The sequence below is a fragment of the Bradyrhizobium sp. USDA 4503 genome (genome assembly GCF_054055815.1).
The window spans coordinates 8,388,042-8,501,738 of the sequence record NZ_JBSRXS010000001.1 but is presented as its reverse complement, the minus strand read 5'-3'; the positions used below and the strand labels follow the sequence as shown (position 1 = coordinate 8,501,738).

The following is a 113,697-nucleotide window of genomic DNA, read 5'->3' as shown; positions in this document are numbered from 1 at the left end:
TACGCCTCGATCCCCCGCTGCATCAAAATCCACTCGGCGCTGTCGTTCCAAACGTCCATCTTGACGATCTGCCCGCCCCGCACCACGAAGCGATCGACATAACGGTTGCCTTCGAACGGCGTGCCGTCGGTCCATTCGCCGTAGAGCGTGCCGACGCTATAGACGACGGTCTCGTCCGTGCCGGGGCAGACATCGAAGCGGTCCATCTTCTTCACCCAGCGATAGCGCTTCGCGTTGAAGCCGGTCGGCCCGCGCGGATGGTCGAATTTGCGCCCGCCGGTGAAGGTGATCACCGTGCCCGGCTTCATATAGGCCGCAGCCGCATCCGGATCGGGGATCATCGACGCCGTCAAATAGGCCTCGACGATCTCGGCATCGGACATCGGGCGGGCATCGGCTTTGGCGGGTGCGGACATGGCGGGTCTCCGGGGATAATCAGGACTCTACAATCTGGTCATCAAAGTGTATGCATATTTTTTAGACAATCGAACCATAAAACTGCACACAATCTGGTGCTGCCGGATCCTGGCCGTTCCGCTAGGCTCAGACCACCCTGATGTTTCCCTCGCCGATGATCGCGAAACCTGCCTTCGACCTCGTCTTCCGCAATGCCGTGACGCGCAGCTCTGCCGCCGCGGTCGATATCGGCATCGCCGGCGGCAGGATCGCCGCGATCGCGCCGCGCCTCGTGTGCGAGGCGGTCGAAGTCGACCTCAACGGCCGGCTGGCGTTGCCCGGCTTCGTCGACACCCATATCCATCTCGACAAGGCCTGCCTGCTCGGCCGCTGCGGCCACGATCACGCCAGCCTCGGCGAGGCGATCCGCGCGGTATCGGCGATGAAGCGCGACTTCACGATCGAGGATGTCCATGCGCGCGGCTCAAAAGTGATCGAGCGCGCAATCACGGCGGGCACCACGCGGATGCGGACGCATGTCGAGATCGACCCGAGGATCGGGCTGCGCGGCTTCGAGGCGGTCAAGGCCTTGAAACGCGACTATGCCTGGGCGCTCGACCTCTCGCTCTGCGCCTTTCCGCAAGAGGGCCTGACCAACGATCCCGGCGCCGACGAGCTCTTGGTCGCGGCGCTCAACGACGGTGCCGAGGCGGTCGGCGGCTGCCCCTATGTCGACAGCGATCCGAACGCGCATATCGCGCGCATCTTCGACCTCGCGCAGGAGTTCGACGTCGATGTCGACCTCCATCTCGATTTCGACCTCGATCCCTCCTGGTGGCACATGGAGGAGGTCTGCCGGCAGACCGAGCGGCGCAACTATCATGGGCGCGTCGCGATCGGGCACGCCACCAAACTCTCCGCGCTGCCGCCTGATCGGTTGAAGAAAGCCGGCGCTCGGCTCGCCGAGGCCGGTGTCGCGGTCACCGTGCTGCCGGCGACCGATCTCTATCTGATGGGCCGCGACGCCACCCACAACGCGCCGCGTGGGCTGACCGCCGCGCACCGGCTCGTCGCCGATGGCGTGCTGTGCTCGGTCGCGACCAACAATGTGCAAAATCCCTTCACGCCGTTCGGCGATGCTTCGCTGCTGCGGATGGCCAATCTCTACGCCAATGCGGCGCATGCCGGGATCGGCGAGTTCGACGCCTGCCTCGATCTCGTCACCGATCTGCCGGCGCGGCTGATGAACCTGAAGGATTACGGCATCACGGTCGGCAATCCCGCCGACATCGTCGTGCTCGATACCGACAGCGGAACCAACGCCATCGCCGAGCTGCCCGACGTGCTGATGGGCTTCAAGCACGGCCGCAAGACCTTCGAACGGCAGCGGCCGACGCTGTTCCGGCCTGACACCGAGATGTTTGTCCCGTCACCCTGAGGCGCGAGCTCTTGCGAGCCTCGAAGGATGCACGGCCCCGTGAGATCCACACGGAGAGAGCCGGCCCGTCGACCCTTCGAGACGCGCGCAAGAGCGCGCTCCTCAGGGTGACGGTGAACGAAGAGGCGAGTGCCGCCTTGCCAATACGCATTGTCGCCTTGCCCTGGCGCGAATTGACGCGTCCGCCGATCCGTTGTTGGTATCCCGCCAACAGCAACAAACAACCGGGCAGGAAACCATGAGCAAATCCACCACAATCAAAAGCGTCGAGACGCTCGCCTGCGATGCCGGCTGGCGGAATTATCACTTCGTCAAGGTGACGACGACGGACGGGCTGGTCGGCTGGAGCGAATATGACGAGGGCTTCGGCGCGCCCGGCGTGACGGCGGCGATCGAGCGGCTGTCGGCGCGGGTGGTCGGCAAGAACGCGTTCGAGCACGAGCGGATCCATGTCGAGCTGTTCGCCGCGACGCGCCCTGCCGCCGGCGGCGTGGTGGCGCTGGCGCTCGGGGCGATCGAGAACGCGCTGCTCGACGTCAAGGCCAAGGCGCTCGGCGTGCCCTGCTACGACCTGCTCGGCGGCAAGATCCGCGACCGCGTGCGGGTCTACTGGTCGCATTGCGCGACCTGGCGCATCAATCATCCCGACTGGTACAAGCCGGCGATCACCGATCTCGACGGCGTCAAGGCGATCGGGGCCGAAGTGCGCGAGAAGAAATTCAGGGCGATGAAGACCAACATCTTCGTCTATACCGACGGCAAGCCGCAAGGCTGGCGCCCCGGCTTCGGTTCGCCGTTCCAGCCCGAGATCAATATCGACCGCACCGTGCTGCGCAATCTCTGCATGCACCTGGAGGCGATCCGCGACGGCGCGGGGCCGGATGTCGATCTCCTGCTCGACCTCAACTTCAACGCCAAGACCGAGGGCTATCTCAAGATCCTGCGCGCGATCGAGAAGATGGACATGTTCTGGGTCGAGATCGACACCTTCAACCCGCAGGCGCTCGGCTACATCCGCCGCCAGAGCCCGCACCCGATCTCATCCTGCGAGACGCTGCTCGGCCTGCGCGAGTTCCTGCCCTATTTCACCGAGCAGGCGATGGACGTCGCGATCATCGACACGCCGTGGAACGGGGTCTGGCAGTCGATGAAGGTCGCCGCCGCCGCCGAGCATTTCGAGGTCAACGTCGCGCCGCATAATTTCTACGGCCACCTCTGCACCATGATGAACGCGCATTTCTGCGCCGCGGTGCCGAACCTGCGCATCATGGAGACGGACATCGATCGCCTGGCCTGGGACCACGAGCTGTTCACCCACGTGCCTGAATTCGTCGACGGCCATCTGGTGATCCCGGATCGCCCGGGCTGGGGCACCGAGCCGAACGAGGAAGGCCTGCGCGCGCACCCGCCGAAGAACAAGGGCGGGCTGCTGAATTATGGATTGAAGAAGTAGGCGTTTGTTGCGCCGGCCCACACCCCATCGTCGTCCCGGCGAAGGCCGGGACCCATAACCACCGCTGCCTGGTGTGTAAGGGATTATCGCCCCAGCAGAGCAAAACAATGCGCAGTTGGGGTAATGAGTCCCGGCCCCCCCTGCGCAATTGCGCACTAGGCCGGGACGACGCATGACCCAACTCAACGGCCCTCAATTATCCTCGCGCACCGCCGTGAACGCGCTGTCGATCACGTCGCCGATCGGCTGCCAGGCATTGCCGTCGAACTGCACCAGCCGCATCTGCTTGATCGGGCGGAAGTCCTTCGGTCCGGTGTTGATCACGATCCCGGGCAGCGCGATCGGGCTCTGGTAATCCTTCAGCGACGCGGCCTGCCGCATGATGTTCTCGCGCGACAGATCGTCGCCGCACTGGCGCAGCACCTGCATCAGCGTATCGGCGGCGGCGTAGCCGAACACGGCGTAGATGTCGTCCTTATCGCCGTCGGGATAATACTTGTCCATGAAGGCGAGCCACGCCTTGATCTGCGGATCGTCCTTCCAGGAGGCATCGCCGGCATCCTTGAGGAACGAGGTCGAGATCACGCCGAGCGAGTTCTGCAGGCCCGCCGGCCGCAAGGCGCTGGCGATCGAGGCCGACGCATTGTCGAGGATGAATACCGGATGCCAGTCGAGGTCGGCCGCAACGCGGATCGCGCGTGCCGCGATCGCCGGCGCGCCGTCGAACACCAGGATATCGGCGCCGGAGTTCTTCAAAATTCCGATCTGGTTCTGGATCGCGGTCTCCGATGCATCGAAGGCGAGATCGGCGACGATCATGCCGGCGGTGTCGCCGAGCCCCTCCTGCAATCCCTTGAACAGGTCGCGGCCGAACTGGTCGTTCTGCCAGAGCACCGCGATCTTGCGCGAGGGATAGGCGGCCTGGATGTAATTGGCGTAGATCCGCCCCTCGGCGCGGAAGGTCGGCTGCCAGCCCATGGTCCAGGGAAAGGTCGCAGGATGCGCCCACGCCTCGTCGCCGGAAGCGACGAACAGCTGCGGGACCTTGTTCTCGTTGAGGTACTTCCGGACCGCGAGGTTGCTCGGCGTGCCGAACGAGCCGAACATCAACAGCACATCCTGCTTCTCGACGAGATCGCGGGTCTGCTCCATCGCGATCTTCGGATTGGAGCTGTCATCGACCGAGACGAACCTGACCTTGCGGCCGTTGATGCCGCCATGCTCGTTGACCATGTCGAAATAGGCCGCCTCCGCCCGCCCGATGGTCGCGAACGCGGCGAGCGGCCCGGTATAGGGCATGACGTTGCCGATGCGGATCTCGTTGCCGGCCGCCGCCGTCTGCGCCTGCTGCGCGCGCAACGGCGCCGCCGCGAGGACAGCTGCGAGGACGAGGGATATCGAAAGCGCAGTTTGTCTTTCTGTTTGCATCAACATCGCCACAAACGCGCCGGCACCAGGCCGGCGCTCCTCCCGAGCGAGCGGAGTTTATCGCCCAAGCCAATGCCGGAAAAATGAAATGTTGATGGCGGAGGCAGGCCTTCTTTCACCTCCCCCGCAAGCGCAGGGCAATCGCATATGGCAGCGAAAAGCTTGGCGGCGCTATTTCCACATCGTCATGGCCGGGCTTGTCCCGGCCATCCACGTCTTTTTCGCGCGGAAACCAAGACGTGGATGCCCGGCACAAGGCCGGGCATGACGAGTCTGTGGAGGGATCGAGCGCACATGCGATATCCCTGCCCGCAAGCGGGAGAGGGAGTGCAGTTCCGACTTGACGATCAGCGCAATATTATATCGAGCCAGCCCAGCGGGTTGACCGCGACGCGATCGCCGCTGTCGACCAGGACGGTCGTGGTTTCGGCCTCAATGATCGCGGGACCGGCCAGCGCTTGGCCCGGCCCGAGATCGTCGAGCGCGTAGACCGGCACCTCGCGCCAGGCACCGAACCAGGCCTGCCGCTTGCCGCGCGGCGCGCAGGGCGCAGCCGAGCTGGCCTTTCCGGCATCACTGCTGCCGCGCGCCACCTTGCCGACGGCGGCAACGCGGGCGTTGACGAACACCACCTCCTGCCCGCGCGAGGCATAGGTGTAGAGCTCCTCGTGGCGGCGATGGAAGCGTTCCTCGATCTGCGCCACCAGGTCGGCGGCGCCGAGATCGAGCTCGCCGAGCGGCACGTCGATCTCGAACACCTGCTCGCCGTAGCGCATCTCGGCCGAGCGCTCGATGCCGATATCGCCCTTGAACCAGTCGCGCAGCCGCCCCGCCGCCTGCTCTTCCAGCCCGGCGAACAAGGCGCGAACCTCGTCGGCGGAAATCCGGCCGGTGCCGTAATGGGTGCGGCTGACCTCGTAGCGCAGATCGCTGGTCAGCATGCCCCAGGCCGAAAGCACAGAGGCGACCGTCGGCACGATGATGCGCTTGATCTCGAGCTCGCGCGCGACCTCGGCGGCGTGCATGCCGGCGGCGCCGCCGAAGCTGAGCAGCGCGAATTTGCGCGGATCGACGCCGCGGCGCAAGGTCATCAGGCGGATGCCGTCGGCCATCTTCAGATTGATCATCTTGTAGATGCCGGCGGCGGCCTCGATCCGCGACAGCTCGAGCGCTGCGGCGATCCGGTCCACCGCGGCTTCCGACGCCGCACGGTCGAGCGGCCGCGCGCCGCCCATGAAGGCGGCGGCGTCGAGATAACCGAGCACGACATTGGCATCGGTGACGGTGGCAGCCGTGCCGCCATTGCCGTAGCAGGCCGGGCCCGGCACCGAGCCCGCGCTCTCCGGCCCGACCCGCAGCGTGCGGCCGCCGTCGACGCTCGCGATCGAGCCGCCGCCGGCGGCGATGCTGGCGATGTCGAGGCTGCGCAGCGCGATGCGCTGGCCGGCGAGCATGCCATCCGCCGACAGCGAGGCCTGGCCATCTGCGATCAGCGAGATGTCGGTCGAGGTGCCGCCCATGTCGAACGGCACGAGATCGGGGATCCCGAGCATCTCGGCGCAGCGGCGGCTGCCGGAGATGCCCCCGGCCGGCCCCGACAGCACCGTGCCCGCGGCGAGCCGCGAGGCTTCCTCCACCGGCGCCATGCCGCCATGCGACAGCACGACGAACAACGAGCCCTTGAAGCCCGCCTCATGCAGGCTACGCTCCAGATTGGTGAGATAGCGTCGCACCGTCGGCGCGACGTAGGCGTTCACGATTGTGGTCGACACACGCTCATATTCCTTGATCTGCGGCAGTACGTCGCTCGAGCGCGACACGCTGACGTCGGGCAGCTCCTTCGCCAGCTGCTCGACGGCAGCAAGCTCATACGCCGGGTTGAGATAGGCATGCAGAAAGCAGACCGCGACGGAATTCGCACCCGAACGTTTCACTTCCGCGATGACGTCGCCGAGCGCGGCGGCATCGAGCGCAACCGCAGCGCTGCCGTCGGCCTTCAGCCGCTCGCGCGCGCCAAAGCGGCGCTCGCGCGGCACCAGCGGCTCGGGCGGCGGCGTGCGCAGATCGTAGCGGTCCGGCTTCAACCCCTCGCGCATCTCGACGACGTCGCGATGACCTTCGGTGGCCAGCAGCGCAACTTTGGCGCCCTTGCGCTCGAGCAGCGCATTGGTCGCAACCGTCGTGCCGTGCACCAGGCGATCGGTCGCGGCGAGCATCGCCGCGCGCGTCACGCCGAGGCGGCGCGCCAGCTCTTCCAGTCCCGCCATCACGCCGATCGACTGATCGGCCGGCGTGGACGGCGATTTCGCGAACACGGTGCGCCCGCTTTGATCCGTCGCAACCAGGTCGGTGTAAGTGCCCCGCCGACGTCGACACCAATCGTATACATCGCTGCCCTACACCGCTTTCGAAACCAAACCTTGCGCAAGATCGCGCGCCCGCGCTTCCGCCGAGCGCTTCTCGGGTGGACCCCAGCCGCCGCCGCCGGAGGACCGGATCTCGAGGCAGTCGCCGGGGCGCAGCTCGATGCCGACTTCCTTCGTCTTCAACACGCGCGGCGCGCGGCCTTCCGAGAGCAGCCGGTAATGATGCGGCTCGCCGTCCTTGCCGCCGAGCATACCGCAGGGACCATGGCGCGCGCCGTCGCCGGCGGTGTTGCCCTTGGCCGGCTTCTGCGTCTCCAGCACCATGTCGAGCGCGACGCCAAGGCCGCCGCGATGCTGGCCGTCGCCGCCGGAGTCCGGCCGGAATTCGTGCTGGCGGAAATGCAGGGGAAAGCGCACCTCGGCCACCTCGATGCTGCCGAATTTGAGACCGCCGACCGAGTGCCATTCGCCGATCGACGAATAACCGTCGCCGCCCGGCGAGGCGCCGCCGCCGGGCCGAGCCTGGAACATGTGCCAGATGAAATTGCGTCCGTTGCGCGGGTCCTCACCCTGGATCGCGATGCGGAAGCGGCGCCCCCACCCGCCCATGACGCGATCTGGACAGGACGCCGACATCGCCTTGATGATGGCTTCAACGATCTCGTTGGAGGGATGGCTGGTGCACAAGGTGACGGGACGGCCGGGATCGGCCCAGACAATCGTGCCCTGCTTCGCCACCACCTTCAGCGGCCGCAGCGCGCCGGTGTTCTTCGGAATGTCGGCGTCGATCAGATAGGCAAAGGCCATCGCGACCGCTGCCTGCATGTTGGCGTGTGACGAATTGACGAAACTGGTCGACTGCGGATCGGAGCCGGTGAGATCGACCTCGATGTCGCTGCCCTTCTTGGTCACCTTGGCGGCGATCTTGATGTCGGTGCGGCCGTGGCCGTCATCGTCGAGCAGAGCTTCGCCGTAGAACACGCCGTCCTTCCAGGCGGACACCACGGCGCGGGTCTGCTGCTCGGTCGCATCGAGAATGGCCTCGATCGCGGCTTCGACCGTATCCGCGCCGAACTCGCTGAACAGTTTTGCGACACGGCGCTCGCCGAGATGCGCAGCGCCCAGCATCGCCGCGAGGTCGCCGCGGAATTCCCTGGGGTTGCGGATGTTCAAAGCCAGCAGGTCGAGCAGATCCTCGCGCGGCTTGCCGGCCTCGTAGAGCTTGATCGGCGGAATGCGGATGCCTTCCTGATAGATCTCGGTGGCGGCTGGATTGTAGGCGCCGTGGGTGGCGCCGCCGATATCGCTCTGATGCGCGCGCACGATGGTCCAGAGCAGCCGCTTGCCACTGTCGAACACCGGCACGAAGGCAGTGAGATCGGGCAGATGGCTGCCGCCCTGGTAGGGATCGTTGAGCAGGATGACGTCGCCGGGCGCGACATCCTTGAAGCGCTCCTCGACCGCCAGCGTCGCCCAGGGCAAGGCGCCGACATGAAACCGGAATGTGGTCGGCCTGCGCGATCAGCCGCCCGTTGGTGTCGCAGATCGCCAGCGAGAAATCGCGGCTGGAATTGAGGATCTGCGAATACGAGGTGCGAAGCATGGCTTCGCCCATCTCCTTCACGATCGACGACAGGCGGTGCTGGACGACGGAGCGGGTGATCGGATCGATCTTGGCGGACATCTTGGCCTTCTTGGCGCGAGGACTTGCGCAGGGAGGATCGTGGAACCGGTCGATCGAAACCGGAATTCCTTCTTATAGCCAGTGGCTTGCGGATCGCAAATCGGCTGGCCCGGCCAAAACGGATCATTCCGGCGATCAGCAAGTCGTGATCGACAAGAATCTGCCTGACGAAGGAATAGAACTCACGCTGCTGCGTCCCACCCATGCAAGCCGGCCCAAGCCCGTAACCGCTCGGGCCTCCCCGACAACTCCCAGGGTGAACGCAAATGCTTCCTCGATTCCTTAAGTCCGGCCTCGCGCCGCTCGCCGGCGCCGCCCTGCTTGCTTTTGCAGCTGCGGCGGCTGCTTTCGCGCATGACGACCATCATCCGGTCCAGACCGGGCAGACGGCCGAAGAGAGCGCCTTCCTTGCTGAAAACGATACCGCGATGACCAAGATGATGAATGACATGGCGGCCAAGCCGAGCGGCGACATCGACCGCGACTTCGTCGCGATGATGCAGCCGCATCATCAGGGCGCGATCGACATGGCCGTGATCGAGCTCCGCTACGGCAAGAACGAGCAGCTGCGCCGGATCGCGCAGGAAATCATCGTCGAGCAGCAGCAGGAGATCGACGCCATGAAGCTCGCGATCGGAGATCCGGTTACGGCGTCCGCGCCCGCCCCAACACAGCAGACCCCGGCGCCTGCCGCTCACGATCATATGAACATGTCCCACGGAATGAAGAACTAGGAGCCTCAAACGATGAACCGTCAAATCCTCAAGAGCCTGCTGGCCACGACCGTGCTGGCGATGTCGAGCCCTGCTTTCGCCGGACAGGGGCCGGGCGCTGCGTCCGCGCCCGACATTCCGGTCAGCCATCACGATCGCGTCTACGCCGCCGAGCAGTTCTCCAACACGGTGTCGGTCACCGACCCGGCCGACAACAAGCTGCTCGGCGTGATCCGGCTCGGCGACCCGCAGCCGGGCAATTTCAGCCCGCTCTACAAGGGCCAGGTGCTGGTCCACGGCATGGGCTATTCGCCCGACCACCGCACCCTCGCGGTGGTCTCGATCGGTTCGAACTCGGTGAGCTTCATCGACACGGCAACCAACGCGGTCAAGCACGTCACCTATATCGGGCGGTCACCGCACGAGGCGTTCTTCACGCCCGACGGCAAGGAAGTATGGGTCACCGTGCGCGGCGAGAATTACATCTCGGTCATCGACGCGCAGAGCTTCAAGGAAACGACGCGCATCGAGGTGCCCGCGGGACCCGGCATGCAGATCTTCTCGCCCGACGGCAAGTACGGCTACATCTGTTCGTCGTTCAATCCGGAGACCGACGTGGTCTCGGTCGCAGACCATCAGATCGTCGCCAAGGTGAAGCAGGAAAGCCCGTTCTGCCCGAACATCGCGGCGTCGCCCGATGGCGACCAGGTCTGGTTCACGCTGAAGGATGTCGGCAGGACGCAGGTGTTCAACGCCAAGCCGCCGTTCAACCTGATCAAGACCATCGACAGCGGCCCGATCACCAACCACGTCAATTTCGCCAGGACCTCAAAGGGGACCTTCGCCTATGTGACCATCGGCGGCACCAACGAGGTCAAGGTGTTCCGAACCGACGATTTCTCGCAAGTCGCGACCATTCCCGTCGGCAATCTGCCGCACGGCGTCTGGCCGTCCGGCGACGGCACGCGGGTCTATGTCGGTCTCGAAAATGCCGACGCGCTGGCCGCGATCGACACCGCGACCAACAAGGTGATCGCCAACATCCCGATCGGCCAGGCGCCGCAGGCGATCGTCTATGTGCCGAACGCCGCGCCAAATCCGGAAGATCGCCAGAACCTGCAAGCCCTCGGCGTCGCCGGCCAGGCCGCTCACCTCGCGCTCGCACCGAAAAAGCAAGCCAAGGGCGAGAAGCCGCCGACCAGCGTATCGCTGTTCGATCAAGGGCTGATCCAGGTGCTGCAGGCTTCCGTGACCGGGCTCGAGCCGAAGCAGCGCTACGTGCTGGGATTGGCCGAACACGCTGACGGTGGCGGCATGGTGGAGCCGCTGGCAGCCTTCATGACCAATCCGGCCGGCTCCGCGATCGTCAACGCGGCCGGTCCGATCCGGCAGATCGTGCAGAGCGCGGCCAGGGCGGAGCGACGCTACCTCGTCATCGCAGCCGGCGAGCCGGCGAAACTCGGCGCGGTCGTGCAGGTACAAGCGCCATGAGCGACATGCTGCACCTGGTCGAGCCGCTGATACCCGCCTTGCGGCGTTATGCGCGGGCCCTGGTCCGCGATCACGCCGCGGCCGACGACCTGGTGCAGGACTGCCTGGAACGCGCCGTCATCCACTGGGAGCAGCGGCGGTCGGACAATCCGCGCCCGTGGCTGTTCGCGATCCTGCATAATCTCGCCATCAACCAGTTTCGCCGCGCAACGGTGCGCGGCGTTCATGTCGCGATCGACGAAACCAACGAGGGTTCGTTCGGCCAGGAAGCGGCGCAGGAGCACAAGGTGATGTATCGCGACGTCATGGCGAAGCTCACCAGGCTTCCGCATGACCAGCGTGCGGTGCTGCTGCTCGTCGGCGTTGAGGATTTGTCCTACGCCGATGCCGCGAAGGTGCTTGGGGTGCCCATTGGCACGGTGATGTCACGCCTCGCGCGCGCCCGCGAGCGGCTGCATCACGAACTGGAGGGGACTCCCGGCGACCGGGATCATAATGTCGTGCAATTGCGGAACAAGACATGAGTAACCGACCCATTACAGAAGACGATCTGCACGCCTATGTCGATCGCGCGCTCGAGCCGGAACGCGAGGCCGAGGTCCGCGCCTATCTGGACAAGCATCCGGACGTGGCCAAGCGCATCGCCGCCTACTCCGATGAGCGTAACCTCTTGCGATCGGCGCTGCTGCCGATCGCCGAGGAGCCGCTGCCGCCGCGGCTCAACCTCGCCAGAATGATCGAGAGCCCGCGCCGCCGCCCCTCGTCGTTGCGCTGGGCCATCGCAGCGATGCTGATGCTCTCGATCGGCGGCCTCGGTGGATGGATGATCCGCGGCGTAACGCTTGCGCCGGCCGGCGGGCTCGCAGCGCTTGCCGAGGAGGCAAACGATTCCTACAGAGTGTACGCCTCCGATCATACGCGGCCGGTCGAGTTGCGCGACAGCACCGAGCTTGTGCAATGGGTCTCCAACCGGTTGCATCAACCGGTCAAGCTGCCGGATCTCACCAAGTCGGGATATCGCTTGATGGGCGGACGGGTAGTGCCGACCGCACATGGTCCTGCGGCCATGTTCATGTACGACGACGATCGCGGCGAGCGGCTTGTGGTTCTCACCCGCCCGATGACGTCAGACCAGAACGCGCCGATGGCGGCGCATTCGGGTGGCGATGTCGCGGGCTTCTCGTGGGCCGACGGCGGTACGGGCTACTCCCTGGTGGGGCCGCGCGGGGGCGATTCCCTGCGGCCGCTTGCCAACGAGATTCGCAAGCAGGCGCAGACGATCTGATCGGAACGGCGCGCTAAAGCATGATCCGGAAAAGTGCGAGCGGTTTTCCGAAAAGATCATGCTCAAACAAAGAGCCAAGGCGCGATGACGATTCAACCCAATCTCATCGCGCTTTAGGGCCTGGTGTAGACCAGGAACAGCACGGTCCCGATCACCAGAGCGCCGGCGATGAACAGCAGCACCGCGGGCAGCCCGAACAGCGCCGCGACGCCGGCGGTGCTCGATTGCAGCAGCGCTGCGCCAAGGAAGAACGCGAGATTGACCGAGGACAGCGCCTTGCCGGTGTTCTGTGCGGCGACAAGCTGCCGCGTCATGCCGTAGATCAGCGGCTGCGCCGACGTCGCAAGCCCGATCAGGATCAACAGCACCAAGTCATATTGCGTCGGCATCACGGCAACCCCGAAGAGGTTCGAGACCGGGAAATGCGGCGCACCGGCCGCCATCAAGACGAGCAGCAGCGCGGCGATGGCGTGCGTCACCGCCACCATGGCACGGCGGTGCCCGAACTTGCGATCGAAAGCGCCGATGCAGGCTGGGCCGACGATCATCGCCAGCGTGAACAGGCCGAGCACATTGCCGGCCTCGATCCGGCTCAGCCCTTTCTCGTCCATCAGCCACGGGCCGCCCCACAAGCCGCGCAAGGTCAGCGACGCGCCGAGCGACACCAGCGACAGCGCGATCAGGCCGCGCAGGCCGCGCGACATGCCGAGCCGCAGTACCTCGGCCATCTGGTGCAGCGGCGAGGAATCATCCGCATGCGCCGCCGGCTGCCGCGGCACCAGCGCGAACACCGCGATCAGCACGACAATGCCGAAGCCGGCCGAAACCCAGAAACCGGCGCGCCAGCCGAACTGATCGACCACGAACGCCAGCGGGCTTGCCGACAGCAGCATGCCGATATTGCCGATTGAGAGGATCAGGCCGGACCACAGGCCGAACTTCGCCGCCGACATCTGTTTCGCCGCGAGCGTCATCGGGCACATCAGCATGCCCGAAGTGGCGACGCCGAGCATGAGCTGGCCGAGCACAAAGCTCGCAGGCCCCGTCGCCAGCGCCGAGACCAGCGTTCCGATCACGGTACCGGCGAGCAGGCTCAGCGACACCGGCCGCACGCCGAAACGATCCATCGCGGCGCCGACCGGGATTTGCGAGGCGGCAAAGGAGAAATGATAGATCGAGGTGAGGCTCGCGAGCGCCTGCGGCGAGGTGCCGAAATCCGACGCCATCAGATCGAGGCTGATCGCCGGGATGGTCCGCAGCAGCGTCGACAGCATGTGGCCGGAGGCCAATGCCAGAAGTGCAAGCACCAGGGCGCGGAACCCGATCCCCGCCTCTTCCTTCGTCACCACGCCGTCCACGAATCGCCTCTTCCCCGAGCGGTTTGGCGACGGGCGTAACATTATTGGGCGGAGGGTGCCAATCGGTTAGCCCTCTCCCCGTTCTTCACGGGGTCGAGACGAGCGAAGCTCGCTCTAAAGGGTTGGGTGAGGGGCTGCACCCGCGAACACGGTGACAATTGGATGTGCGGAGACTCCCCCTCACCCGGAACGCATCTAACGATGCGTTCCGACCTCTCCCCGCACGCGGCAGGGGTGTCCGGGGAAATTCAGGCATAGCGGAGCTCCATCTGGTCAGGTGAGATGGTTGATTTCCGACGGCTGGGGTTGATGGGCGGAGGTTTGTCGATGGCAGCGAGGGATCGACGCGTGAGCAGGAGCTGGCCGACGAGTTCGGCGAACCTGAGCGGGAGCATTTTGATGCAGTTGGTGTGAGCGGCGATGCGCAGCAGCAGGTAGGCAATCATCGCAGCGAGCACCTGAAGGCGGATCGCGTTGTCGTTGGCGCCGAGGAACTTGCGAATATCGAGATGCTGCTTGATCCAGCGGAACAGCAGCTCGATTTGCCATCGGCTCTTGTAGAGGGCGGCGATCTCGACGGCGCTACGGGCAAGGTCGTTGGTCAGGAGTGTGATCTTGCCGCCTTTCTCGCGTCTGATCTTGATGCGGCGGAGCGGGATTGGAAGGCGCGAATCGCCCTTGCTGGTGAGCTTCACCTCGTCATCGGCAAGGATTTCGAAGCCATCCCCGTTACGCTTGCGGATGGCGCGATGCCTGAGCGAGCGAAGACGGATGCTCGTCTTCGCCCGGGTAACGAAGAAAGCCTTGCTATCATTGATCTTCTGCCACCAGTCGAAACGGCAATAGCCCTTGTCAAACACATAGGTGGTGGCGGGCTGGATTGGGGTCTGTCGGCCGATCTCGATGTCATTGACGTTCGCGGCCGTCATCTCGACGCAGGTCGGGACATCGCTCCTTGGGTCGTAGACGACATGCAGCTTCATGCCGCGGATGCGGCCGTTCCACGTCGCCCAACTGCAGACCTTGCCGAGCGGGATCGGACTGGCGTCGATCAGACGCACCATCTCCATGCCTTCACTCCGCAGCTGGCGACGCGCCATCGCCGACAGCGCCGCAAAGGTTTGCGCGAAAATGCCGATCGGACGGCGGGCATTGGCATCGGACAACGTCGAGCGCGACAGCTTGCCGGTTCCCAAGTGATAGTGATGCTGCGAATTGGCGTTGAAGCCAGTCACCACCCCGCGCAGACTGCTGTTGCCGCTAAGCTGGGCATAGATCAGCGCCACCAGATGATCCCAGCTCCTGAACGACTTGTCGTAGGCATCCCCGTCCAGACGATCCACAACCGTCTGAAACTGCCGTCGATTGATCGGTTCAAGCAGCCTTCCAAAAATGCTACCGCGATATCGCATGCTCGGCCCTCTGTGTCTCGACAACCAGAAAAGACCGATTTGCCTCGGTCCTGCCGAGCATGCACCGCGACACAGTGAATCATTCCCCGGACACCCCTGCGCACGCGGGGCGAGGTGACTTCACTGCTTATGGAACACCAGCGTGCGCAGCTCGATGCTCTCGCGCGGCGCGGCATCCGCCGGCGTGGTCGGATCGACGAACGCCGTATGCGGCCCGAACCGCGTGCGACCGTCGGTCGCCGAGTCGTAGCATTTCAGCAGGATCGCCTCGTCCGGCGTCATCTCGGGAATGTAGAACCAGCGGTGGTTCGGATTGTACTTCACCGAGTAGGTCTCGCCGCTGCGGTTCGGATAGATCAGGTCCGAAGCAATCAAATCCTCCGGCGCGACCGTGGTGCCATCGGCCATCGCCAGCGGTGAATCCCGCAGGGGACCGCGGATCGGGCGCCACAGGTTGATCACCTGGACACGGCCCTTGACCAGCTGCTCGGCCTCGTCGGGCAGGTGCTCGAACACCCGGTTGCGGCCGGAGACGGCGGTCTGGTCGACATGGACGCGGGTCGCCGGCTGGCGCGGACCACCGCCGCGGATGTCAGCCGCGCCCTCGACGCGCTTGCGCACGGTGTGATCGAAGATGACAACGCGATCCGCCTTCAGCGTCGCCTTCAGGAAGGCTTCGACGGCGGGATAGTAGACGTTGCGGACTTCGTTCTCGTCGTAATAGTCCTTGACGCTGGTCGGATGCTTGACCAGCGCAAAGCCCTCGCGATCGAGCGAGAAGCTGTCGGCGATCAAACGCCCGTCAAATATCGGAACATTGTGGGCTTCGGGCAGCGCGGTGGATTTGGGTTCGCCGGGCGGCGGATCGAAGGCGTAGGTCCGGGGCTTGCCCGGCGTCGGCGCGAGATAATTCAGTTCAGCGGTCACAAACGGCAGCGACTCGATGCGAGTTTGTTGAAGGCCCATGGTGATCTCCCGGACTCGATTGTTCGTGCTTTTGATCTTGGCGGCGCCGGGCGGGGTGGCAAGGTCGTGGCGAAAATAGCAACGTTGCTGGTTTTGGAATGTGCCAAACGGGGAAAATCCTTGCCGCGCGGCAGCCGGCGGACGAATGGATGTTTTGAATCACGGGTTCGTTAGCGGTGCAATAGTGCGGAGCTGAATCGCTTCCGCGCAGACGGTCCACATCTCCCGCCTGCAGGGCCGCCGCAGGTGCGCCGGCAAAATATCGAAAACAACCCCATGCAAAGGACCTCGCGGCTGCCGGCCTTCGACAGGGCAGCTTGACACGTCGGGCAAATCAGGGATATTTTTCCAATATTCCGAAATCGTGCGAGCACCCGCCGTCCTGGCGAAAGCCAGGACGACGCTGAATGTTTGGTGTCGCTTGCAAATTGCCTACAGTCCCGCGCCCTTCCCGACGGCCGCACCAAACGAGCGGTCGACGATGTCGGCGGCGTTGATCTTCTGCCGGATCAGGCCCCAGCGGTCGTAGAGGTCGATGGTCTTCTGCTCGTCGGCGACCACGCTGTCGTCGATCGGCGCGATGCGGATCTTGGCCCGCGTCAGCCAGTTCACCGCCACCGCGGGCGGGATGTTCATCAGCCTGCCCCAGGTCGCAGCGTAGCCCTCGACATTGTTCTGCGACCATGCGCGCGCCGCGGCGAGGCGACGCAGGAAATCCTCGAGCTCGGCGCGCTTGCCCTTGATCGCATCGGGCGTTGCGACCTGGAAGCCGAGGCCGGGCGTGATGCCGTCAGCCGTGATGACGCGGCGCGACTTGAACAGCACCTCTTCCTGGCTCACATAAGGCTCCCAGGTCGACCAGGCGTCGACCGAACCTTGCGTGTAGGCGACCTTGGCATCCGACGGCGCGAGGAACACGATCTGCACGTCGTTCGCCTGCCAACCCCTGGATTCCAGCGCCGCCAGGATCAGCTGATGGCCGATCGAGCCGCGGCCGGTTGCGATCTTCTTGCCGCGCAGATCGTCGAAGCTCTTGATCGCGGAGTTCTCCGGCACCACGACCGCGAGCCCGTCGCGCGACTGCCGCACCGCGGCGATCGCCTTGACCGGAATTTTGGCGGCCGCCGCGAAGGTGAACGGCGCGTCGCCGACCAGCCCGGTATCGATCGCGCCTGCGCCCAGGGCCTCCAGCAGCGGCGCGGCTGCGGCGAACTCCTTCCACTCGATCTTGTAGGGAACGTCCTTGAGCACACCGGCCGCTTCCATCACGGCCTGCGAATTGCCCTTCTGGTCGCCGACGCGCAGCGTGGTCTGCGCGAAGGCCGCGTCGACGGCGACGAGCGCAAGCACTGCCGCAACAATGAGACGGATCATTCGGCGGCAATCCCCCGCTGCTGGTCGCGCGCTTCGATCAGCTTGCGGGTCAGCGGGATCAGCGCCCGGCCATAATCGATCGCATCGACCAGCGGGTCGAAGCCGCGGATCAGGAAGTGGCTGACGCCGAGATCGTAATAATCGCCGAATACCTCGGCGACCTGCTCGGGTGTGCCGACCAGCGCGGTGGTATTGCTGTTGGCGCCCGTCAGTTTGGCGATCTCGGTCCACAGCCGCTTGTCGATGCGCGTACCCTGATCGGCGAGCGCCAGCAGCCGCTTGGCGCCGTCGGTCGCGTGGTTGGGACGGCGATAGCCGGTCTGGTCCTGCAGCGCGGTGGCGCGCTCGAGGATATGTTCCGCCTTCTTCCACGCCTTCTCTTCGGTGTCGGCGAGGATCGGCCGCACCGACAGACTGAAGCGCGGCGTCGGCCTTCCGTGCCTGGCCGCGGCGGCGCGCACCCGCGCGGTGACGTCGCGCACCTGCGCGTAGGACTCGCCCCACAGCGCGAAAGTATCGGCGTGCTTGCCCGCGACCTCGACCGCAGCGTCCGAGCCGCCGCCGACGAAGGTGTAGATGCTGCCCTTCTGCAACGGCTTCACCTGCGAGAAGCCGTTCTCGACGTTGTAATACTTGCCGCTGTAGTTGAACGGCTTCTCGCTGGTCCACTCCAGCCGCACCACGTCGAGGAATTCGCTGGTGCGGGCGTAGCGCTCGTCCTTGTCGTCGAGCGTGTTGCCGTCCTGGCGCAGCTCGATGGCGTTGCCGCCCGTGATGACGTGCAGCGAGACGCGGCCGCCATAGAACTGATCCAGCGTCGCGAGCTGGCGCGCCAGCAGCGTCGGCGCGGTGAAGCCCGGTCGCTGCGCGATCATCACCTTGAGCTGCTTGGTGATGGTCAGGACATGCTGCGCGACCTGCAACGCATCCGGCGTGGTGGAATGGAACGCCAGCAGCGCGCGATCGAATCCGGCGAGCTCATGCGCCTTGGCCACTGTCTCGATATAGGGCGGATCGAGCACCGGGCCTGAGCGGACGATGGTCTCGGAGGCATTGTTGTTGGTGATGAAGCCGATGAACTCGACCGGCATAACGGGAACTCCGTTGTTGTTGGCTATTGTTTTCAGACGCCCAGCGCGGAGCGTCCGGCGGAGACACGGGTGGCATCGTCTTGCGGGGTATGGACGCGGCCGCACAGCACGTCACGGTAATGCCGCTCCAGCGGATTGGTGCGCGACAGGCCGTGATTGCTGGTCAGCGACAAGGCATCCTCCACCACTGCCGCGGCGTTATTGGTCACCGTCAGCTTGATGATGTTAGACTCGATCGCGGACAGCGGGAAGCCGTTATCGAAATCGGCGGCGAAGCTGTCGATCAGGCGGGCATTGACCGCAAGCCGCGCCTCGATCGCGCCGACGACCTCCTGCATCCGCGGCAAGGTCGCGAGCGGCGCGCCGAGATTGGCGGGCACCCGCTGCTTCAGGAATGTGACCAGCCAATCGCGGGCCGCGTGGGCGATGCCGTCATAGATCGCGGCGACGAAGATCGCATGCACGGTCGCCTGGGTAACGTCAGGAACCTTCCAGTCGTCGGGCGTGCGCACGTCGATCTCGTAATCCAGCGGAAACACGACGTCGTCGAAGATCACGGTGTGGCTGCCGCTGGCGCGCAGGCCGAGATGGTCCCAGCTCTCCTCGATCCGCGTTCCCGGCAGACCGGCGGGAACCAGAAACAAGCCGACACGGGTCTCCTGCTCGTCGGTCTTCGCCCAGACCGAATACCATTTCAGGATCGGCGCGCCGGTCGAATAGATCTTCTTGCCGGTCAGCCGCCAGCCGGTCTCGGTGCACCGCGCCGTCGTCGCCGGCAGGCCACCGCGCGCGGGCGAGCCGAGCTCGGGCTCGACGCGCAATGCGTTGATCAGCGCCACGCCTTCGACCGTTTCCTTGGCAAGCTTGCGCGACAGCCGGCCCGGCCAACGCGTGCTGCGCGCCATCACCAGATGCTGGATGTAATGCATCGACAGCACCAGCGCGGTCGACGGATCGGCCTTGCCGATGATGCCGAGCACGCGCGTGGCGTCGCGGGCGCCTGCTCCGCCGCCGCCGAGCGCGGCCGGCACGGTCAGCGCCAGCAGGCCTTCGCGCGAAAGATCCGCGAAATTCTCGAACGGAAAGCTGGCGTCGCGGTCGTGCGCCGGTGCACGCGCTGCAAACACGTCGGCGAGCCGCAACGCGCGCGCGATGTGCTCCGGCTCGTCCGCCGGATGCAGTTCCCTCGCCGCAGACGTCACCATGTCGCCTCCAGTCCGAGCAGGCCGAGAATCTGCTTGCGCAGCTCAGCCAGATAGGGATCGCCGCGATGCCGCGGGTACGGCCTGGCGACTGCGATGTCCGCCTTGATGCGCGCCGGCCGATCGGACAGCACGATGACGCGGTTGGCGAGCACCAGCGCCTCCTCGACGTCGTGGGTGACCAACAGCGTGGTAAAGCCCTTGCGCTGCCACAGCGCGACGAGTTCTGACTGCATGGCGATCCGCGTCAGCGAATCGAGCTTGCCGAGCGGCTCATCGAGCACCAGGATCTTCGGATCGTTGACCAGTGCGCGCGCCAGCGCCACGCGCTGCGCCATGCCGCCGGACAACTGGTGCGGATAAGCGTTGCGGAACGAGGACAGGCCGACCAGCTCGATGACGTCATCGACGCGGTGGCGCTGCGCCTTCAGAATGCCCTGCGCTTCGAGGCCAAGCGCAACATTGTCCCACACCGTGCGCCACGGAAACAGCGTCGGGTCCTGGAACACGACAACCCGCGACGGATGCGGTCCGGCGATGCGGACTTCATCCTCGCGCAGCGTGCCCGCGCGCGGCTTCTCCAGCCCGGCCACCAGCCGCAGCAAGGTCGACTTGCCGCAGCCGGACGGGCCGAGCAGCGCGACGAACTCGCCCGGCGCGATCGCGAGGTTGACATTGTCGAGCACCGGCAGCGTGGCGCCATCGATATCGAAGGCGTGGCTGACGCCTTCGATATCGAGCTCGGCGCCGACCGCCGGATAGGTGATCGCCTCAGCTGCGGACTGCGCTACCATTTGACGACGCCCTTCTGCCAGACCAGCAGGCGGTCGCGGGTGCGGAACAAGAGCGTGATCGCGCCGGAGCAGAGCAGCGACATCACGATCAGCGCCGCATACATGTTGGCATACGCCGCCCAGCCCTGCGCCCATTGCAGGTACCAGCCGAGCCCGGCCTTGACGCCGATCATCTCGGCGACGACGAGCACCGCGAAGGACGAGCCGAGCCCCATGAACAGGCCGACGAACACATGCGGCAGCGCGGCGGGGATCGCGACCTTCAGCACCAGGAATGACGGTTTTGCGCCGAGCGTGCGCGCGACGTCGTAATAGGCGCTGCTGACGCTCGCGACGCCCGACCAGGTCAGGACCGTCACCGGAAAGCCGGTGGCAAGCGCGATCAGGAAGGTCGAGGCGCTCCAGCTCGACGGAAAGGTGAAGAAAGCGATCGGCAGCCAGGCCGTAGCCGGCAGCGGGCCGATGAAGCGCAGCACCGGATGCACCCAGTAACCGATCTTCTGCGACCAGCCGATCGAGACACCGGTGATAAAGCCGACGGTTGCGCCGATGATGTAGCCGCCGAGCTGCAGCTTGATCGAGGCGAACACGCTATCGAGCAGTTTCGGCAGATCGTCGGTATAGACCTCGAGGATCGACTGCGGCGGCGGGAAGAACGGCAGCGGCAGCCAAGCGAACTTTGCGGTGGCCACCTCCCACAACGTCACGAAGGCGCCGAACGCCACCAGCCATGGCGCGCGCTTGCGCAACGCCTGCCCGGCGCCGCCGAGATAATCCGCGCTGAATGTGCCGAACAGGATGAACGCGGCGATGACGATCGCGCCGATGCCGAGCGATCCGGTCCGCGACCAGTCGCCGACATCGGGCCAATAAAGGCATGAGAGGCCGAATGCGAGCCAGACGAGGCTCGCCGCAAGGCCGACACCGTAACTGCCGGAGAGGTTCGAGAACGTGACCGCCGCACGCGGCGCGGCCGCGGCCGTCGCGTCAGACACTGAATACGTCGACATAGATCCGCTCCGCGAATTTGGCCGTGTCGGTGCTCTGCTTGAACACCTGCACCGTCTTGAGGTCGTCGGCGTAGCCCTTCAGCTCGCGCTTGAGCACCTCGCCGGTCGGATGATGGTGATGGGTGTGGTAGCGCGCCATTGCCTCGAGATCGGCGAGGCTCGCCGCCTTCGGCGCATAGGGCTGGAACGACTTCGCCGCCTTGTCCGGGTTCTGCGAGGTGAACATCGCGGCGTCGAGCAGCGCCTGGGTGATGGCGCGCGCGACTTGAGGCTCCTCGCGCACCAGGCTGCCGCGCAGGCCGACGATGCAGCAGCTCTTGTCGCGATATTCGCCGTCGAGGTTGGAGGCGACCTCCTTGTACTGCGCATCCTTCAGCCAAAGATAGGCCAGCGGGTCCGACGACAGGAAGGCCTGCACCTCGCCCTTCTCGACCGCGACATTGAGCAGATTGCCGGGATAGGCGCGCCAGTCGACGTCCTTGATCGGGTCGATGCCGAGCTTGGCAAGCTGGATCGAGAAGAAATTCTTGTCGGGACCGGCGAGATCGCCGACCGCGACGATCTTGCCCTTGAGATCGGCGAGCTTGTCGACCCCGGAATTAGTTCGGGTCAAGACGCGCATGCAGCCGCCATGGGTGCCGGCAGCGATCTTGACGTCAAAGCCCTGCTCCAGCGGCTTCAGCCAGCGCAGCGCCATGCCGAGACCGGCGTCGCTCTTGCCGGTGGCGATCGCCTCCAGCAGCTGGTCGGTCGAGCCCGAATAGTTGACCAGCTCGACGTCGAGATTCTGTTTCTGGAAGAAGCCGTGGTCGATCGCGACCGGCAGCGGCGCAAGGCAGACCGCGCCGGCGTTCCAGGACAGCTTCAGCTTGCGCGGCGCGCCGGTCAAAGCCGGTGCATCGGATGCGGTCTTGCAGACCGGGAATTCCGAGAAGTCGATCGCCGGCGTGACCGCCCGCGGCGCGAACGCCTGCGCACTATACGCCCCGATCGGCGCGGCAAAGGCCGCGGCGGCGCCCGCACGCAGCAATGTGCGGCGATCCATCACCGTCTTCTTGTTATCCGTCGACATCTTCACTCCTGCATTTCGGCAAGGCTCCGCCCCGCGCGCAAAACGTCTCCGTTTGAACGCCCCGTCGTTCGAAGCACATGGTTCAGAAAAAAGCGGATTTCTCCGGCGCGATTGCACTCAAAGCAACATGCAAATGATGCGGCGCGACAAGATCATCGTCAATGAAATGGAATTTCGAATGTTGTCGGCGCCACAGCTGAACTCTCCACGATCGCATCGCGCGGCGATGAAAGGATTTTCACGATCGTCCCAGACGGAGATGCGGCGCGATCACCCGTGACTGCATCAAATCTAGGCGTTTTGCGGCCGCATGCGCGATGTCTTCTACGCGCGGCCTGCTTGACGAGATCATCCTTGCCACGCAGCCGGCGAATTCAGATTTCCGTTTCGTTGACGGCGAACGGCTTGCTCATAGACTTGATCGAACGCTGCCGCGAGTTCCGCGGCGCAGCGAATGAATCAGGAAGAAAATTCATATGCGCAAACTGACCCGCTCGGGCCCTGCCTATTCTCTCACCCGCCGCACGGCGGCAGCGCTGATCACGGCCGTGATCACGCTGTCGACATCGGCTGCGGCGCTCGCGGCCGACGCGATCGTGCTGCGCGTCGGCGACCAGAAGGGCGGCAACCGCTCGCTGCTGGAGATTTCCGGCCTCGCCAAGGATCTGCCCTACAAGATCGAGTGGTCGGAATTCCCCGCCGCAGCCCCGATCCTGGAAGCAATCAACGCCGGCGCGCTCGACGTCGGCTACACCGGCGATCTGTCCTTCCTCACGGTCTATGCATCGGGCGCGCCGATCAAGGCGATCGGCGGCACGCGCTCCGATGCGCGGACGCAGGCGATCCTGGTGCGCGGGGATTCGCCGATCAAGACCGCGGCCGATCTGAAGGGCAAGCGCCTCGCCGGCACGCGCGGCGGCTGGGGCCAATTCCTGATCAACGCGACGCTGGAAAAAGCCGGCAGCAGGATCGAGGACGCGACCTTCGCCCCGCTCGGCCCGGTCGACGCCAAGATCGCGCTGCTCGCCGGCTCGATCGACGCCTGGGCGGTGTGGGAGCCGTATATCTCCTACGCCACGCTGAAGGACAAGGCGCGCGTCGTCGCCGACGGCGAAGGGCTGACGCCGACCATCACCTTCATCGTCGCCTCCGACAACGCGATCGCAACCAAGCGCGCGGCGGTGCAGGACCTGGTGCAGCGGCTCAACAAGGCGCGGCTGTGGTCGCTCGACCATCTCGCCGAGTACGCCAGGAACACGGCCGAGCTCACAAAACTGCCGGAGGACGTGCTGCTCGCCGCCTACACCGCTCAGAAGACGAGCCCGATCGCGATCGACGAGGCCGTGGTGAAGGAGGTGCAGGCCGCCTCCGATCGCGCCACGCGCTACGGTATCCTCGGCAAGACGCTGGATGTCGGCAAGGCCGTCGACCGCAGCTTCACGGCAAGCGCGCGCTCGAACTAGCGGCGCGCGTGAACCGGGCACGCTCTTTCCTCACCTCCCCTTGCAAAGGGGAGGTCGGATTGCACAGCAATCCGGGTGGGGATCCTGCCTCCACAGACGCCGGCGTCGGTGGAGAGCAACCCCCACCCCGCCCTCCCCCTTTCAGGGGGAGGGAGACAGACGGCGGTGCTCGCCTGACGACAAAAAAGATGCGCACCACCATGGAGATCTCCGATGTCCGGTCCGCTCCATCTCGCACTGATTGTCACAGCACACCTGCTCTGCATGACCTTGTTGGTCGCGCTGTCGGTTTGATAGCGTCCTCTCCGGGCCAGCCCCAGGGAGAACAACAATGAACCTATCAATGAAGGACCGCGTCGCGGTGGTTACCGGCGGCAGCAAGGGCATCGGGATCGCGGTGGCGCGGCGGTTTGCCGAATCCGGCGCCAGGGTCGCGATCCTCGCCCGCGGCGCCGCCGATCTCGCTGCGGCGCGCGAAGCGCTCGCCAGGGACGGCCTTGTGGTACGCGATTATGTCTGCGACGTCGCGAAGGCTTCCGACATCAGCAAGGCCCACGACCAGATCGTCGCGGATCTCGGCAAGATCGACGTGCTGGTCAACAACGCCGGCACGGCACGCACGCTGGCGTTCGAGAGCATCAGCGACGAGGCCTGGCAGGAAGACCTCGACCTGAAACTGTTCGCCGCGATCCGTTTCAGCCGCCTGGTGTGGCCGGGCATGAAGCAGCGCAAATGGGGCCGCATCATCAACGTGCTCAACACCTTCGCCAAGGCGCCGGCCGGCAATTCCGCGCCGACCTCGGTGTCGCGCGCGGCCGGCATGGCGCTGACCAAGGTGATGGCCAATGAAGGCGGCGAGCACAACATCCTGGTGAATGCGCTGCTGGTCGGCCTGATCATGAGCGATCAATGGGTCAAGCGGCATGCTGCCCAGGCGCCGAGCACGGATTTCGGGGAATTCGCCAAGGGCCTTGCCAAGGGCACCCCGCTCGGCCGCATCGGCACGGCGGAGGAGTTCGCCAACCTCGCCTGCTTCCTGGCCTCGGAGCAAGGCTCCTACATCACCGGCACCGCCATCAATGTCGATGGTGGCCGGTCGCCGGTGGTCTAGAACTCCGGTGATCTAGAACTCCGGTCCTGGCTCAGCCAGAACCGGAGCTCCGGATGCTTGCTTTGGCGCGTTTCCACATGCGAGCCGGTGTCCATTGCGCTCGAACACTCTCGCGGGCAGGCAACCTACTGCGGCTGGCTAACGGCTCAAAAGCAAAAGGCCTCCGTCACCGGAGGCCTTTCATCTTAAACCGCGTCCTTGGCGGCCTTGACCGGCCGTGCGCGGACGATCTTCCGGGCCGGCTTGGCCTTGAACATCATCTCTTCGCCGGTGAAGGGGTTGGTGCCCTTGCGCGCCTTGGTCGCAGGCTTCTTGACCACAACGAACTTCGCGAAGCCGGGGACGAGGAACACCCCGGCCTTCTTCAGCTCCTTGTGGCCGACATCGACAAGCGAGTCCAAAACGTTCTTGACGTCGCGCTTGGAGAGTTCGGTGGTGGTCGCGATCTTCTCGATCACTTGCGACTTCGACAGTTGGGTAGCCATGGTTGCTCCATTGATTCTGGAGTGGGCACGATATGGCGGAAAACGCCGAGAAAAACAGTGTTTTCTGCACTCCCCACCACAATATCGCTGTGGACAGCCGCCGAATCAGGGTTTTTTCCAGTGTTTTTTCAAGTCAAGGCGCTTCCGACCCCTAAAATTACAGGGTTTGCGCGGCTTCGGCGCTCCCGAAGCGTCCCTTCGAGAGAATCACCAGACGCAACTCGCGCGGCCCAAACTGCGACAATGCGGCGCCCGATCCGGGTTGCGAAGCGTCGCAATGCGCCACTTCAGGTTTCGGAAACGATCCTCCAAAAGGCCGAGGCATTAGAAAATGACTCGGGTTCCCATTCCATCGTAACATCGCAAAGCGGCGCCACGACCGATCCGGCTGGTCGCCCGATGCAAGCCTTTATGTAAGTACCGGAGACCCGCGTATGGATTTGAGCCGCCTCGAGATCAACCGCCGCACGGCCCTTCTGACCTCGGCCGCGATTGCGGCCAATGTCATCAATCCGATGCGGGCCTTCGCGCAGGAGGCCCCGCGCAAGGGCGGCGTGTTCAACGTCCATTACGGCGCCGAGCAGCGCCAGCTCAACCCGAGCATCCAGGCCTCGACCGGCGTCTACATCATCGGCGGCAAGATCCAGGAGAATCTGGTCGACCTCGACGCCGACGGCCAGCCGGTCGGCGTGCTCGCCGAGAGCTGGGAGGCGACCCCGGACGGCAAGACCGTCACCTTCAAGCTGCGCAAGGGCGTCACCTGGCACGACGGCAAGCCGTTCACCTCTGATGACGTCGCTTTCACCGCGATGAACATGTGGAAGAAGATCCTCAACTACGGATCGACGCTGCAGCTGTTCCTCACATCGGTCGATACGCCCGATCCGCAGACCGCGATCTTCCGCTACGAGCGGCCGATGCCGCTCAACCTGTTGCTCCGGGCCCTGCCCGACCTCGGCTACGTCTCCGCCAAGCATCTCTACGAGAGCGGCGACATCAGGCAGAACCCGACCAATCTGGCGCCGGTCGGCACCGGCCCATTCAAATTCGTCAAATACGAGCGCGGGCAATACATCATCGCCGACCGCAACCCGGACTACTGGCGGCCGAACGCGCCCTATCTCGACCGCATCGTCTGGAAGGTGATCACCGACCGCGCCGCCGCGGCCGCCCAGATGGAGGCCGGCGAGCTGCACTACAGCCCGTTCTCGGGCCTGACGATCTCGGACATGGCGCGGCTCGGCAAGGACAAGCGCTTCGTCGTCCAGACCAAGGGCAACGAGGGCAACGCCCGCACCAACACCATCGAGTTCAACTTCCGCCGCAAGGAACTGGCGGACATCCGGGTCCGCCGCGCCATCGCGCACGCGATCAACGTGCCGTTCTTCATCGACAATTTCCTGGGCGATTTCGCCAAGCTCGGCACCGGCCCGATCCCCTCGACCTCGACCGACTTCTATCCCGGGCCGAACACGCCGCAATATCCCTACGACAAGGCCAAGGCGATCGCGCTGCTCGACGAGGCCGGCTTCAAAGCCTCCAGCGGCAACCGCTTCTCGCTGAGACTCCTGCCGGCACCGTGGGGCGAGGACATCTCGCTGTGGTCGACCTTCATCCAGCAGTCGCTGGGAGAAGTCGGCATCCAGGTCGACATCGTACGCAACGACGGCGGCGGCTTCCTCAAGCAGGTCTATGACGAGCACGCCTTCGATCTCGCGACCGGCTGGCACCAGTATCGCAACGACCCCGCGGTCTCGACCACGGTATGGTACCGCTCCGGCCAGCCCAAGGGCGCGCCGTGGACCAACCAGTGGGGCTGGGAGGACAAGACCGTCGACAAGACCATCGACGATGCCGCCACCGAAGTCGATCCGGCCAAGCGCAAGGCGCTCTATGCCGATTTCGTCAAGGAGGTGAACACCGAGCTGCCGGTCTGGATGCCGATCGAGCAGATCTTCGTTACCGTGATCACGGCCAAGGCGCGCAACCACTCCAACACGCCGCGCTGGGGCTCGACGAGCTGGCACGATCTTTGGCTGAGCGCATGAGGCCACATCTGCGCTAGGCGTGGCGCCCTCTTCTCCCTCGCCCCGCTCTTGCGGGAAGAGGGTCGGGGTGAGGGGCTCGCTCCACGATATTGCTCCATCGATAGACCTGTACCCCCTCACCCGGATCGCATCTGGCGATGCGATCCGACCTCTCCCCGCAAGCGGGGCGAGGTAAGAAGGGGCCGGTGCCCACCCCGAACCGGTGTCCACATCGTTCGAAAACGCTATAGATAAAATATGCGTATCCTGAGCCTTGCGGGGCGGCGGCTCGCCGCCTCGATCCCGACCCTGTTCCTGATCCTGATCGGCGTGTTCCTGCTGCTGCAGCTCGCGCCGGGCGACACCGTCGATGCGCTGATGGCGCAGATGGGCGGCGGCGACGCCGCGACCGCCGAGGCGCTGCGCAAATTCTACGGGCTGAACCTCTCGGTTCCGGCGCAGCTCGGGAACTATCTGTGGCACCTGGTCCGGCTCGACCTCGGCTTCTCCTCGATCTACGGCAAGCCGGTGGCGACCGTGATCCTAGAACGGCTGCCGCCGACCATCCTATTGATGACGGCGTCGCTGTCATTCGCGTTCTTCTTTGGCCTCGTGTTCGGCGTGATCGCCGCGCGCGGTGTCAACCGCTGGCCGGACACGATGATCTCCACCCTCGGCCTGATCTTCTACGCCACGCCGTCGTTCTGGTTCGGGCTGATGGCGATCGTGGTGTTCTCGGTCTATCTGCAGTGGCTGCCGCCGGGCGGCTTCGAGGATATCGGCAACGTCCAGACCGGAATCTGGCGCATGCTGGATATCGCGGCGCATCTGGTGCTGCCGACGCTGACGCTCGGGCTGATCTTCCTCGCGATCTATTTGCGCATCATGCGCGCCTCGATGCTTGAGGTCCTGAACCTCGATTTCGTCCGCACCGCCCGCGCCAAGGGGCTGGACGAGACCCATGTCATTACCCGCCATGTGCTGCGCAACGCGCTGCTGCCGATGGTGACGCTGATCGGATTGCAGGCCGGCACCATGCTCGGCGGCTCGGTCGTGGTGGAGAGCGTGTTCTCGCTGCCCGGCCTCGGCCGTCTCGCCTATGAATCGGTGGTGCAGCGCGACCTCAACACCCTGCTCGGCATCGTCTTCGTGTCCGCGCTGCTCGTCATATCCGTGAACTTCGTCGTCGATCTGCTCTACGCGCGGCTCGATCCGCGCATCGCGGCGGAGGGCTGACGATGGATGCCGTGAAGCGCTACTTCCGCAGCCCGGCCGCGGTGATCGGCCTGATCCTGCTGCTGCTCGTGATCGCGATGGCAATCAGCGCGGGTCTCCTCTATCCGCGCGATCCGCTCGCCCTTGCCGGCCGGCCGCTGATCTGGCCGTTCTCCAATCCGCGCTTCCTGCTCGGCACCGACAATTCCGGCCGCGACATCGCCGCCCAGATCTTCTACGGCGCGCGGATCTCGCTGCTGATCGGCGGCGTCGCCACCGTGATCGCGATCCTGATCGGCATCCTGGTCGGCGCCTTCGCCGGCTATTACGGCGGCTGGGTCGACAATGTGCTGATGCGGATCACGGAAGCGTTCCAGACGCTGCCGAACTTCGTGCTGCTGCTGGTCCTGGTCGCGGTGTTCGGCTCGACCCTGACCACGGTGACGATTGCGGTTGGCGTGGTGTCGTGGCCGGCGCCGGCGCGGCTGACTCGCGCCGAGTTCCTGTCGCTGCGCAGCCGCGAATTCGTGCAGGCCGGCAAGACGCTCGGCATGAAGGACGTCCAGCTCATCCTCGGCGAAATCCTGCCCAACGCGCTGCCGCCCGTCATCGTCTATGCCAGCGTGGTGATGGCGGTCGCGATCCTGCTGGAAAGCGCGCTCGCTTTCCTGCGTCTGTCCGATCCCAACGTCGCCTCCTGGGGCAATCTGATCGGGCTCGGCCGCGATGTGCTCCGGGTGCAGTGGTACGTCTCGGCGATCCCCGGCATTGCGATCCTCGTCACCGTGCTCGCGGTGTCGCTGGTCGGCCAGGGCCTCAACGATGCGCTCAATCCGAGGCTGAAGAGCCGATGAGCGACACGGTCCTTTCGCTCGACGCCCTGACGGTGCGCCTGCCCAAGGGCGCCGACCGGCCGCATGCGCTGTCCGACGTTTCGCTTTCAATTGCGTCGAACGAGATCCTCTGCGTGGTCGGCGAGTCCGGCTCCGGCAAATCGATGATGGCGAACGCCATCATGCGGCTGCTGCCGAACGAGGTGACGATCGAACGGGGCCGGATGATGTTCGACGGCCGCGACCTCTGCGCCGCCGACAGCGCAGAGATGCGCGATGTGCGCGGCGCCGGGATCGCGATGATCTTCCAGGAGCCGATGACCGCGCTCAACCCGCTGCGCACGATCGGTGACCAGATCGGCGAGATGTTTGCGATCCACACCGCTCTCTCGAAGGCCGAGATCAATGCTCGTGTGCTGGCGCTGCTCGAAGACGTCCGCATCCCCGACCCCAAGGCTGCCGCAAAAGCCTATCCGCACGAGCTCTCTGGCGGCCAGCGCCAGCGCGCGATGATCGCGATGGCACTGGCGCTCGACCCGAAGCTTCTGATCGCGGACGAGCCGACCACCGCGCTCGACGTGACGACACAAGCACAGATCCTGAAGCTGATCCGCGATTTGCAGCAGCGCAAGAAGACCGCGGTGCTGTTCATCACCCATGATTTCGGCGTGGTCGCCGAGATCGCCGACCGCGTCGTGGTGATGCAGCATGGCGCGATCGTCGAGCACGGCACGGCCGATGAGGTGCTGAACGATCCGCAGCATGCCTACACGAAGCAGCTGATCGCAGCCGTTCCGCCGCTGAAGGCGCCGCCGCCGCGCATCCTTTCCGGCAAGGACATCCTGACCATCGACGGCGTCTCCAAGACCTACCGCACCGGCGGCTTCCTCGGCCGCGGCGCGCGGATCACGGAGGCCGTCAAGAACGTGTCGCTGCACCTGCCGCGCGGCGCGACGCTCGGCATCGTCGGCGAATCCGGTTCGGGCAAATCGACGCTCGCGCGCTGCATCGTGCGGCTGATCGATCCGGACACCGGGTCGATCGTGCTCGATGGCAAGGACTGGGCAAAGCTCGGCCGCGACGATATCAGGCGCGAGACCCGCCACATCCAGATGGTGTTCCAGGATCCGTTCGCCTCGCTCAATCCGCGCCGCAAGGCGGCCGAGCTGGTGGCGCAGGGACCGATCGTGCACGGCACCGACCGCGCCACCGCGATTGCGGAAGCGCGAAAGCTGTTCGAGCTGGTCGGCCTCGATCCGTCCGCCGGTGACCGCTACCCGCACGAATTCTCCGGCGGCCAGCGCCAGCGCATCGGGCTCGCCCGCGCGCTGGCGCTGAAGCCGGATGTGCTGGTGGCCGACGAGCCGGTCTCGGCGCTCGACGTCTCGGTGCAGGCGCAGGTCTTGAAGCTGCTCGCCGGGCTGCGCCAGCAGCTTGGCCTCTCCATCATCTTCATCACCCACGATCTGCGCGTCGCCGCCCAGATCTGCGATCTCGTCGCCGTCATGAAGGACGGCGCCGTGGTCGAGCATGGGCTGACCGCCGAGGTGTTCGGCAAGCCGCGGCATCCCTATACGCAGGCGCTGCTGTCGGCGATCCCCGGCGGCGCGTTTGCGCGCGAGCACGGCACCGCAACCGTGTAGCCGGGCACGCGCGGCCCTACTCCGCCGCTTGTGGCTTGGGCTCCTCGCGCAGCCGGAAGCGCTTCAGCAATCCGGATACCGTGTCGCGGAAGCCGCCATATTCCAGCTCTGAATAGGGCAGCATCGCAGCGCCGGACCAGCCCTGGCTGCGCATCTCGATCGCCTTGCGCTGCGCGCGCTGGCGAACCTCGTCCCAGGCAAGGTTGTCAAAGAAGTCGGTATAGGACTCCGAGAACTTCCCGTCCCGGTCGATCGAGAAGCCGACGCAGGACACGATCGGCAGGCAATACATCCCCGTCACCGGGGTGTTGAGCGGCACCGGCATGAGCGGCATCACATGCGAGCCGCGCGCATCGCCGCCCACGAAGTGCGCCTTGGCGAAGGGCGAGATGATTTCTTCGGGCGCCGCGAAAATGCCCTGGTTCCTGACGACCGCGACCGGATCATCCTTGCCGGTGTACTTGCCCGCGATGGAGTGAAGGCGCTGCGCCGAAACGGCGACGGCGACTTCGCCATAGGTTTTCGAGACGATACGATCAATGCCGAAGCGCTCGTTGTCGCGAAGCAGCGCCGCAATGTGGTAGCCGTCCGCGGGCGCATCGAGTTCGATCACGCTGTCGCCGGCCGTGTTGTCCATATCGATGATATGGAAACGGAAGCCCTTGATCATCGGGGGCAGCATCAGCCCGGCGCAATACATGGGATCGGCAAAAGCCAGATAGAGCGGCAGGTTGTAGGCACCGGGGCCGCACTTGTCTGCGGCGAACACCATGAAGGACTCCGCGGGTCTCGCGCCCGAGAGGCTGTGGTCGAAGCTGAGCTCGGCGACAGCCGGGCCCGCGCCGCGAACGTTTCCGGACGGGGCGTCGACGAGAAGATCCTGGCCGGCGCCGTAGAGCCCGGAGGTCTTCGCGACTGCAGCGGCCGCGAGAAACGTCTTCCAGGCGAATTGGTGGACTTCGGAGCTCCCTTCGCCCCGCGTGTGCGTCATGATGATCGCAATATCGTCGCCGGTATGGCGCACGAAACCGTCGATCAGGAGACCGTTTTCGATCGCTTTCGCGACCTCCCCTTCGACAGCCGCCATCATGCGCGCAGATGGTTTCGTGTGGCCCCCGACGGAGCCAATGTCAGCCTTGATGACCGAAATGGTGAGTTTCATGAGCATCCCTCCGACCGCAGCGCAGCGCCTTCGCCTCGGCGCTCGCTGCGCCGGGGGCGACGGCGCGCTCATTTGCAAAAAAGAACGTCGTGTGGTGCGACAGGTTCCCTGCGCATATTGCTTGCGGAACTATGGCCCCTCCGTCACCGCGTGTCGATACGGGCTATCGACGCATCTGGAATAGCTCGCCCTGCCCGATGGGGTTACCACCCGCCCTATGAAGCGCGGTTGAGAAAGATCGGCAGGCCCCGCTTGTTGGAATAGAGAGGACGGTAGCGCTCGGTGTTGTACGCGCTTGCGACGTCCAATTTGCGTGGCCCGAGCTTGGCGTCGGGGATCGGCACGAGGTCGTAGCGGCCCTCGACCAGCGCCGACATGAGGCCGGTTTTGCCTTCCAGGATCGCATCGTAAGCCATGTTGCCGAACGTCAGCGCCACAAGCTTGTCGATGAAGTCCGGATCGCCTGACCGCAGGTCGTAGGTGAGGTCAGAGACGATGGTCTCCTCGCCGGTGCGCCGCTTGATCTCGTCCGCGAACGCTTCGGCCACGCTCGCCTTCCTGCGGTGACCGTAGGCGTCAGGCTCGCCGAATTCCTGCACCTTGTAGCCCTCCCACTCGGCGCCCTCGCTGAGCACGATCAGCGCGTAGTTGCTTGGGTTGCCGTGCTTGTCATCGAGGAGAAGCTGGATCAGCTTGTCGAGATTGACCTTGTACTCCGGTATGGCGCATCGGATCGAGGTTGCGTATGCGGTATAGAGTGCCGTAAAGCCGGCATCGCGACCAAAGACGCGGAAGATGCCGATTCGCTCGTGCGAGCCGACGGTGGTGCGCTGGCGCTGGATGGCATCGCTGGCACGGGTGATCGCGGTCGAAAAGCCGATGCAGTATTCGGTGTTGCGAACGTCGTTGTCCATCGTCTTCGGGATGGCAATGATCTTGACGCCTCGCCTGTTGAGCTTGTCCGCGTAGCTGAGCGTATCGTCGCCGCCGATGGCGATCAGATGCTCGATACCGAGCCCCCCGAGGTTCGCGAGCACCTCGTTGGTGAGGTCCCACGTCGTGGTTGCGATGCCACCCTTGGTGCTCTGGGAAGCCGGAAAGTCGCGGCCCGCGAGATGATCGGGCAACTTCTTCATTTTGGAGGGATTGGTGCGGCTCGAGTGCAGCACGGTGCCGCCGCGCCGGTCGATGACGCGCGTATTTTCGCGGTTCAGCGGGATGATGTAATGGGACTTGCTCGACGGGTCGTCGAGGTTCAGGTGCGTGAGGGCCTCCCAGCCTCGGCGGAGACCGACAACCTCGATGTCGTCCTCGCTGCCGCGATAGGTCACGCTCTTGATCACCGCGTTAAGGCCGGGGACGTCACCGCCTCCCGTGAGAATACCAATGCGCTTCCTCGCCATGCCCACCTCCCAGGGTTGCTATCTGGCAATAACGCCTGCGTCGCGTCGGGGTTTCCACAACGCTATCCGCCAACGGCGGAATCCTCGTGATCGCGGCACCCACCCGAACCTGCTTGGGCCCCAATCTTCCAGCGACGTCCTCTCACCAGTCCCCAACTCGGGCGGCTTGCCCCTCCATGCCTCTCGCGTGCATGGCGCGACGTTGCTCCGCGCCTACCGCGAACGGCGCGAGGCGAGGAAATACTCCGCCCATCGCAGCAACTCGAAACGATCGCCCTTGACCAACTCCTGTGCATCGCGGCGCCGGTAGAGCACCAGCATCCAGGGCGCGAGCTTGCGGAGCACGCCGTGCGCCATGTACTGCACCGGCTCGGAGAACGGCAGCGCCAGCTCGCTTTCCGGCACGCCTTGGACCGCGCGCGCCAATTCGCGGCCGAGCGGGATCGTCAGCGCGACGGCACGGCCGTTGCAGCCGGTCCAGCCATAGGCGTTCGGTCCCAACCGGTGCATGCGCGGCAGGAAATCCGCCGTCATCCCGACATAGCCGTTCCAGACATAGTCGAACGAGACCTCGCCAATCTGCGGCCACAAACGCTGCAACCGCTCGGTCACCCGCGCCTTCAGCCGCCCGGTCTTGTCGCCCGGACCGAGCACGGCACCGCCGGTGACGAGGCGATTGCGGGCATCGTAGCGCGCGAAATACAGCTCGCCATGGGTGTCCGACATCGCCTGCCGGCCGGGGATGATGGTCTTGCGCACATTGTCCGACAGCGGCTGCGTCGCCATCTGCCAGGACAGCACCGGCATCACCTCGGTTGCGATCTCAGGCACCAGCGATTTCGCGAACTCGCCGCTATAGGCATTGGTCGCGACCACCAGCGCGCGGCCGGAGATTTCACCCTTTTCCGTCTTCACCACCCAGCGATCGCCGCGGCGCTCGAAACTCGTCGCAGGCGAGCGGGCATAGATTCGCGCACCGAGGCCGAGTACGGTGCGCGCAAGGCCGCGCGCCAGCGCCAGCGGATTGACGTGACCGCCGGTCCTGTTCCAGAAGCCGCCGTACCACGCATCCGAGCCGAGCATGTCCCGGGTCTGATCGCGCGACAGCAATTCGACCGGCGCACCGAATTTCGACCATTGCTGCACCCGCCGCTCGGCGATCTTGATGCGGCCCGGCGAGTGCACCGGCTGCACCCAGCCGGCCTGCTCCTGCTCGGCCTCGATGTTGTAGCGTTTGACGACGTCGAACAGATCAGCGGCGCTGTCGCGCAGCATCGCGACGAAGCGCTCGCCGGCCGCACCGTGCCTCGCGATGATGTCGTCCGGATCGGGACGCGACAGTGTCGGGATCACCTGGCCGTTGTTGCGCCCCGAGGCACCCCAGCCCGGCTCGGCGGCCTCGACGATCGCGACGTCGACATTGGCCTCGCGCAAATGCAGTGCGGTCGACAAGCCGGTGAAACCGCCGCCGATGACGACGACATCGGCCTGCTGCGCGCCGGTCAGCTCGGGGCAATCAGGGCCGAAGGGCGTCACTGCTGCCCAGAGCGAATTGGGCCAGCGCACGGCATTGCTGTTCATCATGATCCTTTCTTGCGGGCGCCCGGTCATTCTGGTTAGCTAATTCTACTCTCCTATTCCAGCCGGGAAGACAACAAGTGGCACTCAAGAACGTCATCGGAATCGATCACGCCGTGGTCATGGTGAAGGACCTCGACAAGGCGGCCGAGAACTACAAGCGGCTCGGCTTCACCGTGTCGCCGCGCGGCACCCATAGCGCGCATATGGGATCGGGCAATTACACCATCATGTTCGACCCCGATTATATGGAATTGCTCGGCGTGCTGACCCCGACCGAACACAACGCTCCGGCGCGCGCCTTCCTCGAGAAGCGCGGCGAGGGCATCGAACGCATCGCGTTCACCGCGGTGGATTCCGCTGCTGGCGCCGAGGAGATTCGCGCGCGCGGCTATGCGCCGATCGGGCCGACCGATTTCGAACGCCCGGTGACCTTGCCGAACGGCACGACCTCCGCGGCGAAATTCCGCACCTTCCAGTGGCCGACCGCGGAGGCGCCCGGCGGCGTCCGCATCTTCGCCTGCCAGCACAAGACCCGCGAGACGGTGTGGATTCCCGAATTGATGACGCACGCCAATGGGGCAAAACGCCTCAAGCAGGTGCTGATCGTCTCGCCCGATCCCGCAGCCGATGCCGCGCATCTCTCCAGGATGATCGACGTCGCCGTCAGGAACGACGCCGACGGTGCGGTTGCGGTGCCGTCCGGCGGCAACCGCGCCGACTTCGTGTTCCTGACCAGGGATCAGCTCGGCAAACGTTATCCCGGCGTATCGCTGGATGGCCTGCCCGACCGCGGCGGCGCCGGCCTCGTGATCGCGGCCGACCTTGCCGCGACCGAGAAAGCGCTGGGCTCAGCCGGCGTGAAGAGCGGCAATAGCATCACCGTGCCGCCGGCTTCCGGCAACGGCACCCTGCTCGCTTTCGTCAAGGCATAGCTGCCATACCATGCGCGGCGCAGCGTTATGCAACGGCGCCGCGCATGTGGGACTAGGCACAGAAAGTTGAGGCGCTAGTATCTCTCCCAAACAAGAACCGTCCAGGGAGAGAAACATGTCGCATCACCTGATCTCGCGCCGGCAGATGCTGGCCGGCTCCGCGGCCGCCGGCGCGGTTGGACTGACCGGATTTCCGGCCCGCGCCGACGTCAACTGGAAGAAATATTCCGGCACCACGCTCGAGATGATTCTCGCCAAGGGGCCGCGCGGCGACAATCTGCAAAAATACATCAAGGAATTTACCGAGCTCACCGGCATCAAGGTCGAGTCGGAGCAGATCCCCGAGCAGCAGCAGCGCCAGAAATGCGTGATCGAGCTGTCCTCGGGCAAGCCGAGCTTCGACGTCGTGCACCTCAGCTATCACGTGCAGAAGCGGCAGTTCGAGAAGGCCGGCTGGCTAGCCGACATGTCGGGCTACCTCAAGGATCCGAGCATGACGCCGCCGGACCTCGTCGAGAGTGATTTCTCGGCGGCCGGCCTCCAATATGCGCGCAACGACAAGGGCCAGATGCTGTCGCTGCCATGGTCGGTCGACTATTTCATCCTCTACTACAACAAGGAGCTGTTCCAGAAGAAGGGCGTCGAGGTCCCGAAGACGCTCGAGGAGATGGCAATCGCGGCCGAGAAGCTGACCGATCCGAAGGAAGGCATCTACGGCTTTGTCGGCCGCGGCCTGCGCAACGCCAACATGGCGATGTGGACCAACTTCTATCTGAACTATGGCGGCGAATTCCTCGATGCCAAAGGCAACATCCTGACCGACGGCCCCGAGGCGATCGAAGCCACCAAGCTCTATCAGCGCCTGCTGACAAAATGCGCGCCTCCCGGCGTCGCCGGCTTCAACTGGATGGAGTCGATGGCGTCCTTCACGCAGGGCAGGTCCGCGATGTGGATCGACGCCGACGGCTGGGCGCCGCCGCTGGAAGATCCCGCCGCCTCGCGCGTCGTCGGCAAGGTCGGCTACACGCTGGTACCCGCCGGTCCCAAGGGCAAGTTCTCCTCGACCTATGGCGACGGCGTCGGCATCGCCGCGGCGAGCAAGAACAAGGAAGCCGCCTATCTGCTCTGCCAATGGGTGGTCTCGCGCGGACAGGGCGCGCGCCTGCTGCAGGCCGGCGGCGGCGTGCCGTTCCGCAACTCCATCGTCGACGATGCCGAAGTCGCCAAGGGCGTGAAGACCAAGGAATGGCTGCAGTCGGTGGTTGACTCCGCCAAGATCTCCAAGCTCGGCCTGCCCGTCATCATCCCGGTCGCCGAATTCCGCGACATCGTCGGCGCCGCGCTGACCGCGACGCTGTCGGGCGCCGATCCGGCCACCGAGCTGAAAAAGGCGCACGAGCAATTCCGCCCCATCCTGGAGCGTAGCGAAAAAGCGTGAGCGTGGTGACACAGACTGAGCCGGCGGCGGCCAGCAAAGCGTTTTCAAGCGAAGTGGGTACCGGTTCGCGTGAAGAAAACGCGTCAAAGCAAGAGTCCAGAGCCGCAGGCTCTGGAGACGCCGCCCCGGCGCGTGAATGGCGTCCGCCGTCGTACTGGCCGTTCGTGATCCCGGCGCTCGTCGTGGTGCTGGCGGTGATCATCTTTCCGTGGGTCTTCACGATCTGGATGAGCCTGCAGGAATGGAAGGTCGGCTCGCCGACCGTGTTCGTGGGGCTCGCGAACTATCTGCGGCTGCCGACCGATCCGCGCTTCGTCGAGGCGGTCGGGCACACGCTGTCCTATACAGCGCTGTCAGTGCTGTTGCCGCTGGTGTTCGGCACGCTGGCGGCGGTGGTATTCCATCAGAAATTCGCCGCGCGCGGTTTCCTGCGCGGCATCTTCATCATGCCGATGATGGCCACGCCGGTGGCGATCGCGCTGGTGTGGACCATGATGTTCCACCCGCAGCTTGGCGTCTTGAACTATCTGCTGTCGCTGGTCGGGCTGCCGCCGCAGCTCTGGGTGTTCAACCCGGCGACGGTAATCCCCTCGCTGGTGCTGGTCGAGACCTGGCAATGGACGCCGCTGGTGATGCTGATCGTGCTCGGCGGCCTCGCCGCGATCCCGACCGAACCCTACGAGAGCGCGCAGATCGACGGTGCCAATTTCTGGCAGGTGTTCCGCTTCATCACGCTACCCTTGATCATGCCGTTCCTGTTCATCGCCGGCATGATCCGCATGATCGACGCGGTGAAAAGCTTCGACATCATCTTCGCGATCACGCAAGGAGGGCCGGGCTCGGCGTCGGAGACCATCAACGTCTATCTCTACAGCGTCGCCTTCGTCTATTACGACCTCGGCTACGGCTCGGCGATCGCGGTGGTGTTCTTCCTCCTGATCGTGGCGCTGGCGGCCCTGCTGCTTTACTTGCGCAAGCGCCTGCTGTGGACATCTGAACTCGGGGGCGAGGCATGAACCCGCGCCAGATTCTCGGGCGGATCGGGCTTTGGCTGTCGGTGTTCGTCATCGTCTCGCCGGCGATCCTGTTCTTCCTCTGGATGGCCTCGCTGTCGCTCAAATTCGAGATCGACAACGCCTCCTATCCGCCGGTGTTCTTTCCGGAGCATATCGCCTGGAAGAACTATGCCGACGTGTTCGCGTCCAACCGGTTCCTGACCTATTTCAGCAACAGCCTTGTGGTCACCGGCTGCGCCACGGGGCTTGCGATGCTGGTCGGCGTGCCCGCCGGCTACGGCATCGCGCGGATGGCGGCGCATAAATCGGCGATCGTGATCCTGATCGCGCGCATCACGCCGGGCCTGTCGTATCTGATCCCGTTGTTCCTGCTGTTCCAGTGGCTCGGCCTGCTCGGCACGCTGGTGCCGCAGATCATCATCCATCTCGTGGTCACGGTGCCGATCGTGATCTGGATCATGATCGGCTATTTCGAGACCACGCCGCTGGAGCTGGAGGAAGCTGCGCTGATCGACGGCGCGACGCGCTGGCAGGTGTTCCGCCATGTCGCGCTGCCGATCGCCAAGCCCGGCCTTGCGGTTGCCTTCATCCTCGCGGTGATCTTCTCCTGGAATAATTTCGTGTTCGGCATCGTGCTGGCCGGGCGTGAGACCCGCACGCTGCCGGTCGCGGTCTACAACATGATCTCGTTCGACCAGCTGAGCTGGGGCCCGCTCGCCGCCGCCGCCTTGATCGTGACGGCGCCGGTGCTGCTGCTCACCGTGATGGCGCAGCGGCAGATCGTGGCGGGACTGACGGCGGGTGCGGTGAAAGGCGGCTAGTGCCCGAGCGCCTCCAGCACGGCAGCTGAATCGGTGACCCAACCAAAGATGCCGCCCTGGGCCTTGATCATCTTCAGACCCATCTCGTGGAATTCCGGGAAGTAGGACGCGCAGCCGTCGGAGATCACGACGCAGCGGTAGCCGCGATCGTTGGCCTCGCGCACCGTGGTGTTGACGCAGACCTCGGTGGTGACGCCGCAGACCAGGAGATTCTCGATGCCGTATTTCTGCAGGATGTCGCCGAATTCGGTGGCGTAGAACGCGCCCTTGCCGGGCTTGTCGATCACGATCTCGCTGTCGAGGGGATAGAGCTCGGGAATGATGTCGTGCCCCGCCTCGCCGCGGATCAGAATCCGTCCCATCGGTCCGGGATCGCCGATCCGAAGCGACGGCGCGCCGCGCTCGACCTTCGCCGGCGGCGCGTCGGAGAGATCGGGCAGATGGCCCTCGCGGGTGTGGACCACGAGCAGCCCGGCGTCGCGCACCGCCGCGAGCACCGCGGCGATCGGCTGCACCGCGCGGGCAAGCCGGCTGACGTCATTGCCGAGCGTCTCGCCGAAGCCCCCTCGCTCCATGAAATCGCGTTGCATGTCGATGATGACGAGCGCGGTCCTGCTCCAGTCGAGCGTGATCGGCTCCGGCTCCGCCGCGATTGTCCCGCTTGAATTCGCCATGACGCACGCCCCGAATGCGAGAAAACCCGCATTGATTAAGCAAACCGCGTGCCATTGCGCAATGATGCGGCGCATCGCGGCGATCCCGATCAGCATGCGACCGTACGCTGCATTTGCGCATTCTGCGATCTTGCTGGCATGATCGTTGCTAGCTGGGAGCCCGACCGAACGAAGATCATCGTTCGCGAAATGACAGCCCATTTCAAACAGGCGGGAGGACAGGCATGAATGGACTTGGCGGTCTCAACAAATCACCGAACGGCGTCGTGATCGGACTGGTGCAGCTGCAGTTGCCTGTGGTTGCGACAAGGTCCGACCTGGCACGGCAGACGGAGCGCATCGTATGGATGGTCGGCAAGGCGCGGCGCAACCTCGGAACCATGGACCTCGTCGTGTTCCCCGAATACTCGCTGCACGGCCTCTCGATGGATACCAATCCGGAGATCATGTGCCGGCTCGACGGGCCTGAAGTCGCGGCTTTCAAGCGGGCCTGCATCGAGAACAAGATCTGGGGCTGCTTCTCCATCATGGAGTTCAACCCGCATGGTAACCCCTATAATTCAGGGCTGATCATCGACGATCACGGCGATATCAAGCTGTACTACCGCAAATTCCATCCCTGGATTCCGGTCGAGCCGTGGGAGCCCGGCAACATCGGCATTCCCGTGATCGATGGACCGAAAGGCGCGAAGATCGCGCTGATCATCTGCCATGACGGCATGTTCCCGGAAATGGCCCGCGAATGCGCCTACAAGGGCGCGGAGATCATGATCCGCACCGCAGGCTACACCGCGCCGATCCGCGACAGCTGGCGCTTCACCAACCAGGCCAACGCGTTCCAGAACCTGATGGTGACGGCCAATGTCTGCATGTGCGGCTCGGACGGGTCGTTCGACTCGATGGGCGAAGGCATGATCGTCAATTTCGACGGCAGCATCATCGCGCACGGGACCACGGGGCGGGCCGACGAGATCATCACCGCCGAGGTGCGGCCCGACCTCGTGCGCGAGGCGCGGATCAACTGGGGCGTCGAGAACAACATCTATCAGCTCTGGCACCGCGGCTATGTCGCGGTGAAGGGCGGTGCGATGGATTGCCCCTACACGTTCATGCAGGACATGGTGTCCGGCCGCTTCCGCCTGCCTTGGGAAGATCAGGTCAAGATCACCGACGGCACGTCCTGCGGCTTTCCCGCACCGACACGGATGTTCGGCAAGACCGCGAAGGCCGCCGAGTAGCCGGCCCTTTGATGTGAGCATGATCTCTTCGGAAAACCGCTCCACACTTTTCCGGATCATGCTCTACTTGAAGAAGTGCACGAGGCCGATGCTCAAGCCCAGCAGCAGCATCAACGACAGCGTGACGGCGGCCGTCACCCGGCCGCCGACGGTCGAGAGCACCCGCACATCGACACCGAGCCCGAGCGCTGCCATTGAGACGACGGTGAGGATCGCCGCCGTCTTGGTCACCGGCGCGATCGCGATGTCGGGCACGAGCTGGAATGAGCGCAGCGCGGCCAGCGCCAGGAAGCCGATGATGAACCAGGGCACCAGCTTGAACGGGCTGATCGAGGCGGCCTTCGAGGTGCCCTCCCTGGCGGCGCCGGCCTTGGTGCTTACCTTGCGCCGCCGCGCCACCAGCAGCGAGAGGCCGATCACGATCGGGCCCAGCATCAACACCCGCACCAGCTTGACCAGCGTGCCGATCTGGGTCGAGACGATGCCCGCCGGCACGGTCGCTGCCAGCACCTGCGGCACGGCATAGACGGTGAGGCCGGCGAGGATGCCGTATTGCGTCGCCGTCAGCTTCAGCAGCGGAATCAAGAGCGGCAGGCCGAGCACCATCAGCACGCCGAGAATGGCGGTGAACGAGATCGACGAGGCGATGTCGTCGCCATCGGCCTCGATCACCGGCGCCACCGCCGCGATCGCCGAGTTGCCGCAGATCGAATTGCCGCAGGCGATCAGGATCGCGAGCTTGGTCTTGAGCCCGAGCATCCGGCTGAGGCCATAGCTCACCGCCAGCATGATCGCGACGGTCACGGCGATGGCGCCGATCAGCAGCCCGCCCGACGCCACGATCGCGGCAAAGCTGATGGAGGCGCCGAGCAGCATCACCGCGACCTCAAGCAGCTGCTTGGCGCTGAAGGCAATGCCCGAGCGCCAGCGCGCCGACGGCTCCCAGGCGGTGCGCACCGCCATGCCGAGCAGGATCGCGACGACGAGGGCCTCGATATAGGGATGGTCGAAAACGCGCTCCTCGGCGGCCTGGATGCCGAGCGAGATGACCGTGACGACCCCGCAGAGCAGAATCCCCGGAATGAGCTGGAATATGCGCCGCAGCGCCCCCTGCTTCTGTCCCTGGTCTTGTTCTTGTTCCGGCACAAAATCCTCTTTTCGGAGAAGATTTTATGCGCCAAGGCACACCTCTTGGCTAATATATTTTCGGACTGCCCCGATAGAGAGAAGTTATGTCCCTCAACCTGCATCTGCTCCGCCTGTTCGCGGCCGTGGCGAGGACCGGAAGTTTCTCCCGCGCCGCCGACCTCCTGCACATCAGCCAGCCGGCGATCTCCAAGGGCGTGCGGGATTTCGAGCTGCAGGTCGGCTGCCGGCTGCTCGACCGCACGCCGAAGGGGGTGCGGCCGACCCGGGAGGGCGCGGCGCTGGCGCTGCATGCCGAGACGCTGTTCGCGGCCGAACGCGCCGCCGAGGACGAATTGCAGGCGCTGCGCAATCTCGACAGCGGTTCGCTGCGGATCGGTGCCAGCACCACGATCGCGACCTACATGATCCCGGAATATCTCGGCGTGTTCCACCGTGCCTTTCCCGGCATCGATCTGCACGTCGTCAGCGCCAACACCAGCGACATCGCCGCGCTGATGCTGGGACACGAGATCGAGATCGCGCTGGTCGAGGGCCCCGTCGAGGACGAGAATTTGATCAGCGAAGCCTGGCGTACCGACATGATGGCGCTGATCGCAGGTCCGGATCATCGCTTCGCAGCGGTCCAGGGGCCGATCGACATCCGGTCGCTGAACGACGAGATCCTGATCGTGCGGGAACCCGGCTCAGGCACGCGCGAGGTGGTCGCGCAGGCGCTGGCGGCCCACCACGTCGAGCCGCAGCGGACGCTCGAGATCGGCAGCACCGAGGCGATCAAGCAGGCGGTGGCATCAGGCGTCGGCGTCGCCATCGTGTCGATCGCAACGATCGACGATCAAGTGAAGCTCGGAAAGCTGAAGGTGATCCCGATCAAGGGCATCCATATCGAGCGCACGCTCTGGCAACTGAAATCGCCCGGCCGGCTCGAGGTGCCAGCGGCGGTCGCGTTCGAGGGGATCATTCGGGAGGCGCAAAGGGCCAGGACGGCGCCGCGCGGACCTGCGGCTAGAGCGCGGCGAACAGACCCTGCGCCCAGGCAACGGCATGCTCGAAGCTGAACACGCCGGGCTCGAAATAGACGGCCCGTGCCAGCACGATGCCGACCACCACCACCCAGAACACGCTGGTGCCTGCGGTCTTCAGCCATTTCGACACGCCCTCGCTCGCGATCGAAGGATCGACCGCGGGGACCGGCTCGCCGAAGGGATCGAATGCGGATTGGCTCATCGTCGTAACCATCAGGAATACCCTGAGAATGTCGCGACGACGGGGGCAGAAGCAAGGGTAGTGGAATGCCTTTTGCGGCGGTTACTTGGAAGGACGTTTTCCGGTCCGAAAGCCGGGGAGCATTTCCTTCTCGTCGCCCCCTGTAGCCATCAACCATCGGTCACGCGCCGCGGCGCCACGCGTGGCAGCGTGATGCGCATGCGTGTCCCCATACCCGGCGCACTTTCGAGATTGAGCTCTCCGCCGAGCCGGTTCGTGACGATGTTATGAACGATGTGCAGACCAAGCCCGATGCGGCCGATGTCGCGGCGCGTGGTGAAGAATGGATCGAAGGCCTGCCGCAGCACGTCGTGATCCATCCCGCAACCGTTGTCGGCGAACAGGATCTCGACCTGGTCCGCGCCTGAGGCGCGGAGCCGGATCGCGATGATGCCGCCCTTACCATCCGGAAACGCATGCGCCACCGAATTGACGAACAGGTTGGTCAGCACCTGGCCATAAGGGCCGGGATAGCTGTTCATGGCAAGACCGGGCGGGCAATCGACCTCAAGCGCCAGGTTGTTCTTCGGCAAGGCCGGACGCAGGCTCGAGAGAACCTGCTCGGTCGCCGCGCCGAGATCGAACTGGCTCCGGTCGAAATAGCTGCGATCGACGGCCACCTGCTTGAACGATTGCACCAGGTCTGCCGCGCGCTTGAGGTTGCCGACAAGCAGCGACGAGGCGCTTTCGACGACCTCGATGAAATCGCTCAGGCTAGATCGCTTCAGCTTGCCGCGCGCAGCCTCGGCAGCGAAGTCGGCGCATTTCTGCTCCAGCACCGAGGCGACGGTGAGACTGGTGCCGACCGGACTATTGATCTCGTGCGCGACGCCGGCCACCAGCCGGCCCAGCGCCGCGAGCTTTTCCGCCTCGATCAGCGACGCCTGGGTCTCCTGCAGATGGTGCAAGGCCTTCTCGGCTGCATCGCGCGCGGCGCGGATCTCGCGTTCGCTGCGCTTGCGATCGGTGATCTCTTCGGCCGCAACGTTGACGCCGACGATGCTGCCGTTCGGTTCGCGCTGCGGATGCCAATGCGTGATCCAGCATCGCTCGTCATTGTGGCCGGGGCGCTGGCCGTAAACCTCCACGTCGGTGACGGGCTCTCCCGTCTCCATGATCGAGCGAACGATACCCTCGACGGCCGAAGCCAGCGCGGGCACGCAATCATGCACCGTGCGCCCGAGGTGACCTTCGACCGAAATGCCGCAGATCTCGGTGAGCCGCTGGTTGATCTGAAGGTAACGGCAATCCGGTGAGAGATAGGCGAGCCCGATCGGTGCAGTGTCATAGATCAGCTGCAGCGCCGGTTGTTTTGGGAACTGAACGTCCTGGACGACGGACGACCTCATGTCCACTACCCCCCGTTGCACCAAGTCTAGCGCTTCACGCCCGGCCCGCAAATAGGCCAGCTGAGCCGGAAACGGTGGTCTGATCTGTCCGGATCAGGCATGGGTCGGGCCGGCAGCGGCCCCTGACCAGTGCCTGCGGCGTGCTGACGCAACGTGGGCAGCGAGCGCCCCTCGGCGCAGGCCTGCGAAGCGCGCAATTTCAGCTATTCACTGCAACGTGCGGACGAAAATTCTCGACGACGCGCAGCAGCACCCGCGCGCCGATGTCGGCATCGGCGAGTTCGACATGCTCGGCCGGATTGTGGCTGATCCCGCCGCGGCAGCGCAGAAAGATCATGCCGATATCGGCGACATCCACCATCGCCATCCCGTCATGCCCCGCCCCGCTCGGCAGCTCGAACGCGGCATAGCCCTCGGCCGCGACGGCCTCGGCGATCTGCGCCTTGAGCCACGGCGCGCAGGGCACGCTGCGGTTCTCGTGGGTGACGTCGATCTGCAAGGCGAGGTCGCGGCGTTTTGCGATCGCCTCGATCTGCCGCACGATGTCGGCGACGGCGCGCTTGCGATGCATGTCGTTCTGCGAGCGGATATCCATGGTGAAGGACACCTTGCCCGGGATCACATTGGTGGCGCCCGGCATCGCGTTGACATAGCCGACGGTGCCGACGAGGCCTTGTTCGTCGGACCTGCAAAACTGCTCGATCGCAACGATGCATTCGGCAGCACCCGCCAGCGCATCGCGCCGCAGCTTCATCGGCACCGTGCCGGCATGGCCGGCGACGCCGGTGAGACTGGCGGCAAGCCTGGTCGCGCCCGAAATCGCGCTAACGACGCCGACCGGCAGCGCCTTCTCTTCCAGCACGGGACCCTGCTCGATGTGCAGCTCGACATAGCCGAGCAGTTCGCGGCGGGCGCGCGCCGCCTTGCCGATGTGATCGGGATCGAGCCCGAACTGGATCAGCGCGTCGCGCATCGACGTGCCGGCGCGATCGCGCGTGTTGAGCACGCTCTCGTCGAAGGTGCCGGCGACCGCGCGGCTGCCGAGCAGGGTCGAGGCGAAGCGCACGCCCTCCTCGTCCGCAAAGCCCACGATCTCGATCGCGAACGGCAGCCGCCTGCCGCGCCGGTTCAGATCGGCGACGCAGGCGATTGCGGTGATGACGCCGAGCGGGCCGTCCCATCTGCCGGCGTCGCGCACGGTGTCGTAATGCGAGCCGAGCATCAGCGCCGGCAGGCCCGGCCGCTCGCCTTCATAGCGGCCGCAGACATTGCCGATGGCGTCGAGATGCGCGCTCATGCCGGCCTCGAGCATCCAGGACAGGATGAGATCGGCCGCCTTGCGGTGCTCCTCGGTGAGGAAGATTCGCGCCAGATGCTCAGGCGTCTCGGAGATCGTCGCGAGCTGATCGATCCGCGCCACGATCTCTTCGCCAAGGGAAGACGGTTTCGAGGACGGTTTTGTCTCGCTCATGCTGTTTCCCATCAATCCAACGCCGCCGCCGGAGCCCGCTTCACTCGTAGCAGGCCCGATCCGATTCACCAGCCGGCAAATGGCGCGTTGTGCGCAGGTCTCGACCGGGCTCGCACCGGCTGTCCGGCGGTTATCGACTGCTTAACGGCATTGCATACAACAGCGATCGATCGCTCACAAAATAGGCAAATCGATCTCAATCGGCTTCCGAGCGTTCCGGGACCGATCACCATTCTCACGTACATTCAATCATTTACGGAAGACTGATCGCCAAACATGCTCTGGCATGAAGCTTGCGACACTTCCCCCAAGCTCCGCCGTCAGGCGGCTGCGACAGGGACAGGCGGGCCGGACCCGCCGGAGGGAGCGAGCGATGGATTTTGGCAGGATTTCAAGAAGGCATTTATTGCAGGGCAGCGCCGCACTGGCGCTCGGCAGCACGCTCGGCATTCGGGGCGCGGCGGCAGCGGAAACCACGATCGGCTTCATCTATGTCGGGTCGCGCGACGACTACGGCTACAACCAGGCGCACGCGCAAGGAGCCGCGGCGGTGAAGAAGCTTCCCGGCATCAAGGTGGTCGAGGAAGAAAAGGTGCCGGAGACCGATGCAGTCGAGAAGACCATCGAGTCCATGATCAATCTCGACGGCGCCACGCTCATGTTCCCGACCTCGTTCGGCTACTACAACCCGCACGTCCTCAAGATGGCGGGCAAGTTTCCAAAACTGCGCTTCGAGCACTGCGGCGGCCTGTGGTCCGACAAGGACCCGAAGAACGCCGGCAGCTATTTCGGCTATATCGACGAGGCGCAATACATCTCCGGCATCGTGGCCGGCTATTCGACCAAGAGCGGCAAGCTCGGCTTCGTCGCCGCCAAGCCGATCCCGCAGGTGCTGCGCAACATCAACGCGTTCACGCTCGGCGCCCGGCTCGCCAATCCGAAGGCGACCACCCAGGTGATCTTCACCGGCGACTGGTCGATGCCGGTCAAGGAAGCCGAGGCTACCAACAGCCTGATCGACCAGGGCGTCGACGTGCTGACCTGCCATGTCGACGGACCAAAGACGATGGTCGAGAACGCCGCGCGCCGCGGCGCTCTCGTATGCGGCTATCACGTCAACCAGTCGCCGCTGGCGCCGAAGGCCTATCTCACCGGCGCCGAGTGGAATTGGGAGGCGCTCTACCCGAAATTCGTCAAGATGATCACCGCCGGCGAAGCGATCCCGAACTTCTATCGCGGCGGCCTCAAGGAAGAGATCGTCAAGGTGTCGCCCTATGGCGAGATGGTGTCCGCCGAGGCACGCAAGCACGCCGACGACGTCAAGGCCAAGTTCATGGCCGGCGAGTTTACGATCTTCAAGGGCCCGCTCGTCGACAACAAGGGCAAGACGGTGATCGCTTCCGGCACCGATCGCGGCCAGCAGGATCCCGAACTCGAGAAGATGGACTATCTCGTCGAGGGCGTGATCGGAGCCACCGCGTGACGACCGAGACGGCGGAATCGGTGGAGGCGGCCGGCATCGCTCCGGCCGCCGATCCCGGATTCCTCCAGCGCCACGGCGCGCGCATCGAATACATCCTGATCCCGGGCGCGGCGCTGGTCGGCGCGCTCGCGGTGTTCGGCGGCTTTGTCGCGCTCTACGGCAAGAACCCGCTCGATCTGTATTTCTACATGTATTACGGCGCGTTCGGCACCGCCTTCTCCTGGCAGAACACGCTGACCCGCGCCGCGCCGCTGATCCTGACCGCGCTGTGCACGGCGCTGCCGGCGCAGCTCGGCATGGTGATCATCGGCGGCGAAGGCGCGTTGTTGATCGGCGCGCTGTCGGCGACCGCGGCCGCCTTGGCGTTGCAAGGCGCAGCGCCGATCGTGGTGCAGATCGCCATGGTGATCGCGGGCATGATCGGCGGCGGCCTCTGGATCACGCTGTCGGGCGGCCTGCGGCAATATCGCGGGGTCAACGAGACGATCTCGAGCCTGCTGCTGGTCTATATCGCGCTTGCCATCCTCAACCATCTGGTCGAGGGCCCGATGCGCGATCCGGCGAGCCTCAACAAGCCGTCGACGCGCGAGATCGGCGCCGCCAACATGATCGGCACCATTCCCGGCACCGACGTGCATTGGGGCCTGGTGTTCGGCCTCGTCGCCGCCATCGCCGCCTACATCCTGATCTATCACACCACCTTCGGTTTCGCCGCGCGCGTCGCCGGCGGCAACATCCGCGCCGCCAAGATCGTCGGCCTCAGTGTCGGCAAGCTGATCCTGACCGTGTGCTTCCTCGCCGGCAGCTGCGCCGGGCTGGCCGGCATGATCGAGGTCGCGGCCGTGCAGGGCCGCACCAATGCCAATCTTGCGGCGGGCTACGGCTTCACCGGCATCCTGGTTGCGTTCCTGGCGCGGCAGAATCCGCTGGCGATCATTCCGGTGGCGATCCTGCTCGGCGGCATCTCGGCCTCCGGCGGCCTGTTGCAACGCCGGCTCGGCCTGCCCGACGCCTCCGTGCTGGTGCTGCAAGGCATCATCTTCGTGTTCGTGCTGGCCAGCGACGCGCTCTACGGGCGCATCGGCTTCCTGAAGGGAAAGTCCTGACATGGCGGACGCATCGCTCGGCCTCTGGACCGTCCCGCTCGCCGTGTTCGGCGGCGCCATCCGCGTCTCGACGCCGTTCCTGTTCGTCAGCCTCGGCGAGTGCATCACCGAGCGAAGTGGCCGCATCAATCTCGGCCTCGAGGGCACGCTGGTGATGGGCGCGATGAGCGCCTACGGCATCTCCTATCTGTCGGGCTCGCCGTGGCTCGGGGTGCTCGCGGCCGGCATCACCGGCGCGTTGTTCGGCGCGCTGCATGCCGGCATCTGCTCGCTGCCGCGCGTCAACGACATCGCGGTCGGCATCGCGCTGATGCTGCTCGGCACGGGGCTCGCGTTCTTCCTCGGCAAGCCGCTGATCGAGCCGACGGCGGCCCGGCTGCCCGCGATCGATTTCGGCTGGTGGAGCGACATCCCGCAGGTCCGCGCGGCGCTGCGCATCAACGTGCTGTTCCTGATCGGCGTCGCGATCGCGCCGCTGCTCTATTGGGCCTTCAGGACCACGCGCTGGGGCCTCTTGATCCGCACCGCCGGCGAGAGCGCCGATGCGGCGCGCGCGATGGGCCATTCGGTGCTCTTGATCCGGTTGCGCGCCACCATGGTCGGCGGTTTCCTCGCCGGCATCGGCGGCTCGTTCCTGTCGCTGTTCTATCCCGGCAGCTGGAACGAGGGCCTTTCCTCGGGACAGGGCATCACGGCGGTGGCGCTGGTGATCTTCGCGCGCTGGGACCCGATGCTGTGCCTGTGGGCCTCGCTCGCCTTCGGCGGCGCGGCCGCACTCGGGCCCGCGCTGCAATCGGTCGGCATCACCTCCGGCTATCATTTGTTCAACGCCGCGCCCTACATCCTGACGCTCGCGATCATGATCATCACCTGCTCGCCGAAGCGCACGCTGACCGGCGCGCCCGCCGAATTGTCCATCACCCGATAGCATCTCGAAAGATCATTTCATGCCCGAGCGCTTCATCAAGTCCGAGCCCTACGCCTGGCCCTACAATGGCGATCTGCGGCCGCAGAATACCGCGCTCATCATCATCGACATGCAGACCGATTTCTGCGGCGTCGGCGGCTATGTCGACAAGATGGGCTACGACCTCTCGCTGACCCGGGCGCCGATCGAGCCGATCAGGAAGCTGCTCGCGGTGATGCGCGCGCAGGGCTTTCACATCATCCATACGCGGGAGGGGCACCGCCCCGACCTCGCCGACCTGCCCGCCAACAAGCGCTGGCGCTCGCGCCAGATCGGCGCCGGCATCGGCGACCCCGGCCCCTGCGGCCGCATCCTGGTGCGCGGCGAACCCGGCTGGGAGATCATTCCCGACCTCGCGCCGCTGCCGGGCGAACCTGTTATCGACAAGCCCGGAAAAGGCTCGTTCTGCGCCACCGACCTCGAACTGATGCTGCGGCTGCGCGGCATCGAGAACATCGTGCTGACCGGCATCACCACCGATGTCTGCGTTCACACCACGATGCGCGAGGCCAACGATCGCGGCTTCGAATGCGTGCTGGTCGAGGACTGTTGCGGCGCGACCGACAAGGGCAATCACGACCACGCGCTGAAGATGATCAAGATGCAGGGCGGCGTGTTCGGCGCGGTGACCAAATCCGCCGACCTGATCGGGGCGCTGTCGTGATCATCGGCGAGCCGCCCGCACCATCAGGCGCGTTCGGCGTCGACGCCATCGCCATGACGATGCGGTTCGGCGATTTTACAGCGCTCGACAATGTCGAGCTCAAGGTGCGTCCCGGCTCGTTCCACGCGCTGCTCGGTGAGAATGGCGCGGGCAAGAGCACGCTCGTCAAATGCATCATGGGCTATTACCACGCCACCGAAGGCGACATCCTCGTCGGCGGCCGCCAGCAGGCCATTGCCAATCCGAAGGACGCGCATGCGCTCGGGCTCGGCATGGTCTACCAGCACTTTACACTAGTGCCGGCGATGACGGTCGCCGAGAATTTGGTGCTGGCGCGCGACGACGTGCCTGCCGTGGTCGACTGGCGCAAGGAGAAGAAGGAGCTGGAGGCCTTCCTGGCGCGGATGCCGTTCAAGGTGCCGCTCGATGCAAAGGTCTCCGACATCTCCGCCGGCGAACGGCAGAAATGCGAGATCCTCAAGCAGCTGTACCTGAAGCGCCGCTTCCTGATCCTGGACGAGCCGACCTCGGTGCTGACGCCGGGCGAAGCCGACGAGGTTCTCGGCATGCTGCGCGCGATGGTGGTCGCGGGCGAGCTCACCGTCCTGATGATCACGCACAAGTTCCGCGAGGTGATGGCCTTTGCCGACGAGGTGACCATCCTGCGCCGCGGCAAGCTCGCCGGCAGCGGCCGGGTTGCCGAGCTGACGCCGGACGAGATGGCCCGCACCATGATCGGCGCCGAGCAGCTGACGGTGCAGCCGCCGCGCACCGGCGAGACCGGAGCGGCCCGGCTCGAGCTCGACAAGCTCACGGCGCTTGACGATGCCGGCGCGATTGCCGTGCACGGCGTATCGCTGACCGTGGAAAGCGGCGAGATCGTCGGCATCGCCGGCGTCTCCGGCAACGGCCAGCGCCAGCTCGTGGAGGTCCTGGCCGGCCAGCGCGAGGCCGAGAGCGGCGTGATCCGCGTCCAGGGCGAGACCTATGCGGCGAGCCGCGCGGAGATGCGGCGCCACAGGATGTCGCTGTTGCCGGAAGAGCCGCTGAAGAACGCCTGCGTCGGCGGCATGAGCGTCGCCGACAACATCGCATTCCGCGAGTTCGATCGCGCCCCGTTCGCGCGCGGCGGCTGGTGGCTGAACCGTGCCGCCTTCCGCAACGACGCCGAGCGCAAGATCAACCGCTACAAGATCAAGACCCGCACGCCGGAGACGCCGATCGCGGCGCTGTCGGGCGGCAATGTCCAGCGCGCGGTGCTGGCGCGCGAGCTTTCGGGCGACGTCGAGGTGCTGATCGCCGCCAATCCCTGCTTCGGACTCGACTTCGCGGCGGTGGCGCAAATCCACGCCGAGATCATGGCCGCCCGCAACCGGGGCGCGGCGGTGCTGTTGGTCAGCGAGGACCTCGACGAGCTGCTGGAGCTGTCGGACCGGCTGGTCGTGATGTTTCACGGCGCGTTCGTGCATGAGGCCCGCGCCAGCGAGGCCGATCTCACCGAGATCGGCCGGCACATGGCAGGGCACTAGAGCGGATCACGGATCAGCTGCGCGCCGGCGCCGCCGCGCGCTGCCGTGCCGGCGCTCCGCGCAGGAACGCCCGGCCGAAATCATCGACCGCGGGCGCCAGGATCGCCCGATCGCGCGGCAGCGCGTCTGGCATCTCGTCACGGATGAACGCCAGCAGCTTCTCGCGGATCTCGCAACGCAGGTCCCAGGATTGCGGTGCATTCCGTGCACTGATCAGCGCGCGCAGCTCGATGGTGCGCGGGTGGGTGTCGATCACCTGCAGATTGACCACCGCGCCGTCCCAGAGCCGCGACTCCTTCGCTGCCTGCTCCAGCCTTTTGCGGATCGCCGGCACGTCGGCGCTATAATCAACATGCAGCGCAATCGCACCGATCAGGGATTGCGCGTCGCGCGTCCAGTTCTGGAACGGGCGCTCGATGAAATAGGACAGCGGTACCACCATGCGCCGCCAGTCCCACAGCCGGATCACGACATAGGTTGAGGCGATATCCTCGACCCAGCCCCATTCGTTTTCGATGATGACCGCGTCCTCGATCCGGATCGGCTGGGTGACGGCGATCTGCACGCCGGCGATCAGATTGCTCAGCAACGGCCTTGCGGCAAGACCGACGATCAGGCCGGCGGCGCCGGCGGAGGCGAACAGGCTGACGCCGTATTGCCTGACCGAGTCGAACGTCATCAGCGCGGTGGAGACCGCGATGATGACGATCAGCGTGTCGGTGACCCGCTTGAAGACGCGCACCTGGGTGACGTGCTTGCGTGCCAGGAAATTCTCGGCAACGTCGAGGCGAAATTTATCGAGATATCTAGCCGACGCCATGTCGACGGCGCGGATCGAGATCCAGCCGATCAGCGCGATGACGGCGACGCCGAAGAAATGGCTGAGTGTCAGCCGCAGCAGATCGTTGAGCGGCGCCAATGGCAACACCAGCGCGAGGGCGGCAAGACACAGCGCCAGCCGTGACGGACCGGCTGTCCGGTCAAGCAGCATCGGCGCGACGGAATTCTTTGGTCCCACCATGCGATGGACGATGCGTTGCGCGATGGAGTGAACGACGAGCGCAACGGCGATCGCAGCCGTGATCAGGACGAGGCCGACAACCCAATCCGGAACCCAGCGAAATGTGTGTTCCAATCCGGTTACGATCTCCTGGACGTCTTGCATGAAACCCGCCTGCTCCCGCATTGCAGGCTGCTAACGCGTGGAATCCGGGATCGCTTCTGACGTCTGTGCAACGCAGCAATTCACCCGATGCAATTCGAATGCGCAGGATGTTGCGTCAATTCGGCTGGAGTGGCACCGGCGCTAGCCGATCTCAAACGCTTCCGCGGCGAGATGCTTCATATTGGCGTGCCAATGCTCGGCGATCTGAAGCCGGGTCGGCGCCCAGACGTGCTCGTGCTTCTGGATGTAGTCGAGAAAGCGCATCAGCGCGGCGGCGCGGCCGGGACGCCCGACGACGCGGCAATGCAGACCGATCGACATCATCTTCGGTGAGGTTGCGCCCTCGGCATAGAGCACGTCGAAACTGTCCTTCAGGTAGGTGTAGAACTCCTCGCCGCCGCCGAAGCCCTGCGCGTTGATGAAGCGCATGTCGTTGGCATCGAGCGTATAGGGGATCACGAGATGCGGCTCGGTGCCGGCTGCCTTGATCCAGTACGGCAGATCGTCGGCATAGGAATCGCAGAGATAGCGCAGGCCGCCCGCCTCCATTAGAAGCCGCAGCGTGTTGATCGAGGAGCGGCCGGTGTACCAGCCGAGCGGCCGCGCGCCGGTCGCCTCGGCATGCACGGCAATGGCGCGGGCGATCTCCTCGCGCTCCTCGTCCTCCGACATGTCCTTGTGCTCGACCCAGCGCAGGCTGTGGCTCGCGATGTCCCAGCCCGCCTCCTGCATCGCGGCGACGACGTCCGGATTGCGCTTCAGCGCCATCGCGACGCCGAACACCGTGGCCGGCAGCTTCCGCTCGGTGAATATCCGCCACAGCCGCCAGAAGCCGGCGCGCGCGCCATATTCGAACATCGTCTCGATATTGGCGTGCCGCCGGCCGACCCAGGGCTGCGCGCCGAGCACGTCGGACAGAAACGCTTCCGAGGCGCGATCACCGTGCAGGATGTTGTTCTCCCCGCCCTCCTCGAAATTGACCACGAATTGCACGGCGATGCGCGCCGCGTCGGGCCATTTCGGATCGGGCGAATTGCGGCCGTAGCCGCGGAGATCGCGCGGATAGCGGGCCTCGGTCACATCAGATTTCCTCGAAGCGGATGTTCTGCGCGCCCTTCCACAACACGGTCTTGCCGAACGCGGTGAGGTTCTCCAGCCCCGAGGTCAGCGTGATGAAGTGATTGCCGGCGAGCTGGCCCATCTTGCTGGCGAAGTGCACGCCGCCATAGGCGAGCAGGATCTCGGTCTCGCTGATGCCGCCCGGATAGAGGATGATCTGGCCCGGCGCCGGATAGCTGGTGTGGTTCTCGTAGGACACGCCGAAGTCGAGATCGCCGAGCGGCATCCAGACGCCCTCGCCGCTCCAGCGCACGTGGATCGCCTGGCTCTCGAACGGCATCGCCTTGCGGAACGCGGCGACCGTCTTCGGCGCCAGCTGCTCCTCGAAACGGGCGTCAAAGGTGAACTCGCCGGCGCGGACAATCAGTTTGCTCATCGGCCTCTCGTGGGTGGGCTAAGAAGTGATGTCCCAACCATTGCCGCCGGCCCGGGCCGGACGCAAGGCCGATTCCGGCCCCGGAAGCCGGTTTTTCGCCGCGCGGCGGCCTCCAACGCAGATTTGAGCAGAGTTGCATTGCGCCGCGCCTTCCCGTTTGCGAGCCTGCGAGGGTACGTCGAACAGGGTGACCTTGATGACAACAAGCAGTCTGCACGGACATGTGGCGCTGGTGACCGGCGGATCGCGCGGCATCGGCGCGGCGATCGTCAAGATGCTGGCGGATCCCGGCGCAGCCGTCGCCATCAATTATCGCGAGCGCTCGGCCGAGGCGGAGACGCTAGCGAAGGGCATCATTGCCGCCGGCGGCCGCGCCGTCGCGATCGCCGCCGACGTCTCGGAAGCTGCCGCCGTCACCGCGCTGGTCGAGCGCGCCAAATCCGAGCTCGGCCCGGTCGACATCCTCGTCAACAATGCCGGCATCGCCATCGTCAGGGGTGTCGACGACCTCACCGAAGAGGATTTCGACCGCACCATCACGGTCAATCTCAAATCGGCGTTTCTCTGCACACAGGCGGTGCTGCCGATGATGCGCACCCGGAAATGGGGCCGCATCGTCAACATCTCCTCCGGCGCGGCGCGCGGCGCCGGCTCGATCGGGCCGCACTACAACGCATCCAAGGCGGCGATGGAGGGGATGACCCGCGGCTATGCCGCACGCCTTGTCAAGGAAGGCATCACCGTCAACGCCGTGGCGCCGTCACTGATCGAGACCGACATGATGAAGAGACAGAGCGAGCTCGTCAGCCGGATCCCGGTCGGCCGCTTCGGCACAGCGGAAGAGGTGGCACAGGCCGTGATGCTGCTGGTCAACAATCCCTACATGACCGGACAGACCATCGCGATGAGCGGCGGCATGGCGTTCAACTAGGGCACGTACCATAAACACAGTGGCGTCATGCGATGAAGCTTACGTCCGCGTTGTCCTTATAGCGGTCATTTGTGCAGCATCGGAACATGTCGCGATGGGCCAACTCCGGACTCTTGCATCGCAAGTGTCCCGCAAAATGACGAGCCAATTCAAATGTCCGTCCGGAGTGGTGCCTGCTACTTGCAGCCGCGGCAAATCGTAAGCTTGCCCTTTAGTTTGTCATCGTCCCCGGGGTCGACCGATTGCTGCCGAGAGACACGATCCGCTTCTTGATCGAGCTTGGGCTGCTTTGCCCGGTGTGACCTGACGGGTCGCGTCGTCCGGCTTGACGTGTCGTCGTCGATGCCGACGCTAAAACCATCGTAATCGGGGACCGGTCTAGCCGACGACGGCGACCTGTCGATCACTTGTGCTGGCGAAGCGCTGCCTGACTCTACCGGCGTGTGTTCGACAGTGGCAGATCGCGGGGCAGTGGAGCGTGGCAAAGAATCTTCAGCGGCCCGGGGCGGTACCGATCTCTTAGCGGTCGCCGTCGGCGGCCAGACGCTGTTGGTTGCGCCCGGAGATGCCGATCCCTCATCCGGCGGCGGCGGCGCAAGCGAAAGCGGAGGGGAAAGCGAGGTCTGACATCTCGCGCTGTCTTGTGACCAAACTCCCGCCGCCAACAAACCAAGGGCCAACAGTGTTGCGTTCTTCATTACTCGTCCTGCAAATCACTTGGAATGAAAGCATTGATCGCGTGACTCCTATCGCCACGCTTCGGCAAGAATTTCCACATCTGACATGGCGATCAAAAATTGACGGAAGTTGGGAGCCATGGGCGGATACATGCGCGCTTTGGTCCACCCTCGTTACTGGCCCCACTGCCCACTTCGGGTCCAATCGCGACCGTTTGGCCCGGTCTCGGCAAGATCCGGTATGCACCTCACAGCGGACCGTTGGCGGTCGGCTGCATTGATCGCGATGGGCCATCCGCGGTGGTTCAGCCCTGCCTCATCCAGGGTAGCCCCCAAAACCAGGGCTCGACAGGCCTCCGGGCCACCAGCCTCCGGCCCAATTCGCGGGACCAACAACCCGGTGACGAAATACCCAAACCGGCATAGCATCCGCGCATTGGAGGCGATCATGTTCAACCCAACTCAAATTGTCATCCAAGCGTTTGTCGATCAGCTTAAGGGTACATACGGCCAAATCTACGGAATCCTCGAGCCCGCCTATCCGGACATCATCGGTTTCGTTGGGCGCCTCGCGTTGGAGAATATTGCCAATAGCGATGCGGCCTACCACGACATGAACCACACCATCATGGTGACGTTGGTCGGACAGAACATTTTACTCGGCAAGCATACGAGCGAAGGCGGCGTCAGGCCGCGCGACTGGCTCCATTTCATGATTTCGCTCTTATGCCACGACATCGGCTATGTACGCGGGGTATGTCGAGGCGACCGGGACGGACTTTATGTTTGTAACGAAAATGGTGATCGCGTCCGGATATCTGCTGGAGCCACGGACGCATCCTTGACCCCCTATCATGTGACACGATCCAAGCTCTTTGTCCGCGAGCGTTTCGGCAAGGTGAGCTTGACCTCCATCGACACAAAGGAAATCGAGGCGAACATCGAGCACACGCGCTTTCCGGTACCGGGGGAAGAGGAGCATACCAGTACGGCGGATTATCCCGGCCTGCTTCGTGCCGCGGATTTGATCGGCCAATTGGCCGACATTGACTATTTGCGGAAGACGTCAGCCTTGTTTGCCGAATTTCGGGAGACTGGCGCAAGCGAGAAACTCGGATATCAGACCCCCGATGATCTACGTGCAGCGTACCCTGCTTTCTTCTGGAAGGCCGTCTGCCCCTATATCGGCGACGCACTTCGATATCTGCGGGTCACGCAGGAAGGTAAGCAATGGATCGCCAACCTTTACGCGCACGTGTTCTCGGAGGAGCACAGGGGAGCGATTACTCGAGCATAGCCGGGTGGAAGAATAACTGGCTATGCCGTCTTGACCGGCTCGTTCGATTGCCTTACGCCTCACGCCATGAACCGCTCGATCCTGATCGCCAATCTCTGGTGGCTCGCCGACTGACAGGCGGGCCGAACGCGTTCATGCATTTCGGGGCCGCCGCATTGGGCGGCCTTTTTCTTTCACCTCATCCAGCCCGCATGCGGTGTCCCCATTCAAACGAATGGAGATAAGCCGTGACCAAACCGATCATCCTCACCGGCGACCGCACCACCGGGCCGCTGCATCTCGGCCATTACGTCGGCTCGCTCAGAAGCCGTCTCGCGTTTCAGGACAGCCATGAGCAATACCTGCTGCTCGCCGACATGCAGGCGCTGACCGACAACGCGCACGACATCGGCAAGGTCCGCGGCAACGTCATCGAGGTCGCGCTGGATTATCTCGCCGTCGGCATCGATCCCGAACGGACCTCGATCTGCCTGCAGTCGCAGCTTCCGGCGCTCGCCGAATTGTCGATGCTCTATCTCAACCTCGTCACCGTCGCGCGGCTGGAGCGCAATCCCACCATCAAGGACGAGATCCGCGCCCGCGGATTCGGACGCGACATCCCTGCGGGCTTCCTGTGCTACCCGGTGACGCAGGCCGCCGACATCACCGCGTTTCGGGCGACCGTCGTGCCGGTCGGCGAGGACCAGGCTCCCCTGATCGAGCAGACCAACGAGATCATCAGGCGTGTCAACGCGCTCGCCGGTCGTGCGCTCCTGCAGGAGGCGGTGGCCGTCATACCGCGCGCGGGACGGCTGCCGGGCGTCGACGGGCGCGCGAAGATGAGCAAATCCGCCGGCAATGCGATTGCGCTCTCGGCCTCGCCCGGTGCCATCACGGCCGCGGTGCGCGCGATGTTCACCGATCCCGATCATCTGCGCGTCGGCGACCCCGGCAAGGTCGAGGGCAATGTCGTCTTCTGCTATCTCGACGCGTTCGACGACGATCACCACGCCGTCGAGGAATTGAAGGCACGCTATCGGCGCGGCGGTCTCGGCGACGCAGCGGTCAAGCGGCGGCTGGAGGACATCCTGCAAGCCCTGATCGCGCCGATCCGGGCCCGACGCGCCGAGCTGGCAGGCGATCGCGACCATGTCGCTGACGTGATTAGGCGCGGAACCCTGAAAGCCCGGGAGATCACCGAGCGCACCAAGCGCGATGTGATGGCGGGACTCGGCTTGTTCCAGCTCTGAATGCGCCGTCATCAAAACCATGGCAGGAACTGTGCTTGCCTGTAACGGTTGTCCGCTTGGCGAAAACCGGATTTGGAGCCTGTCGTGATCGATCCGAAAGCGCTTCTCGAACGCGCCGCGCAATTGACCGATCAGGCCAAGGGCGAGGAAGATGCCGGCATCCGCGAGCGGCTGCTGCGCATGGCCGAACATTACCGCGACCTGGCCGCGCATGAGGCCTGGGCGAACGAGAACCCGCCATCGGTCGGCGCGATCACCAGTGCGCTCAGCCCCCGCACCCATTGACCTGTTCTTCGTCAGCTCACGCGAATGCGATAGCCCAGTGACTGCCGCGCACCCGGCGCGATGTGCATGAGGCCGGGCTTGCCGGCGAACTCGCCATCGAATTCGACAGGGCTGGCGAAACCGTACCACGGCTCGATGCAGAGGAACGCCACGCCGCCGACCTTCGACCAGATGCCAAGTTCGCGAAAGCCGCGCCAGGACAGCTCGATCGCGGGTCCCTGCGCAGCAGCAAAGCGAACCGACGCGCTCGCAACCTGATCGAGGATCATGGCATCGTCATCGAACAATTGCTCGGACAACGCCAGCACGCTGCCCTTGATCGGACTCGGCTCGGCTTGCGGCCGCATCAGGCCCTCCGTCAGCCGCCGGATCGGCGCCGGCTCATCCTTCGCGAAGGTCAGCGCGTACGCCTCCTTTGCCAATCCCGGAAGCAGCGGCCAGTTGAAGGCAGGATGACCGCCGAGCGAGGCCGACAGCGTCTCGGCGCCGGTGTTGACGATGTCGAAGGCGACATCGAGATCGGCGCCATCAACGGTATAGGTGACCTCGAGCCTGAACGCGAAGGGATAGCGCGCACGCGTCTCCGTATCGTCGGTGAGCGCAAGCTTGCAGGATCGGGGCCCCTGCTCCACCCAGGCAAAGCGGCGATCCCGCGCGAAGCCGTGCTGCGTCATCGGATAGGTCTTGCCGTTGTGGCGCAGCGTATCGTTCTTCAAGCGGCCGACGATCGGGAACAGGATGGGCGCATGGCGCGGCCATTGCGGGCCGGCCTGCCACAACAGTTCGGTCCCGTCGGCATTTCTGAGCGACGACAATTCGGCGCCCTGCGCCGAAATGGTCGCGGCGATTCCTTCGCCGCGCAGCGTGTGACTGTCGCTCATGCCTCGCCTCGCCGGGTTGCGCTATGCCCCGACAGGAGATGTTCGAAGCCGGCGAGGCCGTCAACCCCAAAGCAATAGCGCCGCCCACGCGTGGCGGGCCACGCTCCGGGCCTAACCGGTAATCTTGGAGAAATCGGGCTGGCGACGCTCGGCAAAGGCGGCAAAGGCCTCGCGTGCTTCCGCACTCATCAGTCGCTCCTGGAAGATCTCGCCCTCGCGCGCCATTTGCGCGCTGATCCTGGCGGGGTCGCGCATCAGCGCCTTGGTGTGCTGGAGCGAGCCGAACGGCCGCTTCGCCAGCGCGTCCGCCGCCGCGCGTGCCTTGGCGCGCAGGTCCGCGAGCGGCACAACCGCGTTGGCGAGGCCGATCGAGACCGCCGTCTCCGCCTCGACCGGTTCGCCGAGCGCGAACATCGCATAGGCCCGCGCATAGCCGATGCGCTGCGGCAGCAGATAGGTCGAAGCCGCCTCCGGCACCAGCGCCAGATTGACGAACGGCGTGATCAGCCGCGCGGTCGGCGCGAGGTAGACGAGGTCGCAATGCAGCAGCATGGTGGTGCCGATGCCGACCGCATTGCCCTGCACGGCGGCAACCAGCGGCCGCGTCGCCTTGGCAAGTCCGGCGAGGAAGCGCGTCACGTGGCGCTCGCCCTGCACGCCGCGCGACACCGCCGCGAAATCGGCGAGATCGTTGCCCGCGGTAAAGCTGTCGCCGTCGCCCTGCAGCAGCACTGCGCGGATCGCGGAATCGCCCTCCGCGCGCGCGAGCGCGTCGGCCATCGCGCCATACATCGCGTTGGTGATCGCGTTCTTCTTGTCCGGGCGCGCCATCGTCATGGTGAGGACACCGCCGTCCAGCGCTACGACCACTTCACTCATGCTTCACTCCTGTTGCTCGCTTCTTGCTTGAGGCGTCTTCTTCACGCGAACCGGTAGCCGCTTCGCTCGAAAACGCTCTAGCTGTCTTAGTCCTTCGGAAACTTGTCTTGCAGGCTGGTCAGCCAGCGCGACACCACGTCGATCTCCGCGTCCGAGAACCCGTCCATCAGACGGTTGTTGATCGCCCTGGTCCGCGTTGCGGCGCGTTTGCCGAACTCCTGCCCCGCCGCGGTCAGGAGGAGCCGCTGGCTGCGGCCGTCCTCGCCATCGCGCCGGCGTTTCACGAGGCCTGCACGTTCCATCCGGTCGGCGAGGCCGCTCATCGCCGACGGCACGATGTCGAGCGCCTGCGAGACGTCGCCGATCAGCGCGCCGTCATTGCGCCCGAGAAAGAACAGCACGCCGGCCTGGGCCGACGTCAGATCGTGCGTGGCCGTCTCCTGCTCGATGGCGCGCTGCAACCGGCGATAGGCCACGGTCAGAAGAAAGATCAGCCGGTGTTCCGCTTTCATGCCGTCCGTTATATATTTCGTACGCGAAATATCAAGATACTTCGTGCACGAAATATCCGACGCTGCGGCGAAGTCCGCTGGCTGGTCGGGCCGGAAACCGTGGTGTTCCCTCAAAAGCCCGGCCTGCATATCGACTGGAATGAGCTCCCGCCAACGGGTTGATTGCGACATTTTGATCCTGTCGCTGGATCGTCGCACTGCGGCCCAGCAGAAAATCCTTGATCGACATCGATCAAACGGGAAATCTTCCCACCCGGGAGCCGCCCGGTTGCGTTGCGGCACCGGCGGGGTCACGAGAGTGTCATGACGTTAGCGGCAAGTCCGGCCAAGGAGCGTGTTGTCCGCCCAAAGCGGCCGCGCCATCTAAGCGAAGCCATGCGCTGTGAGACCGCGTTTCGCCTGATCCTGTCCGAATGCCTCGAGGAAGTCGCCACCAATCACGAGGCCACAAGTTCCGGCGATTCCGCCGCGCTGCACCAGACCCGTATCGCGCTGACGCGGCTGAAGGCGGCGATCGCCTTCTATGGGCCGATGGTGGCGGACACCGAATGGACGCGACTGAAATCCGAGTTGAGATGGCTGAGCGCCCATCTCGGCGCCACGCGCGACCTCGACGTCGCGATCGAGAACAGCAAGGGCCTGCCTGAAGAAGGCATGCTCCAGACGGCGCGAACCGACGCGTTCGAGGCGCTCAAGGAGGCGTTGCAAAGCGATCGATACTGGCGATGGTTCGACGGCATGTGGGACTGGGTCGGCAGCGGCCCCTGGACCACGCGGCAGGACCCTCGCGCCGCGCAGCGGCGAGCCGTGCCAGTCGCGGTGTTTCACGCGCGGCGGCTGGCGCGGTGGCATGGCAAGCTGTGCCAGAAGAGCCGCGGGCTGCAAGGCATGGGCAAGAACAAGCGCCACCGCGTCCGTCTCGCCAGCAAGCGGCTGCGTTACGCGATCGAGTTCTCGGAGGGCGGCTTGCCCCCCGACGAATACGCGTCATGGCGGATCATCCTGAAGCATCTGCGCAAGGGACAGCAATTGCTCGGCGAATTGAACGATGACGAGGTGCGTCGCGGGCTGCTCGAGAGCGTCGATGCACCCGCGCAACGCGCCCACGAGCGCAAGGCCAAGCACCAGCGCGTGCACGAACGAAAGCGCAAGAGCCGGCTGCTGCGCCACGCGCGCGGCGGTCTATCGAAAAATCTCCGACTGAACGCGCGTCAGCGCAACTCCGTCGGCGCGCGGATACCGCTCGCGTTGAGGACTGCGCCTAGGAATGATGTATAAAACATCACTTATTGCCCTTGTGCCATCATTACTTGATGTGCATAAATAACATTAAAATAGACGCGAGTCTCAGATCGACGGCCATCAATCGATGATCACCGCGGCGCAGCTACGAGCGGCCAGAGCCTTGCTCGGCATCGACCAACGGCAGCTCGCCGAACTGTCCGGACTTTCGGTGCCAACCATCCAGCGGATGGAGGCGAGCGAAGGTACCATTCGCGGCAACGTCGACTCGCTCGTGAAACTGATCGATGCGCTCGGCGCAGCCGGCGTCGAGGTCATCAATGAGGGCGCCGTCAGCAGTGGCGGCGGCCGCGGGGTGCGATTGAAGGCCGGATCGGGCTCACCGAAGGTGCAGACATGATCCCGGCGGTCACTCAGCAGATCTGGTGTGTAGCCGCCCTGCTGGGAACGACCGCTCTCGCGATTACAACGAGCAGATCGCGCCAATCGACAGCCATCGTCTACGGCGCGACTTTCGCGATTTCGCTGATCGCGCTGGCCGGGGCCATGATTTCGCTCATCTCCCGTACCAGCGCGACGGAACTGGCCCTGCCGATCGGGTTGCCCTGGCTGGGATCGCATTTCCGCCTCGATGCGCTCGCCGCGTTCTTTCTCGTCGTGGTCAATCTCGGCGGTGCGGCCGCAAGTCTTTATGGCCTCGGCTACGGCAGCCACGAATCCGCGCCGCAGCGCATCCTTCCCTTTTTCCCGGCGTTCCTGGCCGGCATGAATCTCGTCGTGCTCGCCGACGATGCGTTCACCTACCTCTTGTGCTGGGAATTCATGTCGCTCGCCTCGTGGGCGCTCGTCATGGCGCATCACCGTGACGCGGATAATGCCCGCGCAGGCTACGTCTATCTCGTGATGGCAAGCTTCGGAACGCTGGCTCTGTTGCTTGCCTTCGGCCTGCTGGCGGGAGCGGGCGGCAGCTACAGCTTTGCGGCCATCCGCGCTGCTCAGCACACCCCGTCCGAAGCCGCACTGGTGCTCGCGCTGATGTTGCTCGGCGCCGGGTCGAAAGCCGGCCTGATCCCGTTGCACGTGTGGCTGCCGCTGGCTCATCCCGCCGCGCCGAGCCATGTCTCGGCGCTGATGAGCGGCGTGATGACGAAGGTCGCGATCTACGGATTCATCCGGGTCGTGTTCGATCTGCTCGGGCCGCCAAGCTGGTCGGCGGGTGTCGCGGTTCTCATCCTCGGCGGCGCCACGGCCGTCATGGGGATCCTCTACGCGCTGATGGAGAAGGATCTCAAGCGCCTGCTCGCCTACAGCACGATCGAGAACATCGGCGTCGTCTTCGCAAGCCTCGGCCTTGCGCTGGCATTTCAGGCGAACGGCCTTGGCCTCGCGGCCGCCCTCGCCTTCACGGCCGCATTGTTCCACGTGCTCAACCATTCGTTCTTCAAGAGCCTGTTGTTCTTCGGGGCCGGCGCGGTGCTGACGTCGACCGGCGAACGCGACATCGAGAAGCTGGGCGGCCTGATCCACCGCATGCCGCTCACGAGCTTCGTCTTTCTGGTCGGCTGCGTCGCGATCTCGGCGCTGCCGCCGTTCAACGGGTTCGTGTCGGAGTGGCTGATGTTTCAGGCCGTCCTGCAGAGCCCCGACCTGCCGCAATGGCTGCTGAAGATCATGGTGCCCGCGGTCGGCGCCTTGCTGGCGCTGGCCGCGGCGCTGGCCGCTGCATGCTTCGTCAAGGCCTTCGGCATCACGTTCCTCGGCCGCGCGCGGAGCCCGGCCGCGGAAGCCGCCGGCGAAGTCGATCGCTATTCGCTCGCCGCGATGTTCAGCCTTGCCGTGCTCTGCTTCCTCGCCGGCATTCTGCCCGGCCTGGTGATCGACGCGCTTTCACCGGTCGCGCAGACCGTGATCGGCCACCGGATGCCGCTTCAGGCGGACGATCCCTGGCTCTCGATCGTGCCGATCGAGGAGAGCCGCAGTTCCTACAACGGATTGCTCGTCTTTGCTTTCATCACCGCCGCGGCGTCGCTCGCGGTGTACTTTATCCATCGCTTTGCGTCGCGCGCGATCCGGCGCGGACCGGCCTGGGGTTGCGGCTTCTCCGACCCGACACCGGCGGCGCAGTATTCCGGCGTGAGCTTTGTGCAGCCGATCCGCCGCGTGTTCGGCACGCTGGTTTTCCAGGCCCGCGAGCATGTCGACATGCCTGCGCCGGGCGAACTGCGGCCGGCCCGCCTCAGGGTCGATATGCACGACCTGGTCTGGAAGCGGCTCTACACACCCGTGACTGACCTCGTGTGGTTCTTCGCCGATCGGCTGAACCAGCTCCAGTTCCTGACCATCCGCCGCTACCTCAGCCTGGTGTTCGCAACCCTCGTCACATTGCTGCTGGCGCTCGCGATATGGTCGTGATCTCGGACATCCTCGTTCAGCTCGGCCAGATGGCGCTCGTGCTGCTGCTCGCGCCGCTGCTGACCGGCGTCGTGCGCAAGATCAAGGCCCGGCTGTTGCGGCGGAAAGGACCGTCGATCTTCCAGCCCTACCGCGACCTGCTGCGGCTGCTGCGCAAGGAGGTCGTGCTCGCCGAAAACGCCTCCTGGCTGTTCCGTGTCACGCCCTATGTGACGTTCGCGGCCATCTGGGTCGCGGCGGCGCTGGTCCCGACCTTTGCGACCGGCCTGCAATTCAACTGGAGCGCCGACCTGATCGCGATCGTCGCCCTGCTCGGCAGCGCGCGCTTCTTCCTCGCGCTTGCCGGCATGGACGTCGGCACCAGCTTCGGCGGCATCGGCTCCAGCCGCGAGGTGATGATTGCCGCGCTCGCCGAGCCGGCCATGCTGTTGATGGTGTTCTGCGTCGCGCTGATTGCCGGCTCGACGCAGCTGTCGACGGTCGCGACCTTCATGGCGTCGTCGGAAGTCGGACTGCGCGTCTCGCTCGGCATGGCGATGATCGCCCTCATCATGGTGGCGCTCGCCGAAAACGCGCGCATCCCGGTCGACAACCCGGCGACGCATCTGGAGCTGACCATGGTGCACGAGGCGATGATCCTCGAATATTCCGGGCGCCACCTCGCCATGATCGAGTTCGGCGCCTTCCTCAAGCTGCTGCTCTACATCTCGCTGATCATCTGCGTGTTCTTCCCGTGGCAGATCACCACCGAAGGCGCGGGCCCGCTGTCCTATCTCGTGAGCGTTGCCGCCTACATCCTCAAGCTTGCGGTCGCGAGCTTCCTCCTTGCCGTGTTCGAGACCGCGACGGCCAAGATGCGGGTGTTCCGCGTCCCCGAATTCCTCGGCGCGGCGCTGATGCTCGGCCTGCTCGGCACGCTGCTTCGGTTCGTGTCACGGGGCTTCTGATGCACAACCTCGCCTTCGACATCGCCCATCTGCTCGCCGGCGGGCTCGTGCTGATCAGCTTCATGATGCTGTACCAGGACCGCCTGTACGCGCTGCTGAACATCTTCGCACTTCATGCCGTGGTGCTCGCAGCTTCCGTCGCCTGGCAGGCCTTCATCCAGAATGCGCCGCATCTCTACGTCACCGCAGCGATCGCACTGGTCTTCAAGGCGATCGTCATCCCGGTGGCGTTGCATCGGATCATCAAGCAGCTCGGCATTCATCGCGATATCGAGACCGCCGTGAGCATCGGTCCGACCATGCTTGCGGGCATGGGGCTCGTCGCCCTGTCCATGGTGCTGATGCTGCGCGTGACCGGCGCGGCCGATCCGCTGGCGCGGGAAGACCTTGCCTTCGCACTGTCGGTGGTGCTGCTGGGATTGCTCGTCATGGTGACGCGGCGCAACGCCGTCAGCCAGGTCGTCGGCTTCATGTCGCTGGAAAACGGCCTGGTGCTGGCCGCGACCGGCGCCAAGGGCATGCCGCTCGTCGTGGAGATCAGCGTCGCCTTCTCGATCCTGATCGCATTCATCGTGATCGGCGTGTTTTTGTTCCGCATTCGCGAGCGGTTCGACACCGTCGACGTCGGTGCGCTCGATGAATTCAGGGGGGAGCGCCGATGACTGCCGCGTCGGATGCCGTCACCTGGGTCCTGTTGATACCGATCACCGCAGCGGCGGTGCTGGCCGCGCTGCCCGGTTACCGGCTGACCGCGGGCCTCAATGTCCTGGCCAGTCTCGGCACCTTGCTGGCCGCGCTTTCGCTGCTCGTGGTCGAGCGCCCGCAACCCGGCCAGTACCTGCTGATCGACGACCTCAACATCGTCTTCATCGTGCTCAACACCTTCGTGGGATTCACCACGAGCGTGTTCAGCGCCAGCTATATCGCCCATGAACTCGAAACCGGACGGCTGACGCCGGGCTATCTGCGATTCTACCATGCCATGTATCAGGTGATGATGTTCGGCATGAACCTCGCATTCGTGTCGAACAATATCGGCCTGATCTGGGTCGCGGTCGAGGTCGCGACGCTCACCACCGTGCTGATGGTCGGCATCTACCGGACCCATGCGGCGCTGGAAGCGGCCTGGAAGTACTTCATCCTCGGCAGCGTCGGCATCGCGCTGGCGCTGTTCGGCACGATCCTGGTGTACATGGCCGCGCTGCCGGTGGTCGGCGAGGGTCAGGATGCCATGGTGTGGACGGTGTTGATCAACCGTGCGGCGACGTTCGACCCGGCATTGCTCAACGTGGCCTTCATCTTCCTGCTGCTCGGATACGGCACCAAGGTCGGCCTGGCGCCGCTGCACGCCTGGCTTCCGGATGCGCATGCCGAGGGCCCGACCCCGATTTCCGCCGTGCTCTCCGGCCTGCTGCTCAACGTCGCGCTCTACGCGGTGCTCCGCTTCAAGATCCTGCTCGCCGCCAATCCGGATGCGATATCGCCGGGCCCGCTGATGGTGACGATGGGGCTGACTTCGCTGTTGTTCGCGGCCTTCATGCTTTACCGCCGCCGCGACATCAAGCGGCTGTTCGCCTACTCTTCGATCGAGCATATGGGCATCATCGTGTTTGCGTTCGGCATGGGTGGCCCGCTCGCCAACTTTGCCGGCCTGCTGCACATGGTGATGCACAGCCTCACCAAGTCGGGAATCTTCTACGCGGTCGGCCACATTGCGCAGGTGAAGGGCACGCAGCGGATCGCCAACATTCGCGGCCTGACCGAGTCGCATCCGGCACTCGGCTGGAGTCTCGTGATCGGCGTGGTCGCGATCGCCGGCCTGCCGCCGCTCGGTATCTTCATGAGCGAATTTCTCATCGTCAGCTCCACCTTCGCGCGCCAGCCGCTGCTCGCCATCCCGCTGGTGTTCGGCCTGCTGCTCGCCTTCGGCGCGCTGATCCTGCGCCTGACCAGCCTTGCGTTCGGCGAGCCGCGCGGCAATGCCGCGCCGGCGGATGCGTCCTATTTGCCGATGTTCGCACATTTCGCACTGGTGCTGACTGCGGGCATCTACCTTCCGGGACCGCTGGTCGTCTGGTTCCAGCACGTCGCCAACCTGCTGGGTTAGCGCGAGGGAGAGCAGGATATGCCGAGGTTGATCGATCTGATCCGGGCGGGCCACAGGATCGAACGACATCATCCATGGCCGCGCGCCGTGGTCGACGGCGATACCTGGCGCGCCGCCGCTCACGCGCTTGCGGATGGCGGCCTGAGCCTGCTCGGGCTGTGGGGCGAGCCCTCGCGCGTGCACATGGCCGTCCTCGACGACCGCACGTCCGATATCGGCGTGATCAGCCTGGATTGTCCCGATCGCCAATTTCCTTCGGTTGCGGCCCATCATCCGTCGGCGCTTCGATTGGAGCGCACCCTGCACGACCTCTTCGGATTGCAGGCGACAGACACACCGGATTCCCGTCCCTGGCTTGATCACGGCCGTTGGCAAACGCGCTTCCCGCTCGGCGAACATCGCGATGCATCGGCGGACGCAGCGCCTTATCAATTCCTTCCGGCCGAGGGGGACAGCCTGCATCAGATCGCAGTCGGTCCGGTGCATGCCGGCATCATCGAGCCCGGGCATTTCCGCTTTACCGCGAGCGGAGAGACGGTCGTCCGCCTCGAGCAGCGGCTCGGCTACACCCACAAGGGTGTCGAAGGGCTGATGACGGGCAGCACGATCGAGCAGGCCGCGCGGCTCGCCGGCCGGGTCTCCGGCGACAGCACAGTCGCCTATGGGCTGGCGTTCGCGCAAGCCGTCGAGGCCGCGCAGCGGATTGCCGTGCCGCCGCGCGCATTGCTGTTGCGCGCGCTGATGGCCGAGCTCGAGCGGCTGGCCAATCATCTCGGCGATATCGGCGCGATCTGCAACGATGCGTCGTTTGCGCTGATGCAGGCGCATTGCGCCGTGCTACGCGAATCCGTGCTGCGCGCGGCCGACGCTGGATTCGGCCACCGCCTGATGCGCGACCTCATCGTTCCCGGCGGCGTCGCGCGCGATATCGCCGGCCATGGAGCCGACGCGATCCGGGCCGCGCTCGACCAGATCCGCCGGCATTTCCCTGCGCTGGTCGAGCTCTATGACAACACTGCCTCGTTGCAGGACCGCACCGTCAGCACCGGCATCGTTGCTCCAACGCTCGCCCGGCAATTCGCCGCCGGGGGCTATGTCGGGCGCGCGAGCGGCCGCGATCATGATGCCCGACGCAAGCCCGGCTATCTCCCCTATGATGGCCTCCGCTTCGAAGTCCCCGTCCTCAGCGACGGCGACGTCAACGCCCGGGTCTGGATCCGGATCCGCGAGGTTGAGCAGAGTCTCGCGCTGGCGTACCAGATCCTCATCGGCCTCGAGGCCGGCCCGGTGCAAGTGCCACTGCGCAATACGGCGGAGCCTTGCGAAGGCATGGCGCTCGTCGAAGGTTTCCGCGGCGACATCCTGGCCTGGCTGCGCCTGAACGGCGATCGGATCGAGCGATGCCATCTGCGCGATCCGTCGTGGTTTCAGTGGCCGCTGCTCGAGGCGGCCATCGAAGGCAACATCGTGGCGGACTTCCCACTCTGCAATAAGTCGTTCAACTGCTCCTATTCCGGGCAGGATCTCTGAGGGCTCGAGGCGATGCGCAAACTTCTGTTCCAGAGCCTGTTTCGCCAGCCATTGACGGAGCAGGCGCCGCGCCCGGACGACGCTGCGCTCGCGGAGCTCGCGGCCATGGTCGGCCGCACCGCACGACGACGCCTCGGCCGCAGCCTCTCGATCCGCGAGGTTGATGCAGGCTCCTGCAACGGATGCGAGCTGGAAATACACGCGTTAAGCAATGCGTATTACGACGTCGAACGATTTGGAATCCGGTTCGTCGCCTCGCCCCGTCACGCCGACGTGCTGCTCGTCACGGGTCCGGTCACCAAGAATATGCGCGAGGCGCTGGAGCGCACATACCGTGCGACGCCAGATCCCAAATGGGTTGTCGCTGCGGGCGATTGCGCCAGGGATGGCGGATGCTTCGCCGGCAGCTATGCCGTGGTTGGCGGAGTCTCCGCGGTTGTTCCGGTCGATCTCCATATTCCGGGTTGCCCGCCTTCGCCGATCGCCATCCTGCGGGGCCTCGTGACCTTGCTCGAGGCGGTCGACGCCGGGGTCGCGGCAAGGTGAAGGCACGGAAAGAAACGAGCACCTCCGCCCGCACCGTGGGCGAGGCGCGCTAGTGTCCCGAATCCGAAGTTCGCATCATTTGCCGCACCTTCGGAGCGAACTTCGGATTCGATAAGGACACTAGCAAACTTATGATTCTAGTGTGCTTTATGAATGCGAAGTTCGTGAAAGTGGCTGCCGCGAAATCGCACGAACCTCGCATTCAGCACACTAGCCGCTGTCGCGCAGCACCAGCTCGAAGCCGAGATCGACGCGGCGCTCGCCGCCGCGCTCCAGCGTCAGCGTCGCCGCGGTACGGCCGATCGCGTCGCCATGCACGCTGATCGTGCTCAGGGTCGGCGAGATCAGCTGGCCCATTTCGAGATCGCCGAGGCCGATCACGGCGACCGGCTGCGCCGATGCAGGCCCGTCGCGCAGCAGGCCGGCCTTGCGCAGCCCGGACATAAAGCCGATCGCATGCGCATCGTTGGCGGCGAACACCGCATCGACACCAGGCAGCCGTGCGTGCGCCGCCACGCTGCCGGAATCCTTGCGGTCCAGGATCAACCGGCGCGGCTCGGCAAGGCCGCCGGCCAGTGCCTCGTCCCTGAAGCCGAACCAGCGGCGCGTGCCGCGTGGATCGTCGCCGCCGATGAAGGCGAGCTGCTTGCGGCCCTGCGCGACCAGATGCTTCGCGACGGCGACACCGGCCTTGTAATTGTCGAAGCCCGCGACCGCGTCGATCGGGTTTGCCGGCAGATCCCAGGTCTCGACGATCGGGATGCGCGCATTGCGCAGCAGGCGGCTGCCCTCCTCGGTCGCCGGCGAGCCGACCATGATGATCGCCTCGGGCCGCCGCGACAGCAGCGCCGCCAGCATGCGGTCCTCGCGCGCCGCGTCATAGCGCGACTGCGCCAGGATCACGGAAACGCCGAGCGGCTCGAGCTTGTCGGACAGGCCCTGCACCGTGTCGGCGAAGATCGAGTTGGCGATGGTCGGCACCAGCACGCCGACCGAATTGGTCCGTGCGCTCGCCAGCGCGCCCGCCACCAGGTTCGGGATATAGCCGAGGTCGCGCATCGCCCGCTCGACCCGCGCCCGGGTCTCCGGCGCGACCAGGTCGGGCATCCGCACCACCCGGCTCACCGTGATCGAGGAAACGCCGGCGCGCTTGGCCACCTCTGAAAGGGTGGGCGCGGCACCGGCCGGGCCGGTCCCGGGGGCGGTCAGTTCGGAGCTCATGGGCCGAAGCCTGCACGATTCCGGGTTGCCAAGCCATGATGTTAGCGCTAGCATCACCTCATGTTAGCGCTAACATGGAACAAAAAGGGAGAAACGGCATGATTTCGGACGAACAGGCCCAGGCTTACAAGCGCGACGGGGTGATCGTGGTCCCCGAGGTGCTCAACCAGGAAACCCTGGCGAAGGTGCGCACCGTACTCGCGCAGCTCGTGGCCGGCGCCGCCAGCGTGAGCGAGCACACCGACGTCTACGACCTCGAGCCGGGCCATTCGCCTGACAATCCGCGCGTCCGCCGCATCAAGGCGCCGCACAAGGTGCACCCGATCTTCGACGAGATCGTGCGCAGCCCCGCCGTGATCTCGATCCTCACCAAGCTGATCGGCCCCGGCCTTCGCCTGCACGGCTCCAAGCTCAACATGAAGTCGGCGCAATACGGCTCGCCGGTTGAGTGGCATCAGGACTGGGCATTCTATCCGCACACCAATGACGACATCCTCGCGATCGGCGTGCTGCTCGACGATTGCGATATCGAGAACGGTCCGATGCTGGTGACGCCGAGGTCGCACACCGGCGCCACGATGTGGGATCATCACGGCGAGGACGGCCACTTCGCAGGCCTGATCGATCCCGACCAGATTCAGGACGACATCAAGCGCGCGGTACCCTGCATGGGCAAGGCCGGCAGCATGTCGTTCCATCACGTGCGCGCGCTGCACGGCTCGGCGACCAACACATCGAACCGGCCGCGCAACCTGCTGCTCTATGAAGTGGCCGCCAGCGACGCCTGGCCGCTGATGGGCGTCAAGGACTTCGACGAATTCAACAGCCGCCTGCTGGCGGGGCCGCCGGTGGTCGCGCCGCGGCTCACCGACGTACCGGTGCGGATGCCACTGCCGCCGGCCAAGCGACAGGGATCGATCTACGAGACCCAGTCGGCGTCGAAGAAATCCTACTTCACGCGCGCCGCTTAAGACCGACCACAATGCCCGCGGCCAGGCCGCGGGCATTGCTGCTTTCACGAGCACGATCCGCCGCGACAAACGCGGAGATCGTGCCCGATCAAGACGACCATAAAAACCAAAACAACGGGGAAACGAATGACCGAGATGGCAAGAGATGGCGCTCGCACATCGCGCCTGCGTGTGATCCTGGCCGCAAGCATCGGCTCCGCGCTCGAATGGTACGACTTCTTCCTGTACGGCACCGCCGCCGCGCTGGTGTTCGGCGAATTGTTCTTTCCGAAGAGCGATCCGGTGGTCGGCACGCTGTTGTCGTTCCTGACCTTCGGCGTCGGCTTCGTGGTGCGGCCGTTCGGCGGCCTTTTGTTCGGCATCCTCGGCGATCGCTATGGCCGCAAGCCGGTGCTGGTCTCCACGCTCCTGATGATCGGCATCGGCACCACCGCGATCGGCTTCCTGCCGACTTATGGGCAGATCGGGATCTGGGCGCCGATCCTCCTGGTCGCGATGCGCGTCATCCAGGGCCTTGGCGCCGGCGCCGAATATGGCGGCGCGGTGATCTATCTGGTCGAGAACGCACCGCCGAAGCATCGCGGCTTCTGGGGCGGCTTCGCGCCGCTCGGCGTCTCCGTCGGCAACCTGCTCGCGGCCGGCGCCTTCGCGCTGGTGACCATGCTGCCGCGCGAGGATTTGATGAGCTGGGGCTGGCGCCTGCCCTTCCTGGCGAGCTTCCTCCTGATCGTGGTCGGCATCTTCGTCCGCATGCGCATCACCGAGACGCCGGTCTACACCGAGGCGGTGGTCGCGCGCGGCAAGGTCGAGAGCAATCCGGCGATGGAGGCATTGCGCCGGCACCCGCGCAACTTCTTCGTCGTGCTCGGCGCCCGCATGGCCGAAAACGGGCTCGGCTATTTCTTCCCGGTGTTTGGCCTCAGCTACGTAATCACCACGCTCGGCGTGCCGAAAGCCGAGGCGCTCAGTGCGCTGATGCTGGCATTCACGGTCGAACTGTTTGCGATCCTCGGCTTCGCGGCATTGTCGGACCGGATCGGACGGCGGCCGGTCTACATGTTCGGCGCGCTGGCCGGCGTGGCGCTCGCCTTCCCGTTCTTCTGGATGGTCGGCACCAAGGAGTGGATCATGATCGCGCTCGCCTTCATCCTGGCGCGCGCCGTGGTGACGGCGGCGATGTTCGGGCCGCAGGCGGCGTATTTCGCCGAGCTGTTCCCGCCGCAACGCCGCTTCGCGGGCTTTGCCTTCGCCCGCGAGCTCGGCTCGCTGCTGTCGGGTGGTCCGGCGCCGTTCGTCGCCACCGCACTGGTGGCAGCCTATGGCACCTGGTGGCCGGTCGCCTGTTACGCGATGTTCCTGTCCGCCTGCACCGTCGTCGCGATCTGGATCGGGCCCGAGACCTACCAGGAGAACATCGCCGCCGACGAAGGCGAACAGGCCGAGCTTCCCGCGGCGATCCCGGCGCGGGCCTGATCGGTGGCGCAGCAACTGCGCGTCCTGCAGTCGCTCTGGGCGATGGAGCGACGGCTGGCCGATCAGGGCGAATGGCCGCTGCAAACCCAGCTCGCGATGATCCGCGATGCCGGGTTTGACGGCGCCGGCGTGCGCTTCATCGATCCTGTCTTTGCGCGCGAGGCGACGAGCTTCCTTCGCGCGCATGGCATGATCTGGCAGGCGCAATGCTACCCGAAGAGCGTCGGCGACCTGAAACCGGTGCTCGAGCTGGTCGCCCGGCTCGGCGCCGATCACGTCAATCTGCAGCCGGACGTTCGGCCGCGCCGGCTCGCGGATTGCATTCCGCTGCTCGAAGGCTGGCGGTGGCTTGCTGCCGAGGCCGACGTTGCCGTGCATGTCGAGACCCATCGCGACCGTATGACGACCGACCTGTTCTTCATGCTCGACCTGCTCGACTGCTTTCCCGATCTGCGGCTCACCGCCGATCTCTCGCATTATCTGGTCGGCCGCGAATTCGCCTGGCCGGTCGATGACGTCAACCACGCGATGATCCATCGCATCCTCGACAATGCCTGGGGCATCCACGGCCGCATCGCGAGCCGCGAGCAGGTGCAGGTCTCGCTCGGCTTTCCGCAGCACCAGGGCTGGGTGTCGCTGTTCATGGGCTGGTGGGACTACGGTATCCGCTCCTGGCGGAAACGTGCCGGTCCCGACGCGACCCTGACCTTCCTGTGCGAGCTCGGTCCCCCGCCCTATGCCATCACCGGGCCCGACGGCAGGGAACTGTCCGACCGCTGGCAGGATGCGCTGGTCATGAAGGACATGATCCGCGCGCTGTGGGATCGTATCGCGAACGAGCCGCAAGGCGCGCTCCCGCATTGATTCAAGCAAGCCACGGCGGCATCCTGAACGCCACAATCCGGAACGCCGCGAGGACTTGTGCGCGACCGCTGGGCTTATCCGCTTCGATGCCTCGCCGCCGTCTCGGCCATGGCAGCCTTCGCGCATACGAAAGCGGCCGCGGCAGAGCTCGCCCTGAATGTCGCGACCCTGCCGCGCGTCGCGACCATCGACCCGCGTTTTCAGTCCTACAACATCGAGATGGTCGAGGTGACCGGCGGACGGTTCTGGAAGCCCTATGCAACCGCCGCCACGCGTCGGCGTGCAGAGACGGAGCGGTTCGCAGCTCGCACTCCGATCGACCTGCACGATGGCAGGCTTCGCAAGCTCGCGGCAGCCCTCTCACCCGTCTATCTGCGCGTCAGCGGCACCTGGGCCAACAGCACGTTCTTTGCAGATTCCGAAACGCCACCGGCTGCACCGCCGGCCGGCTTCAACGGCGTGCTGACGCGACGGCAGTGGCGGGACGTGATCGAGTTCTCGCGTGCCGTCGACGCTCCGATCGTCACGTCCTTTGCGATCAGCGCGGGCGCGCGTGACGCCGAGGGGCAATGGAGCCCCGAGCAGGCCCGGCAACTTCTCGCTTTCACGCGATCGGCCGGCGGGCGTATCGCCGCAGCCGAGTTCATGAATGAGCCCGATCTGCCGACCATCGGCAGCGCCCCTAACCGCTACGATGCTGCGGCCTACGGCCGGGATTTTGCAGCGTTCCGCGCCTTCATGAAGGACACCGCGCCCGACGTGACGATCCTCGGCCCCGGCACGATCGGCACCGGCGCTGAGGCCCAAGCGCTTTTCGCCGTATCGGCAGCCGGCGTCGACGCGGTCTCCTATCATCACTATGGCGCGCTGTCGGCGCGATGCGGCGGTGATCGCAGGGCAAGGCATGCATTGTCGGACGAATGGCTGGCGCGAACCGGCGAGAGCCTCGCCCTCTACGAGACGCTGCGCGACCAGCTTGCGCCGGGCAAGCCGATCTGGCTGACCGAGACGGCCGAGACCGCATGCGGCGGCAATCGCCTGGCCGCAACCTTCGCCGACACGTTCCGTTACCTCGATCAACTCGGACGGCTGGCCAAGGCCGGCGTCCAGGTGGTGATGCACAACACGCTTGCGGCGAGCGACTACGGGCTGCTGGACGAGCGAACTCATCTGCCGCGGCCGAACTACTGGGCTGCGCTGCTGTGGCGGCGGTTGATGGGCACCATTGTGCTCGATGCCGGTATCGCGGAGCGTCACGGCTTCCATGTCTATGCGCATTGCGCGCGCGACATGCCTGATGGAATAGCCCTGCTCGTCATCAACAATGACCGGCGGATGCGGCACAAGCTCACGCTCTCAGCCGCCTCGCAACGTTACACGCTCGCGAGCGAAAAGCCTGCCGACGGCAACGTTCAGCTCAATGGCGCGACGCTCTTGCTCGGGATCTCTGACCGTATCCCCGCCCTCAACAGCGACGAGGCTGTCGCCGGAACGATCGTCTTCGCACCCAGAACGATCACGTTCCTGATCGTCGCCGACGCCGGCAACGCCAATTGCCGGTAGCGGCCCGACGTCGCCTTACGCCGCGTCGCGGCTGGCGTCGGAGGATTCCGGCGGGCGCGCCACCAGATGGCCGAGCATGATGGCAGTCATCAGCCGCTCCATCTCGAGCCGCGCGGTGACATGCGACATGGTCGGCCGGCTACCGAGTGCGAGCTGGCTGACGTCGTCGATCGCCGTCAGTCCGCGCGGATAGAATTCGCGGAAGATCACGCGTTCGGCCAGGCCATCGACCAGGCGGAAATTCAGCGTCTTGGCCAATTCGCTCAAGGCTTCGCCGACCAAGCGCTTGTTGCGTGACCCAAGCGTGGAGAGGCGGTTGCGCAGCACCACCCACTCGAATGCCGGCTGATCGTGTGTGCTGCGCTGGCGCCGCGCCTCCTCCACCATCTTCGAATAGTGGCTGATGCCGGTCACCTTGAACTCGTTCGGATCGACGGTGCCGAGCACGTCGAAATCGAGGAAGCTGTCGTTGAGCGGCGTGATCAACGTGTTCGCCAGCGAATGCGTGAACGTCGTCAGATAGGTGTCATGGCCGGGACAGTCGATGACGACGAAATCGTGCGACCGGCCGAGCCGCTCGACGATCTCGGCAAGCGCGCTGCGCCCGAGCGTCTCGACCTCGCCGCTCCTGCCGCTCACCGTCTCGAAGCACATATGCGCGGGAACGCCGAGATCCAGCGAGGTTTCCCGCGCCCAGTCCCGCCGGTTCTCGACGTAGTGCGTCAGCGACTTCTGCTTGTTATCGAGATCGATGGTAGCGACGCGCTGACCCGCCTTGATCAGCGCGATGGCGATATGCATGGCAATTGTCGACTTGCCCGAGCCGCCCTTGTTATTTCCGACAACTATTACTCGTGCGTTTGTCATGGGAATCCATACCGGACGCTTGAGTGAAAGCAGGACGAAACAGAATTTAATGAATGGATCGAATCTCCCTGATTCGATGAATCTCGACAAGAGTCGCTGCTACATTGTCGTGATCGAAATCAAGAAGCTGCGACATCATTGTCACAGCTTCTTCGAGCACGTATCGTGAACGCAACTAGCGTCCCTGAAACACCGCGGCGCGGCGCTCAACGAACGACTTGATACCCTCGGCCGCATCTGATGTGTTGAGCACACGTTCGCGGATCTGCGGAATGATCGCGATTGCCGCCTGCTCGCCGGCTTCGATGAACTTGCGGCCCGCCTCCTTGGTCACCTGGATTCCAAGCGGCGCATTGCGCGCGATGATCTCCGCGAGCGCCATCGCGCGCTCGACCTGCTGGCCCGCCGGCACGACTTCCTGCACGAGACCGATCCGATGCGCCTCGGCGGCGGTGAACTCGTCGCACAGCAACAGGTGATACATCGCATCGCCCCACCCGGCGCGGCTGATATAGCGGAAATGCGCGCCCGCCAGCGGCGCGATGCCGCGCTTGGCTTCCATCTGGCAGAAGCGGCTGTCGTCCGCGGCGATCACGATATCGCCGGCCAGCATCATCTCGATGCCGACGGTGAACACGATACCCTGCACCGCCGTGACGATCGGCTTCCGGCAGCGCTTCGACAATCCGAACGGGTCGACGTTGCCCTCCGGCAGCGGCTTGCGCGTCGCCGTCGGACCGAAGAATTTCGGCATGTCGAGACCCGCGGTGAAACTGCCGCCGGCGGCGCAGAGCACCCCGACCCAGAGGCCGTCGTCATTGTCGAGCAGCGTCAGCGCGTCGGAAAGCTCAGCCATCATCTCCGGACTGAAGGCATTCTTCTTCGCGGGATTGTCGATGATGATCTTGAGGATGTGGTCGTGCCGCTCGTGGCGGACCCGCCCTTCGCTCGCGCTGCCGGACATCAGTTCCTCCCTGCTTTGTGACTGGATAATTTCTGGATGATGGTTGTCATCCAGATGCATGATGGTCATAATCCAGAAAGAGAGTCAAACAGGGGCGAGGCGAGATGGGCCATTCCCAGGCCGACAAGGCCAGGAGCCGTGAGCGTATTCTGAACGAGGCTGCGACGCAGATCCGCGACAAGGGCCTCGACGCGCTCAGCATCGGCGGCCTGATGCAGCAGGTGAAGCTGACCCATGGCGGTTTCTATGGGCACTTCGCCTCGCGTTCCGACCTGATCGCCGCGGCTCTGGAACAAGCGCTGCATGCAGGCGAAGCGTCGGCTCACGCGGCGCGCGATCCCGACAAGCCGGGCAATATCAACACACTGGTGCGGAGCTATCTCAGCCGCGCCCATCGCGACTCGCCCAAGTCGGGCTGCGCGATCGGCGCGCTGATCTCGGATGTCGGTCGCGCCGATGCGCAGTGCCGCGCGGTGATGGAGCCGCACATCGAATCCTTCATCGCCAAGGTCGCCGAGACGTTCGGCGACGATGACGACGGCAACGCAATCCTCGCGGTGAGTGCGATGGTCGGGGCGCTGGCGATCTCGCGCGTCCTCACCGACCAGAAGCGGTCCGATGCCGTCCTGCGCACCGTGCGCGACAGCATCATCGCGATGGCGTCCGACGAATGATTTCGCCCGCGCCGCGGGCACCTTGATGGAGCAAGCCATGAACGACCGATCCGCCCTCGAGCCGACCGCCGTACAAGGAAGCGTGCTGATTGCCGGCGTCGGCGCGTCGAACGGCCTCGGCGCCGCGATTGCGCGTCGCTTTGCCGCCGGCGGCTATCCCGTCGCGATCGCCGGCCGCAACGCCGACAAGCTCGCCGCGACCGCGGCCGAGCTGGCCGCAAGCGGCGCAACGGTCGCGCATGTGGTCGGCGACGCCTCCACGGCGGCCGACGTCGCGCGCTTCGTCGCGGCGGCCGAGCGGCTCGCACCGCTCGCGATGGCTGTGCACAATGCAGGCTCCAACCGGCCGGCACCGTTTCTGAAGGTCAGCGAGCAGCGCTTCGAGGAGCACTGGCGCGAACACGCGCTCGGCGGTTTCCAGCTGGCACAGGCCGCGATCCCCGCTTTGCTTGCGCGCGGCGGCGGCACGCTGGTCTTTACGGGCGCCAGCGGTTCGCTGCGCGGCAAGGCCAACTACTCACCGTTCGCCGCCGCCAAGGCCGCGCTGCGCGCGCTGGCGCAGAGCGTGGCGCGGGAATTCGGGCCGCAGGGCATCCATGTCGGCCATGTCGTGGTCGATGGCGGGATCGAGGGCGACCGCCTGCTGAACATGCGTCCGCAATTGAAGGACGAGCGCGGGCCGGACGGCATGCTCAACATCGCGGCCATCGCCGACGCCTATTGGGTGCTGCATCACCAGCATCGCAGCGCCTGGACGCTGGAGCTCGACCTGCGGCCGTGGGCGGAGCAGTTCTGAACGCGCTGCGCCGCCCTCCCGCCCGTAGGTTGCGATCGGCCGGAATCTTGTCAGCTTATGCGGCAAGGTCCGTCGAGATCGCACCCTGTCCCGGGAGAAGGCCATGTCGCAGCCCACGCCGATCCTGCACCATTTCGATCAATCGCCGTTCTCCGAGAAGATCCGCATCATCTTCGGATTCAAGAAGCTCGCCTGGAGCTCGGTGCGGATCTCGCGGATCATGCCGCGGCCGGACCTGATGCCGATGACCGGCGGCTATCGCCGCACGCCAACGATGCAGATCGGCGCCGACATCTATTGTGACACCCAGATCATCATCCGCGAGCTGGAGCGGCGCTACCCGACGCCGACGCTGTTTCCGGCCGGCAATGCCGGCATGCCCTGGGCGCTCGGCATGTGGGCCGACCGGCCGTTCTTCCAGAACACGGTCAACCTCGTGTTCGGCTTCATCGGCGACAAGGTCCCGCGGGATTTCATCGAGGATCGCGAGAAGTTGCGCGGCGGCAAGTTCGACGTCGCCGCCATGACCGCGGCGCTGCCGCAGATGCGCGACCAGTTCCGCGCCAATATCGACTGGATCGAGGCGCAACTCGGCGACGGCCGGCCGTGGCTGTTCGGCGAGTTCAGCCTCGCGGACGTCAGCGCCTACATGAACGTGTGGTATGCGCGGCAGAGCCTCGCCACGATGGACGAGATCATGAATTCCTTTCCGCGCGTTGTGGCATGGGAGGAGCGCATCCGCGCCATCGGCCACGGCACGCGCACCGAGATGTCGTCGGCCGACGCGCTCGAGATCGCGGCGAAGGCGCGGCCGGAGTCGCCCGTGTTCGGCGACCCCACCGACCCGAACGGTCGCAAGCCCGGCGACGTCGTTGCCGTGATGCCGGATGACTACGGCAAGATCCCGGTGCGTGGCGAGATCGTTTCGCTGTCGGCGCAACACATCGCGATCCGCCGGTCGGATGAGCGCGTCGGCGAGGTTGTGGTGCATTTCCCGCGCGCCGGCTTCCTGGTGGTCCCGGGCTGATTGGCGCAGGCTGCTCCGAAAGCGGGCCTGGAAACGCTGCGTTTCGCGGCGTGACCTTGCCGGCCCGCTGAACCGGCAATAGTTCCCATCTATCTCCAACCCAAGGCTCCACAGCGCAGGCTTGCGGATCGATCCGCAGCAACCCGGCCTTTCGGCCTGCGTGCGATGGGTGGCCCGTGGCGGATGCTCCGCCACGCCGACAACCGGACTGACCATGACGACCTCCGTCGAATTCGGGCTTGATACGTTTGGCGACGTCACCAACGACGCCGCCGGCACGCCGCTGCCCCATGCCCAGGTGATCCGCAACGTCGTCGACGAAGCGGTGCTGGCCGATCAGCTCGGGATCGATTTCATCGGGCTCGGCGAGCACCACCGCGCCGATTTTGCGATCTCCTCGCCCGAGACCGTGCTGGCGGCAATCGCGGCACGCACCCAAAACATCCGCCTCGGCTCGGCGGTGACCGTGCTGAGCTCGGACGATCCGATCCGCGTCTTCCAGCGCTTCGCCACGGTCGACGCGGTCTCGAACGGCCGCGCCGAGGTGATCCTCGGCCGGGGCTCCTTCACCGAGTCGTTCCCGCTGTTCGGCTTCGACCTCAGGCAATACAACGAGCTGTTCGAGGAGAAGCTCGATCTGTTCACCGAACTGCTCAAGCAGGAGCCGGTGACCTGGCAGGGCAAGCTGCGGCCACCGCTCAAGAACCAGTCGGTCTATCCGCCGGTCGAGCACGGCCGGCTGAAGACCTGGATCGGCGTCGGCGGCAGTCCCGAATCGGTGGTGCGCGCGGCGCATTACGACCTGCCGCTGATGCTTGCCATCATCGGCGGCGATCCCAAGCGCTTTGCACCTTATGTCGACCTGCACCAGCGGGCCTACCAGCAGTTCGGCCGCGAACCGAAGCCGATCGGCGTGCACTCGCCGGGCTATGTCGCCGAGACGGACGCGCAGGCACGCGAGGAGCTGTGGCCGGACTACAAGGTCATGCGCGACCGTATCGGCAAGGAGCGCGGCTGGCCGCCGATGGGCCGCGACGAGTTCGTGGCCGAGGCCGAGCACGGCTCGCTCTATGTCGGCGCGCCGGAAACCGTTGCTCGCAAGATCGCGGCGACCGTCAAGGCGCTCGGCGCGGCGCGCTTCCAGCTGAAATACTCGGCGGGCCCGCTGCCGCACGACAAACTGATGAAGAGCATCGAGCTCTATGGCCGCGAGGTGGTGCCGATGGTGCGCGACATGCTCGCCGCGTGACGTGCCAGAACCAATATCACAAAGCAAAACCCCCGGCGCTTTCGCGCCGGGGGCTCTGTTAGATCGCAATCAGATCAACCGGTATTACCAGTTGCGCTGAGCGCGGAGCAGCAACATGTAGGTGTTCTGGTCCTTCAGCTCGTAGATTGCGCCGGGCTTGCCGATCGTCGGGCTGCCGGGGAAGGCGACCGTACCGGCGAAGCTCTGGTCCAGACGGGTGTAGGTGAAGTCGGCCGAGAAGGTCAGGTTCTTCACCGGGGTCCACTGGGTCTGCGTGCCGAGCTGCGCGATGCTGTAGTCGGGGTTGCAGGACGTCAGAGCCGAACCAGCACCGAAGAAGTTGCTGAGCGAGCCACCCACGCCGTTGCCGGCCGGACCGCAGATGTAGCCCTTGGCCGTGCTGTTGTAGTTAACCTGGGCCCAGGCACCGTAGATGCTGGTGTTCCAGTTCGGGTTCCAGTTGTGCACGTAGGCACCGCGGAAGCCGTAGGTCGTGATCAGCTGCTGCTGACCGCCGGTCACGAAGATCGAGTCCGGCGCGATGCCGAAGCCGATGCTCTGATAGGCGCCCGGAACGTTGGTTCCGCCGAAGATGGTGTTGCCACCAGCCGAACCGGCGAGGTCCTGGATGTTGTAGCGGGTTGCACCGTTGGTGTAGACACCCTGCAAGTTGATGGTGTCGCCAGGTCCGGTCGGGATGTTCTTGATCGACAAGGCCAACGCACCAGCCCAGCCCCACTTGTCGTCCGGATGACCGGTCAACTCGGTGCCGCCGTAGTAGGCCGCGTGGTTGTTATGCGCGGCGAACGATGCCTGGAACAGACCCCAGGCCTGATCGACGCGCAGCATCGCGACGAGATCCGGAGCGATCGTGCCGGCGTAGTCGCTGATACCGAACACGTTGGTGTTGCCGGGAACGCCGAAGGTGACCGGCGCGCCGAGGTTGACCACGCCAGCCTGATAGTAAGCCGTCTGGTCCTGAGCCGACAAAGACAGCGACACGCCGTTGCCGAACTGCGCGGTGTAGGTGAACTGGTTCACACCAGTGATCGTGCCGCCGCCGCCGACGAGACCGTCGTAGCTGTTGCCCGGGTAGTTGGCCCACGGAGCCGAGAACTGCGAGACCGCCTTACCGATGGTGAAGCCGGCGAACTGAATGAATGCGTAGTAGACACCGACCGTACCAGCGGCGACGTTACCAGAGCCGGCATTGTTCGGAGCCGCAGACGTACCGATCGGCGAGTAAACGGTCGAGCCGTTGCCCAGACCGGCATAGTTGTCTGTCGTCCAGGAGAACGTCGCATCGAAGAAGGTGCGGACCACGCCGTATTCGGTCGCGGTGCGCGTATCGATGTTCAGATCTTCACGCGAACGCCAGGTGTAGCCGTTGGTGAAGCGGTTGTTCGCACCACCAGCACCCGAGGTGTTGCCGGTGTGGTCCGAGTTGGTGTTCGCCAGAACGTCGACGCGCAGGTAGCCGCCCAGCTTGATACAAGTGTCGGTGCCCGGGATGTAGTAGAAACCGGGACCATACAGGGAGCAAACCTTCACGTACTCGACCGCTTTGGCCTTGACGGGAAGATCGGCCGCCTGAGCTCCGCCGACCGCGACGAGAGCCGCCGCCGAGCCGAGGATAAGGCTCTTAACCATCTTCATGTTAAACCTCCAAGTTGCTCTATCTCAGGGAAGGTTCCGGATCCGCCGGGTAAAACACCCTCAGGTTGGTTCCCTTGTCCCTTAAATCCCCGCTTAGTCGCTTCGCGTCTTCGGACACACCCGCATGAACGCGAGGGACTTAAGCGAACCACCTAGAACGGGACGACCTCGGGATGCCCCCCTCCGTCGTAGTTCCATATGAGACAGAAGGCCCCCGATCACGCAACAAAAGACCGCTCGGTTTGGGGCGAGTTGCGGCTGTTTTCGGGCAAATGTTGCACAAATATCACGGACTTTTGAATTGCGGCATTTCCGCAAGCCATTGAAACAAAATACGAATATTTCAGTTACCGCTATCGGGCACAAGATTGGGCAACACCACGCGGAACGGTGTGCAAAACGCGTAGTCCTACTGAGAAAGCGATTGCTGAAGCCGGCTTCGGCAAGCGCTGATTCCGGTATCCGGGCACGACGTTTCGGCCCAAAACGCCGCGATTTGAACAACATAACCCGCCCTGAATACCGTCGACTCGCGCCTGGAAGGGCTTTCCGATGGCTCGGAGCAGGCCGAATGACGGCAGGCGGTTCGCCACGCATGTGCAGTAACGATGCTACATGTCACTGGGATGTCAGCGCGCAGAATCGGTCGATTTGTTCTCCGCAGCTCCGGCGCGCTGAAATATCTCTACTGCGCGCGGCGCACCCGCAAGGCTCGTCTCCGACGGAGCCGCGTCGCCCTCACTCGTCCAAAATGTCCAGGAGATCCTCGATCCGCTCGAAAGGCGGCTCGTGTATGTTGTCCGAATAGAACACGCGATCGCCGTCGCGCTGGAGCGAACGTGCTCTGGATTTGGGCAGCCTCCCGGGAAGGAACGTCGCCGCGACGGCCTCCGGGCCGACATCGAGCCTCACGATCCCTCGCCGCTTGCAATCGATCCTGAGCCTCGCCGCGGCGAAGAAGTCCCGCCCCGCCGACGGCAGCCTGCCGAAGCGGCGCGAGGTCTCTTCCTCGAGATCCTCCAGATCGTCTTCGCTCCGGCACCTCGCGGCACGGCCATAGATTTCAAGCCGCACGGATTCCGATTGCACATAGCTCCTGGGCAGCAGATCCGCGAGCGGAAGGTTGAGATCGGGCACCCACATATCGGCGGACCGGTCGTTGGTCTTCTCCGAGGCTTGCTTCAGAAGGTGGCTGTAGAGCACCGGACCGAAAACCTGCACGTGGCCGGATTGCCGCTCCGAAAGCAGATCCCCGGCGCCTCTGAGGTCGAGATCCCGCTCGCTGATCGCAAAACCGGCGCCCGGTCTGCTGAACTCCTCCAGAACGGCCAAACGCCTCCCGGATTGTTCCGAACTGGATTCGGTCAGCATGTATGCGAAGGCTCGTGTCCCGCCGCGTCCCACCCGGCCTCTGAGCTGGTGGAGCTGTGCCAGACCGAACTTTTCCGGCCAGCAGACCACGATGGTGTTCGCCCGGGGGATGTCGAGACCGCTTTCCACGATGTTGGTCGCCAGGAGGACGTCCGCCTCGCCTTCGACGAAGCTCATCATTCGATCGTCGATTTCGTCGACGGGTAGCTTGCCATGCAGGCAGACGATGCGGAGCTCCGGGGCCATCGACTGCACGCGCGCCAGCATCGGATCCAGATCCTGGATGCGCGGACAGATCAGAAAGCTTTGCCCGTGACGTCGCTGCTCGCGCAGCAATGCTGCGGCGATGGCGGCGTCCGAGAGCGGAGCGATCTTGGTCGCGACCGGAAGCCGATGAACGGGCGGGGATGCGATCACGCTCAGCTCCCTGAATCCCGCAAGGCCCGCCGCAAGTGTGCGCGGAATCGGCGTGGCACTCATCCACAGCGTATGGGCGCCCTTCGCCAGCCCTGAAAGCTTCGCCTTCTCGGCCGCGCCGAAGTGCTGCTCTTCGTCGACAATGACCAGGCTCAGCTTGGCGAACCTCACGTCCTTCGATGCGATCGCCTGCGTGCCGACCACGACCTTCATCTTGCCGCTTCGCAGGCCCTCCTTGGTCTCCTTCATCTCCGGAGCCGACGTCGCCCGCGACAGGCTTCCCACTTCGATGCCAAGCGGAGCAAACCGTTTGCGGAAGGTTGCAACGTGCTGCCTTGCCAGAACAGTCGTCGGCACGACGACGGCGACCTGCTTGCCCGACAGCGCAACGGCCGCCGCCGCGCGCAATGCCACCTCGGTCTTGCCAAACCCGACGTCGCCGCAGACGACCCGATCCATCGGATGACCGGACGCCAGATCATCGAGGACGTCGCGAATTGCCTTCGCCTGGTCGACGGTCGTGAAATACGGAAAGCGCGCGACGAACCGCTCATAGGCGGGACCGGGAGCGACCAGCTTGGGAGCGCGCCGGCGGCGCCGTTGCGCGATGTGTTTGGCAAGCGCCTTGGCGGCAGTCTGGATTTCCCGCTCCGCCTTGCCACGCCGCGTCCACCACGTACTACCATCGGCCCTGTCCAATGCCAGCTTGCCGAGCTCCGCGGCATACGGCCAGATCAGCGCAAGATCGGCCGGCGGAACGAGGACGGCATCATCCCCCGCGAATGCCAGCCTGATCATCTCGCGCGATGATCCCTTCCCCATATCGAAGGTCTGCAAGCCATCGAGCACGGCCAGCCCGCGCTGCAGATGCACGACGACCGCGCCGCGCTCCGGCACGTCGGGATGATCGAAAGCCGAGCTCCAGGCTCGCGCCATGGGCTGCGGATGATGCGCCCTGCTGCCGAGCACGTCGGTCGCCGTCACGACGACGAGCGGCTTGCGCCCTGAGCCGATGAAGCCGGTGTCGAAGTCGGCCAGCAGCGCGCCTTCGCCGCCCCGCCCCTTCGCCGCCTCGTTCCAGTCGGCGAAGCGCTCCACCTTGATCCCGCTCATTCGCTCCATCGCGCGCAGGTCATCTTCGACCGCCGCGACAAACAGCAGCCGCGATCCGGCGCGCCCGGTGTCGGCGACAAATGCGCGAAGAGCCTTCCGCGATGAGGCGACCTTCGAGAAATCAGGTGTGGCGGTAAAAGCTGCCTTTCGGGGCAGCGAGCTCATCCGTTTGGTCAGCCGTTTCCAGTCAGCGGGCCCCAGATACTCGCGCTCCGCCTCCCTGCGGCCGGCCGCCTCCTTGATCGTGCTCAGCCAGCTATCGGCGTGGCCCGAAACGCCGGCGTCCGCGATCCAGCGCGCGCGCTGACAATAATCCGGCAGCGCCGCCCGCTGTGCCCGCTTGCCGCCCAACGCGATCCGTTCGGACATCGGGTCGATGTGCAGTTCCTCCGCGTCGAACACGACGTCGTGCTCGTCCGGATCGACACCGGCGATTCTGCGGATCACGCCACCGGAATGCTCAATTCTGAACGGCCCCAGCGCGCCCGCGGGAAATACCTCGAACGTCATTCCGTGGAACAGAGCGCTGCCGGGATAATCCGCCTCTTCGTCGAGATCGTATCCCAGAGCTTCCAGACGATCCTTGAGTTCCTGCTCGGAATAGCCCGCCCCCACCTTCAGGCTGATGCTGAGGCGCGCCGAGCTGGCGGGCAACGGCAACCGCTCCATGATCGCCTCGGCCGTCGACACCAGGAAGACCGGCTTCTTGCTCCGGGCGAGGCGCCTCAACACCGAACTGCGCCGGCCGGCGATCTCTCGTGACGGCTCCAGCCCGTCAAAGGGCAAGGTATTCAGCCTCGGGAACACCAGCACCTCGAGCGAGGGATCGAGCGAATGCAGCACGCTGCCCAGACGCTCTGCCCTGTTCTCGCTTTCCGCAAGGAAAACGATGCCGTCCCGCCCGGACTTCTTCCATTGCTCGAGAAGATGAAGCGCCAGCATGCCAAGCGGTGAGGAAGACGAGATCCCGGAACGCGCCGATCCCTTGCTTTTCTTCTTCGCGCCAGCAGCAGCGCGGGCCTTCTTGGTATTCGCCACGTCAGATCCGTCGTTATGTCGTGATTACGATCGCCCGTCGACCTGGATCTCCGGGCGACTCGGGGCTTGTCGCCCGCCGCCATGGAAGCGAAAGCGGCACAAATTTCCAGCCAAGCCGGCCCAATCCGCCCGAAATGGCGGCGGGGGCGGCCGGCAAAAAACGATTCCTCTCTTGAAATCAACGGCTTGCTTGCTGGCTGGGGCGGGAGGGATCGAACCTCCGAATGGCGGAATCAAAATCAACTAGATTAATGAACGATATCAAGGCCCTTTTGGAAAAAAATAAGAAAAACACCCGCCAGCGATTTCAATAGCTAGCCAATCGTTTCCAAATGAGGAAGCTCCCGAATTCCTCATCAGCAGATTAGACTGGAATCGGCGCGAGACCCCTCGGGCTCCCTTAACGGTCGGCGCAACGCGGCACTAGACCCCTCGCGATGTGAGACGTCATGCGTCTAGGCGTCCAGCGGAGCCCTGACACTCTCCTGAGACCAGCTTTCCGTCGGCATTAAAGCTTCTGCATTTGAGCCGGCGAGTGGGCGGCCGCCCTCGCGGGCCGAGGCCATCCTCAAGCTCCTACGTTCGTCGGTCAAGCCATCGGCCATAGGACGGTTCAGGGCAGCCCCGGGTAAGGCTTTTTGGCCAATGCCAGGCCCTCGGCACCTCGGCTCGATATCCCTACACCATCTCAAGGCGCGAGCGACTGGGCCGGCGACGACCTCATGCACGATCCCAATTTCGTGGGCTCGCGGCCCCGTCAGGGTCAGCCCCCGCAGGATTATCTCAAGCGTTTTGGCTTTACCAACGATCGTCGGCAAGCGTTGGGTAGCCCGTTACCGGGAAAGCTGTCGATGCGCGTCTCCGGCAGACCGATTGCTGTGACGGCATTCCGGGCGACGCGCAAATCGCACGCCAGCGCAAACTCGAAGCCACCACCCATCACAGCCAGTTGATCGCTGAGATGACCGGCTTCTCAACTGCTGCAATCATGCCCGTGAGGCACCGCCGTATTCTCCGCCCCCGCTGTTGTAGATTCCAAGTTGAGAATATGGCTCGGGCGGGCAGCAGTCCAAGGGAACCCAGACGTTCAGAGCGACGAATAAAACCGAGCTACCGCTGCACCGGACTTGCCGCCAGGTCCGTCACAATTGCCTTGCTCAGCTATATCACGGCCCCAGAAGTGCGTGAGGAGGCGCGATCATCGGCCGGCCGGGCCACGAGCAAGGCGGCTCGATCCAACGTGGCGGGGCGACTGAAACTGGCAGTTTTCTAGCATACTGACCTGGGTTTATCTCGACGACCTCCAACGGAGAACCTTCATGTACATACCACCCCACTTTCGAGACGACGACCTCGAGAACATTCGAGCGACAATGCGCTGCGCCCGATTGGCCAACCTGATTACGGCCACGTCAGACGGGCCCCTTGCGACGCCTCTTCCGCTCTTTCTCGATGAGAGCGAAGGCGAACACGGCGCGTTGTACGGGCACCTAGCGAAGGGCAATCCGCAATGGCGCACGCCCCCGATCGGAGAAGCTCTCGCGATCTTTACTGGCGCAGAGGCTTATGTGACGCCATCCTGGTATCCCAGCAAACGACAAGCTGAACGTGTGGTGCCGACATGGAATTACATCGCGGTTCACGCCCATGGGCCGACCGAGTTCTTCGAGGATCCCGATCGCCTGCTTGAAATCGTGACGCGCCTGACGAATATCCATGAGACGTCACGTGCGACGCCTTGGGCGGTCAGCGATGCTCCCGCGGATTTCATCGCCGCCCAGTTGCGTGAGATCGTTGGCGTGCGCATCCCCATCACCAGGGTCGAAGGCAAGCGCAAGATGAGTCAAAACCGCCCCACGCCTGACCGCCTTGGTGTCGCCACCGGCCTGGCTGCGAGCAAACTGCCACGGGATCAGGAAGTTGCAGCTCTTATCCTGGTTCAGGGCTGAGGCGACACTGTGCATGACTGGCGCCAACAGCGCCGGTCGACAGAGAGCGAGCCTACATCGGCAGCCCTCACAGGCTCCAGCGACATTAGTTTTGCCGTGGCGCTGGTCAAGGCATTGAGCATTGGCTGCAGCGGCGTCCTCTCAGTGGAAAGTTGTCCAACACCCCGGAGCTTCGACTTAATATTCCGAGTACTGAGAACCCAATTCGCCTCACCAGAGTGAACCGATCTCGGAGAGATCACAACCTGGGCCATCGATTAACTCGCAAAATTCACTAACGGAACGATCAGCTCGGACTTACCGCACAGACTCTTGTCCGTATTCTGACAGAGACGCAATGTTGTGTCCGGTCCAGTGCAGCGCGCATAGCAAGCGTTGAGACCTTCCAAAGCCCTTCCGGCCTTGTTGCATGCCATCGCTGGCTGGCATGGCCATTGCTTCAACCAAATCGATCCAGAAATAGAGCTACAGAAGCAGCAATGCTCACGCTCTCCACCCGCCCTCTCGCCTCGGAAGAACGGTCCGCCCGTTCAGCTCACTGGCGCGCGTTGCACCGTGACGCCTCTGTTCGAACCACTACGATCGCCCCAGACATGTAGACCAGTAATATCTAAGCCTCGAACACATTCTATCGCGCGATCACATTTGCCTTAGGTTCACGCATAAAATCCGCGATTATTTTCGACTGGAATGGCACGCTGCTCGATGACGCCAACGCGGTGCTGCAAACCATCAATGCAATTTTGAGCCGCTTTGGTCGCGCTGCTGTGGATATGCACAAGCTTCGAGAGAAGTTCGAACTCCCTCCTTCGGTTCTTTTCCGCAACTTGGACATGTCGAAAGATGAAATCGAAGTCGTACAGAGCAACGACAACGCCATTTTTCACGACACTTATGAGTTCCTGGCGCGCAACGCGGCCTTACGTAAAGGGGCTCGAAATGTTTTGCTCGCCGCTGATCAGCGAGCCATCCAAACCGTCATTGTCAGCAACCACATTGTTGGACCAATTCGCACACAAGTGCGAAGACTTGGGATTAAGACTCACGTCACCGACATTTTGGCATTTGAGAGCCGCGCAACTCAGTTTAGGAGCATGAGCAAGCAAGAACGGCTGCGCTTGTATATGCAGGCCAATGATCTGTCCCCAGAAAGAACTGTCATCGTGGGCGATATGCCAGTTGAGACGGAGATTGCCCGCAATCTTGGCCTTATCAACGTATCAATCGTGGGAGGATATGTTTCCGAAGCGCGCTTGCGCGCGGCAGGGCCCGACTACATGATTTATGATCATCATGAATTATTACCAATCTTACAGAAGCATTGCCTTTTTGAGGGCAGTTGAGTGATTGCTATAACATAACTCGCTCCTGCTGCCGCGCTCTTCACGAGAGCACCATATTCGGTGGGTGACGTCGACGATCGAGCTTCTTTGTCACTCGGTCGAATCATCGGTTAGTCCGAGAACTCGCGCCAAATAGCGCAATTCGTTGCCATGAGGAGCTACATGTTCTTCTTTCGCCTGGCACGATGCTTGCTGAAGATCATCCGCTCCGAGAAGCAGAAACTTCAAGGGCTTGGAAAAACAACATGAGCACAACGGCTTTGATCGGTGACGTCATTCCGGGCGCCGATGTTCTGAAACGTGCAGCGCGCATCGGTGCCGAAGTCAAAAATATCGAGCTATCGGGCGATCTACCGGACCGCACGATCGCTGCGATCAACAGCTTGCTGCTCGAGCACAAGGTGATTTTCTTCCGCAACCAACGACATCTCAATGACGTTGAACAGGAGCGCTTTGCCGCTCGTTTTGGAAAGCTAACGCCGCATCCGATGCTCGGCGCCGCCAGGGGAACGGCCTCGCTCCTCGAACTGGATTCCACTCGCGGCGGCAGTCGCGCCGATGTTTGGCATGCGGATGGGACCTTCGCCGACGCCTATCCCAAGATTTTAGTCCTGCGGGCCGTTGTAATGCCAACTTTCGGAGGCGACACCGTGTGGTCGAACACAGCTTCCGCTTATCTCGATCTGCCGCCGCCGCTAAAACGGCTTGCCGAGGAGCTATGGGCCGTTCACAGCAACGTTTTCGATTACGCCGGGATCGCGCGTGTCCGCGAGGTGGACAAGAAACACTTTGACGAGGTATTCACCAGAACGGTTTTTGAGACCGAGCATCCCGTCGTGCGCGTCCACCCCGAAACAGGCGAGCGCACGCTAGTGCTCGGCGCTTTGGTGAAGCACTTTGTTGGGATCTCCAAATACGACGGACAAAAGCTGTTCGATCTGTTCCAGTCTCATATCACCGCGCCCGAAAACACTGTGCGCTGGAACTGGTTAGAGGGCGATATCGCGATATGGGATAACCGCGCAACGCAGCATTACGCCGTCAACGATTACGGGGACCGGCATCGCGTCGTACGTCGGGCGACGATCGAGGGTGACGTGCCTATCAGCGTCGATGGCCGGAGCAGTGTAACGCGCCTGAAGGTGACCGAATAAATGCCCATCGACGCCCAGCGCTCTTGCATTTGAAAACAGAGAAAGCCTGGTAATCGGAGTTATTTCGGGGCAGACGCAGGAACACGCTTTCCGACACGATTCTTAGCTCTCGGGCCAAACCCAGCAGCGCTTAGGTTGATGCATCGTACTATTTAGCGTTGACCGGCAGCTTCGAGAAGCCTTGAGCATCACTGTCCTTCGCCAGCGAGCGGTACGTGGCCTTCACGTTTCAATTTAGAAAATCCTCGATCCGTGGCCATAAAGCGCGCCAACATGGGAGCGATGAGCTTAGTCGGTTCGACCACTTGACCACCTTGACGCGTAAGGGCTTCTGCATATGCAACGAGATCGCGATGCACGGCCGCCGGCAGCTCCGTACTCACTTTGACCGGCTTGTCGTCTGGAAGCTCTCCTATTTTGAGTTTTGGCATGTTGTCACCCTCTATACGGCGTAAGTGTGAGGTCGCGATTGACAAGAACACGAACCGGGAAACCAGGTCGTACAGTCAAAGTAGGCTGGATGTTGAGACTGCGTCGAACCACCTGCTGTCCGGTTTGGTTTAGTGAGTCGGAAGCACCGTGTCGTAATGCCTGGATGATGGCGCTGTCGTTGCTGTTGGTGTCCGAGCCGGCACCCAGTTCAGTCCCGACCGCCAGAAACGTCGATAGTGCCGCAGCCTTGAAGAGCTCGCCCCAGTGATTGTCGACCTGGTCTTCGAGGCCTGCATACCCTGCAGTGTCAGCCCCAGGCTGCCGCTCGAGAACGACGGAACGTCCATTTGGCATGATCAGCCGCGTCCAGACGAGCAGGACACGGGACTGGCCGAAGGTGACCTGGCTATCGTATATGCCGATCAGACGCGCTCCCTGAGGCACAAGCAGAAAGCGGCCGGTCGGCGTATCGAAAACATTCTCGGTTACCTGTGCCGTGATCTGGCCTGGAAGGTCCGATCGGACCCCGGTAATCAGGGCTCCCGGAATCACCGTCCCAGCCTGCACGATGTATGGTGAAGCCGGCCGGGTGATGCGGTCAGGGCTTACCGTGCGACGATCCACAGAGGCGTTCACGAAGGCAAGCTTGCGGTCCTGGCCGTTCTGCGCAGATCCATCGTCGCCAGTGCTCGTTGCGTTCGGTAGCACGGCGCGGTCGCTTCCAACCGCCGCAGCGGTGGTCGCACGCACTCCTCCTCCATTGGTCGAAGCGAATAGATGACTGATGCGGGCTGCCTCGGACTCTTGATCTCGGCGCTGCTGGTCCGGATCAGCGCCGATCGCCGGCGGCTGGCCTTGGGCGGCAAGGATCGGTCGACCGAGATCCCCCGGAAGCGGCGGACCAAGCTGCGGGATCGGCTGGCGCGGAACGCCAGTATAGTCCTTCGGGAGCGTCGTAATGCCGTCGGCAACATTGTGGTGCTCGGTGCTGTAAAGCTCATTGGCCGCTTGATTACGGGAGCGATTGTTCTGTAGCGACCACAGCACCGCTCCGCCGGTGACAAGCAGGGCAACCGCGCTCCCGCCGGCCAAGACCTTCCGCGACAACCGCGTCACGCGCGGCTGCTCAGCTCTCAAGCGGAAGCTCCTGGACTGATCCTCTTGTGTCTCAGGCGGAGCCGCTTGCTCCTGATCGTTTCCATTCCCGGTGTTCATGACGACGGCCTCCTGTCGGTCCGGACAATACGGACCTTCTGCTGGTGCTCGCCGCCGAGCCGCAGTTCGGCGGCAGCAAACAGCCGATCGACGATCAATACGTTGCCGTAAGCGCGATAGTTGACGAGTTCAGTCTTGCCGTCAGGGCCGATGACGAAGAGCGGAGGCATCTCGCCCTGTACGATTCCTTGCGGAAATTCGACATAGACCTTGCGGCCATCGTCATATGCGGCGAGCGGCCGCCAGGGAGGACTGTCCCCTTCGATGGCATAGCGGGAGATGCGCTGCGCCGGGTCTGGAAGAACGGGCTTCAGAGCGACTGAACGCGATCGTTCCCGTGCAGTTTCTGGATAGTACCAGGCAACGGATGGCATATATGGCCGCTCGCGGGAGCGTAGTTCGATCAAGTAGGTGCGCCGATCGGTATTGACGACGAGATTGGTCTCGATCGAAGCTCGGGTCGGCTTGACCAGGATATGGACGCGACGCGTGTCGCCGCTCCCGCTCTCGGTATCGCCCACGACCCAGCGTACGGTATCTCCGGCCGCGATCGGTCCTGATCCCGTCAACTGCTCTCCTTCCTCGAGTGCGATATCCGTGATCTGCCCCGGCGCGGCGTAAATTTGATAGAGGGCTCCAGGACTGTACGCGTAAATCTGCGCCGCGTTGAAATACCCCCGCTTGCGCGGTTCTACCCGAGCTGCGCTGTTTGCGGTCTCAACCCGGCTCACGGGTTCAGCGTCTTCCTTCCCTCCCGACTTGCCGCCGAGAACCGGCTTCCAGAGCGGTGGAACGTGAAGCGGTTGCAATCTGTCGTCGAGATGCGCTGGAGCCGCCGGCAGCGGCGGGACTTCAGCGTCATAGCTGATCTCCGGAGGAATGTAGGTCGCGCACCCACCCAGCGCCGAGGAGCCAAGCAGGAGCGCGGACAGAACTGCTCGTTTCGCGGTCACGAACTCGGACCAAGTCGAATTGAGTTTGCGATGTTGGATACGACGCTTCGCAGATGCGTCTGACATCATATCGGTCACTGGCTCAACTCCTTCGACCAGTTGATGGCACGGACATAGACGCCAAGGGGGTTTTTGCGCAGGCGTTCGGCATCGCGCGGCGTCTCGATCACAATCGTGAGGATTGCAGTCCAACGTTCGGTCGAACTCAGCGTGCCGTTGTCGTAACTGCGTTGGGTCCATGCGACCCGAAAGCTCTCTGACGACGCGCGAATGACGCTCGAGACTTCCACTGAGATCTGCGCCTTACCCAGCTTGGCAAAGGGGTCATTGTTCCGCGCGTAGTCGTTGAGCGCAGCGGCGCCGCGATCGGTCGTAAAATCATAGGCCCGGAGCCAGTTTTGGCGTAGAACGATGCCGTCGGCTGGCAGACCTCTGACATCCTCGATAAAGCGCGCCAGATGGTAGGCGATCTGCGCATCAGTGGGTTGATAGTCGATGTTGGCCGGCGCAACCCTTTGGGCTTGGCCGAGATGATCGACTTCGACCACCCAGGGCGTGATCGATCCTTGATTTGACTGCCAGACAAGCCCACCAGCGAGACCGGCTGAAAGCGTCAAGCAACCGAACGCCATCAGGCGCCAATTCTTGGCTTGCAGACGCGCCGATCCAATGCGTTCGTCCCAGACCTGCGCTGCTTTCTGATACGGTGTGACCGGTTCGGGCGTGCGCCCGTAATGAACGGAAGTGCGCTTAAACATCGATGGTTGCCCTGGTATCAAGTGATCGGTTTCAAGTCGTGCGATGGAGGGATTTGAGGCGCTGCTGTGCGGCGGGGGTGCAGTGGTGCGTCTCAGCGCTCTCCTTCGGACAAATCGACGGAGGAGCCGCTGCCACCATGATCGCCCGAGCGGACCGCGTGGCCAGCAGCCGAGGCACCATGCCGGATGGTCTGAGCACGCTTCATGCGGCGCGCCCAATCAGGCTGCCCTTCGGCCGAGGTGCTCGCGGCCTGCTCGCCCGCCTGCCCACCGCCGAAGGCAGCCGCTGCGCGACGCAAAGGACTCATCGCAGCCGAAGCGCCAGCCTCCGCGACGCCAGTAAGGCCGCCGCTTCGATAGGCGGCTGATGCTCTGCTCATGACAGCGCCGCCACCGCGCGCGGCGCCTGCAATCGCGCCGCCAGCGAGACCAGCGCCACCGGCGGCAACACCTGCGCCTGCCGCAACAATACCGCCAGCGGCAAGGCCCGTTCCAATCGCCGCACCGGCGCCGAGCTGGGGTCCGCCCGACACCAGGCCGTTGGCGATTCCGGGACCGAAGATGCCTAGGCCCAGCAAGGAGAGCGCGGCAAGGACAAGCGTCATCGCGTCTTCGATGGTCGGCTGAGCGCCGCCGAAGCCAGCGGTGAACTGTGAGAACAAGGTCGATCCAATGCCGACGATAACGGCAAGAACCAGAACCTTGATCCCTGAAGATATGACGTTGCCAAGGACCCGCTCCGCCGCAAAGGCGGTCTTGCCAAACAGGCCAAATGGGATGAGCACGAAGCCGGCCAGCGTCGTGAGCTTGAACTCGATCAGGGTGACGAAGAGCTGAATCGCCAGAATGAAAAAGGCGAGCAACACCACGACCCAGGCGAACAGGAGAACGACGATCTGGACGAAATTCTCGAAGAAACTGATGTAGCCCATCAGATTCGAGATCGAATCGAGCAACGGTCGGCCGGCGTCGAGGCCGACTTGAGCGATCTTTCCCGGCCGCAAGAAGTCTGACGCGGAGAGGCCTGCGCCAGATGCTTTCAGCCCAAGACCGGCAAAGCTCTCGAAGACGATGCGCGCGAGGCTGTTCCAGTTGCCGATGAGGTAGGCGAAGACTCCCACGAAAAGCGTCTTCTTGACGAGGCGCGCGATGATGTCTTCGTCCGGCCCCCAGCTCCAGAACAACGCAGCAAGCGTGATGTCGATCGCAGCAAGGGTCGTTGCGAGATATCCGACATCGCCGCTGAGCAGTCCAAAACCGTTGTCGATATATCGCGTGAACGTTTCCAGAAACTGGTCAATGATCCCCGTACCAGTCATGGCTTGCTCGCCTCAGGCGCCGCCAGGTTCGAAAATCCCTGCGGCATCCGGCTCTGATCCTTTGGGGCAGGCGTCGAACTGACCGAGTCATCGTGGCCGGGAACTACAACGCCGTCTTTCTTGCCAAAGAAGCGACGCCGGTTTTCGGCCCAAATCTGCTGGCAGTGGCGATAGCCTGCCGTCTCCTCCGGAGTGACGCCACGGCAGCGTGCAAGGTCAGAGTTTGTTGCATCTGTTGTCTGCTCCGCCCTCGGTGTCGGCGGAGAATTGTCTCCGCCACGCAGCTGAATCGTGCAGGCGGCCACGGCCGCTAGGCCGATTGTCGTAAGCAGCGACAGCGCTTTGAATGCCTTTACGTCCGTCATCAGTGAAACATCTGCACGTTGGAGGATTGATAGCCCTGCCCCGGTGTCAGGAACCGACGAAGCTGTTCTCGTCCTTGATCCTGGGCCGATGCGCGCTGAGCGGCTTCAAGGCTCTGCACCCTGCCCTGCGCCGTCACAACAGCCGTAAGATCGGCGAGTTGCTGCGCGTTCAGCGCAAGGATTTGATTGCCAGCTTGCGTTGCCTGCAGGGCGCCGCTTGCGCCTTGGCTAGATGCTACGAGGGCAGACGTCTGGATGCGATTGGTGTCGAGGTTGCCAACGATGCCAGCCTGGACGCGAAGCGCGTCTTGCGTTGCGGCATAGGAATTCTGCCAACGCGCCTGAGCATTGGAGATCAGCAACTGGTTCGACTGGCTGCTGGTAGCTGGCGCGTAGCTGGTTGAGAAGGCGCGGTCGATCTGCTGTACGTCGTAAGCGATGCGCTGGGCCTGGGCCAGCAATTGCTGGGTCCGCTGAATCGATGATTGCAGTTGCTGCAGCGACGAATACGGCAGGCTTACCAGGTTCTTCGCCTGGTTGATCAGCATCTGCGCCTCGTTTTGTAACGAGGTGATCTGATTGTTGATCTGCTGGAGTTCCCGCGCAGCTGTCAGGACGTTCTGAACGTAGTTGCTGGGATCGAAGACGATCAGCGCCCGTGCGGGCACCGCGACGCCAAGCACCAGCGCGATAGTGCCCGCAGCCGCCAATAAGCCGAGACGCCTCATAGAGATTTCTCCAGATTGACGAGATTGGGAATCAGATCGACGGCCCAGGCGACGCCACGGTGCTGGAGCCAGGCCGGCACAAAGCCATCAGGTCCATGCTCGGCGAGGAGCTGCGCAATGGCTGCCTGGTCCGTCTTGGAAGAGGCCGCAGTGAATGCGAGTGCGACCTCACCAAGGCCAAGTTCGAACATCCGGTTGCCGCGACGGGACTGGCAGTAGTAGTCGCGCTTCGGCGTTGCCCGGCTCACAAGCTCGATTTGACGACCGTTGAGTCCGAAGCGGCGGTAGATGGCGGTGATCTGCGGTTCGATCGCCCGTTCGTTCGGCAGCAACAGGCGCGTCGGGCAGCTTTCGATGATCGCCGGCGCAATCGCAGAGCCATCAATGTCAGAAAGCGACTGGGTGGCGAAGATGACGGAGGCGTTCTTCTTCCGCAGCGTCTTCAGCCATTCTCGGAGCTGACCGGCGAAATCCTCGTCGTCGATGGCTAGCCAACCTTCATCGACAATAAGGAGCGTCGGCCGGCCGTCGAGGTGATCCCCGATACGATGGAAGAGATACGCCAGAACGGCCGGCGCGGCACTCGTTCCGATCAAGCCTTCGGTTTCGAAAGCCTGGACCGAGGCTTCGCCAAGTCGCTCGAATTCGGCATCGAGCAGGCGCCCGGATGGACCGCCGAGGCAATAGGGTTGCAAGGCGCGTTTCAGAGAGTTCGATTGGAGTAGGACTGACAGGCCAGTTAGGGTCCGCTCCTCCCTCGGCGCCGAAGCAAGAGACGTCAGCGCCGACCACAGATGATCCTTGACCTCCGGCGTAATCTCGATCTTTTCCCGCGCCAGGACTCCGCCGATCCATTCCGTCGCCCACCCTCGCTCGGAAGGATCATCGATCCAGGCTAACGGCTGCAGGGCGACGGGGTTTTCGTCCCCGTCAGACAATGCGCCGCCGAGATCATGCCAATCGCCGCCCATCGCGAGCGCGGCCGCCCGGATCGAGCCGCCAAAATCGAATGCAAAGACCTGAGAGTTCGGATAACGCCTGAACTGTAGCGCCATCAGCGCTAGCAGGACCGACTTGCCAGCCCCCGTCGGTCCGACCACGAGGGTGTGGCCGACGTCACCGACGTGGAGCGAGAATCGGAACGGCGTCGATCCCTCGGTCTTGCCGAACAGAAGCGGCGGACCCTTGAAGTGCAGATCCCTCGCCTCGCCAGCCCACACGGCTGACATCGGAATCATATGGGCGAGGTTGAGAGTTGAGACTGGCGGCTGCCGCACGTTGGCGTAAACGTGCCCCGGCAGACTACCGAGCCAGGCTTCAACGGCGTTCACCGTCTCGATCATGCAGGTGAAGTCGCGGCTCTGGATGACCTTCTCGACCAGCCGCAGCTTTTCATCGGCAGCGTTGGGATCGCGGTCCCAGACAGTGATGGTCGCCGTAACAAAAGCTTGTCCAATCTGATCCGACCCCAGCTCCTGCAACGCCGCGTCGGCATCAAGCGCCTTGTTGTGGGCGTCGGTATCGAGCAGCGTCGACGCCTCGTTCGTCATGACCTCCTTGAGAATGGCGCCAATCGACTTTCGCTTGGCGAACCACTGCCGACGAATCCTGGTCAGCAGCTTGGTGGCGTCGGTCTTGTCCAACATGATCGCCCGGGTCGACCACCGATATGAAAACGCCAGGCGATTCAGGTCATCCAGAATTCCCGGTGTCGTCGCCCCCGGAAAGCCCACTATCGTCAGAACCCGCACATTGGCCGAACCCAGCATCGGCTCGAGCCCGCCGGTCAGCGGCTGGTCGGCTAACAGCGCGTCGATGTACATGGGAATTTCGGGCACTCGAACGCGATGACGCTTGGTCGAAATCGTCGAGTGCAGGTACGTCAGCGTGTCCTGATCATTGAGCCAGGCGCATTCGGGCATAAACCCTTCAAGGAGGCCGAGCACGCGGTTGGTTTGGTCGACAAACCCACGCAGCACCTCCCGGGCATCTGCTCCAACGGTACGGTCACGCCCCTCGTAAAGCAGTTGCTCTGCCCTGGCGGCCCCCTCCTCTGGAGGAAGATAGAGGAAGGTCAGGAAATAGCTGGACTCATAGTGAGCACCCGCCTCCTCGAACTGAGCCCTGCGTTCCGCGTCAACCAACGCAGAGGCGACATCCGGAAAGGAGCTAGGCGGGTAGGTCCCCGCAAAATGACGCTGCGCCTCGACGAATGCGGCCCAGCCCGATCCCAGGCGACGCAAGGCATTATTCAGGCGACCGGCAACAGCGACGAGTTCAGCAGGCACTGCGCTGTCGAGGTCGGGTCCCCGGAACTTTGCTGTCCGTTGGAACGAGCCGTCCTTGTTCAGGATGATCCCCTCGTCGATGAGAGCTGCCCAGGGCAGGAAGTCGGCGAGACGCGCGTTGGAATGACGATATTCGGCAAGGTTCATCATGACGGAGGACTCAGAGATCGAGATGACCGGGAATGCGCAGATGTCGACGCACCACATCGACAAAGGCGGGATCGCGCTTGGCGGCCCAGACCGCGGCCATGTGGCCGAAGAACCAGAGGACGAGACCAGCGATCCAGAGCCGCAATCCCAACCCAAGGGCTGCCGCAAGCGTGCCGTTGACAATCGCAACCGACCGCGGCGCGCCGCCCATCAGGATTGGCTCAGTGAGCGCGCGATGAACGGGCACGACAAAGCCTGCCACCTGATCATCCATCAGATCACCAAGCCGCCGCCGAAGGAGAAGAACGACAGGAAGAAGCTCGAGGCGGCAAACGCGATCGACAAACCGAACACGATCTGGATCAGCCTGCGGAAACCACCTGACGAGTCCCCGAACGCGAGCGTGAGCCCGGTCACGACGATGATGATGACGGCGATGATCTTGGCGACCGGACCTTCGACCGACTGCAAGATCTGATTGAGTGGCTGTTCCCACGGCATGTTCGAGCCGGCAGCCCATGCCGGTGCCGACGCCAAAAGAACCATCCCGGACATGGCCAGTGAAGCAGCTTCTCGACGAAGACGAAATTGCGGTCGCATGTCAGTCTCCTGCTGATGAAAGGTTGTAGTCGCCGGCGGCCCCGAGCCCGGTGACGAGGGCAAGCTCAGCGAGACGACGATCAGCGCCGCGCCCCGCAAGCACAGCAACGAGGTTGATGGTCTCCGCGATCAGGGCACGCGGAACCGTGATGACGGCTTCCTGGATGAGTTGCTCGAGCCGCCGCAGCGCACCGAGCGCGGTGCCCGCATGAATAGTGCCGATGCCGCCGGGATGGCCCGTACCCCAGGCCTTGAGCAGATCGAGCGCCTCGGCACCTCGGACTTCGCCAATCGGGATGCGATCAGGTCGTAGGCGCAGCGAGGACCGAACGAGGTCCGATAGCGTGGCCACGCCGTCTTTGGTCCGGAGCGCTACAAGATTGGGCGCTTTGCACTGAAGTTCGCGGGTATCTTCGATCAGCACGACCCGATCGGCAGTCTTTGCCACCTCGGCCAGGAGCGCATTCGTCAATGTTGTCTTGCCGGTCGATGTCCCACCGGCGACGAGGATGTTCTTCCGTGCAGCGACCGCGTTCTTCAGGATCCCGGCCTGCGCCGAGGTCATGATCTCCTTGGCGACGTAGTCGTCGAGCGTAAACACAGCGACGGCGGGCTTGCGGATAGCAAAGGCCGGTGCTGCAACGACGGGAGGCAGGAGACCTTCGAAGCGCTCGCCGGTCCCTGGCAGTTCGGCCGAGACCCGCGGCGCGCCGGCATGCACCTCGGCACCTACGTGATGAGCGACCAGGCGAACAATGCGCTCGCCATCAGCCGCGGACAGCGTTTCGCCTGTGTCGATCAGGCCATTCGACAACCGGTCGATCCACAGCCGCCCATCCGGGTTGAGCATCACCTCGATGATCGCTTCGTCTTCGAGGTAGCCGGCAATCGCAGAACCAAGCGCACTGCGCAGCATTCGCGCACCGCGCGAGCTCGCTTCCGATTGAATGGAATGGATTGACACCGTTCGCCCCCACCGGATGAGGACGCCCAAAGAGCGCCTCAGATGGGGATCATTAGAAAAGGCACCGATGGACTTGGCGCAACAAGCGGCTTCCGTGATCGTACGCTGGCGTAGAAAAAGAAAGAGTGAGAACTGATGTTTTAGGCCTACTCAATCGTATCGTACTCGGCGAGCTACCGCTCACCACTCCGCATCGTCATCCGGGGGCACGAGTATGACCGAATCCTCATACAACCCGACTGACTCGACAGCGTAGGAAACATCAGCCGGCTTGAAGAAGAGGATTGAACTCATCCATGAGGAGAAGGATCGTCGCCAAGGCAGCACGAACCAGACCAGCGCCGCGATCTGCAGTGCTACGCTGAGGCCGAACGCGACTTGATAGGCCTGGACGGGCCTATGGCCATCATTCGCAGGCCATTGCTCGAGGATGGGACCTGTCGCGGATTGTACCAGAAATGCCCAACCAAAGTGCAGGACGTTCAGGGCACTATTGGCACGACCGGCAAGCTCCGGAGGAAAGTAATCCGAAATCACCGTGAAGCTGACTACGGTTGCCGTTCCGACAATTGCGACAACGGACCAGGGCAAGATGGACGGCAGAGGCCCTCGCAGGATCAAGGCTAATTCGGCTGCGATAAACAGCACTGTAACCAAGGCTAATATCGTCTCTGCCCCGATTCCCCTTCGTTTGATGTGATGGACCGTTATACCAAACAACCAGGCACCGGCGCTGAGCACGATCGACATCATGAAAAGCTGTCTGACGAGACTCGAGCGATCAAGCCCCTCCACGTCGGTCAGCCACGGCGATGCCCACAATCCCTGCAGGGACCAAGCTGATCCAACGCAAGTCGCCGACAATGGGGCCATTCGCCAAAAGCGTCGATCTCTAAAAACGGAGCTTAGCGTCGCGGGGGTTGACGCTATCAACGGGACAATGCCTCGTTCGGGCACCACGACATAGATCAAAATGGCCGTGCCACCAGTCGCGGCCGCCAGGATCTCAAAGAGCTGACGCCAGCTCATCCAAGTGAGCAGATGTTCGAGGGGAGCCGTAGCGGTTACGGCTCCCAGCGATCCCAGCATGATCATGTAGCCGTTCAGCAATGCAACTCGCTCCCTGGGGAACCAAAGGATGATGGCCTTCAGTCCTGCCGTTAGCGCCGCCGCCACACCAAGCCCGATCATTGCACGCGCGATCAAAAGTGACAGGATGCTGGTCGATACCGCGAACAGTCCGGCGCCCGCTGCTGTGAGCAATAGCAGGACACTTTGGACGCGACGCGGACCAAATCGGTCCAACAATATGCCGACGGGGATCTGAGCCGTCGCGAAAACAAGGAAATAAACTGACGTAAGCAACCCGAGGTCGGCAGTCCCAAGGCCGGTATCCGAGCTGAGATGAATGGCGATCAAGGCGTTGATCGTTCGAAACAGATACGAAAGATAGTATCCGACAGCAAACGGGAGAAATACGCGCGCTGTGAGACTCCATGTCCCAGAAATTTGCATACAGGCCCCTCTTGCTGTCAGCTCGTGCGAGCCGATAGCGCGACCAGCCTTTTGTGCGCTTGGCTAAATTGTTGCCATGGTAGACTGGCGTAGAAAAAGGTAGGCCGATGTGATTTTTGCTCGGGCGCGAACCGATAAGTTCATCAGCTCCGCTCTACCCTTGCAAGGCGACAATGAACCGGACACTCGTGCATGAGGGCTCGGGGCACAAGCCGACTCGCCTTCGCTCCTCTCAGGATTTCGATGATGGCTACCCGTTGCCGTTGCTGGTGCCGCGCCCGTAAAATATCGATGGCCGCATCGCCATCCGGAAAAACGGGGCGCCGCAGTCGACCAGATAGAGGCCGTTCAAAGTTACAGCTCGCGCCGCCGGACCTCGTGCGGCGTCCTGAGCACCCATGTTCAACGTGGGTATTGATGATGACTGAACTCACCGCCGTATCAGCAATGAGCGTTCTTGCCTTCGTCGCCGCAATCAATGAGGCCGGAACGCCAAGCCTGTCGCCGAACGCGTCGCTAAATTGATATGATGCGTCGTCGATTCACGTTTTCGAGGTCTTATGTCTCAAGTCGACTGGTTGAGTCATCTCCTGCAGATCATCACCGTTACCGGCCAACTCGAGGTCCGCTGCGCCTACGGCGCACCATGGCGTCTTATCTGGCCGAGGGCCGCGGCGAACGAGATCCCCTACCATGTCATCGTCAACGGCCGCGCCATTTTCGAGGACCCTGATTCTAGAACGATGCAGGAGCTTGGAAGCGGGGATGTCGTGCTGCTCCCGCACGGTTCGGCGCATGTGCTGCACGACGGCAGCGGCCAAACGCCAATCAGCACGCACCAAAGCAAGGGCTCCGCAGGATGGATGTTGAGCGAGAATGATGGATGGGGGGAGCAACTCGATCTGCTGTGCGGACGTTTTTTCGTCGCGCCACCTCACGATCGACTGGTCCGCAACTACCTGCCGGCAAATCTGGTGGTGCGGGCCATGGAAAGCCATGGAGAAGAGGACATCCCGTCGGCATCGAGTCAACTTTCCGGACTGGTCAGGCTGATGCGAATGGAGTCCGCAAGTGACAGAGCGGGAGGACGCGCCATTCTCAACGCGCTTTCTTCGGTCTTGTTCACTTTGGTTCTACGCGCCGCGAGCGAAGCCGGCAAATCCACTGAAGGCTTGTTGGCCCTTGCCGGCAATCCGAGATTGGCAGCGGCCATTGCGGCGATGTTCGCGGATCCGGCGCGACCTTGGAAACTTCCCGATCTGGCCGATCTATGCGGCATGTCACGCGCGACATTTATGCGCCACTTTCAGGACAAGTTGGGCCGCTCCGCCCTCGACCTATTGACCGATCTTCGCATGAGCATGGCCGCCAACGAGCTCAAGAACCCAAGGATCAGTACGGAAGCTGTGGCTGAGACGGTCGGGTATCAATCCGTTTCGGCATTCCGGCGAGTGTTTGCGGAGAGGATGGGGATGACGCCGGGGGAATGGCGCCGACTGGCGCACAACGGCGATGAGTCTCGGTCGCCGTCAGAATGATCCTTTTGAGCACCAAATTGAGCCAATAGAGGCTCGAAACGATCATTCCCAACGGTAAATTGGGCTCCGTCATCACTTGATAACGGAGCAACCCAATGAACCACACCGCTACAACCGTTGCCGCTGCCGATCCGGAAACCTCCCGTTCGCTTGGGCGGCCGCTGCCGACCAACGCCGTGATCGAAACCATTCTGAGCCGCAGTGCTGCGAAATATTACGACTCGACAGCCGTCTTCAGCGACGATCAAATCCGTGACCTCGTGCGGATCGGCACATCAGCGCCGACATCCTTCCATCTGCAGAACTGGCGCTTCATCGCCGTGCGCTCACCCGAAGCAAAGGCGCGGCTGCTTCCGATCGCCTGGAATCAGCCCGCGATCACCGAAGCAGCCGTCACCTTCATCATCATTGGTCAGTTGGCCGATGCCAGCACCGTCCCTGATCGCCTGGCGCCCGTCGTGGAAGCCGGGATCATGCCGGCACATATAGTGCCGGAATGGGAGGGGCCTGCTCGCGGCCTGTACGACAATCAACCGCAGCGCCAGCGCGACGAGGCCGTACGCTCCGCGACCTTCGGCAGCGCAGCCATCATCTATGCAGCCCGCTCGCTAGGCCTCGGTTCGACACCGATGATCGGTTTCGATGCAGAGGCCGTGCACAGAGAGTTCGGCCTGGCCGAAGACGAAGTCCCGGTCATGCTGCTGACCGTCGGGCCGGAGCGGCCCGGCAACTGGCCGCAGAAGCCGCGTCTGCCCGTGGCCGACGTGCTGCACTTCGCCTAACCAACCCTGAAATCGATCACTTGAGGAGAAATATCATGGCCAGAGCCGCCGCTCTGAAGCCGGAACACGTGCCGGCTGCTTCGAAACCGACCCTCGACACGTTCACCAAGAACATCGGGTTCACTCCAAACATGATGGCGACCTTCGCGCAAAGCCCGATCGCGTTCAACGCCTGGACCACTCTGCTCGGCTCGTTGAGCAAGGCGCTCGACGTCAAGACGCGCGACAGCATCGGCCTTGCGGTCTCCGAAGCGAACGGCTGCAACTACTGCCTGACGGTGCACAGCTTCACGGCGGAGCATATGGCCAAGCTGCCGGCGGAGGACATAATTCTCGCCCGAAAGGGTCACGCAAGCGACCCGAAGCGGGATGCCGCCGTCCAGTTTGCACGCAAGATCATCGAAAGCCGCGGCCATGTCACGGACGCCGATCTGCAAGCCGTCCGCGATGCGGGCTACACGGATGCGAACATCATGGAGATCGTCGCGCTTGTGGCCAGTACTCCCTGACGAACTTCTTCAACAACGTGTTCAATCCCGACAAGGACTTCCCCGCGGTGGCACCGGCCGGCTCGATCTGAGCACGGTCCTGCCGGTTCGCAGATCGGGAAGTTCGGAATCTGAAAACACCACACACAGAGGAGTCGAAGATGAAGGCGATTATTGCGACGGACCAGGCTGCCGGATTTGGCGGGATGAAGCTGGTGGACCGACCCGAACCTCAACCAGCGATCAACGACGTCATCGTAGCGGTTCACGCATCGGGATTCGTTCCGACGGAATTGGAGTGGCCCTCGACGTGGACCGATCGTCGCGAGCAGAACAGAACTCCGTCGATCCCTGGGCACGAATTCGCCGGCATCGTCATGGCGCTTGGCTACGGCACGACGGGACTGTCGGTGGGACAGCGCGTATTCGGCCTTGCTGATTGGTACCGCGATGGCACGCTAGCTGAATATATTGCCATCGAGGCGCGCAATCTCGCGCCATTGCCAGGTGACGTCGATTTCAAGGTGGGCGCAAGCCTGCCGATCTCGGGCTTGACCGCGTGGCAGGGGCTTTTCCAACACGGCCGCCTTCAGGCAGGCCAGAGCGTGCTTGCGCATGGTGCCGCCGGTGCGGTCGGTTCCATGGTGGTTCAGCTCGCACGAGAGGCCGGCGCCTATGTCATCGGAACAGGACGCGGAGCCGACCGGCAGAAAGCGCTCGACTTCGGCGCGAATGAATTCGTCGACCTCGAGAACGACGCCCTCAAAGATATCGGCGGCGTCGATCTCGCATTCGACGTCATCGGCGGCGACGTCCAGAAGCAGTCTGCAGCCCTTGTCAGAGCCGGAGGGACGCTGGTGAGCGTCGTCGGCCCGGTGCAGGCTCGGCCGCTAGACGGTTTGGCCATCGACTTCGTCGTGGAGGCCGATCGTGGTCAATTGAGTGAGATCGTCCAGAGGGTGCGGGACGGAAGACTGCGGACAAACATCGGAAAGGTCTCCTCTCTCGACGATGCTGTCGCCAACTTCAACTCGGCCCAGCGACGCCAGGGCAAGACGATTATTCACGTCCGCTCGTAAGAGCTTGGGCAGGACGAGGGGCTCAGCTCTCACAAGGTTCTCCGATCTGAGCCTCTCCGCTGTCTTGATTTAGAATCATGGAACTCGCGCCAAGTGCAGCACGGCTTCAATGCCTCCATCCAAAGTTTGCTGCGCTTTGGCAGCGTCGGGGATAGCCCGCGCAAACTGTAGGGTGCCCACCATGAGAGCGAAGATGGCCCTCGCCCGACGGTGGTTCGCGGCAGAATCTGCGCCGGGTAGCAGCGCCGCCAAAGTCCCAACGTAGCTTTCCAGCGCTCTCTCGTAATCTTCCCTGGTGTTCTGAGACTGATGCGCGATTTCCGGAAGCAACGCCGCGGAGGGACACCCGTCGCCAGGGTCTTCAAGGTGAGCATAGTTTAAGTATCTCCGGATTGCGCCTTCGAGATCGAGGCCCTTGAGCTGATCTTCCTCAAGCCGATGCTGCTGGTCAGCCAGCGCTCTCGCCAGCGCTTCCCGAACAAGGGTGTCCTTGGAGTCGAAGTGCGGAGAAAAGGCTCCTTTGGTTAGACCGGCCTCGCCCATTATCCCGGCAATCCCGGTGGCGGAGATGCCGTCCCGGCGCATACACTTCGATGCCACATCGATTATGTGCCGACGTGTCGCCGACTTGTGGCCTTTCTCGAAACGCATCTTCTCTCAACTCCAGAAATTTTCCGCACCCAGTCGCGTCAGATCGCAGTTGACTTGTCGTCCAGGACGCCTTCGATCTTGCGGGCAAGGACGAAAAGCGCCCCGTCGCTTCCTAAGGGGGCGTCAAGCTCGAGGCCAATCGGCAGTCCAGTGCTAGACAAGCCAACGGGAAGACTGATTCCCGGCATCCCCACGCTGCTCGCCGAGACGGTGTGGTTTGCCAAGGCGAGATAGCTGACGTCCTGTCCCGCGATATGCACTGTCGCCCGCTCCTCGATCAAAGGTGCCGTGCAAGGCGTGGTAGGCTGCAGAATGACCTGCGCGCCTTGGGTGATGAATGCCTTATCGAGACGGCGCTGGATTTCCGGCCGGCTCACGTTGAGCGCCGTCCGATAGGCATCCGCTGAGATTGCCCCTGCACCGTCCGGCAGTACGATGTGTGCCCACGCTTGCCGAAGTTGAGGCTTAAGCCCATCGTAAATGGCATCGAATGTGGTTGGAACATCGTGGCGGCGAAGGAAGTCCGAGATCGCGCCCATGGTTTCATGGGCGAAGATTCCCCACGTCGCAGTTTGGACGACGGCGTTGAAATCGGCACCAAAGTCCACCTCGACGATTTCGGCGCCGGCGTCCCGCAGCCGCCGCACCACCTCACGGAAGCGCGCCTCGACTTCCGAGTCCACCAGATCCAGGAACTGCCGCGGCGCGAAGGCCAGTCGGACTCCTTTCAGGTCATGGCCATCGGAAATTTCGGCAGTCTGCTCGCCAGTCACGACCTGATCCAGCAGGACGCAATCCTCGACGCTTCGAGCAAATGCACCGGTCGTGTCGAGCGTGTGGGAGATTGGAGCAACGCCCTTGCGCGGCCATCGTCCGGTGGTTGGCTTGAATCCCACCACGCCACAGAACGATGCCGGGACCCGGATCGACCCAACGGTGTCACCGCCCAATGACGCGGGAACGAGGCCGGCGGCCACAGATGCGGCGGAACCGCTCGAGGAGCCGCCCGACACGCGGTCTCGTGCATGCGGATTCTTCACTTGGCCATAACGTGCGTTATGGCCAGTCAAGCCGTAGGACATCTCAACGAGATTGTTCTTCCCGAAGACGAAGGCCCCCGCACGCTTTATGGCATCGACAGCGTCCGCATCTTCGCGTGGCACGAAGTGAGCGAGGCTGTCGAGGCCGAGGCTCGTCGGCAACCCTTTCGTCAGATAACTGTCTTTTACTCCGAGTGGCACGCCCAGTAGCGGAGCCGCCGATCCGGCGGCACGTGCTTTATCCGCTTCCCGCGCAGCCTCCAACACGGCCGTCTCGTTCAGGGTGATGAAGGCATTAAGCCCGGCAAGCGTTCGGGCACGCCACAGAAGCGCAGCGGTGTATGCTTCCGAACTGATTTCGCCACGCCGAATAGCTGCTGCAGCGGCCGCGAGCCCCAGCGAGGAGCGATCCATGAGTTCTTCTTGAGCCATGGGGCGCGAAATGGCGGTGATGTCGTTCATAAAGACCTCGCAAGAGCGGTTTGCGGCAATCGGCTGCCGCGATACAGCCGCTCAGCCGATAACATTACGATCGTAATATTAAATTACGATCGTACTTCAATAGAAAGGAGCAGCTCCTCGGTACACATGAACGTGAGGTCCGACGGCGCTGGACTGAATCGGCGAGCTTTGGAAGTGGACGCCGCTTGGGCTCACGAGCGCCGATCTCGGTCGCGATGATCGATTTCCCTTTGGACGTCGGAAACGCGACAAAAGCCTAGACTCCGCTAGTTTTTTCATCCTCCGGTTCCTGCCGGCGAATATCTTCTGGAATTTCGCGCAGAAAGCTTTGCCCCTTTTGCAGACGGCGCCCGAGCGCCTCGACAAATCCTTCAAAGCGTTCCCTGCCCTTTGCCTGCGCGGCCGCCTGCGCATCGTTGGGCAGCGGCGGCGTAATCGTCAGCCAGAAACGGATAAACAGAGCCAGGGTCTCGGCCGTCAAACCAATGTCGCGCTCCAGCCTCTGCATCTGACGCGACAGCCGATCCAGGCGACGAGTGAACGCTGCCTCCCGCCTATCCGCGCCGTCCGGTGACAGAAACGAAGCGACAGCTGCCTCCACGATCGCAGACCGGGAAAGCTTTTTGCGATCGGCAAGGTCCGATATCTGCTTCAGAAGCTCTGGCGGGAAGTAGACGTTCATCCGGTCGCGCATACTGCCTCAGAGCTCCATACCGTCATTCGGGTCCATGGCGACTTGACGGGCGACACCGGGCATCTGCTGGCGTATGAGCCGGGACTGACGGATCGGATCCTCGTCGTCGTCAAGAACGGCGGCAAATTCCTCTGCCGGTGTCGGTTCGGTCGTTTCCTTGACGATCGCGACATGATCTGGGAGTTCGGGCTCACGACGGAGCCCGCTGTTCGCCGTGTCCTCCTCGGCCCCTGCAGCTTTGTCTGTTGGACCTGCCGTCGGCTTCAACGGTCCGAGCGCTGACCATCCGTCCGTTCGCGATGATCGACCAGCGCTCGCCGGATCGGGCGGCGGCAGAACCCGCTCGGTGAACCGCCGATCCTCGAAGTAGCGGACCTTCTTCGCCCGGATTGGCGGCGTGCCGGCGACCATGACGATTTCGTCCATTTGCGGAAGCTGCATGACCTCGCCTGGCGTCAGCAGCGGTCTCGCCGTCTCCTGCCGTGAGACCATCAGGTGCCCCAGCCACGGGTTCAACCGGTGTCCCGCATAGTTCTTCATCGCCCGCATCTCGGTCGCCGTACCGAGGGCATCGGACACCCGCTTGGCGGTCCGCTCGTCGTTGGTCGCGAAACTGACCCGGACGTGACAGTTGTCGAGAATGGCGTTGTTAGGCCCGTAGGCCTTCTCGATCTGATTGAGCGATTGCGCGATCAGGAAACTCTTGATGCCATACCCCGCCATGAAGGCGAGCGCAGACTCGAAGAAATCAAGCCGCCCCAGTGTCGGGAACTCGTCGAGCATCATCAGGACTCGATGCCGGCGGTCACGGGCGTGCAAGTTCTCGGTCAGGCGTCGGCCGATCTGGTTCAGCACCAGGCGGATCAATGGTTTGGTCCGCGAGATATCGGAGGGCGGCACCACCAGGTAAAGCGTCGTAGGACGGCTATCTGCGATCAGATCGGCTATCCGCCAGTCGCAACGGCAGGTCACCTGGGCCACGACGGGATCACGGTAGAGCCCGAGAAACGACATCGCGGTGGACAGGACGCCGGAACGTTCATTCTCCGATTTGTTGAGGAGTTCGCGCGCGGTCGAGGCGACGACGGGATGGGCGCCCTGCTCGCCCAGATGCGTGGTGGTCATCATCGCCTTCAGCGTCGCCTCGATCGGCCGCTTCGGGTCGGACAGGAAAGCGGCGACGCCTGCCAAAGTCTTGTCAGCCTCGGCATAGAGAACATGGAGGATAGCGCCGACCAGGAGCGAATGACTGGTCTTCTCCCAATGGTTCCGCTTGTCGAGGGAGCCTTCGGGGTCGACCAGGACGTCGGCCACGTTCTGGACGTCGCGAACCTCCCATTCCCCGCGCCGGACCTCGAGCAGCGGATTGTAGGCTGAGGACTTCGGGTTGGTGGGGTCAAACAACAGGACGCGGCCGTGCCGCGAGCGGAAACCCGCGGTCAGTTGCCAGTTCTCGCCTTTGATGTCGTGAACGATGGCCGAGCTAGGCCAAGCCAGCAGCGACGGGACGACAAGACCGACGCCCTTGCCGGATCGGGTTGGTGCAAAACACAAGACGTGCTCCGGCCCGTCATGGCGAAGGTAGTCACGGTCGAGTTTGCCGAGCACCACACCATCCGGACCAAGAAGTCCCGCCGCTCGAACCTCTTCCGCATCAGCCCAGCGCGCAGAACCATAGGTCTCGACATTCTTGGCTTCGCGCGCGCGCCACACCGACATGCCTATCGCAACCGCGATCGAAACGAAGGTCCCCGACGCCGCGATGAAGGCCCCCTCGACAAAGACCTGAGGCGCGTAGGCATCGTAGACGAACCACCACCAGAAGAAGATTGGCGGGTAGTAGATCTTGAAGCCCAACAGTTCGAACCAGGGTCGCCCAAGCTCCGGTTGATAGGCGAGCCGCCAAGCCGTCCACTCGGTTGCTCCCCAGATGGCCAGCAAAACGATCAGGCCGACAACGATCACCTGGCTCCACAGGATTTTGGTACCTGACATCGCGAACGCCCTTCCGCAACTGAATTGAAGAGATTGCTAGAGGCCGAGGTCGCGCTTCCGACCAAAGCCCCATTCGATGCCACCGCCGTCCTTCACAACGCCGGTGACGTGTTGGCCGAGCCTCTTTTCGAGTTCGCGCGACCAGGGCACGAGCTGGAAGCCGAGCCCATCATCGATCATGGCGAAGCGTCCCGAGGTGAGCGTCAACCGCTGGCGATACGTGCCCACCACGTGCTCCCCGGACGCGGCCTCCACATGAGGCAGGCCCGTGTCGGCTGAGACCTTTGCGGCCACCTCGTCCAATTCACGTCGGCGCAACGTGTTGAGGAGATCGCGCTGCAAGATGATGCGTTGGCCCTGCCGCCGTGCCAGACCGTCCTGGATCAGATGCTCGGTTCGGGCTTCCATGGCATCGCGGGTCTCGCGGCCGAATCCGCCCATGGCGAGCGGCATGGGGTCGCGTTCGACGAGTCTATGGTCGAGCCAGGTGGCCCCTTTTGCAGTGACCTGCGCTCCGAGATCGAGATCGGAACGAGTCGCGAGCACCACGGTGGGATGAGGATCGCCGGCTTGACCGAAGCGTCGGACTTCGACGATGCCGCCGGCCGGCGGAGCATGTTCGAAAGCCTCGAGCCCTCGGAAGCGCACGTGGTGAGCGCGGCCGTCCGTTCCATCGATCAGGGCGTAGGCTTCGCCAGTCAGTTCATCATGCAATCCACGGTCGACCAGTCGTCCGATGATCTGGGACGTTGGCTGTCCACCTTCGATGACGTAGTCGGCAACGCCGCGCGCTTCTCCACGTTCGGTGAAGGCGCGGTGCATGGTCTTGATGATGTCGCCGCGCATGCTGAGGTCACGCAGGCTATGCTCGGCCTCGAGCCCGACCATCCACTGCCCCGGCGAGGCGGGTGCAGCAAGACCCATCTTCTCCAGGTGTTGAAGGCGACCGACCATCAGGCGCCGGATCTCGGGATCGGACTTGCCGGAATTCTCCGGGCGAAGATCGATAGTGCCGGTCTCATCGGCCGCCAGCCGGATCTCCCGATCGAGCCGCGTCCATCGTTCCGCCGTGACTTCCCTCTCCAGCGAATTGCGGATCTCGTGCTCCGGTTTTGGACCCAATTCGAAGGCGACCAGTTCCTCGGCGCGGGAGCGCAGGCCTTGGCTGATGTAGTCACGGGAGATCACGAGATCCGCCCCCTCCTCATCTACTCCCCGAACGAGAAGGTGGACGTGAGGGTTGTCGGTGTTCCAATGATCGACAGCAACCCAATTGAGCC

100 protein-coding genes and 3 pseudogenes (2 of these 103 running past the window's edge) are annotated in these 113,697 nt (G+C 64.0%); 51 read left to right on the top strand and 52 right to left on the bottom strand.

Annotated features, from left to right (window positions below):
* On the bottom strand, positions 1-416 hold the 5' portion of the coding sequence (locus ACVMIH_RS39965; protein ID WP_456866122.1) for a nuclear transport factor 2 family protein. The gene continues 1 nt to the left of window position 1, outside the view; the window shows 416 of its 417 coding nt (coding positions 1-416); its start codon is at positions 414-416; the stop codon is cut by the window's left edge — 2 of its three bases fall inside, at positions 1-2.
* A 155-nt stretch (positions 417-571) separates the two neighbouring features.
* Here ACVMIH_RS39965 and ACVMIH_RS39960 point away from each other — a divergent pair, with 155 nt between their 5' ends.
* Positions 572-1,834, top strand: a complete 1,263-nt coding sequence (locus ACVMIH_RS39960; protein WP_057015160.1) for an amidohydrolase family protein — start codon at positions 572-574, stop codon at positions 1,832-1,834.
* 238 nt (positions 1,835-2,072) lie between these two features.
* Positions 2,073-3,287, top strand: coding sequence for a mandelate racemase/muconate lactonizing enzyme family protein (locus tag ACVMIH_RS39955; protein WP_253624142.1), 1,215 nt, complete (start codon positions 2,073-2,075; stop codon positions 3,285-3,287).
* A 192-nt stretch (positions 3,288-3,479) separates the two neighbouring features.
* Here the strand turns inward: ACVMIH_RS39955 and ACVMIH_RS39950 are convergent, their stop codons facing one another.
* The 4 genes and pseudogenes from ACVMIH_RS39950 to ACVMIH_RS39935 form a co-directional block, all read right to left on the bottom strand.
* Entirely contained in the window at positions 3,480-4,715 is a 1,236-nt protein-coding gene (locus ACVMIH_RS39950; RefSeq protein ID WP_057015158.1) for an ABC transporter substrate-binding protein, read from the bottom strand.
* Between the two features lie 347 nt (positions 4,716-5,062).
* Positions 5,063-7,030, bottom strand: coding sequence for a hydantoinase/oxoprolinase family protein (locus ACVMIH_RS39945; protein ID WP_456866119.1), 1,968 nt, complete (start codon positions 7,028-7,030; stop codon positions 5,063-5,065).
* 81 nt (positions 7,031-7,111) lie between these two features.
* Positions 7,112-8,563: a hydantoinase B/oxoprolinase family protein gene (locus ACVMIH_RS39940; RefSeq protein WP_456866116.1), complete on the bottom strand. Its 1,452-nt coding sequence runs from the start codon at positions 8,561-8,563 to the stop codon at positions 7,112-7,114.
* A gap of 79 nt (positions 8,564-8,642) precedes the next feature.
* Positions 8,643-8,696 (bottom strand): annotated as a pseudogene (locus ACVMIH_RS39935) (hypothetical protein); the annotation flags it as partial.
* Positions 8,697-9,031: 335 nt separating this feature from the next.
* Here ACVMIH_RS39935 and ACVMIH_RS39930 point away from each other — a divergent pair.
* The 4 genes from ACVMIH_RS39930 to ACVMIH_RS39915 are packed head-to-tail and all read left to right on the top strand — an operon-like array spanning position 9,032 to position 12,254.
* Positions 9,032-9,499 (top strand): DUF305 domain-containing protein, encoded by a 468-nt coding sequence (locus ACVMIH_RS39930; protein ID WP_057015145.1) that lies wholly within the window; start codon positions 9,032-9,034, stop codon positions 9,497-9,499.
* Between the two features lie 12 nt (positions 9,500-9,511).
* Entirely contained in the window at positions 9,512-10,969 is a 1,458-nt protein-coding gene (locus tag ACVMIH_RS39925; RefSeq protein ID WP_057015144.1) for a YncE family protein, read from the top strand.
* On the top strand, positions 10,966-11,493 hold the full coding sequence (locus tag ACVMIH_RS39920) for an RNA polymerase sigma factor (protein ID WP_057015143.1): 528 nt from the start codon (positions 10,966-10,968) through the stop codon (positions 11,491-11,493). The genes ACVMIH_RS39925 and ACVMIH_RS39920 overlap by 4 nt, the downstream gene beginning before the upstream one ends.
* Entirely contained in the window at positions 11,490-12,254 is a 765-nt protein-coding gene (locus tag ACVMIH_RS39915) for an anti-sigma factor family protein (protein ID WP_057015142.1), read from the top strand. The genes ACVMIH_RS39920 and ACVMIH_RS39915 overlap by 4 nt, the downstream gene beginning before the upstream one ends.
* A gap of 113 nt (positions 12,255-12,367) precedes the next feature.
* Here the strand turns inward: ACVMIH_RS39915 and ACVMIH_RS39910 are convergent, their stop codons facing one another.
* The 9 genes from ACVMIH_RS39910 to ACVMIH_RS39870 all read right to left on the bottom strand — a co-directional run bounded on the left by ACVMIH_RS39910 (position 12,368) and on the right by ACVMIH_RS39870 (position 22,533).
* Positions 12,368-13,603: an MFS transporter gene (locus ACVMIH_RS39910; RefSeq protein WP_057015141.1), complete on the bottom strand. Its 1,236-nt coding sequence runs from the start codon at positions 13,601-13,603 to the stop codon at positions 12,368-12,370.
* A 257-nt stretch (positions 13,604-13,860) separates the two neighbouring features.
* Positions 13,861-15,024, bottom strand: coding sequence for an IS4 family transposase (locus ACVMIH_RS39905; protein ID WP_057015126.1), 1,164 nt, complete (start codon positions 15,022-15,024; stop codon positions 13,861-13,863).
* A gap of 120 nt (positions 15,025-15,144) precedes the next feature.
* A complete protein-coding gene (locus ACVMIH_RS39900) occupies positions 15,145-15,990 on the bottom strand; it encodes a CmcJ/NvfI family oxidoreductase (protein WP_076824469.1) in 846 nt (281 codons plus the stop codon).
* Between the two features lie 432 nt (positions 15,991-16,422).
* A complete protein-coding gene (locus ACVMIH_RS39895) occupies positions 16,423-17,364 on the bottom strand; it encodes an ABC transporter substrate-binding protein (protein ID WP_456866114.1) in 942 nt (313 codons plus the stop codon).
* Entirely contained in the window at positions 17,361-18,455 is a 1,095-nt protein-coding gene (locus ACVMIH_RS39890) for an LLM class flavin-dependent oxidoreductase (protein ID WP_456866111.1), read from the bottom strand. Before ACVMIH_RS39890 ends, ACVMIH_RS39895 begins: the two co-directional genes overlap by 4 nt.
* A 32-nt stretch (positions 18,456-18,487) precedes the next feature.
* A complete protein-coding gene (locus ACVMIH_RS39885; RefSeq protein WP_456866107.1) occupies positions 18,488-19,660 on the bottom strand; it encodes an acyl-CoA dehydrogenase family protein in 1,173 nt (390 codons plus the stop codon).
* Complete coding sequence (locus tag ACVMIH_RS39880; RefSeq protein WP_229193070.1) at positions 19,654-20,451, bottom strand: ABC transporter ATP-binding protein; 798 nt, start codon at positions 20,449-20,451, stop codon at positions 19,654-19,656. The genes ACVMIH_RS39885 and ACVMIH_RS39880 overlap by 7 nt, the downstream gene beginning before the upstream one ends.
* Positions 20,445-21,461 carry an ABC transporter permease gene (locus tag ACVMIH_RS39875; protein ID WP_141340949.1) on the bottom strand — a complete coding sequence of 339 codons (1,017 nt, stop codon included), beginning with the start codon at positions 21,459-21,461 and terminating at the stop codon, positions 20,445-20,447. The genes ACVMIH_RS39880 and ACVMIH_RS39875 overlap by 7 nt, the downstream gene beginning before the upstream one ends.
* Positions 21,439-22,533, bottom strand: coding sequence for an ABC transporter substrate-binding protein (locus ACVMIH_RS39870; RefSeq protein ID WP_253624147.1), 1,095 nt, complete (start codon positions 22,531-22,533; stop codon positions 21,439-21,441). The genes ACVMIH_RS39875 and ACVMIH_RS39870 overlap by 23 nt, the downstream gene beginning before the upstream one ends.
* Before the next feature lie 476 nt (positions 22,534-23,009).
* Between ACVMIH_RS39870 and ACVMIH_RS39865 the strand changes: the two genes are divergently transcribed.
* Positions 23,010-23,996, top strand: a complete 987-nt coding sequence (locus ACVMIH_RS39865) for an ABC transporter substrate-binding protein (RefSeq protein WP_156436032.1) — start codon at positions 23,010-23,012, stop codon at positions 23,994-23,996.
* Positions 23,997-24,327: 331 nt separating this feature from the next.
* Positions 24,328-25,107: an SDR family oxidoreductase gene (locus ACVMIH_RS39860; RefSeq protein WP_057015134.1), complete on the top strand. Its 780-nt coding sequence runs from the start codon at positions 24,328-24,330 to the stop codon at positions 25,105-25,107.
* Positions 25,108-25,292: 185 nt separating this feature from the next.
* Here the strand turns inward: ACVMIH_RS39860 and ACVMIH_RS39855 are convergent, their stop codons facing one another.
* Complete coding sequence (locus tag ACVMIH_RS39855; protein ID WP_021077434.1) at positions 25,293-25,592, bottom strand: HU family DNA-binding protein; 300 nt, start codon at positions 25,590-25,592, stop codon at positions 25,293-25,295.
* Between the two features lie 434 nt (positions 25,593-26,026).
* Here ACVMIH_RS39855 and ACVMIH_RS39850 point away from each other — a divergent pair, with 434 nt between their 5' ends.
* From ACVMIH_RS39850 to ACVMIH_RS39835, 4 genes are all read left to right on the top strand, one after another.
* Positions 26,027-27,640 (top strand): ABC transporter substrate-binding protein, encoded by a 1,614-nt coding sequence (locus ACVMIH_RS39850; protein WP_057015133.1) that lies wholly within the window; start codon positions 26,027-26,029, stop codon positions 27,638-27,640.
* A 237-nt stretch (positions 27,641-27,877) separates the two neighbouring features.
* Positions 27,878-28,855 carry an ABC transporter permease gene (locus tag ACVMIH_RS39845; protein ID WP_168857950.1) on the top strand — a complete coding sequence of 326 codons (978 nt, stop codon included), beginning with the start codon at positions 27,878-27,880 and terminating at the stop codon, positions 28,853-28,855.
* Positions 28,856-28,857: 2 nt separating this feature from the next.
* On the top strand, positions 28,858-29,688 hold the full coding sequence (locus ACVMIH_RS39840; RefSeq protein ID WP_456866104.1) for an ABC transporter permease: 831 nt from the start codon (positions 28,858-28,860) through the stop codon (positions 29,686-29,688).
* Positions 29,685-31,310 carry an ABC transporter ATP-binding protein gene (locus ACVMIH_RS39835; RefSeq protein ID WP_456866101.1) on the top strand — a complete coding sequence of 542 codons (1,626 nt, stop codon included), beginning with the start codon at positions 29,685-29,687 and terminating at the stop codon, positions 31,308-31,310. The genes ACVMIH_RS39840 and ACVMIH_RS39835 overlap by 4 nt, the downstream gene beginning before the upstream one ends.
* Before the next feature lie 16 nt (positions 31,311-31,326).
* Here the strand turns inward: ACVMIH_RS39835 and ACVMIH_RS39830 are convergent, their stop codons facing one another.
* The 3 genes from ACVMIH_RS39830 to ACVMIH_RS39820 form a co-directional block, all read right to left on the bottom strand.
* Positions 31,327-32,544, bottom strand: a complete 1,218-nt coding sequence (locus ACVMIH_RS39830; protein ID WP_456784220.1) for a fructose 1,6-bisphosphatase — start codon at positions 32,542-32,544, stop codon at positions 31,327-31,329.
* Between the two features lie 143 nt (positions 32,545-32,687).
* Entirely contained in the window at positions 32,688-33,875 is a 1,188-nt protein-coding gene (locus tag ACVMIH_RS39825) for a 6-phosphofructokinase (protein WP_456784219.1), read from the bottom strand.
* Positions 33,876-34,088: 213 nt separating this feature from the next.
* Complete coding sequence (locus tag ACVMIH_RS39820) at positions 34,089-35,456, bottom strand: NAD(P)/FAD-dependent oxidoreductase (RefSeq protein WP_456785614.1); 1,368 nt, start codon at positions 35,454-35,456, stop codon at positions 34,089-34,091.
* A 77-nt stretch (positions 35,457-35,533) separates the two neighbouring features.
* On the opposite strand from ACVMIH_RS39820, the gene ACVMIH_RS39815 reads away from it, so the two are divergent.
* The 4 genes from ACVMIH_RS39815 to ACVMIH_RS39800 all read left to right on the top strand — a co-directional run bounded on the left by ACVMIH_RS39815 (position 35,534) and on the right by ACVMIH_RS39800 (position 39,663).
* Positions 35,534-36,388: a VOC family protein gene (locus ACVMIH_RS39815; RefSeq protein ID WP_456784218.1), complete on the top strand. Its 855-nt coding sequence runs from the start codon at positions 35,534-35,536 to the stop codon at positions 36,386-36,388.
* 115 nt (positions 36,389-36,503) lie between these two features.
* A complete protein-coding gene (locus tag ACVMIH_RS39810) occupies positions 36,504-37,826 on the top strand; it encodes an ABC transporter substrate-binding protein (RefSeq protein ID WP_456866098.1) in 1,323 nt (440 codons plus the stop codon).
* A gap of 53 nt (positions 37,827-37,879) precedes the next feature.
* On the top strand, positions 37,880-38,842 hold the full coding sequence (locus ACVMIH_RS39805; protein WP_057015282.1) for a carbohydrate ABC transporter permease: 963 nt from the start codon (positions 37,880-37,882) through the stop codon (positions 38,840-38,842).
* Positions 38,839-39,663, top strand: coding sequence for a carbohydrate ABC transporter permease (locus ACVMIH_RS39800; RefSeq protein ID WP_038383999.1), 825 nt, complete (start codon positions 38,839-38,841; stop codon positions 39,661-39,663). Before ACVMIH_RS39805 ends, ACVMIH_RS39800 begins: the two co-directional genes overlap by 4 nt.
* On the opposite strand, the gene ACVMIH_RS39795 is transcribed toward ACVMIH_RS39800, so the two are convergent.
* Positions 39,660-40,337, bottom strand: a complete 678-nt coding sequence (locus ACVMIH_RS39795; RefSeq protein WP_456866095.1) for a cysteine hydrolase family protein — start codon at positions 40,335-40,337, stop codon at positions 39,660-39,662. The two genes, ACVMIH_RS39800 and ACVMIH_RS39795, sit on opposite strands and share 4 nt — an antisense overlap.
* 224 nt (positions 40,338-40,561) lie before the next feature.
* Between ACVMIH_RS39795 and ACVMIH_RS39790 the strand changes: the two genes are divergently transcribed.
* The gene (locus tag ACVMIH_RS39790) at positions 40,562-41,575 is read left to right on the top strand and encodes a formamidase (RefSeq protein ID WP_028339439.1); all 1,014 of its coding nucleotides are present in this window, start codon (positions 40,562-40,564) and stop codon (positions 41,573-41,575) included.
* 63 nt (positions 41,576-41,638) lie between these two features.
* On the opposite strand, the gene ACVMIH_RS39785 is transcribed toward ACVMIH_RS39790, so the two are convergent.
* The gene (locus ACVMIH_RS39785; protein ID WP_456866092.1) at positions 41,639-42,721 is read right to left on the bottom strand and encodes a YeiH family protein; all 1,083 of its coding nucleotides are present in this window, start codon (positions 42,719-42,721) and stop codon (positions 41,639-41,641) included.
* Between the two features lie 86 nt (positions 42,722-42,807).
* Here ACVMIH_RS39785 and ACVMIH_RS39780 point away from each other — a divergent pair, with 86 nt between their 5' ends.
* A complete protein-coding gene (locus ACVMIH_RS39780; protein WP_456866089.1) occupies positions 42,808-43,779 on the top strand; it encodes a LysR substrate-binding domain-containing protein in 972 nt (323 codons plus the stop codon).
* Here the strand turns inward: ACVMIH_RS39780 and ACVMIH_RS39775 are convergent.
* From ACVMIH_RS39775 to ACVMIH_RS39765, 3 genes are all read right to left on the bottom strand, one after another.
* Positions 43,727-43,948, bottom strand: a complete 222-nt coding sequence (locus ACVMIH_RS39775; protein ID WP_456866086.1) for a hypothetical protein — start codon at positions 43,946-43,948, stop codon at positions 43,727-43,729. The two genes, ACVMIH_RS39780 and ACVMIH_RS39775, sit on opposite strands and share 53 nt — an antisense overlap.
* 149 nt (positions 43,949-44,097) lie before the next feature.
* Complete coding sequence (locus ACVMIH_RS39770) at positions 44,098-45,336, bottom strand: ATP-binding protein (RefSeq protein WP_057015257.1); 1,239 nt, start codon at positions 45,334-45,336, stop codon at positions 44,098-44,100.
* 199 nt (positions 45,337-45,535) lie between these two features.
* Positions 45,536-46,807 carry an allantoate amidohydrolase gene (locus tag ACVMIH_RS39765; RefSeq protein WP_456866083.1) on the bottom strand — a complete coding sequence of 424 codons (1,272 nt, stop codon included), beginning with the start codon at positions 46,805-46,807 and terminating at the stop codon, positions 45,536-45,538.
* A gap of 373 nt (positions 46,808-47,180) precedes the next feature.
* Here ACVMIH_RS39765 and ACVMIH_RS39760 point away from each other — a divergent pair, with 373 nt between their 5' ends.
* Genes ACVMIH_RS39760 through ACVMIH_RS39740 form a run of 5 tightly spaced genes read left to right on the top strand, consistent with a single transcriptional unit; the run spans position 47,181 to position 52,556 of the window.
* Positions 47,181-48,290: a BMP family ABC transporter substrate-binding protein gene (locus ACVMIH_RS39760; protein WP_057015255.1), complete on the top strand. Its 1,110-nt coding sequence runs from the start codon at positions 47,181-47,183 to the stop codon at positions 48,288-48,290.
* Positions 48,287-49,396, top strand: coding sequence for an ABC transporter permease (locus ACVMIH_RS39755; RefSeq protein WP_092082494.1), 1,110 nt, complete (start codon positions 48,287-48,289; stop codon positions 49,394-49,396). Before ACVMIH_RS39760 ends, ACVMIH_RS39755 begins: the two co-directional genes overlap by 4 nt.
* Before the next feature lies 1 nt (position 49,397).
* Positions 49,398-50,324 (top strand): ABC transporter permease, encoded by a 927-nt coding sequence (locus tag ACVMIH_RS39750; RefSeq protein ID WP_018270387.1) that lies wholly within the window; start codon positions 49,398-49,400, stop codon positions 50,322-50,324.
* A 19-nt stretch (positions 50,325-50,343) separates the two neighbouring features.
* Positions 50,344-51,027, top strand: coding sequence for a biuret amidohydrolase (gene biuH, locus ACVMIH_RS39745; protein ID WP_057015253.1), 684 nt, complete (start codon positions 50,344-50,346; stop codon positions 51,025-51,027).
* Positions 51,024-52,556, top strand: coding sequence for an ABC transporter ATP-binding protein (locus ACVMIH_RS39740; protein ID WP_253624151.1), 1,533 nt, complete (start codon positions 51,024-51,026; stop codon positions 52,554-52,556). The genes biuH and ACVMIH_RS39740 overlap by 4 nt, the downstream gene beginning before the upstream one ends.
* Positions 52,557-52,569: 13 nt before the next feature.
* On the opposite strand, the gene ACVMIH_RS39735 is transcribed toward ACVMIH_RS39740, so the two are convergent.
* From ACVMIH_RS39735 to ACVMIH_RS39725, 3 genes are all read right to left on the bottom strand, one after another.
* Positions 52,570-53,721 carry a mechanosensitive ion channel family protein gene (locus tag ACVMIH_RS39735; protein WP_253624152.1) on the bottom strand — a complete coding sequence of 384 codons (1,152 nt, stop codon included), beginning with the start codon at positions 53,719-53,721 and terminating at the stop codon, positions 52,570-52,572.
* Between the two features lie 141 nt (positions 53,722-53,862).
* Complete coding sequence (gene puuE, locus ACVMIH_RS39730; protein ID WP_253624153.1) at positions 53,863-54,801, bottom strand: allantoinase PuuE; 939 nt, start codon at positions 54,799-54,801, stop codon at positions 53,863-53,865.
* A 1-nt stretch (position 54,802) separates the two neighbouring features.
* Positions 54,803-55,216: a DUF3830 family protein gene (locus tag ACVMIH_RS39725; RefSeq protein ID WP_016843084.1), complete on the bottom strand. Its 414-nt coding sequence runs from the start codon at positions 55,214-55,216 to the stop codon at positions 54,803-54,805.
* Positions 55,217-55,412: 196 nt separating this feature from the next.
* On the opposite strand from ACVMIH_RS39725, the gene ACVMIH_RS39720 reads away from it, so the two are divergent.
* The 4 genes from ACVMIH_RS39720 (at position 55,413) to ACVMIH_RS39705 (ending at position 59,635) form a co-directional block, all read left to right on the top strand.
* Positions 55,413-56,147 carry an SDR family NAD(P)-dependent oxidoreductase gene (locus ACVMIH_RS39720; protein ID WP_253624154.1) on the top strand — a complete coding sequence of 245 codons (735 nt, stop codon included), beginning with the start codon at positions 55,413-55,415 and terminating at the stop codon, positions 56,145-56,147.
* Between the two features lie 1,125 nt (positions 56,148-57,272).
* The gene (locus ACVMIH_RS39715) at positions 57,273-58,121 is read left to right on the top strand and encodes an Npun_R2479 family HD domain-containing metalloprotein (RefSeq protein ID WP_076824479.1); all 849 of its coding nucleotides are present in this window, start codon (positions 57,273-57,275) and stop codon (positions 58,119-58,121) included.
* 227 nt (positions 58,122-58,348) lie between these two features.
* Positions 58,349-59,350 (top strand): tryptophan--tRNA ligase, encoded by a 1,002-nt coding sequence (gene trpS / locus ACVMIH_RS39710; RefSeq protein ID WP_253624155.1) that lies wholly within the window; start codon positions 58,349-58,351, stop codon positions 59,348-59,350.
* A gap of 84 nt (positions 59,351-59,434) precedes the next feature.
* Positions 59,435-59,635, top strand: a complete 201-nt coding sequence (locus tag ACVMIH_RS39705; protein WP_253624156.1) for a hypothetical protein — start codon at positions 59,435-59,437, stop codon at positions 59,633-59,635.
* A gap of 11 nt (positions 59,636-59,646) precedes the next feature.
* On the opposite strand, the gene ACVMIH_RS39700 is transcribed toward ACVMIH_RS39705, so the two are convergent.
* The 3 genes from ACVMIH_RS39700 to ACVMIH_RS39690 all read right to left on the bottom strand — a co-directional run bounded on the left by ACVMIH_RS39700 (position 59,647) and on the right by ACVMIH_RS39690 (position 61,907).
* Positions 59,647-60,516, bottom strand: a complete 870-nt coding sequence (locus ACVMIH_RS39700) for an aldose 1-epimerase family protein (RefSeq protein WP_456866080.1) — start codon at positions 60,514-60,516, stop codon at positions 59,647-59,649.
* Positions 60,517-60,627: 111 nt separating this feature from the next.
* The gene (locus tag ACVMIH_RS39695) at positions 60,628-61,395 is read right to left on the bottom strand and encodes an enoyl-CoA hydratase-related protein (RefSeq protein WP_253624158.1); all 768 of its coding nucleotides are present in this window, start codon (positions 61,393-61,395) and stop codon (positions 60,628-60,630) included.
* 86 nt (positions 61,396-61,481) lie between these two features.
* Positions 61,482-61,907, bottom strand: coding sequence for a MarR family winged helix-turn-helix transcriptional regulator (locus ACVMIH_RS39690; RefSeq protein ID WP_253626011.1), 426 nt, complete (start codon positions 61,905-61,907; stop codon positions 61,482-61,484).
* Positions 61,908-62,282: 375 nt separating this feature from the next.
* Between ACVMIH_RS39690 and ACVMIH_RS39685 the strand changes: the two genes are divergently transcribed.
* The 8 genes from ACVMIH_RS39685 (at position 62,283) to ACVMIH_RS39650 (ending at position 70,691) form a co-directional block, all read left to right on the top strand.
* Positions 62,283-63,185: a CHAD domain-containing protein gene (locus ACVMIH_RS39685; RefSeq protein ID WP_456866077.1), complete on the top strand. Its 903-nt coding sequence runs from the start codon at positions 62,283-62,285 to the stop codon at positions 63,183-63,185.
* A gap of 91 nt (positions 63,186-63,276) precedes the next feature.
* Positions 63,277-63,549, top strand: coding sequence for a helix-turn-helix domain-containing protein (locus ACVMIH_RS39680; RefSeq protein ID WP_050421592.1), 273 nt, complete (start codon positions 63,277-63,279; stop codon positions 63,547-63,549).
* Positions 63,546-65,561 (top strand): hydrogenase 4 subunit B, encoded by a 2,016-nt coding sequence (hyfB, locus tag ACVMIH_RS39675; RefSeq protein ID WP_253624160.1) that lies wholly within the window; start codon positions 63,546-63,548, stop codon positions 65,559-65,561. The genes ACVMIH_RS39680 and hyfB overlap by 4 nt, the downstream gene beginning before the upstream one ends.
* On the top strand, positions 65,552-66,508 hold the full coding sequence (locus ACVMIH_RS39670) for a respiratory chain complex I subunit 1 family protein (RefSeq protein ID WP_028334457.1): 957 nt from the start codon (positions 65,552-65,554) through the stop codon (positions 66,506-66,508). Before hyfB ends, ACVMIH_RS39670 begins: the two co-directional genes overlap by 10 nt.
* Positions 66,508-67,170, top strand: a complete 663-nt coding sequence (locus ACVMIH_RS39665) for a hydrogenase-4 component E (RefSeq protein WP_016843065.1) — start codon at positions 66,508-66,510, stop codon at positions 67,168-67,170. The genes ACVMIH_RS39670 and ACVMIH_RS39665 overlap by 1 nt, the downstream gene beginning before the upstream one ends.
* The gene (locus ACVMIH_RS39660) at positions 67,167-68,615 is read left to right on the top strand and encodes a hydrogenase 4 subunit F (RefSeq protein ID WP_057015242.1); all 1,449 of its coding nucleotides are present in this window, start codon (positions 67,167-67,169) and stop codon (positions 68,613-68,615) included. The genes ACVMIH_RS39665 and ACVMIH_RS39660 overlap by 4 nt, the downstream gene beginning before the upstream one ends.
* A gap of 18 nt (positions 68,616-68,633) precedes the next feature.
* The gene (locus tag ACVMIH_RS39655) at positions 68,634-70,145 is read left to right on the top strand and encodes a hydrogenase large subunit (protein ID WP_253624161.1); all 1,512 of its coding nucleotides are present in this window, start codon (positions 68,634-68,636) and stop codon (positions 70,143-70,145) included.
* A gap of 12 nt (positions 70,146-70,157) precedes the next feature.
* Positions 70,158-70,691, top strand: a complete 534-nt coding sequence (locus ACVMIH_RS39650) for an NADH-quinone oxidoreductase subunit B family protein (RefSeq protein ID WP_057015240.1) — start codon at positions 70,158-70,160, stop codon at positions 70,689-70,691.
* A gap of 210 nt (positions 70,692-70,901) precedes the next feature.
* On the opposite strand, the gene ACVMIH_RS39645 is transcribed toward ACVMIH_RS39650, so the two are convergent.
* The gene (locus ACVMIH_RS39645; protein ID WP_057015239.1) at positions 70,902-71,912 is read right to left on the bottom strand and encodes a LacI family DNA-binding transcriptional regulator; all 1,011 of its coding nucleotides are present in this window, start codon (positions 71,910-71,912) and stop codon (positions 70,902-70,904) included.
* A 98-nt stretch (positions 71,913-72,010) separates the two neighbouring features.
* Here ACVMIH_RS39645 and ACVMIH_RS39640 point away from each other — a divergent pair, with 98 nt between their 5' ends.
* From ACVMIH_RS39640 to ACVMIH_RS39625, 4 genes are all read left to right on the top strand, one after another.
* On the top strand, positions 72,011-72,883 hold the full coding sequence (locus ACVMIH_RS39640) for a phytanoyl-CoA dioxygenase family protein (RefSeq protein WP_057015238.1): 873 nt from the start codon (positions 72,011-72,013) through the stop codon (positions 72,881-72,883).
* A gap of 126 nt (positions 72,884-73,009) precedes the next feature.
* Positions 73,010-74,356, top strand: a complete 1,347-nt coding sequence (locus tag ACVMIH_RS39635) for an MFS transporter (RefSeq protein ID WP_057015237.1) — start codon at positions 73,010-73,012, stop codon at positions 74,354-74,356.
* Positions 74,357-74,359: 3 nt separating this feature from the next.
* Entirely contained in the window at positions 74,360-75,220 is an 861-nt protein-coding gene (locus tag ACVMIH_RS39630; RefSeq protein WP_456866074.1) for a sugar phosphate isomerase/epimerase family protein, read from the top strand.
* 57 nt (positions 75,221-75,277) lie between these two features.
* Positions 75,278-76,783, top strand: coding sequence for a hypothetical protein (locus ACVMIH_RS39625; RefSeq protein ID WP_456866071.1), 1,506 nt, complete (start codon positions 75,278-75,280; stop codon positions 76,781-76,783).
* A gap of 15 nt (positions 76,784-76,798) precedes the next feature.
* Here ACVMIH_RS39625 and ACVMIH_RS39620 read toward each other — a convergent pair whose 3' ends face one another.
* The gene (locus ACVMIH_RS39620; protein ID WP_057015235.1) at positions 76,799-77,584 is read right to left on the bottom strand and encodes a division plane positioning ATPase MipZ; all 786 of its coding nucleotides are present in this window, start codon (positions 77,582-77,584) and stop codon (positions 76,799-76,801) included.
* On the opposite strand from ACVMIH_RS39620, the gene ACVMIH_RS39615 reads away from it, so the two are divergent.
* Entirely contained in the window at positions 77,583-77,819 is a 237-nt protein-coding gene (locus tag ACVMIH_RS39615) for a hypothetical protein (protein ID WP_168857948.1), read from the top strand. The two genes, ACVMIH_RS39620 and ACVMIH_RS39615, sit on opposite strands and share 2 nt — an antisense overlap.
* A gap of 6 nt (positions 77,820-77,825) precedes the next feature.
* On the opposite strand, the gene ACVMIH_RS39610 is transcribed toward ACVMIH_RS39615, so the two are convergent.
* Positions 77,826-78,614 carry a crotonase/enoyl-CoA hydratase family protein gene (locus tag ACVMIH_RS39610; protein WP_076824401.1) on the bottom strand — a complete coding sequence of 263 codons (789 nt, stop codon included), beginning with the start codon at positions 78,612-78,614 and terminating at the stop codon, positions 77,826-77,828.
* Positions 78,615-78,718: 104 nt separating this feature from the next.
* On the opposite strand from ACVMIH_RS39610, the gene ACVMIH_RS39605 reads away from it, so the two are divergent.
* From ACVMIH_RS39605 to ACVMIH_RS39590, 4 genes are all read left to right on the top strand, one after another.
* A complete protein-coding gene (locus ACVMIH_RS39605; RefSeq protein WP_057015234.1) occupies positions 78,719-79,288 on the top strand; it encodes a TetR/AcrR family transcriptional regulator in 570 nt (189 codons plus the stop codon).
* A gap of 37 nt (positions 79,289-79,325) precedes the next feature.
* Positions 79,326-80,084, top strand: coding sequence for an SDR family NAD(P)-dependent oxidoreductase (locus tag ACVMIH_RS39600; protein ID WP_057015277.1), 759 nt, complete (start codon positions 79,326-79,328; stop codon positions 80,082-80,084).
* Between the two features lie 103 nt (positions 80,085-80,187).
* Positions 80,188-81,111 carry a glutathione S-transferase family protein gene (locus ACVMIH_RS39595; protein ID WP_456866068.1) on the top strand — a complete coding sequence of 308 codons (924 nt, stop codon included), beginning with the start codon at positions 80,188-80,190 and terminating at the stop codon, positions 81,109-81,111.
* Positions 81,112-81,325: 214 nt separating this feature from the next.
* Positions 81,326-82,360 carry an LLM class flavin-dependent oxidoreductase gene (locus ACVMIH_RS39590; protein WP_253624168.1) on the top strand — a complete coding sequence of 345 codons (1,035 nt, stop codon included), beginning with the start codon at positions 81,326-81,328 and terminating at the stop codon, positions 82,358-82,360.
* Positions 82,361-82,444: 84 nt separating this feature from the next.
* Here ACVMIH_RS39590 and ACVMIH_RS39585 read toward each other — a convergent pair whose 3' ends face one another.
* Positions 82,445-84,016 (bottom strand): porin, encoded by a 1,572-nt coding sequence (locus ACVMIH_RS39585; protein ID WP_057015232.1) that lies wholly within the window; start codon positions 84,014-84,016, stop codon positions 82,445-82,447.
* 738 nt (positions 84,017-84,754) lie between these two features.
* On the bottom strand, positions 84,755-87,859 hold the full coding sequence (locus tag ACVMIH_RS39580; RefSeq protein ID WP_057015275.1) for a DEAD/DEAH box helicase: 3,105 nt from the start codon (positions 87,857-87,859) through the stop codon (positions 84,755-84,757).
* A 1,415-nt stretch (positions 87,860-89,274) separates the two neighbouring features.
* On the opposite strand from ACVMIH_RS39580, the gene ACVMIH_RS39575 reads away from it, so the two are divergent.
* The 3 genes from ACVMIH_RS39575 (at position 89,275) to ACVMIH_RS39565 (ending at position 92,401) form a co-directional block, all read left to right on the top strand.
* Positions 89,275-89,904 carry an FMN-binding negative transcriptional regulator gene (locus tag ACVMIH_RS39575; RefSeq protein WP_456866065.1) on the top strand — a complete coding sequence of 210 codons (630 nt, stop codon included), beginning with the start codon at positions 89,275-89,277 and terminating at the stop codon, positions 89,902-89,904.
* A gap of 638 nt (positions 89,905-90,542) precedes the next feature.
* Positions 90,543-91,247 (top strand): HAD family hydrolase, encoded by a 705-nt coding sequence (locus ACVMIH_RS39570; protein WP_456866691.1) that lies wholly within the window; start codon positions 90,543-90,545, stop codon positions 91,245-91,247.
* 245 nt (positions 91,248-91,492) lie between these two features.
* Positions 91,493-92,401 carry a TauD/TfdA dioxygenase family protein gene (locus ACVMIH_RS39565; RefSeq protein WP_456866062.1) on the top strand — a complete coding sequence of 303 codons (909 nt, stop codon included), beginning with the start codon at positions 91,493-91,495 and terminating at the stop codon, positions 92,399-92,401.
* A gap of 188 nt (positions 92,402-92,589) precedes the next feature.
* Here the strand turns inward: ACVMIH_RS39565 and ACVMIH_RS39560 are convergent, their stop codons facing one another.
* The 12 genes from ACVMIH_RS39560 to ACVMIH_RS39505 form a co-directional block, all read right to left on the bottom strand.
* Positions 92,590-92,832, bottom strand: a complete 243-nt coding sequence (locus ACVMIH_RS39560; RefSeq protein WP_456827221.1) for a DUF2274 domain-containing protein — start codon at positions 92,830-92,832, stop codon at positions 92,590-92,592.
* A 4-nt stretch (positions 92,833-92,836) separates the two neighbouring features.
* Positions 92,837-94,048, bottom strand: coding sequence for a TrbI/VirB10 family protein (locus tag ACVMIH_RS39555; protein ID WP_456866059.1), 1,212 nt, complete (start codon positions 94,046-94,048; stop codon positions 92,837-92,839).
* On the bottom strand, positions 94,045-95,070 hold the full coding sequence (trbG, locus tag ACVMIH_RS39550) for a P-type conjugative transfer protein TrbG (protein ID WP_456866688.1): 1,026 nt from the start codon (positions 95,068-95,070) through the stop codon (positions 94,045-94,047). The genes ACVMIH_RS39555 and trbG overlap by 4 nt, the downstream gene beginning before the upstream one ends.
* A 5-nt stretch (positions 95,071-95,075) precedes the next feature.
* A complete protein-coding gene (trbF, locus tag ACVMIH_RS39545) occupies positions 95,076-95,759 on the bottom strand; it encodes a conjugal transfer protein TrbF (protein ID WP_456866057.1) in 684 nt (227 codons plus the stop codon).
* A gap of 92 nt (positions 95,760-95,851) precedes the next feature.
* A complete protein-coding gene (gene trbL / locus ACVMIH_RS39540; RefSeq protein WP_456866054.1) occupies positions 95,852-97,078 on the bottom strand; it encodes a P-type conjugative transfer protein TrbL in 1,227 nt (408 codons plus the stop codon).
* The gene (trbK-alt, locus tag ACVMIH_RS39535; RefSeq protein WP_456866051.1) at positions 97,075-97,443 is read right to left on the bottom strand and encodes a putative entry exclusion protein TrbK-alt; all 369 of its coding nucleotides are present in this window, start codon (positions 97,441-97,443) and stop codon (positions 97,075-97,077) included. The genes trbL and trbK-alt overlap by 4 nt, the downstream gene beginning before the upstream one ends.
* A complete protein-coding gene (trbJ, locus tag ACVMIH_RS39530; protein ID WP_456866048.1) occupies positions 97,443-98,171 on the bottom strand; it encodes a P-type conjugative transfer protein TrbJ in 729 nt (242 codons plus the stop codon). Before trbJ ends, trbK-alt begins: the two co-directional genes overlap by 1 nt.
* Positions 98,168-100,609: a conjugal transfer protein TrbE gene (gene trbE / locus ACVMIH_RS39525; RefSeq protein WP_456866045.1), complete on the bottom strand. Its 2,442-nt coding sequence runs from the start codon at positions 100,607-100,609 to the stop codon at positions 98,168-98,170. Before trbE ends, trbJ begins: the two co-directional genes overlap by 4 nt.
* 10 nt (positions 100,610-100,619) lie before the next feature.
* Entirely contained in the window at positions 100,620-100,883 is a 264-nt protein-coding gene (locus tag ACVMIH_RS39520) for a VirB3 family type IV secretion system protein (RefSeq protein ID WP_456866042.1), read from the bottom strand.
* Positions 100,883-101,164, bottom strand: a complete 282-nt coding sequence (locus ACVMIH_RS39515) for a TrbC/VirB2 family protein (protein ID WP_456866040.1) — start codon at positions 101,162-101,164, stop codon at positions 100,883-100,885. The genes ACVMIH_RS39520 and ACVMIH_RS39515 overlap by 1 nt, the downstream gene beginning before the upstream one ends.
* Before the next feature lie 46 nt (positions 101,165-101,210).
* Positions 101,211-102,125: a P-type conjugative transfer ATPase TrbB gene (gene trbB, locus ACVMIH_RS39510; protein WP_456866037.1), complete on the bottom strand. Its 915-nt coding sequence runs from the start codon at positions 102,123-102,125 to the stop codon at positions 101,211-101,213.
* Positions 102,126-102,353: 228 nt separating this feature from the next.
* On the bottom strand, positions 102,354-103,688 hold the full coding sequence (locus ACVMIH_RS39505) for an MFS transporter (protein ID WP_456866034.1): 1,335 nt from the start codon (positions 103,686-103,688) through the stop codon (positions 102,354-102,356).
* 560 nt (positions 103,689-104,248) lie between these two features.
* Here ACVMIH_RS39505 and ACVMIH_RS39500 point away from each other — a divergent pair.
* The 3 genes and pseudogenes from ACVMIH_RS39500 to ACVMIH_RS39490 all read left to right on the top strand — a co-directional run bounded on the left by ACVMIH_RS39500 (position 104,249) and on the right by ACVMIH_RS39490 (position 106,588).
* The gene (locus ACVMIH_RS39500) at positions 104,249-105,226 is read left to right on the top strand and encodes an AraC family transcriptional regulator (RefSeq protein WP_456866031.1); all 978 of its coding nucleotides are present in this window, start codon (positions 104,249-104,251) and stop codon (positions 105,224-105,226) included.
* A gap of 95 nt (positions 105,227-105,321) precedes the next feature.
* Positions 105,322-106,008 carry a nitroreductase family protein gene (locus tag ACVMIH_RS39495; RefSeq protein WP_456866028.1) on the top strand — a complete coding sequence of 229 codons (687 nt, stop codon included), beginning with the start codon at positions 105,322-105,324 and terminating at the stop codon, positions 106,006-106,008.
* A 35-nt stretch (positions 106,009-106,043) separates the two neighbouring features.
* Positions 106,044-106,588: pseudogene (locus ACVMIH_RS39490) on the top strand (carboxymuconolactone decarboxylase family protein).
* On the opposite strand, the pseudogene ACVMIH_RS39485 reads toward ACVMIH_RS39490, so the two are convergent.
* A pseudogene (locus tag ACVMIH_RS39485) lies at positions 106,555-106,659 on the bottom strand (hypothetical protein); the annotation flags it as partial. The pseudogenes ACVMIH_RS39490 and ACVMIH_RS39485 sit on opposite strands and share 34 nt — an antisense overlap.
* Between ACVMIH_RS39485 and ACVMIH_RS39480 the strand changes: the two are divergent.
* On the top strand, positions 106,658-107,575 hold the full coding sequence (locus tag ACVMIH_RS39480; RefSeq protein WP_456866025.1) for an NADP-dependent oxidoreductase: 918 nt from the start codon (positions 106,658-106,660) through the stop codon (positions 107,573-107,575). The pseudogene ACVMIH_RS39485 and the gene ACVMIH_RS39480 overlap by 2 nt on opposite strands.
* 75 nt (positions 107,576-107,650) lie before the next feature.
* Here the strand turns inward: ACVMIH_RS39480 and ACVMIH_RS39475 are convergent, their stop codons facing one another.
* The 5 genes from ACVMIH_RS39475 to ACVMIH_RS39455 form a co-directional block, all read right to left on the bottom strand.
* Positions 107,651-108,226, bottom strand: a complete 576-nt coding sequence (locus ACVMIH_RS39475) for a TetR/AcrR family transcriptional regulator (protein ID WP_456866022.1) — start codon at positions 108,224-108,226, stop codon at positions 107,651-107,653.
* A gap of 38 nt (positions 108,227-108,264) precedes the next feature.
* On the bottom strand, positions 108,265-109,728 hold the full coding sequence (locus ACVMIH_RS39470; protein WP_456866019.1) for an amidase family protein: 1,464 nt from the start codon (positions 109,726-109,728) through the stop codon (positions 108,265-108,267).
* A gap of 256 nt (positions 109,729-109,984) precedes the next feature.
* Positions 109,985-110,422, bottom strand: coding sequence for a CopG family transcriptional regulator (locus ACVMIH_RS39465; protein ID WP_456866017.1), 438 nt, complete (start codon positions 110,420-110,422; stop codon positions 109,985-109,987).
* Between the two features lie 6 nt (positions 110,423-110,428).
* Positions 110,429-112,417, bottom strand: a complete 1,989-nt coding sequence (locus ACVMIH_RS39460) for a conjugal transfer protein TraG (protein ID WP_456866014.1) — start codon at positions 112,415-112,417, stop codon at positions 110,429-110,431.
* A 36-nt stretch (positions 112,418-112,453) separates the two neighbouring features.
* Positions 112,454-113,697, bottom strand: the 3' portion of a protein-coding gene (locus ACVMIH_RS39455) for a relaxase/mobilization nuclease domain-containing protein (protein WP_456866011.1). 520 nt of this gene lie beyond the right edge of the window; only the last 1,244 of its 1,764 coding nucleotides appear in the window; the start codon falls outside the window, past its right edge; its stop codon occupies positions 112,454-112,456.

What these genes read in the sequence shown, in the direction of transcription:
- trbJ (WP_456866048.1), bottom strand. Translation starts at nt 98,171, where the DNA reads ATGAGGCGTCTCGGCTTATTGGCGGCTGCGGGCACTATCGCGCTGGTG.
- ACVMIH_RS39615 (WP_168857948.1), top strand. Translation starts at nt 77,583, where the DNA reads ATGGCAATTGTCGACTTGCCCGAGCCGCCCTTGTTATTTCCGACAACT.
- hyfB (WP_253624160.1), top strand. Translation starts at nt 63,546, where the DNA reads ATGATCCCGGCGGTCACTCAGCAGATCTGGTGTGTAGCCGCCCTGCTG.
- ACVMIH_RS39915 (WP_057015142.1), top strand. Translation starts at nt 11,490, where the DNA reads ATGAGTAACCGACCCATTACAGAAGACGATCTGCACGCCTATGTCGAT.
- ACVMIH_RS39620 (WP_057015235.1), bottom strand. Translation starts at nt 77,584, where the DNA reads ATGCATATCGCCATCGCGCTGATCAAGGCGGGTCAGCGCGTCGCTACC.
- ACVMIH_RS39960 (WP_057015160.1), top strand. Translation starts at nt 572, where the DNA reads ATGATCGCGAAACCTGCCTTCGACCTCGTCTTCCGCAATGCCGTGACG.
- ACVMIH_RS39725 (WP_016843084.1), bottom strand. Translation starts at nt 55,216, where the DNA reads ATGAGCAAACTGATTGTCCGCGCCGGCGAGTTCACCTTTGACGCCCGT.
- ACVMIH_RS39800 (WP_038383999.1), top strand. Translation starts at nt 38,839, where the DNA reads ATGAACCCGCGCCAGATTCTCGGGCGGATCGGGCTTTGGCTGTCGGTG.
- ACVMIH_RS39720 (WP_253624154.1), top strand. Translation starts at nt 55,413, where the DNA reads ATGACAACAAGCAGTCTGCACGGACATGTGGCGCTGGTGACCGGCGGA.
- ACVMIH_RS39640 (WP_057015238.1), top strand. Translation starts at nt 72,011, where the DNA reads ATGATTTCGGACGAACAGGCCCAGGCTTACAAGCGCGACGGGGTGATC.
- ACVMIH_RS39855 (WP_021077434.1), bottom strand. Translation starts at nt 25,592, where the DNA reads ATGGCTACCCAACTGTCGAAGTCGCAAGTGATCGAGAAGATCGCGACC.
- ACVMIH_RS39585 (WP_057015232.1), bottom strand. Translation starts at nt 84,016, where the DNA reads ATGAAGATGGTTAAGAGCCTTATCCTCGGCTCGGCGGCGGCTCTCGTC.
- ACVMIH_RS39475 (WP_456866022.1), bottom strand. Translation starts at nt 108,226, where the DNA reads ATGCGTTTCGAGAAAGGCCACAAGTCGGCGACACGTCGGCACATAATC.
- ACVMIH_RS39715 (WP_076824479.1), top strand. Translation starts at nt 57,273, where the DNA reads ATGTTCAACCCAACTCAAATTGTCATCCAAGCGTTTGTCGATCAGCTT.
- ACVMIH_RS39955 (WP_253624142.1), top strand. Translation starts at nt 2,073, where the DNA reads ATGAGCAAATCCACCACAATCAAAAGCGTCGAGACGCTCGCCTGCGAT.
- ACVMIH_RS39600 (WP_057015277.1), top strand. Translation starts at nt 79,326, where the DNA reads ATGAACGACCGATCCGCCCTCGAGCCGACCGCCGTACAAGGAAGCGTG.
- trbK-alt (WP_456866051.1), bottom strand. Translation starts at nt 97,443, where the DNA reads ATGACGGACGTAAAGGCATTCAAAGCGCTGTCGCTGCTTACGACAATC.
- ACVMIH_RS39595 (WP_456866068.1), top strand. Translation starts at nt 80,188, where the DNA reads ATGTCGCAGCCCACGCCGATCCTGCACCATTTCGATCAATCGCCGTTC.
- ACVMIH_RS39870 (WP_253624147.1), bottom strand. Translation starts at nt 22,533, where the DNA reads ATGTCGACGGATAACAAGAAGACGGTGATGGATCGCCGCACATTGCTG.
- ACVMIH_RS39820 (WP_456785614.1), bottom strand. Translation starts at nt 35,456, where the DNA reads ATGAACAGCAATGCCGTGCGCTGGCCCAATTCGCTCTGGGCAGCAGTG.
- trbL (WP_456866054.1), bottom strand. Translation starts at nt 97,078, where the DNA reads ATGACTGGTACGGGGATCATTGACCAGTTTCTGGAAACGTTCACGCGA.
- ACVMIH_RS39560 (WP_456827221.1), bottom strand. Translation starts at nt 92,832, where the DNA reads ATGCCAAAACTCAAAATAGGAGAGCTTCCAGACGACAAGCCGGTCAAA.
- ACVMIH_RS39565 (WP_456866062.1), top strand. Translation starts at nt 91,493, where the DNA reads ATGAGCACAACGGCTTTGATCGGTGACGTCATTCCGGGCGCCGATGTT.
- ACVMIH_RS39930 (WP_057015145.1), top strand. Translation starts at nt 9,032, where the DNA reads ATGCTTCCTCGATTCCTTAAGTCCGGCCTCGCGCCGCTCGCCGGCGCC.
- trbF (WP_456866057.1), bottom strand. Translation starts at nt 95,759, where the DNA reads ATGTTTAAGCGCACTTCCGTTCATTACGGGCGCACGCCCGAACCGGTC.
- biuH (WP_057015253.1), top strand. Translation starts at nt 50,344, where the DNA reads ATGCCCGAGCGCTTCATCAAGTCCGAGCCCTACGCCTGGCCCTACAAT.
- ACVMIH_RS39765 (WP_456866083.1), bottom strand. Translation starts at nt 46,807, where the DNA reads ATGAGCGAGACAAAACCGTCCTCGAAACCGTCTTCCCTTGGCGAAGAG.
- ACVMIH_RS39655 (WP_253624161.1), top strand. Translation starts at nt 68,634, where the DNA reads ATGCCGAGGTTGATCGATCTGATCCGGGCGGGCCACAGGATCGAACGA.
- ACVMIH_RS39905 (WP_057015126.1), bottom strand. Translation starts at nt 15,024, where the DNA reads ATGCGATATCGCGGTAGCATTTTTGGAAGGCTGCTTGAACCGATCAAT.
- ACVMIH_RS39610 (WP_076824401.1), bottom strand. Translation starts at nt 78,614, where the DNA reads ATGTCCGGCAGCGCGAGCGAAGGGCGGGTCCGCCACGAGCGGCACGAC.
- ACVMIH_RS39900 (WP_076824469.1), bottom strand. Translation starts at nt 15,990, where the DNA reads ATGGGCCTTCAACAAACTCGCATCGAGTCGCTGCCGTTTGTGACCGCT.
- ACVMIH_RS39895 (WP_456866114.1), bottom strand. Translation starts at nt 17,364, where the DNA reads ATGATCCGTCTCATTGTTGCGGCAGTGCTTGCGCTCGTCGCCGTCGAC.
- ACVMIH_RS39920 (WP_057015143.1), top strand. Translation starts at nt 10,966, where the DNA reads ATGAGCGACATGCTGCACCTGGTCGAGCCGCTGATACCCGCCTTGCGG.
- ACVMIH_RS39660 (WP_057015242.1), top strand. Translation starts at nt 67,167, where the DNA reads ATGACTGCCGCGTCGGATGCCGTCACCTGGGTCCTGTTGATACCGATC.
- ACVMIH_RS39580 (WP_057015275.1), bottom strand. Translation starts at nt 87,859, where the DNA reads ATGCTGGCGCTTCATCTTCTCGAGCAATGGAAGAAGTCCGGGCGGGAC.
- ACVMIH_RS39465 (WP_456866017.1), bottom strand. Translation starts at nt 110,422, where the DNA reads ATGCGCGACCGGATGAACGTCTACTTCCCGCCAGAGCTTCTGAAGCAG.
- ACVMIH_RS39515 (WP_456866040.1), bottom strand. Translation starts at nt 101,164, where the DNA reads ATGTCCGGGATGGTTCTTTTGGCGTCGGCACCGGCATGGGCTGCCGGC.
- ACVMIH_RS39680 (WP_050421592.1), top strand. Translation starts at nt 63,277, where the DNA reads ATGATCACCGCGGCGCAGCTACGAGCGGCCAGAGCCTTGCTCGGCATC.
- ACVMIH_RS39880 (WP_229193070.1), bottom strand. Translation starts at nt 20,451, where the DNA reads ATGGTAGCGCAGTCCGCAGCTGAGGCGATCACCTATCCGGCGGTCGGC.
- ACVMIH_RS39690 (WP_253626011.1), bottom strand. Translation starts at nt 61,907, where the DNA reads ATGAAAGCGGAACACCGGCTGATCTTTCTTCTGACCGTGGCCTATCGC.
- ACVMIH_RS39500 (WP_456866031.1), top strand. Translation starts at nt 104,249, where the DNA reads ATGTCTCAAGTCGACTGGTTGAGTCATCTCCTGCAGATCATCACCGTT.
- trbG (WP_456866688.1), bottom strand. Translation starts at nt 95,070, where the DNA reads ATGATGTCAGACGCATCTGCGAAGCGTCGTATCCAACATCGCAAACTC.
- ACVMIH_RS39555 (WP_456866059.1), bottom strand. Translation starts at nt 94,048, where the DNA reads ATGAACACCGGGAATGGAAACGATCAGGAGCAAGCGGCTCCGCCTGAG.
- ACVMIH_RS39830 (WP_456784220.1), bottom strand. Translation starts at nt 32,544, where the DNA reads ATGAGCGCGCCGTCGCCCCCGGCGCAGCGAGCGCCGAGGCGAAGGCGC.
- ACVMIH_RS39850 (WP_057015133.1), top strand. Translation starts at nt 26,027, where the DNA reads ATGGATTTGAGCCGCCTCGAGATCAACCGCCGCACGGCCCTTCTGACC.
- ACVMIH_RS39780 (WP_456866089.1), top strand. Translation starts at nt 42,808, where the DNA reads ATGTCCCTCAACCTGCATCTGCTCCGCCTGTTCGCGGCCGTGGCGAGG.
- ACVMIH_RS39505 (WP_456866034.1), bottom strand. Translation starts at nt 103,688, where the DNA reads ATGCAAATTTCTGGGACATGGAGTCTCACAGCGCGCGTATTTCTCCCG.
- ACVMIH_RS39865 (WP_156436032.1), top strand. Translation starts at nt 23,010, where the DNA reads ATGCGCAAACTGACCCGCTCGGGCCCTGCCTATTCTCTCACCCGCCGC.
- trbE (WP_456866045.1), bottom strand. Translation starts at nt 100,609, where the DNA reads ATGATGAACCTTGCCGAATATCGTCATTCCAACGCGCGTCTCGCCGAC.
- ACVMIH_RS39790 (WP_028339439.1), top strand. Translation starts at nt 40,562, where the DNA reads ATGAATGGACTTGGCGGTCTCAACAAATCACCGAACGGCGTCGTGATC.
- ACVMIH_RS39470 (WP_456866019.1), bottom strand. Translation starts at nt 109,728, where the DNA reads ATGAACGACATCACCGCCATTTCGCGCCCCATGGCTCAAGAAGAACTC.
- ACVMIH_RS39950 (WP_057015158.1), bottom strand. Translation starts at nt 4,715, where the DNA reads ATGCAAACAGAAAGACAAACTGCGCTTTCGATATCCCTCGTCCTCGCA.
- ACVMIH_RS39480 (WP_456866025.1), top strand. Translation starts at nt 106,658, where the DNA reads ATGAAGGCGATTATTGCGACGGACCAGGCTGCCGGATTTGGCGGGATG.
- ACVMIH_RS39875 (WP_141340949.1), bottom strand. Translation starts at nt 21,461, where the DNA reads ATGTCGACGTATTCAGTGTCTGACGCGACGGCCGCGGCCGCGCCGCGT.
- ACVMIH_RS39760 (WP_057015255.1), top strand. Translation starts at nt 47,181, where the DNA reads ATGGATTTTGGCAGGATTTCAAGAAGGCATTTATTGCAGGGCAGCGCC.
- ACVMIH_RS39590 (WP_253624168.1), top strand. Translation starts at nt 81,326, where the DNA reads ATGACGACCTCCGTCGAATTCGGGCTTGATACGTTTGGCGACGTCACC.
- ACVMIH_RS39495 (WP_456866028.1), top strand. Translation starts at nt 105,322, where the DNA reads ATGAACCACACCGCTACAACCGTTGCCGCTGCCGATCCGGAAACCTCC.
- ACVMIH_RS39520 (WP_456866042.1), bottom strand. Translation starts at nt 100,883, where the DNA reads ATGGATGATCAGGTGGCAGGCTTTGTCGTGCCCGTTCATCGCGCGCTC.
- ACVMIH_RS39810 (WP_456866098.1), top strand. Translation starts at nt 36,504, where the DNA reads ATGTCGCATCACCTGATCTCGCGCCGGCAGATGCTGGCCGGCTCCGCG.
- ACVMIH_RS39845 (WP_168857950.1), top strand. Translation starts at nt 27,878, where the DNA reads ATGCGTATCCTGAGCCTTGCGGGGCGGCGGCTCGCCGCCTCGATCCCG.
- ACVMIH_RS39925 (WP_057015144.1), top strand. Translation starts at nt 9,512, where the DNA reads ATGAACCGTCAAATCCTCAAGAGCCTGCTGGCCACGACCGTGCTGGCG.
- ACVMIH_RS39695 (WP_253624158.1), bottom strand. Translation starts at nt 61,395, where the DNA reads ATGAGTGAAGTGGTCGTAGCGCTGGACGGCGGTGTCCTCACCATGACG.
- ACVMIH_RS39825 (WP_456784219.1), bottom strand. Translation starts at nt 33,875, where the DNA reads ATGGCGAGGAAGCGCATTGGTATTCTCACGGGAGGCGGTGACGTCCCC.
- ACVMIH_RS39575 (WP_456866065.1), top strand. Translation starts at nt 89,275, where the DNA reads ATGTACATACCACCCCACTTTCGAGACGACGACCTCGAGAACATTCGA.
- ACVMIH_RS39890 (WP_456866111.1), bottom strand. Translation starts at nt 18,455, where the DNA reads ATGCCGGTCGAGTTCATCGGCTTCATCACCAACAACAATGCCTCCGAG.
- ACVMIH_RS39635 (WP_057015237.1), top strand. Translation starts at nt 73,010, where the DNA reads ATGACCGAGATGGCAAGAGATGGCGCTCGCACATCGCGCCTGCGTGTG.
- ACVMIH_RS39835 (WP_456866101.1), top strand. Translation starts at nt 29,685, where the DNA reads ATGAGCGACACGGTCCTTTCGCTCGACGCCCTGACGGTGCGCCTGCCC.
- ACVMIH_RS39750 (WP_018270387.1), top strand. Translation starts at nt 49,398, where the DNA reads ATGGCGGACGCATCGCTCGGCCTCTGGACCGTCCCGCTCGCCGTGTTC.
- ACVMIH_RS39770 (WP_057015257.1), bottom strand. Translation starts at nt 45,336, where the DNA reads ATGAGGTCGTCCGTCGTCCAGGACGTTCAGTTCCCAAAACAACCGGCG.
- ACVMIH_RS39665 (WP_016843065.1), top strand. Translation starts at nt 66,508, where the DNA reads ATGCACAACCTCGCCTTCGACATCGCCCATCTGCTCGCCGGCGGGCTC.
- ACVMIH_RS39700 (WP_456866080.1), bottom strand. Translation starts at nt 60,516, where the DNA reads ATGAGCGACAGTCACACGCTGCGCGGCGAAGGAATCGCCGCGACCATT.
- ACVMIH_RS39650 (WP_057015240.1), top strand. Translation starts at nt 70,158, where the DNA reads ATGCGCAAACTTCTGTTCCAGAGCCTGTTTCGCCAGCCATTGACGGAG.
- ACVMIH_RS39605 (WP_057015234.1), top strand. Translation starts at nt 78,719, where the DNA reads ATGGGCCATTCCCAGGCCGACAAGGCCAGGAGCCGTGAGCGTATTCTG.
- trbB (WP_456866037.1), bottom strand. Translation starts at nt 102,125, where the DNA reads ATGCTGCGCAGTGCGCTTGGTTCTGCGATTGCCGGCTACCTCGAAGAC.
- ACVMIH_RS39645 (WP_057015239.1), bottom strand. Translation starts at nt 71,912, where the DNA reads ATGAGCTCCGAACTGACCGCCCCCGGGACCGGCCCGGCCGGTGCCGCG.
- ACVMIH_RS39775 (WP_456866086.1), bottom strand. Translation starts at nt 43,948, where the DNA reads ATGAGCCAATCCGCATTCGATCCCTTCGGCGAGCCGGTCCCCGCGGTC.
- ACVMIH_RS39840 (WP_456866104.1), top strand. Translation starts at nt 28,858, where the DNA reads ATGGATGCCGTGAAGCGCTACTTCCGCAGCCCGGCCGCGGTGATCGGC.
- ACVMIH_RS39460 (WP_456866014.1), bottom strand. Translation starts at nt 112,417, where the DNA reads ATGTCAGGTACCAAAATCCTGTGGAGCCAGGTGATCGTTGTCGGCCTG.
- ACVMIH_RS39885 (WP_456866107.1), bottom strand. Translation starts at nt 19,660, where the DNA reads ATGGTGACGTCTGCGGCGAGGGAACTGCATCCGGCGGACGAGCCGGAG.
- ACVMIH_RS39670 (WP_028334457.1), top strand. Translation starts at nt 65,552, where the DNA reads ATGGTCGTGATCTCGGACATCCTCGTTCAGCTCGGCCAGATGGCGCTC.
- ACVMIH_RS39795 (WP_456866095.1), bottom strand. Translation starts at nt 40,337, where the DNA reads ATGGCGAATTCAAGCGGGACAATCGCGGCGGAGCCGGAGCCGATCACG.
- ACVMIH_RS39685 (WP_456866077.1), top strand. Translation starts at nt 62,283, where the DNA reads ATGCGCTGTGAGACCGCGTTTCGCCTGATCCTGTCCGAATGCCTCGAG.
- ACVMIH_RS39860 (WP_057015134.1), top strand. Translation starts at nt 24,328, where the DNA reads ATGAACCTATCAATGAAGGACCGCGTCGCGGTGGTTACCGGCGGCAGC.
- ACVMIH_RS39735 (WP_253624152.1), bottom strand. Translation starts at nt 53,721, where the DNA reads ATGCAAGACGTCCAGGAGATCGTAACCGGATTGGAACACACATTTCGC.